This window comes from Pseudomonas sp. GW456-L13, from assembly GCF_017350115.1.
GTDB lineage: Bacteria > Pseudomonadota > Gammaproteobacteria > Pseudomonadales > Pseudomonadaceae > Aquipseudomonas > Aquipseudomonas jessenii.
This window is the reverse complement of sequence record NZ_JACNAS010000002.1, coordinates 1,578,527-1,691,897: the sequence shown is the minus strand read 5'-3', so window position 1 is coordinate 1,691,897 and position 113,371 is coordinate 1,578,527. Positions and strand designations below refer to the sequence as shown.

The following is a 113,371-nucleotide window of genomic DNA, read 5'->3' as shown; positions in this document are numbered from 1 at the left end:
GGGGCTGAAGAAGCAACAGGCAGCCCAGTGCAAGGGTGCGGCCGGTGCGGTTCATGGGAATCGACTTACCTCTGAAGGGCGCGCGGACCCATCGAGGGATCCAATAAGCGCGCATTATGAAATAAGCAGGGCCAACCTTACAAAGTCTTTACTCGTTTTTCTGCTGCACGGGAAATTTATCGCCCACTTTGCGGGGGATTATTAGCAGATGAGTAGGAAAAATCGTGGGAGCGTAGGCGAAAGCTGACGCTGGCAAGGGCCAGCGTCAGCATTTGAACGTTACTTCAAGGCCGCGAAGGCGCGCTCGGCGGCGTCCAGGGTCAGCTTCAGTTCAGCTTCGCCGTGGGCGATCGAAGTGAAACCGGCTTCGAATGCGCTCGGTGCCAGATACACGCCACCTTCGAGCATCAGGTGGAAGAAGCGGCCGAACAGGGCTGCGTCGCTGGCCATGACGTCATCGAAGGTGACGATGTTGTCGGCACCGCTGAAGTACAGGCCGAACATGCCGCCGGCCTGGGTGGTCACGAACGGAATGCCGGCCGCATCGGCGCGCTGTTGCAGGCCGTCGAGCAGGCGAGTGGTGTAGTCGGTCAGCTCGGCGTGGAAGCCCGGGCGGCTGATCAGACGCAGGGTGGTCAGGCCGGCGGCCATCGCCAGCGGGTTACCGGACAGCGTACCGGCCTGGTACACCGGGCCCAGCGGGGCGATGCGCTGCATGATTTCGCGCTTGCCGCCGAAGCAGCCAACCGGCATGCCGCCACCGATGATCTTGCCGAAGGTGGTCAGGTCCGGCGTCACGCCGTAGTACGCCTGGGCACCGCCGAGGGCGACACGGAAACCGGTCATCACTTCGTCGAAAATCAGCACCACGCCGTGCTTGTCGCACAGGGTCCGCAGGCCTTCGAGGAAACCCGGTGCCGGCGGCACGCAGTTCATGTTGCCGGCCACTGGCTCGACGATGATGCAGGCCACGTCCTGGCCGACTTCGGCGAGCATGGTTTCTACCGCGTCGATGTCGTTGAACGGCAGGGTCAGGGTGTGTTTGGCGAATGCCGCCGGTACACCGGCCGAGCTCGGTACGCCTTGGGTCAGTGCACCGGAACCGGCCTTGACCAGCAGGCTGTCGGAGTGGCCGTGGTAGCAGCCTTCGAACTTGATGATGCTGTCGCGGCCGGTGAAGCCACGGGCCAGGCGAATGGCGCTCATGGTCGCTTCGGTGCCGGAGCTGACCATGCGCACCATTTCCATCGACGGCACGAGGGAGCAGACCAGGTCGGCCATCTGCGTTTCCATCTCGGTCGGGGCGCCGTAGGACAGGCCGTGCTCAAGCTGTTTGCGCACGGCGTCCAGTACGTCCGGGTGGCTGTGGCCGAGAATCATCGGACCCCAGGAACCGACGTAATCCACATAACGCTTGTCGTCTTCGTCGGTGACGTAGGCGCCTTCGGCGTGCTTGAAGAACAGTGGCGTGCCGCCGACGCTCTTGAACGCGCGAACCGGCGAGTTCACGCCACCGGGAATGTGTTTCTGGGCATTGGCAAACAGCGTTTCGGAACGAGACATGATCGGGCTCTCAGACTTTTAGTAATTCATTGAATGCGCGGGCGCGGCGGGTTACTTCAGCCGTGCTTTCGGCGCCAAACAGGCCATGCACCACGGCCAGCAGGTCGACACCATGGGCCACCAGCGGCGCGGCGTTTTCCAGGGTGATGCCGCCGATCGCGCAGATCGGCAGGTGCAGTTTGCTGCGTGCCTGGTCGAGCAGGTCGAGACTGCAGGTCGGGGCGCCGGGTTTGGTGTTGGAGTTGAAGAAGCGGCCGAACGCGACGTAGCTGGCGCCTTCTTTGACGGCCTGTTCGGCGAGGTCGAGTTGCGCATGGCAGGTCGAACCGATGATTGCATCGCGACCCAGCAGGGCGCGGGTCGGAGACAATGGACCATCAGTTTGACCCAAGTGCACGCCGACATTCAGGCGTGCGGCCAACTCAGCGTCATCATTGATGATCAACCGGGTGTTGTAGCGTTCGCATAAATCACGCAAGGCTTCGGCTTCGCGCAGACGACGGGCTTCGTCACTGCTCTTGTCGCGGTATTGCAGCAAGGTGACGCCGCCTTCCAGCGCCGCCTCCACGTACTTGAGCAGCTTACCGTCCAGCAAATGGCTGTCGGTAATGGCGTACAGGCCACGTAGTTTCATCGGACAAGCCTCACCGCATTACAAATAGAAGTTACGAGCAGAAATCCAGTGGCAAGCGGCGCGGCACGAACTGGCCTTTGCCTAGTTGCTCGGCATCACGCAGGGTGCGCCATGTGTAGTTAAGCGCGGTCTGCACGGCACTGGCGAGGTTTTCGCCCTGGGCCAGACGACCGGCCAGCGCACTGGCCAGGGTGCAACCGGAACCGTGATAACTGCCCGGCAAACGCTGGCAGGTAAAGGTTTCGCGCAGACCGTCGCGGCTGTACAGGCGATTGTGGATTTCGGTTTCGTCGCCATGGCCGCCGGTGATCAGCAGGTGTTTGACGAACGGCAGGAGTTTTTCTGCGCACTCGTCCGCGGTGCCTTCGGGCAGTTCGGCGAGGATGCGGGCTTCGGGAAGGTTGGGGGTCGCAATGATCGAAAGGGGCAGCAAGCGTTCGCGCATGGCGTAGCCGACCTCGTCCTTGCCCAGGCGTCCGCCGCCGCCAGCGCGCAGCACCGGGTCGCAGACCACCGGCAAGTGCGGGTGCGCCGAAAGCAGTTCGACCACGGTGTCGACCATTTCCAGGGAACCGAGCATGCCCAGTTTGACGGCGGCGACTTCGGAGTCGTTGAGCACGGCATTGGCCTGGGCCAGTACCCACTCACGGTCCAGGACGCGGAAGTCAGTGACATTGACGGTGTCTTGCACGGTCAGGGCGGTGACGGCCGGAGCCGCATGGCAACCCTGTGCGAGCAGGGCTTCGATATCTGCCTGCAAGCCGGCGCCACCACTTGGGTCGTGGCCGGAGAGACAGAGGACAACGGGGCGAGAGCTGTAGATATTCATGGTGCGCGAGCTTACCACCAAACCTGTTTTTCGGGTGTTGTGGCAGTGTGTTTGGTCGATACATTGTGGCGAGGGGGCTTGCCCCCGTTGGGCAGCGAAGCGGCCCCAGTGACCCGTCAGGTTCATCGAGTCGGCTGGTTTTACGACTGCTTCGCAGCCGAACGGGGGCAAGCCCCCTCGCCACAGTGATATTCCTGTCATTGATAATCGTTCGTTGGTGTTGCTGGAACGCCCGTTCTAGAGCCTTTGTAGGAAAAATTTCTGTGGTTCTCATTGGCCATCAACGGCTATGCTAGAGTGGATCCAAACCAATAACAGGTGATACCGGTTTTACGTCTGCTCAAAAGGAATGGGGGGCTTCCTGACAGAACCGGACAGGCCACGCTGGGGCTTCAATGCGCTATTTGCTGATGTTGCTGTTGTGTTTGCCCCTCCTGGCAAACGCCGTCGAGTTCGATGAGTTCACTCAAAGCCTCCCCTTGGGCCGAACCCTGCAGGTCTATGAGGACGCAGGTGGTCAGGCGACCATCGCGGATATCCGTGCGCAAGCGGCGGCCGGCAACTTCAAACCGCACCACAAAGATACGCTTAACGCCGGGTACTCGCGTTCGGTGTTCTGGCTGAAAATCGACCTGCATTACCGTCCAGCCAATCCGGCGGCGCAAAGGACCTGGCTGCTGGAACTGGCCTATCCGCCCCTCGATCATCTCGATCTCTATTTGCCCGATGCGGCCGGCAACTATCAGTTGGTCAGGCAGACCGGCGATGCCTTGCCCTTCGCCAGCCGCGAGATTCGTCAGAACAACTATCTGTTCGACCTGACGTTCAAGCCGGACCAGGCCGAAACCGTATTCATGCGCTTGCAAAGCGAAGGCTCGATCCAGGCGCCGGTAACCTTGTGGTCGAGCACCGCCTACCTCGAAGAGCAGCCCGTGCGCCTCTACGTACTGGGGCTGATCTACGGCGTACTGCTGGGGATGCTGGTCTACAACCTGTTCATCTACCTCAGCGTGCGCGACACCAGTTACCTCTACTACATCTTTTATATCGCCTCGTTCGGCTTGTATCAGCTGTCGGTAAACGGTGCGGCCGTGCAGTATTTCTGGCCGGACAATCCGTGGTGGGCTAACGCTGCGACGCCGTTTTTCATCGGCTGTGCGGGGCTGTTCGGCAGTCAGTTCGCCCGCAGTTTCCTGCAGATGGCTACCCACAGTCGCTGGCTTGACCGCTTGTTGCTGGCGCTGGTTGCCTTCAGTGCGCTGGTGATCGGCCTGTCATTGATGACCAGCTATGCCCTGGCCTTGCGCCTGGCCACGGCCCTGGCGCTGACATTCACCGTGGTGATTTTTGCCGCCGGGATCTTTGCCTGGCTGCGGGGCCTGCGGGTGGCGCGGTATTTCATCATTGCCTGGTCGGCGTTTTTACTCGGTGGCATCGTCAATACGCTGATGGTGCTTGGATACCTGCCGAACGTGTTCCTGACCATGTATTCCAGTCAGATCGGCTCGGCCATCGAAGTGGCGTTGCTGTCCCTGGCGCTGGCCGACCGCATCAACGCGATGCGCGAGCAGCAGGCTCAAACCCTGTTCGACGCCAGCCAGAAGCTTGAAGTCCTCAACCAGCAACTGGCTCACAGTAACAAGCTCAAGGACGAGTTCCTTGCCACCCTGACCCACGAGTTGCGCACGCCCATGAATGGTGTGATCGGTTCACTGGAGCTGATGCAGACGGTCGAGATGGACCCGGAACTCGAGTACTACCAGCAGACGGCTTCGGGGTCGGCGCGGGACATGATGCGCATGGTCAACGGCATCCTCACCCTCACCGAATTGCAGGCCGGCAAACTCAAGGCCTCGGCCGACACCTTCAGCTTGCGTGGCGTGGTCGAGGCACTGCGCACGCAGTTCGAGGGCAACGCATCGAGCAAGTCGCTGGACTTCAAGGTCGATGTCGCACCAGGTGTGCCGGATCGCTTGCTCGGCGACAACGTCAAGATCGCGCAGTGCCTGGAATGCCTGCTGGATAACGCCATCAAGTTCACAAAGGTCGGCGGTCTGGCGCTGCGGGTGACCGGCAGGACCATCGAGCCCGACCGGCTGGCGTTGACCTTTGCGGTGATCGACACGGGCATTGGTTTCACCGATCTAGGGGAGGCCACGATGTATCAACGGTTCTTCCAGCTCGATGGCTCGATGACCCGTGAATACGGTGGCCTGGGGGTTGGCCTGGCGATTTGCCGACAGTTGGTCGAATTGCTCGGTGGGCGACTGACTCATCGCTCCGAGCCAGGGCGCGGCAGCCGGTTTCAGCTGGATGTGGAAGTCGGGTTGCCGGCGGCCGAACGTCCGGTGACGCCGTTGATGACCCGGGATTTTCCGCGCCTGCGCTTGCCCCAGGATTGTGCCGTGCTGTTGGTGGATGACAACGGCATCAGCCAGTTGGTGATGCGTGGCATGTTGCTCAAGCTGGGCTTTCGCGTACGTACGGCCAACAGCGTCGATGTCGCGCTCGATCTGTTGCAGCGCGAAATGTTTGACGCGGTGCTGGTCGATTGTCAGTTGCCGCTGCCGGACGGTGAGTCGGTGTGCTGCCGGATCCGCGCGTTACCCGGTTATGCCGAGCTGCCGTTGTTCATGATCGCCCTGAGCGGTGACCGAGAACGCTGCCCGACCGGCGCAGTGATTGATCACTTGAACAAACCGGTGAAATTCGAAGACTTGCAGGCCGCGCTCTACCGCCGTGTGCTTTGCCCGCAACAGGGCGAAAGCGCCGACAGTTAGGCGTATATGACACTTTGTTCGGCCGAGGGGCGGTGCTTAACTGAAGTCCCTTGGCCGACCAAAGGAGCCCTGTCATGAACCTGCATCAGTTCGCCGAAACCCACGAAGTCACCAACCAGCCACCGTCACTGGACGGCGCCAACCTGTACCGCATCGACTTGCCGTTGCAGGAATGGTCGCGGCGCTTCGGGGCCGGTTGGGCCGAATCGCGGATCGACGCCTATGGCGCGCTGGCCGGTGGCCCGTTGATGGAAGCCGGGTTCCTGGCCAATCAGAACAAGCCGGTGTTCAACAGCCATGACCGGTTTGGTCATCGCATTGATCTGGTGGAGTTTCATCCGGCCTATCATCAATTAATGCGCACGGCGGTCGAACACGGCCTGACCTCGCTGCCCTGGGCGCACCCGCAGGACGGCGCCCATGTCGCCCGCGCGTCCATGACCTATTTGCACAGCCAGGCCGAGGCCGGCAGTGGATGTCCGCTGACCATGACCTTCGCCAGCGTTCCGGCCATGCGCCTGCAACCGGATCTGGCGCAAAAGTGGCTGCCGAAAATCCTCGCCACCGAATACGACCCGCGCAATGTCGGCATGGTCCACAAGGCCGGAGTCACCATCGGCATGGCCATGACCGAGAAGCAGGGCGGTACCGACGTGCGGGCCAATACCACCAAGGCCTATCCGGTCGGCGCCAGCGGTCCGGGCCAGGCCTATGAACTTGTGGGGCACAAGTGGTTTTGCTCGGCGCCGATGTGCGACGCCTTCCTGACACTGGCGCAGACCGACAAGGGCCTGACCTGTTTCCTGTTGCCGCGCCATCGTCCGGACGACACGCGCAATCAGTTCTATATCCAGCGCCTGAAGAACAAGCTCGGCAACTGCTCCAACGCTTCCAGCGAAGTGGAGTTCCGTGGAGCATTGGCGTGGATGGTCGGTGAAGAGGGCCGTGGCGTTCCGACAATCATCGAAATGGTCGCCATGACCCGCTTCGATTGCATGGTCGGTTCCAGTTCGCTGATGCGTCAGGCGCTGACCCAGGCCAGCCATCACTGCGCTCACCGATCGGTTGGCGGCAAACTGCTCAGCGAACAGCCGTTGATGCAGAACGTGCTGGCGGATCTGGCGCTGGAAAGCGAAGCGGCCCTGGCGTTGAGCCTGCGCATGGGCCGGGCGCTGGATCATCTGGATGATTCGCAGGAAGCCAAATTCGCCCGCCTGGTGACGGCGGTGGGCAAGTACTGGATCTGCAAACGGGCGCCGGCGATGATCAACGAAGCGGCCGAATGCATGGGCGGCGCGGGTTATGTCGAAGACAGCATCCTGCCGCGGCTTTACCGCGAGGCGCCGGTGAATTCGACCTGGGAAGGCTCCGGCAACGTGCAGTGCCTCGACGTGCTGCGTGCCCTGTCGAAAGAACCAGGCGTGCTCGATGCGCTGTTCAGCGAGTTGGGCGATGGCCATGGCGACAAGCGCCTGGCGGCGCACATCAGCCAGTTGCAGGCGGCCTTCAAGGACACCAGCGACATCCAGTACCGCGCCCGGCAACTGACTGAAGACATTGCTCTGGGGCTGCAGGCGAAGCTGTTGCTGGAAGCCGGGAATGCGGTGGTCAGTGATGCCTTCATCGCCAGTCGCCTGAATGGCGGCGGCCGAGTGTATGGCGCGTTACCACGAGGCCTGGACGTGGAAGCGATTGTCGCCCGTTCGACTCCTCAAGGCTTCTGATCAGCGCCGTAAACTCCTGTGGGAGCGAGCTTGCTCGCGATGACGGATCAACATTCAACAGTGATGTTGACTGATGCGCCGCTATCGCGAGCAAGCTCGCTCCCACAGTTGTTCTCTGTACTCAGTCAATGCCACTGTTCCCGTGAAGCGACGATGCAGGCAAGATGAAGGTCTGCAAGTCAGAACACAGGATGCTGATCGTGACCGAAGCTTTTATTGTCGTTCAAACCGCCGAGCAAGCCGTGGATCGGCTTGCACTCTTGCACAATCGTGCAACCACCGCGTTGAGCCAGGCGCTCAAGCGCTACCTCAAGGATCGCGTCGAGCCCGATGCCGAACAGCGCTCGATGTTCCGCTATCCCGAATTGCGCCTGACCTATCACTGCCAGGGCGAAGTCCCGCAGACCACCCGTGCCTACGCCAAGGTCCAGCTGCCGGGCACCTACAGCGTCACCGTCACCCATCCCTCGGCTTTCCGTAAATACCTGCTGGAACAGCTCGTTCCGCTGATGCACGACTTCACCGTGACCGTGGAAGTCGGAGTCAGCCAGCAGAACATCCCGTATCCGTATGTGGTCGAGCAGGGCGATGAGCTGGCGGGCTCCGGCGTCACCGCCGCCGTACTGGCGCGGGTGTTCCCGAGTACCGACCTGTCGGCGGCGACCGACGGCATTGCCGACGGTCTGTACGATTGGGAAAACACCGACCCGCTGCCCCTGGCGCTGTTCGATGCCGCACGGGTGGATTTCTCCCTGCGCCGACTGGTGCATTACACCGGCAGCGACTGGCGGCATGTGCAGCCGTGGATTCTGCTGACCAACTATCACCGCTACGTCGATCAGTTCATCGTCCATGGTCTGGAGCAACTGCGCAACGACCCGCGTTTCGTGCGCATGGTGCTGCCGGGCAACGTGATCATCGAAAAGAGCATGGATCACGGCGAAGCCTCGGCGATTGCCGCCGGGGTGGTCTGGCACCGCTACCAGATGCCGGCGTATCACCTGATCGCCAGCGATGGCCACGGCGTGACCCTGGTCAACATCGGTGTCGGCCCGTCCAACGCCAAGAACATCACCGACCACCTGGCCGTGCTGCGCCCGCACTGCTGGCTGATGATCGGTCACTGCGGCGGCCTGCGTCAGTCGCAGACCATTGGCGACTACGTGCTGGCCCACGCCTACATGCGTCGCGACGGAATTCTCGACCGGGTGGTGCCGCCGAACATTCCGATTCCGGCGTTGGCCGAAGTGCAGCTCGCGCTTCAGCAAGCGGCGGCCAACGTCACCGGCGAGAAGGGCGACGAACTGAAGAAACGCCTGCGTACCGGCACCGTGCTGACCTACGACGACCGTAACTGGGAGCTGCGCTGGGCGCAGGAGCGGCCGCTGATCAACCTGTCCCGCGCCGTGGCGGTGGACATGGAAAGCGGCACCATTGCCGCGCAGGGTTATCGCTTGCGGGTGCCGTACGGCACGTTGCTGTGCGTCTCGGACAAGCCGCTGCACAGCGAAATCAAGTTGCCGGGCTCGGCCAACGCTTTCTATGAGCGCGCGGTCAGCCAGCACCTGAAGATCGGTATCGAGGCGGTGGATCTGTTGCGCACCGAACTCAACTCGCTGCACTCGCGCAAACTGCGCAGCTTCGACGAGCCGCCGTTCCGCTAACGGTTTGTCATGGTCATTTGGCGGTCAGGGCACTAGCATTAGCAGCCCTGACCGTTAGATGTTGTTTTGCCCATGTCGCGTCCATCTCGTCCACCTTCCCGTCGCCCCGGCGCGAAGCCATCCCCATCAGCCCCGCGCCGTGTCGCCAAGGCGCCACCAGCCGAGCCGAAGCTGATCCTGTTCAACAAACCTTTCGATGTGCTGACGCAATTCAGCGACGGCGAAGGGCGCGCGACCCTCAAGGATTACATCGATGTAGCGGGAATCTATCCGGCCGGACGGCTGGACCGCGACAGCGAAGGCTTGTTGCTGCTGACCAACGACGGCCAGCTTCAGGCGCGGATCGCCGATCCGAAACACAAGCTGGCCAAGACCTATTGGGTGCAGGTCGAGGGCGAGCCGAACACCGAACAGTTGCAGCGCTTGCGCGACGGCGTCGAATTGAATGACGGCATGACCTTGCCCGCCGAGGCACGGCAACTGGACGAGCCTGAGCTGTGGCCGCGCAATCCGCCGGTTCGCTTTCGTAAAAGCGTGCCGACCAGCTGGCTTGAGTTGGTGATTCGCGAAGGGCGCAACCGGCAGGTGCGGCGCATGACCGCTGCGGTCGGGTTGCCGACCTTGCGCCTGGTGCGAGTCAGGATCGGCGACTGGACGATCGAAGGGCTCGATCAGGGACAGTGGAAAGAAGTACCGGCGCGCTTATAAAGTGCCGGATTCGATCAGGCCGATCACCACGCTCTTGATGATGAACGCCGCCACGCCCAAGCCCAGCACGAAAAACAGAATGAACGAGCCAAAGCGCCCGGCCTTGGACTTTTTCGCCAGATCCCAGACGATGAAACCCATGAAAATGATCAGGATCGTGACCAGACCGGTCATCATCCATTCTTCGAAAACGGCAGGATCCATCGAACATCTCCAGCACAGGCGAGGCTAAAAGGGCGCGGCGAGTATACGCCGCACTGGCTTCGTGCAGTATTGACCTGCGTCGGTGTGTCGCAGTCATTCGTCGCCTGTGCCGGCCCCATCGCGAGCAAGCTCGCTCCCACAAAGTTTTGTGTTGACCGCAGTGTCGTGATCCATACAAAACCTGTGGGAGCGAGCTTGCTCGCGATGGCGTCCTCAGCTGCGCAGATGAGTCAAAGGCAGTTCGGTGCTGTTCAACACCTGATTCAACACAAAACTCGATCGCACGCTGGTCACGCCTTCAATCCGCGTCAGATGCCCCAGCAGCAGTTTCTGGTAGTGATCCATGTCCGGCACCACGACCTTGAGCTGATAGTCGGCATCCATCCCGGTCACCAGGCTGCATTCGAGCACTTGGGGCAGGGTGCGGATGGCCGCTTCGAAATTCTCGAAACGCTCCGGCGTGTGACGGTCCATGCCGATCAGCACGTAAGCGGTCAGGCTCAGGCCCAGCATCTTGCGGTCGAGCAGGGCGACCTGGCGGGAAATGTAGCCGTCGTCTTCCAGTTGCTTGACCCGCCGCGAGCACGGCGAAGGCGAAAGGCCGATGCGCTCGGCCAGCTCCTGGTTGGAGATGCGTGCGTCGCGCTGCAATTCCGCCAGAATACTCAGGTCGTAACGGTCGAGCTTGCTCATCAATCGGTCCTTTGTCGTAACTATTGCGGAGGATTATGTATCTAGGGTTAAAAATTGCGCAAGTGATGTTTAATTCAGCAATCTTCGCAATCCTCTGCCGGCGCTCCCGGCCTATTCTTATCACCAGAATCACTGCTCGGACAAACAGTCCAGTGCGGCTCGCCGAATCAGGCCCGCCGCGGTCGCCACCCCCACCGGGGATGTGCCGGCCCCCGAGCTACACACTGTCCAGAAGACGGCGTGAGGTGAGCCGACGCCACAAGTGTCGAGCCAGGACGAAGTTCTCTAAGGGGAGGCCGACGGGTCTCCCCTTTTTCTTGCGTGGAATTTGACCCGCTGGCCTCAATAAATAAGTTGTGTGACAGATAACCTGTCACAGAACCGGCCAGCGCTTTCCCAGTCTTAAGTACAGGCCCTTACCCGCAATGAGGTAAAGCATGAAATCGCGCATCTGGCGTTTGGCCGGTGTTGGTTTGTTGTGTGTCAGTGTCTCGGTGCAAACGATGGCCGATGAGCCGCAAAACCGTGGCCATGATGGCGGGCAACGCGGCCAGGGTGGGCATCAGGGCGATAACCAGGGCCGTGGTGGCGGTGACCAGCCGCATCCGCAAAACGGCCAGCAGCAGAATCAGCCCCGGGCGCAGAACAAGGACAACCGCCAGAAAGAGCACGGCGGCCAGAATCAACGTCAGGACAATGACCAGAGGCAGAGCCGTCCAGCGCCGGATTTCAACAACCAGGTGCGCTCGCCGCCGCCACCGCCGCAGATGCCGGCCACTGACATGCCAATCCAGCCCCGGCCCGACACCGTGCGCCAGACCCAGGAGCCGCAGCGCGGTTACTACAAGGACCAGCCACGTCGCAACGATGACAAACAGCGCTGGAGTGGTTACACAGTCGCACCGTCCTATGACAATCACGGGCAGGGGCGCCCGAGTGGACGCGGCAACGGCTGGGGGCCTGGCCCCAGGTATCGTCCCGGTCAAGTGATCGACCGCTTTCCCGAGCGCGACTACCGCGTGCCTTACCGTGGCATGGATTACTTCTATTCCGGTGGCTACTGGTATCGCCCGCTGGGCCCGCGTTACGTGGTGGTGCAGCCACCGCGCGGGATTCGTGTCAGGTACCTGCCCGATTACGCCGAGCAGGTATGGATCGGCGGGGCGCTGCTGTTCCTGGCGGCCGGTTCCTATTATGCCTATCAGCAAAGCACTCAGGACTACGTCGTGGTCGAACCGCCGGTTGGCCAGCCGCAACCACCCGCTGGCAACAGCGGTTATGACGTGGAGGCGTATCCAGCCAACGGGCAGTCGCCGGAGCAGGTCAGTCGGGACGGTTACGAGTGTTATCAATACGCGGTGCAGCAGAGTGGTTTCGATCCACGAACCGCCACCTACCAGCCAGACCCGTCGGTGGTGCAAGCCTACCGACAGGCCCAGGGTAACTGCCTGAGCAGTCGCGGTTATCAGGTGACTTACTGATCCCGCGCGGCTTTCACCACTTCCTGCGGGTCGGCGTGCACCAGCACTTCGGCCCGCGGGTAGGCGGTGTGAATGGCGGCGGCAGCCTGATCGCTGATGCCATGGGCAACGGATAGCGTCAGCTCCCCCGGCAGCTCCAGATGCAACTGCACAAACCACTGGTTGCCGGAGATCCGCGTGCGCAGGTCATGGGCACCCAATACGCCGGGGACGCTGCACGCCAATTCCAGCATGTGCTGGCTGACCTCCGGCGGCAGTTCTTCATCCATCAACACCGCGAAGCTCTCCCGGGCGATCTGCACCGCGCTCCACAGAATGTAGACGGCGATTCCCAGGCCGAACCAGGGGTCGACCTGATGCAGTCCAAACCCGGCCAACACCAGCGCGATCAGAATGCTGCCGTTGAGCAGCATGTCCGAGCGGTAGTGCAGGGAGTCGGCGCGCACCGCGTTGGAGCCGGTGGCCTTGACCACCCGATGTTGAAACATCAACAAAGCCAGGGTCAGCACGAGGGAAAACACAATCACGCCGATACTGATCCACGGTGCGCCCACGGGCTCGGGATGCTTCAACCGATCGTAGGCCTGCAACGCGATCAGTACCGCACTGCCGCCGATGAACAATGCCTGGGCCATGCCCGCCAATGACTCGGCCTTGCCGTGCCCGTAGCGATGATCATTGTCGGCGGGGCGCAGGGCGTAATGCACCGCCAGCAGGTTGAGCAATGACGTGACGCCGTCGAGTGTCGAGTCGGTGAGCCCGGCGAGCATGCTCACCGAGCCGCTCAACCACCAGGCAATGGCTTTGGCGACGATCAGGATGCATGCCACCGCCACCGAGGCACGGGTCGCCAGCCGCAGCAGGCGGGCGTGTTCGGAGCTGGAGGTCATAGGGGCCATCGTTCCTTGAAGAGTCCTTTCGTGCGTAGGGACTACGCGGCGGGTTGCAGGCCGAACATCGCCAGTTGCTGGGCGTTGCCTTTGCTCTGGATCAGGCGTGGATCGTCCAGCGGGAAGCTGCGACCCAGTTCGCTTTCCAGAATAGTCTGCAACTTGCGGTTATCGACTTTGCCGTCGGCGCCGATGGCTTCCTTGAGTTTTTCCGGTGCAACTTGTGCGGTCTCTCCCGGCGCGTAGTAAATCGCGCCGGTGGCGAAGTCCACGGCAAACGCAATCAGGCCGGGAATGATGTAGAACAGCAGGCCCACGGCGTCGAGCGCGGCGATGGCCGGGTCGATCTTGCCTTCGATCTGGCCACGGCGATCCGGGTAGAAGATCGAACCGCAGGCGGTCACTTGAGTCAGCAAGGTTGCGACCAGAACACCGCCAATCAGGCGAAAGGGAGCACGCATATGAAATCTCCTGGGTAATCTCGAAACGAAACGTCGTCGGTATGAATTAAGACCCTGACGAACGCCTTGCAGTTCGCCGTTATACTCGCCGCTCTGTTTGGGAGCCAGCATGATTTCTTTGCCGATCGATGAAGTTTTACCCGCCCTGCGTGAAGCCCTCGCTACACGCCACGAAGCCGTGCTCGAAGCGCCGCCCGGCGCCGGTAAAACCACCCGCGTGCCTTTGGCCTTGCTAAACGAACCGTGGCTGGCCGGCCAGACCATCCTGATGCTCGAACCCCGCCGGTTGGCCGCGCGCGCAGCGGCTGAACGGCTGGCCAGTGAGCTGGGGGAGAAGGTCGGCGAAACCGTGGGTTATCGCATTCGGCTCGACAGCAAGGTCGGTCCCAACACCCGAATTGAAGTGGTCACCGAAGGTATCCTCACCCGGCGTTTGCAGGACGACCCGGCGCTTGAGGGCGTGGGCCTGCTGATCTTCGACGAATTTCACGAACGCAGCCTCGACGCGGATCTGGCTCTGGCCCTGAGCCTCAATGGCCGGGAACTGTTCCGTGACGATCAGCCGCTGAAAATCCTCTTGATGTCCGCCACGCTCGAAGGCGAACGCTTGGCCGGGTTGCTCGACGACGCACCGATCCTGCGCAGCGAAGGGCGCATGTTCCCGGTGGCGATGCGCTGGGGCCGACCGTTCCAGTCCGGTGAATTCATCGAGCCGCGCTTGGTACAAACCATTCTTGAAGCCTTGAACGACGAAACCGGCAGTGTGTTGGTGTTCCTGCCGGGGCAGGCGGAAATCCGGCGCGTGCATCAGCAACTGGCCGATGCCTTGGGCGAAAACACTCAGGTTCTACTGTGCCCATTGCACGGTGAACTGGACCTCGCCGCGCAACGGGCAGCCATCGATCCGGCACCGGCGGGCAAGCGCAAAGTGGTGCTGGCCACCAACATCGCCGAAACCAGCCTGACCATCAATGGCGTGCGCGTGGTGATCGATGCGGGGCTGGCTAGGGTGCCGCGTTTCGACCCCGGCAGCGGCATGACCCGTCTCGACACCCAGCGCATTTCCAAGGCCAGCGCCACCCAGCGCGCGGGCCGGGCCGGGCGCCTGGAGCCGGGCGTGTGTTATCGCTTGTGGTCCCAGGATCAGCACGAGCAACTGGCGGCCTATGGCAGTGCGGAAATTCTTTCGGCGGACCTCGCCGGGCTGGCCTTGCAACTGGGACGTTGGGGCGTAAAACCCGAACAGTTGGTGTGGCTCGACGTGCCGCCTGCCGCCGCCTATGCACAGGCTCAAGATTTGCTGGAACGCCTCGGAGCGTTGGATGGCGAAACGCTGACTCGTCACGGTCAGGCCATGGCCGAACTGCCGGCGCATCCGCGCATTGCGCATTTGCTGTTGCGCGGCCAGGCGCTGGGTCTGGCGGACATGGCCTGCGACGTCGCGGCACTGCTCGGCGAGCGCGATATCTTGCGCGGCGCCGGGGCGGACTTGCACAGCCGACTGGTATTGCTGTCTGGCGAAGAACGCGCCGCACGGGGTGCCCAGGGTGGGGTGCAGCGCGCACGGCAACTGGCGCGGCAGTATCGTGGTTACCTACGGGGCAAAGCAGCGGAGCCGGTCAGCGATCCAGATCACCCGCGCTGGCTCGGCGCATTGCTGGCGCTGGCCTATCCCGACCGGGTCGCTCAGCAACGGCGCGCCGGTGGTGCGGAGTATCGCTTGGCCAACGGACGTGCCGCACTGTTCGCCGAGGCCGATAGCCTGATGAAGCAGCCGTGGCTGGTGATCGCCGATCTGGGCAGTCGCCAGGGCCAGCGTGAGGAGCGGATTTATCTGGCGACGGACTTCGATCCGGCACTCTTCGATTCAGTGCTGGCCGAGCAGGTTCGCTGCGTCGATCAACTGGATTGGGATGAACGTGAAGGCGTACTGCGGGCCGAGCGTCAGCGCAAGGTTGGTGAGCTGATCCTCAGTCGTGAACCGCTGACCGGTCTCGATGAAACCGCCCGCAGCCAGGCGCTGGTCAACCTGGTGCGGCGCAAAGGCCTGGAGCTGTTGCCGTGGACCCCGGAGTTGCGTCAGTGGCAGGCGCGGGTCGCCTTGTTGCGGCAACTGGACTTGGCCAGCAAGGGCGAAAGCGAATGGCCGGATGTCAGCGACGCAGCGTTGCTCAAAAGTCTTGAACACTGGTTGATGCCGTATCTGGGCAAAGTCTCGCGACTCAGCCACTTCGCCAACCTGGATCTGTCGAGCATCGTCCACAACCTGCTGCCGTGGCCGCTGCCACAACGCTTGGACGAGCTGGCGCCCCATCATTTGAGCGTGCCGTCAGGCTCGTCGATTCGTCTGGACTACAGCGAACAGCCGCCGATTCTCGCGGTGCGCTTGCAGGAACTGTTCGGACTGGCCGAGACCCCGCGCATTGCCGGGGGGCGGCAGGTGGTCAAACTGCATCTGTTGTCCCCGGCGCGGCGGCCGGTGCAGGTGACTCAGGACCTGGCCAACTTCTGGCGCAGCACCTACGCCGAAGTGAAGAAGGATTTGAAGGGGCGTTATCCGAAGCATTATTGGCCGGATGATCCGCTGGTGGCCGAAGCAACTGCGCGGATCAAACCCCGTAAATAACGGTTAACACAGGACTCACAGAAATTACTGCGATCTTTCGGATTTGGCGGTGAGCTGTTCGCGGCAATAGTCCGCAAACAACTGTGCCGGCTTGGTCAGTTGCCCACGCTTGAGCCACGCCGCCACCAGTCCCGAACCGGTGACGTCTTCGGCAATGTCCACGCACACCACTTTCTGCCCGTCGTAGGTGCACTCCGAATGCGGTTTGGTCACCAGGATCGAGAACCCGAACCCTTGGCCAACCATGCCCCGCACCATCTCGATCGAAGGCGAGCTGAAGGCGATGCGTGGCGTCAGGCCCAGCTCATCGAACAGGCTGACGAAGTAGGTCCGACTCGGCTGCACGTCCAGAAGAATCATTGGCTCCAGGCACAGGTCCCGCAGCGACACCTGTGCCTGCTGGGCAAAACGGTGATCGGCTGGCAGCAGCGCGTAAGGTCGTTGCGCCGGCATCAGCGGTTCGGTCTCGATGGTGCCGTCCAGATCGTGCTCGTAAAGGATCGCCAGGTCGAAAGCGCCGGAGGTCAGGCCCTGCACCAGCTCTTGTTGCTCGCCGTCGCGGATGCGGATTTCCACCCCCGGGTACAACGCCGAAAATCCGGCGATCAATTGCGGCAGGTACAGCGGCGCGACGGTTTCGAAGCAGCCGATATCGATCTGCCCGGAGACCACATCGTTGTCGGCCAGGGCGTTCTGTTCGAACTCCTTGGCCATGCGCAGCAGTTCCTGGGCCTTGCGGTAGAAGCGTGCACCACTGGGGGTCAATGACACGCCCTGTGCATGGTGACGAATCAGCAGCTGCACGCCGAAGCTGTCTTCCAGCCCTTTGATGGCCGTGGAGATCGAGGGCTGGGCGATGTACAGCTTGCGCGAGGCCTCGGCCACGCTGCCGCACTCGACGGTGGTGATGAAGTATTTCAGTTGACGCAGATTGTAGGCAGCCACAGCGAACCTCGGGGGGAGAACGGATCAGGCATCCTGGCAATTTGCGCGCCACCCCTATCCGCTCGGGTAGCGATTTGTTGTGGTTGAACAATAACCACATGCTGCGCCAGAAGGGAGATCGGCTACGTAGTTTTTTCTTGGCCTGCGAACACATTTTTACTGGTTTTCCACCGCTTGGGCCTGAGCGACTATCCAATACACAAGAATGTCCTCTGGAGCATCTGAACGTGTTCGAGCTTGAGTATTGGCAACGCAAGGCCGCTTCCCTGCGGTTTCCCGACCAGGCCGTGATCGACGGCCAGCGCCGCCCGGCGCAGTCGGGGCAGACTTTCGCCGCGATCAACCCCGCCACCAGCCAATGCCTGGCCAACGTTGCCGCCTGCGGCGAAGAAGACGTGAACGCGGCGGTACACAATGCGCGGCAGGTTTTCGAGGCAGGCACCTGGGCTGCGCGCTCACCGACCGAACGCAAGCAAGTGCTGTTGCGCCTGGCCGATTTGATCCTCGAAAACCGTGAAGAACTGGCGCTGCTCGACTCGCTGAACATGGGCAAGCCCGTCGCGGATGCCTACAACATCGACGTGCCGGGTGCCGCGGGAGTGTTCCGCTGGTACGCCGAAAGCCTCGACAAACTCTACGATCAGGTCGCGCCGAGTGCGCAGAACGTGCTGGCAACCATTACTCGCGAAGCCCTGGGCGTGGTGGCTGCGGTGGTGCCGTGGAATTTCCCTCTGGACATGGCGGCGTGGAAACTCGCCCCGGCCCTGGCCGCCGGTAACTCGGTGATCCTCAAGCCTGCCGAACAGTCGCCGTTTTCCGCCCTGCGCCTGGCTGAGCTGGCGCTGGAAGCCGGTGTGCCTGCGGGTGTGCTGAACGTGCTGCCGGGGCTCGGCGAGCAGACCGGCAAGGCCCTCGGCCTGCACCCGGACGTCGATTGCCTGGTGTTCACCGGCTCCACCGAAGTCGGCAAATATTTCATGCAGTACTCGGCACAATCGAACCTCAAGCAGGTGTGGCTGGAGTGCGGAGGCAAGAGCGCCAACCTGGTGTTTGCCGATTGTCAGGATCTGGACCTGGCGGCCGAGAAAGCCGCGTTCGGTATCTTCTTCAATCAGGGCGAAGTCTGCTCGGCCAATTCGCGGTTGCTGGTGCAGCGCTCGATCCATGACGAGTTTGTCGAACGCCTCAAAGCCCAGGCCGAACGCTGGTTGCCGGGCGATCCGCTGGACCCGTCGAGCGCCGCCGGGGCCATCGTCGACAGCCGTCAGACCGCGCGCATCATGAAGTTCATCCAGCAAGCCGAACAGCAAGGCGCGACCAGGATCTGTGGCGGTCGGCAGTCGATCATCAACGGCTCGGACAACTTCATCCAGCCGACGATTTTCACCGGCGTGACGCCGGACATGCCGCTGTTTCGCGATGAAGTGTTCGGCCCGGTTCTGGCCGTCACGGCGTTCGACGACGAGGCCCACGCCTTGCAATTGGCCAACGACAGCGTCTACGGTCTGGCGGCTTCGCTGTGGACCGACGACCTCAACCGCGCCCACCGTGTGGCGCGACAATTGCGGGCCGGTACGGTGTCGGTCAACAGCGTCGATGCGCTGGACGTGACCGTGCCTTTTGGCGGTGGCAAGCAGTCGGGTTTCGGCCGCGACCTGTCCCTGCATTCATTCGATAAATACACCCAGTTGAAGACCACCTGGTTTCAATTGCGCTGATAACAAAACGGAGAACTGGCGATGACCACACCACGTGATACCCGCGACTACCAGGCCGCCGACGCTGCGCACCACATCCATGCGTTCGTCGATCAGAAAGCCCTCAATGACGAGGGGCCACGGGTGATGGTCCGTGGCGAGCGCCTGCACCTGTGGGACAACGATGGCCGGCGTTACCTCGACGGCATGTCCGGGTTGTGGTGCACCAACCTCGGTTACGGGCGCAAGGACCTGGCCGCCGCGGCAAGCCGGCAGCTGGAACAGTTGCCGTACTACAACATGTTTTTCCACACCACCCACCCGCAGGTGATCGAGCTGTCCGAGCTGCTGTTCAGCCTGCTGCCGGCTCACTACAGCCACGCGATCTACACCAACTCAGGCTCTGAAGCCAACGAGGTGTTGATCCGCACGGTGCGTCGTTACTGGCAGGTGCTCGGCAAGCCCGAGAAGAAAATCATGATCGGTCGCTGGAACGGTTACCACGGTTCGACCCTGGCCGCGACGGCGCTGGGCGGCATGAAGTTCATGCACGAAATGGGCGGCATGATTCCGGACATCGAGCATATCGACGAGCCGTACTTCTTCGCCCACGAAGGCAACCTGACTCCGGCCGAATTCGGTCTGCGCGCGGCGCAGCAACTGGAAGCGAAGATCCTCGAACTGGGTGCTGACAAGGTCGCGGGCTTTATCGCCGAACCGTTCCAGGGCGCCGGCGGCATGATCTTCCCGCCGGAAAGCTACTGGCCGGAAATCCAGCGCATCTGCCGCAAGTACGATGTGCTGCTGTGCGCCGATGAAGTGATCGGCGGCTTCGGTCGCACCGGCGAATGGTTCGCCCACGAGTACTTCGGGTTCGAGCCGGACACCCTGTCCATCGCCAAGGGCCTGACCTCGGGCTACATCCCCATGGGCGGCTTGATCCTGTCGAAGAAAATGGCCTCGGTGCTGGTGGAGCAGGGCGGTGTGTTTGCCCACGGCCTGACCTATTCCGGGCACCCGGTGGCGGCGGCTGTGGCGATTGCCAACCTCAAGGCCCTGCGCGATGAAGGCGTGGTGACGCGGGTCAAGGATGACATCGGCCCGTACCTGCAGCAGTGTCTGCGCGAAGTGTTCGGCAAGCACCCGCTGGTGGGTGACATCCAGGGCACCGGCATGGTTGCGGCGCTGCAACTGGCCGAAGACAAAACCAGCCGCAAGCGTTTTGCCAATGAGAACGACATTGCGTGGCGCTGCCGTACGATCGGTTTTGAAGAGGGCGTGATCATTCGCTCGACCTTGGGCCGGATGATCATGGCGCCGGCGTTGATTGCCAGCCGTGAGGAGATTGATGAGCTGATCGCCAAGACCTTGAAAGCAGTGGATCGTACGGCGCAGGAGTACGGCCGGCTCTGACATTTGTAGCGTTCTTGCGGGCCTCTTCGCGGGCAAGCCCGCTCCCACAGGTTATGTGTAATGCCCAAATATTGCGGCTGGCACAAACCCTGTGGGAGCGAGCTTGCTCGCGATAGCTATTGCTCAAACAACACATTTCCCAAGTCTTGCTCTCACCCTGTGCATCCCCGCCCACAGCGCCCTTTCGCGGTGCGCGCTAACGAGTTTTTTCATCGTTCGCATCCACATATTTCCTCATTTTCCTAATCCCGCCCTTGGGCCAACATCGATCTCGCCAGCCCACCGAATGCTGCCCGCCGAAGGGTCCCCGAGAGACCACAGGTTGCAGCCGATTCAGGGCTCGCCGTACTGCCCATGACAAAACTAAATCAACAGCTTTGGGAGTGCTCCATGATCAAGTCCTTGCTTACCCGCGTTGCCCATCCACTGGCGGTCACCGCCATCGCCGCGACGGTCGCCACCAGCGCCCAGGCCGGCACCCTGTCCATCGGTCATACCACCTGGGTCGGCTACGGCACCCTGTACCTGGCCAAGGACCTTGGCTACTTCAAGGAAAACGGTTTGACCGTCGAATTGCCGGTGGTCGAGGAAGCGGCGATGTACATGGCCGCACAAGCTTCCGGCGAGTTGTCCGGCTCGGCGTCGACCATCGACGAGGTGCTCAAGTACCGTCCGCAATTCTGCTTCAAGGCCGTGGCCGCGCTGGACGACAGCCATGGTGGCGACGGCGTGCTGGTGGGCAAGGACGTCAAGAGCCTGCAGGAACTCAAGGGCAAGGCCGTTGCAGTCAACGAAGGTTCGACCTCGCAGTTCTGGCTGTCCTATCTGCTGAAAAAGCACGGCATGAGCATGAGCGACATCACCGTGCAGAACATGACGGCCGACGACGCCGCCACCGCGTTCATCGCCGGTCGCGTACCGGCCGCCGTGACTTGGGAGCCGCACCTGTCGATGGTTCGCGACAAGAAGCAGGGCAAGGTGCTGATCGACAGCAGCAGCACACCGGGGGTGATCGTCGATGTGGTCGCACTGAACTGCAGCGTGATCGAAAAACAGCCGGAAGACGTCAAGGCCCTGGTGGCCGGTTTGTACAAAGCTGTGCAGTACACCAAGGATCATCCACAGGAAGCCTACAAAATCATGGCCAAGGGTGTCGGCGGTTACCTGGCCGATCCGAAGGAAATGGAAGCGGCCGCACAGGGCGTGCGTTTCTACGATCAGGCCATGAGCGAAAAACTGCTGGGTTCGCCGGGTAAACCGGGTGACAGCGCACCGCTGATCAAGCTGGCCAACGAGACCGCCAGCGAGCTGCAAGGCAAGCCCTACAACGTCAGCAATGACGACCTGATCGACAACCGCTTCGTCACCCCGCTCTAGGAGGCTGCATGTTCAAGCGCAATTCATGGCTGAGCCGCTGCATCACGCCCAAGACCGGATTGCCGGTCTCGGTGATCTGGAGCGCGAGCGGCCTGGCCTGGGTGCTGTTGGTCGGCCTGTGGGCCGGGTTGTCCTACGGCGGCGTGGTGCCGGGCATGTTCCTGCCGACGCCGGGCGCGGTGGTCGAGGCCGCCGTGCGGTTAGGCCGCGACGGCACCCTTGGCCAACATGTGTGGGCCAGTGTCGAAGTGGTGATGGTCGGTTTCATCGTGTCGTCCCTGGTGGCGGTGCCCCTGGGCTTGTTGATGGGCAGCTTTCGCATCGTCCAGGCCTTCCTTGAGCCGCTGGTGAATTTCATTCGCTACCTGCCGGTGACCTCGTTCGTGCCGCTGTTCATCCTGTGGATCGGCATCGGTCTGGAGCAGCGGGTGTCGGTGATCATTTTCGGCGTCTTCTTCCAGCAACTGGTGATGATCGCGGACGTGTCCAAAGGCATCTCCAAGGACCTGATCAACGCCTCCTACACCCTTGGCTCGAACCGTCGTGACGCGGTGCTGCATGTGATTGCCCCGGCGTCCTTGCCGGGCGTGCTCGACACCCTGCGGGTGACCATGGGCTGGGCCTGGACTTACCTGGTGGTGGCTGAACTGGTGGCCGCATCCAGTGGCCTGGGTTACCTGAGCCTCAAGGCCATGCGTGGCTTCCAGGTGGATGTGATTTTCCTCGCCATCGCGATCATCGGCCTGCTGGGCCTGGTCACCGATCAACTGTTCCGTTTCCTTCGTCTGAGGATCACCGCATGGGCTCAGTAACCGCCGCCACTCATCGTTTTGTTGCCCCCCAGGCCGCCCCGGTGAACGCGCCACGGCTGAAGGTGGACAAGGTCAGCCTGAGTTACAAGAAACCCGATGGCGGAACCTTTACCGCGTTACAGGGGGTGTCGTTCGAAGTGCCGGACCAGCAATTCGCTGTGCTGGTTGGGCCTTCGGGCTGCGGCAAGTCGAGCCTGCTGTATCTCACCGCCGGCCTGGCCGAACCGACCTCGGGTGAGATTTACGTCGGCGGTCAGCAGGTCGAAGGCCCCGGCGCGGACCGCGGCATGGTGTTCCAGAGCTACACGCTGTTCCCGTGGCTGACGGTGCGGCAGAACGTCGAGTTCGGCCTCAAGCGGCGTGGCATGCCGGCGGCGCAACGCAAGGACATCGTCGACTACTACGTCAATGAAGTGGGCCTGAGCGGCTTTGCCGACAACTACGCCAAGCAGTTGTCCGGCGGGATGATGCAACGTGTCGCCATTGCCCGCGCACTGGCCAATGACCCGCAGATCCTGCTGATGGACGAACCCTTCGGCGCTCTCGACAGCCAGACGCGCCTGCAAATGCAGCAGTTGTTGCTGCGGGTGTGGGGCAACAGCAAGAAGACTGTGTTGTTCGTGACCCACGACATCGACGAGGCGATTCTGCTGGGCGACCGGGTGTATGTGATGGGGGCCAGGCCGGGGCGGATCAAGCAGATTCTGGATGTGCCGATCGAGCGTCCACGCAACCTGGACATGGCCATGGAGCGCTCGTTCATCGAGATGAAGCGCGAGATCTTCGGGCTGCTGCATGATGATCTGGAAGAGGTGCATTAAACCCGATTCCAGCCCGTGCACCATCCCTGTGGGAGCGAGCTTGCTCGCGATTGCGATTTGTCATTCAGCATTGATGTCGACTGACACGACGCCATCGCGAGCAAGCTCGCTCCCACAGGTTTTGTGTTTGGCTGGAGTGAGGTGTCAGGGCACAGCTGGCAACAGAAACCGCGCAATCACCGGCAGGTGATCGGAGATGCGCAATGTATCGTCCTGCCGCACCATCGCCTCCACCCGTTTGATCCGCGGACTGTAGAACAGGTAGTCGACGGTCCGGTCCGGGCCGTTCAGTCCGGGGTCGTTCGGGTAGTGGGTCAGCCAGCGCTCGCGGTCGATACCACTGGCTTCGTTGTTGGTCGGGATCATCGGGTACTTGTCCCACAGCAGGTGTAACAGGCTGTCGGCGGAGTAGGGCGCGCGTTGTGCATCGGGCAGGCGCTGATACTGGCCCAGCGGCAGCAGGTTGAAATCCCCACCGATCAACCACGGCGTGCCACGGCTTTCGAGTTTATCGAGGGCCCTGGCCACGGCGTTCACCTGGTTTTGCAAGGTGTTGTCGGCTCGATTGGCGCGCTCCAGATGGGTATTGAGCACCGCTATTTGCCCGCCATCACTCAATGGCAGGTAGCTCACCAGCAAGGCGTCTCTGGGTTTGAATTGGCGGCTGACCGGATTGCCCGAGGCGACTGGCAGTTGCAGCCGTTCGGCATGTTCGATCCGGTAACGGCTCAGGGTTGCCAGTTGCCGGCCGACACTGCCGAAGATGTGCGGATTCGGCACGAAGTCGGCCTTCCAGTCGAACGCGCTGGTGCCACACGGATACAAGTCTGCGAGCCGCTCTTGCAGCAGCTTGAACTGGTGCTGGTAATCGCTGGCCTTGGCGCCGTCGTCCAGTTCCTGCAGCAGCACGATGTCCGGTTGTTCGTCACGAATCACCCGCGCCACTTCGTCAAGGCTGAAAGCCATGTCTTCCGCTGTGGGACGTTCGTCGGTGCCCGCGGCCAGGTCATTCCAGAATACGTAGCGCTTGCCGGCCAGGTACTGGACGTTCCAGGTCATCACCTTCAACGCCTGCCCGGGGACCAGGGAGGGGGCCTGGGCACTGCAACTGACGGGCAACACTTCTTTGGCATCGGGGCGCCAGGTCAGGCTGTAGATCATCGCGGCGATCAGGCCGATCACGATCAGCAGGCCCGGCAGGATGTAGCGCAGTAGACGGGTCATGGCTCGGCTTATTAGCGTTACAGGATTGTTCCCGAGCATACCCGAGAGCGAAGGTCGCGCCCAAGGTCAGAGCGAGTTGTCATTTCTTTCAGGCAACGGGTTGATCAGCATGAACAGTCGGAACAGCACCACGCTGGTAAACAGCTGCAGGAAACTGTGGGCGCTGTCGATCAGCATGGATACCACCGGGTTCTGAGGTTCGGGGTACGCTGCCAGCGTCACGCCTTTGAGCAGCCACAACGGCCCCATCACACACAGAATGCACAGCAGGATGCGCAAGAAATGCCCTTGGGTCATGCGCAGGCTTTCCTTCATGGCCGCCAGTGGCGCCAGGCCGCGCAACACCAGCAGGTATTCGCCAAACGCCAGGGTCACCATCAGGTAGATACCCGGCAGGAAGTACAGCGACAGGCCCAGCAGAATCAGCACGGTATTGAGCGCGGTCAGCAGGGCGAAGCGTGGCCACAGGCTCGCCGCCATCGCCAGCAGGTCGCGGTTGCGCGGCGACTCGCCGCGGCTGCGGGCGTCGAGAAACAGGATCAGCGCAGCGGTGTACAGCGGGTACACCAGCAAGCCGACTATCACGCTGATGCCGGGGAAACTGTCCGGCTCGGTGGAGTGGTCGACCACTTGTTGCAGTAGCGCCTCAAGCATCACCAGCGGCAGGCACAGCTGCACGATCTGGCCCAGATTGCGCTTGAAGAAATACAGCGAGTCACGCAGGACATCTAACGGATTCATCAGTGGGTATCGCAGGTTGGAAGCAGTGGCTCACTTTAACCGATCAAGCGCTCGTAGACGCAAACGTAAACGTTCGGTAAATGTCATTGAAACATCTTGTTTCAGCCTCCATTAAGGTCGGGCACCTTATCCTCATTGGATAAAGGCAACGATTTTCCCGGCAATCTACGAGGTCGCCATGAACAGCGAAGAACAAACCCTGATCGATGGACTGTTTTCCCGGCTGCAACAGGCCGAAACGGACTCAGCCCCGCGCGACGCCCAGGCCGAGGCGCGGATCAAGGAACACCTGACGCGCCAGCCCGCAGCAGGTTATTTCATGACCCAGGCGATTCTGGTGCAAGAGGCGGCGATCAAGAGCCTCGATGAACAGAACAGGCAACTGACCCAGCAAGTCCAGCAGTTGCAGGCCGAACTGCAACAGGCCAAGGCCCAGGCGACCCCGGCTCCAGCGCCGAGCAGCGGTGGCTTTTTGTCGAGCATCTTTGGCGGCAACTCTCGTGAGCCACAGCCTGCACCCACCCAGAGCTCACCACCCTCGAGCGGTGGCTGGCGCGAGCCGGGACGCTCGTCGTTCGGTTCGCAACCGCCACAGCAGAACTTCGGCGCGCCGCCGCAAAACTTTCCCCAGCAGGGCTATGCACCCCAGCAACAGGCTCCGGCAGCGGCCGGCAGCAGTTTCCTCGGTGGTGCGCTGAAAACCGCCGCAGGCGTGGCGGGTGGCGTGATGCTGGCACAAGGCATCAGCAGCCTGTTCCATCACAATCAGCAACCGGAAGTCGTCGAAGTCATCAAGGAAGAGCCTGCCCAGGTCAACGATCAGGGCAACAATGGCTGGGGCGATGACCAGCGCATGGCCGGTAACGACTCCTACAGCAACGATCAGGGCGGGTTCAGCGACGCTGACTACAGCGATGACTCGTTATTCGGCGGCGACGACGATTCCTTCGTCTGATACGCCATTCGTCCGGAGCGCAGCCGCGCTCCGGACCGATTATTCGCGGAACAATCCTCAGGGCTGGCATACTGGGCGCCTTTTCGGGCCTGGTGCCTGATTCAGCCCTGAGGAAAGCCGGTGAAAAAAATCGCAGTGTTCGCCGATGTCCAGAACCTCTACTACACCGTGCGTCAGGCTTATGGTTGCCACTTCAACTACGCCGCACTGTGGGCTGACATCAGCAAGCAGGGCGAGATCGTCGAAGCCTACGCCTATGCCATCGACCGTGGTGACAGCAAGCAGCAGCAGTTCCAGCAGATCCTGCGCAACCTCGGTTTCACCGTGAAGCTCAAACCCTATATCCAGCGCAGCGATGGCTCAGCCAAGGGCGATTGGGACGTGGGCATCACCCTCGACATCATGGATGCCGCCGATCATGTCGATGAAATCGTCCTGGCCTCCGGCGACGGTGATTTCGACATGCTGCTCGAACGCATTATCAGCAAACACGGCGTACAAGCAGTGGCCTACGGCGTACCGGGCCTGACCGCCAACTCGCTGATACGCGCCGCCAGCCGCTACGTGCCGATCGAAGGCGCGTTGCTGCTCAAGAATTGATTTTTACGGAGTTGAACCAGGTTTGGAACGCATCGCAGTCATCGACTTTGAAACCACCGGGATCTCACCGAGCAGCAGTTGCCGGGCCACGGAAATCGCCGTGGTGATCCTTGAACAGGGGCGCATCGTCGAGCGTTACCAAAGCCTGATGAACGCCGGCGTGCGCGTCCCGGCCTTCATCGAGCAACTCACCGGTATCAGCAACGCCATGCTGCGCACCGCGCCGTCGGCGGAGCAGGTGATGAACGAAGTGAATGAATTCGTCGGCTGCACGCCGTTGCTCGCGCACAACGCCGCGTTCGACCAGAAGTTCTGGGACTTCGAACTGGGGCGAATCAAACGCACCCGCTTGCAGAACTTTGCCTGCTCGCTGCTGCTGGCTCGCCGCCTGATGCCCACCGCGCCGAACCACAAACTCGGCACCCTCACCACGTTCGCCAACCTGCCCCACACCGGCAAGGCCCACCGGGCCATGGCCGACGCCGAGATGGCGGCCAACCTGACCACACATCTGACCGAAGAGCTGCGGCAGAAGCACGGCTTGCGCGAGCTGTCCCATGACTTGCTGTGCAAATTGCAGAAAGTGCCGGCGGCGAAAGTGGGCGAACACCTCAAGCGTTATCGCTGATCCCGAAAACACCGCAAATCCCCTGTAGGAGCGAGCCTGCTCGCGATGAACCCGAGAACAACACGGGGTGTCAGGTTTCCCGCGTTATCATTGGCGACCATCGCGAGCAAGCTCGCTCCCACAGGGACATCATTGCCTCAGGATTTGCCATTCCCTTCAATGTGCCCCAGCGGCACCCGCTTCTCTATCGCGCTCGACAACACAATCGACGTCTTGCTGAACCCGAACGTGGCGATCCGGTTGATCAGCTCTTCCAGCTCCGGCATCGAGCCCACCGCCGCTTGCATGATCACGCAGGGATCGCCGGTCACCCGATGGCATTCGGTCAATTGCGGGATTTTGATCAGGTCGTCGTAGGCTTTCTGGTTGCCGTGCTGGTTCAGGCGCAGTTCGATCACGCACTGGATGGGCAAGCCGAGCTTGGCCATGTCGACCTTCGCCTGATAGCCGGTGATCACGCCGCTGGCTTCAAGCTTGGCCACGCGCTCGGCCACCGCCGGGGCGGACAGGTTGACCTTGCGCGCCAGGTCCGCGTAGGACGCGCGACCGTTTTCCAGCAGGGCGCTGAGCAGCATGCGGTCGTACTTATCCATCGGGGTGACTCCTGAAAATAGCCGACTTTCGAAAACACGGTTTATAGCGCTGAACTCCGTGTTTTGAAAAGTGTACCGGCGCTTTAAACAGGTTTTGTAACTTATTTTCCGGCTCCAGCCTTTCTAGAATAGCCGTTCACTTGTACTTGCCTGTGAGCTGCCTCCATGTCCGGCCTTCGTCGCTTTCCTTTACCCTTGATCGCTGCCTTCTTCGCCTTGTATGTGATTTGGGGCTCGACCTACCTGGTGATCCGCATCGGCGTGGAGTACTGGCCGCCGTTGTTGCTCGCCGGTATCCGTTTCGTCATTGCCGGGACTTTGATGTACGCCTTTCTGCGCTGGCGCGGGGCGCCGGCGCCGACCTGGGCACAGTGGAAGGCTGCCGGGATCATTGGCGTATTGCTGCTGGCGTGCGGTAACGGAGCGGTCAGCGTGGCCGAACACACCGGCGTGGCTTCTGGAGTGGCCGCTTTGGCGGTGGCAACGGTGCCGCTGTTTACCTTGCTCTGTGGCTATTTCTGGGGCGCGCGTAATACCCGTCTCGAATGGGCTGGCGTTGCGCTCGGAATGATCGGCATCGTCATGCTCAACCTCGGCTCCAACCTGCAATCGAGCCCGTTGGGTGCAGCCCTGCTGATTTTTGCGGCGGCCACCTGGGCCTTCGGCTCGGTGTGGAGCAAGCATTTACCGTTGCCTCAAGGGGCGATGGCCAGTGCCGTGGAAATGCTGGTGGGTGGCGTGGTGTTGCTGATCGGCAGTGCGGTCAGCGGTGAGCATCTGGACAAGGTTCCGCCGATTGAAGGCTGGGCTGCGCTGGCGTACCTGACTGTGTTCGGTTCGATCATCGCCTTCAACGCCTACATGTACCTGTTGAAGCACGTGCGTCCGGCCGCTGCCACCAGTTATGCCTACGTCAACCCGGCGGTGGCGGTGTTGCTGGGGATCGTGTTTGTCGGTGAGACCATTGGAGTCGAGGAAGCACTGGCCATGCTGGTGATTATCAGTGCCGTGGTGCTGATTGGCTTGCCGCAGTGGCGTCGTAAGCCGCAGCAGCCGGTGGAGAAGGTCGTGCCGACGGTAGTGCCGACAGAATCCCGCGTGAATTAGGGTAAACTGCGCGCCATTGCACTCTTGTTTCGCACAACCGCGCTGAATTTTCCTACGGTACTCCCATGACTTTCGCCACCCTTGGCCTGATCGAACCCTTGCTGCGCTCCCTCGAGACGCTCGGCTACCAGACTCCGACGCCGGTTCAGGCGCAAGCCATTCCGGCGGTGCTGGCCGGTCGCGACCTGATGGCCGCCGCCCAGACCGGCACCGGCAAGACCGCCGGTTTCGCCCTGCCGCTGTTGCAACTGCTGGCCATGGAAGGGCCGAAAGTCACCGCCAACTCGGTCCGCGCGCTGATCCTGGTACCGACCCGCGAGCTGGCCGAGCAGGTTCACGAAGCCGTGCGCCAGTACGCCGAAAACCTGCCGCTGCGTACTTACGCGGTGTACGGCGGCGTCAGCATCAACCCGCAAATGATGAAGCTGCGCAGCGGTGTCGATCTGTTGGTGGCGACCCCGGGCCGCTTGCTCGACCTGTTCCGCCAGAACGCGCTGAAGTTCAACCAGTTGCAAACCCTGGTGCTGGACGAAGCCGACCGCATGCTCGACCTGGGCTTTTCCGAGGAACTGGCGAACATTTACCGCGCGCTGCCTTCGAAACGTCAGACGTTGCTGTTCTCCGCGACCTTCTCCGATGACATCCGCCTGCTGGCCGGGCAGATGCTCAACGATCCGCTGACTATCGAAGTCAGCCCGCGCAACGTTGCTGCCAATACGGTCAAGCAATGGATCGTGACGGTGGACAAGAAGCGCAAGCCGGAACTGTTCGTGCACCTGATGCGCAAGGGCAAGTGGAAGCAGGTGCTGGTGTTCGCCAAGACCCGCAACGGCGTGGACGCGCTGGTGGAGAAACTTCAGGGCCTGGGCATCAACGCCGACGGCATCCACGGCGACAAACCCCAGGCGACCCGCCAGCGTGCGCTCGACCGCTTCAAGGCGAGTGAAGTGCAGATCCTGGTCGCTACCGACGTGGCAGCCCGTGGCCTGGACATCGAAGACCTGCCGTTGGTGGTCAACTTCGACTTGCCGATCGTCGCTGAGGATTACATCCACCGCATCGGTCGTACCGGTCGCGCGGGTTCGACCGGCGAGGCGATTTCCCTGGTCTGCGCCGATGAAGTGAATCTGCTGTCGGCCATCGAGATGCTGACCCGCCAGACTTTGAAGCGGCAGAACGAGCCGGACTTCGAACCCGAGCACCGCGTGCCGGACACCGATGCCAGTGGCCAGGTCGTCAAAAAGCCGAAAAAACCGAAGAAGCCCAAGGCTTCCGGTGGTGGCGGTGGTAAACGCAATCTGGGTCGGTGGGTTGATAGCGGTGAGGTTGCGCCGGCGGAGCCTTCGATCAAGCCTGTGCGCAAGGTGCCGGTGTTCAATACCGGGCCGCGCAAGCGTAAGCCTTGATTAACTTCGGCGTCTGTTAAGCCGCCATCGCGAGCAAGCTCGCTCCCACAGGGGATTTGTGATCGACACAATTCCAATGTGGGAGCGAGCTTGCTCGCGATGGGCGCGCTGCGGTCTTCAATCTTTGCGCTGTAACCACTCCACCATCCCCAACCCCGCCGCTCGCCCACTGGCGAAACACGCGGTCAGCAGATAGCCGCCGGTCGGCGCCTCCCAATCGAGCATTTCTCCCGCGCAAAACACGCCAGGCAGTTGCTTGAGCATCAAACGCTCATCCATCGCCTCAAACACCACCCCCCCTGCACTGCTGATCGCCTCGTCCAGTGGACGGGTTTTCACCAGTGTCAGTGGCAAAGCCTTGATCGCGTTGGCCAGCAAGGCCATGTCGGCAAAGCAGTCGGCGCTGGTCAGTTCACGCAATAGCGCCGCTTTGACCCCATCGATGCCCAACTGACTGTGCAGGTGCTTGGCCATGGAGCGCGATCCCCGGGGTTTGCTCAACGCCGCTGCAACTTTATCCACAGGCCGGCCCGGCAACAGGTCCAGATGAATGGTTGCCGAGCCGTGCTGATTGATCGCTTCGCGGATCGGTGCCGACAGGGCGTAGATCAGACTGCCCTCGATCCCGGTGGCGGTAATCACACATTCGCCGAGTCGCGGCACGTCATCGTTAAGGCCGATGGCGATGTTTTTCAGCGGCGCGCCGGCGAATTTGCTGACCATCAATTCGCTCCAGGCCTGCACCTCGAAGCCGCAATTACTGGGTTGCAACGGCGCCAGTCCTACACCGCGTTGCTCCAGTGGCAGCATCCACGCGCCGTCCGAACCCAGGCGCGACCAACTGCCGCCACCGAGGGCGAGCAGGGTGGCATCGGCTTGCACGGTTGTTTCGCCTTCCGGGCTGTCGATACGCAATCCGCCACGCTCGTCCCAGCCGAGCCAGCGGTGGCGGGTGTGGATAACTACGCCACTGTCGCGCAGGCGTTTGAGCCAGGCGCGCAGCAGCGGCGCGGCCTTCATGTCGGTGGGGAATACCCGGCCGGAACTGCCGACGAAGGTCTCGATGCCCAGTTCATGAATCCACTGACACAACGCTTCGGCGCCGAAGCCGCGCAGCAGCGGGGCGATCTGCGGGGCGCGTTCGGCATAGCGTGAGAGAAATGCCGGGTAGGCTTCGGAGTGCGTGATGTTCATGCCGCCGACGCCGGCCAGGAGGAATTTTCGCCCCACTGAAGGCATACCGTCGTACAGGTCGACCTTGATCCCGGCCTGGCTCAACACTTCGGCCGCCATCAGACCGGCGGGGCCGCCGCCGATGATGGCGACGCGGGAAGGGGAGGAGGTCGAAGATCGGGTCATGGAGTGCGCTGCGGTTTTGGCGAATGAAGCCGGGCATTCTACCAGCCCAGACCTCTGTAGGAGCGAGCCTGCTCGCGATGGTCTTGAACGATTACGCGGGAAACCGGATGCCCGGCGGCGACGTTGCGTTTTTCGCTAGCAGGCTCGCTCCTACAGGGATCTTTGGTGAATTCGAGGGTTGGTTAAAAAACAACCACCGCTCTGTAGCCCAAGCCCCGCATGGCCTGTAGTCCCTTTCACTCAGGTTATCCACAGGCAGCTCCACAGGCATTGTGGGTAAAGCATCCACAGCTCAGTGACAACCTGATGACTGCCAGACGCGTTGCGCGCTGTGATGGAGGATGCCGTGACGGCGGGCCAGGGCCTGGCGGTCCTTGCTGTAGCCGCCGCCGATTACCCCGACCACCGGAATGTCACGGCCCAGGCAATGGCGCATCACGCTTTCATCGCGGGCGGCGACGCCTTCGTCTGTCAGCTTCAGATAACCCAGGGCGTCGTCCTTATGCACATCGACCCCGGCGTCATACAGCACCAGATCCGGCTGGTAGAGCGGCAGCAGGTAGTTGAGTGCATCGTCCACCACCTTCAGGTAGTCGGCATCGCCCATGCCTTTGGGCAGTGGAATGTCCCAATCACTTTCGGCCTTGCGTGCGGGAAAGTTCTTCTCGCAGTGCAGGGAAACGGTCACCGCTTCCGGGGTGTTATGAAGTATTCGTGCAGTCCCGTCGCCCTGATGCACGTCGCAATCGAAGATCAGCACGCGGTTCACCCGACCACTTTCCAGCAGGTAATGGCTGATCACCGCCAGGTCATTGAAGATGCAGAACCCGGCCGGGTAATCGTAGTGCGCATGGTGGGTGCCGCCCGCGAGGTGGCAGGCCAGACCATGCTCCAGCGCCTGCTCGGCCGCCAGCAACGAACCGCCCACCGCCCGCACCGTGCGTCGGGCCAGGGCTTCGGTCCAGGGCAGGCCGAGGCGGCGCTGGTCTTCGCGGGATAATTCGCCACTCATGTAGCGCTCGATATACGAAGGGTCATGGGCGAGGGCGAGAATCTCTGCGGGACACAGGTCCGGGCGCAGCAGATCGGCGTCGCGGGTCAGGCCGCTGGCCACCAGGTGATCGCGCAACAGGCGGAACTTGTCCATGGGGAAGCGGTGATCCGCCGGAAACTCTGGACTGTAGTCTTCGTGATAAATCAGCGGCAGTGGCATGGTCATTTCATGTAGGAATGAGAGACGGATCCTACCAGCGTTGTAGACTGGCGACATTGAAATGGAGGGGCGGGGCACGATGGAGCCAATACTGGAACTTGAAAGCGCTCGGCTGCTGTTGCGCCAGTGGCGCGATGAAGATTTACCTGACTTTGCGGCGATGTGTGCCGATCCGCAGGTGATGCGCTATTTCCCGGCAGCCTTGAGTCGGCTGGAGAGCGCCTCATTGATCGGGCGAATCCGTGGTCATTTCGCCGAGCATGGTTTCGGCCTATGGGCTCTGGAACGCAAGGACACCGGCCAATTCATCGGTTTTACCGGGCTCGGTGTGGTCGGTTTCGACGCGCCTTTCACCCCGGCCACGGAAATCGGCTGGCGCCTGGCCCGCGAGCACTGGGGGTTGGGTTACGCCAGTGAAGCGGCGTGGACCGCTCTGCGCTGCGGGTTTGACCGCTTGCCGCTGAGCGAAGTCGTGTCCTTTACCGCTGACAGTAATCTGCCGTCGCAGAAAGTCATGCAGGCGATTGGCATGCATCACGATCCGGCCGATGACTTCGATCATCCCAAGCTCTCCGTCGATCATCCCCTGCATCACCACGTGTTGTACCGCATCAGCCGTGAACAATGGCTGCAAACCTTGCATGGATAACCTGACACGGACGTTTACAATGGACCACATGTTGGCCCGGGCCAGAAACTGAATCGACCGCCGCAGCCAAGACTGCGCGGTATTGCGTTGTGTGAGGAGAGTCTGAATGAGCCAAGTGTTGGAAGATCTGGTCGACCTGCTGACGCTGGAGCCGATCGAAGAAAACCTGTTCCGTGGCCGTAGTCAGGACCTGGGTTTTCGTCAGCTGTTCGGTGGTCAGGTGCTCGGTCAGTCGCTGTCGGCGGCCAGTCAGACGGTTGAAGAGGCGCGCCATGTGCATTCGATGCACGGCTATTTCCTGCGCCCGGGCGATGCCGGGTTGCCGGTGGTATATCAGGTTGACCGGGTGCGTGACGGTGGCAGCTTCAGCACGCGTCGGGTGACGGCGATCCAGAAGGGCCACCCGATATTCACGTGCAGTGCGTCGTTCCAGTACGACGAAGAAGGCTTTCAGCACCAGACCGAAATGCCGCAAGTGGTCGGTCCGGAAAACCTGCCATCGGAACTGGAGATCACCCAGCAGCGCGCGCACCTGATCCCCGAGAAAATGCGCGAAAAACTGCTGTGCCCGAAGCCGATCGAATTTCGCCCGGTGACCGAGAAAGATCCCTACAACCCGCTGCCCTGCGATCCGGTCAAGTACGTCTGGTTCCGCGCCGACGGGGCGTTGGCCGATTCGCCGGCGCTGCATAAATATCTGCTGGCCTATGCATCGGACTTCGGTCTGCTGGTTACCTCGATGCAGCCCCACGGCAAGTCGGTGTGGCACAAGGATATGCAGGTCGCCAGCCTCGATCACGCGCTGTGGTTCCACCAGGATCTGCGTGCCGATGACTGGTTGCTCTATGCGATGGACAGTCCGTGGGCCGGCAATTCCCGTGGCTTCTCCCGTGGCAGCGTATTCAACCGCGCCGGGCAACTGGTGGCCTCGGTCACCCAGGAAGGCTTGATCCGTCACCGCAAGGATTGGGCGTGAGCCTGGCCGACGTGCGTCACTGGGTGTTCGACATGGACGGCACCCTGACGGTAGCCGTGCACGACTTCGCGGCGATTCGCGTGGCGTTGGCGATTCCTGCCGAACACGACATCCTGACCCACCTCGCCGCACTGCCGGCCGATGAAGCCGCAGCCAAACATGCGTGGCTGCTGGAGCACGAGCGGGACTTGGCCCTTGGTTCGCAACCGGCGCCGGGCGCGGTGGAACTGGTGCGCGAACTGGCCGGGCGTGGTTATCGCCTGGGCATTCTCACGCGCAACGCCCGGGAGCTGGCGCATGTCACGCTGGAGGCCATTGGCCTGGCCGACTGCTTTGCGCTGGAGGATGTGTTGGGCCGCGATGATGCTCCGCCCAAGCCGCATCCGGGCGGGTTGCTGAAACTGGCCGAAGCATGGAAGGTGCCGGCGAGCGAGATGGTGATGGTCGGTGATTACCGCTTCGATCTCGATTGTGGGCGGGCGGCGGGAGCACGGACTGTGTTGGTGAATCTGCCGGATAATCCATGGCCGGAATTGACCGATTGGCATGCGGCGGATTGTGTCGAGTTGCGGCAGATGCTTTCAGCCTGATCAGGTGGTTGCCTGGTAAATCGCCATCGCGAGCAGGCTCGCTCCCACAATGATTCCCTGGTGTTCACAAATCATGTGTTCACATTGATTCCAATGTGGGAGCGAGCCTGCTCGCGATGGCGTCAGATGCGGCACTGCAAAACTTACTGACTGAACAACGCCCTTTGTCCCTCTGGCGAGGTAAACATCCCATCCCCGTTATGCCCGACCCCGGGCACTTCGATCAGTTGCTGGTTCAACCCCTTGGGTGCCAGCCGCTTCAGGTAGTCAAAGTAAAAACGCCCGCGGGCCAATCGAGACGGCCCTTGCGCCCTGGCCTCACAGCTTTTATCCAGCGCCGGATGATTCGAGTCGGTGTCCTGCTGCCCCAGCAGATAAACGACTTCACGCTTGAGGTAACTTTCCTGCAACTGTGCTGCGGTTTGTCCTTCGGCGTAAGCAGGTAAATCCGCCAGCCCGTACTTCCAGCGATGGAAATTCGGGCAACCGGCGTGGCTGAATGCCACGGGCCTGCGTTCATCGAAATAAGCGTAGGAGGACGGATTGGCGATCACGTAGCGCACCTGCACGCCGGCTGCATCGAGGTCGGATTGCGCGTGACCGAGCAACGCATAGCGCTGAACCACCTGCGCGCCGCCGGAGTGCCCGGCGATGACGATTTGCTTCACATCCGGAAACTGCTGACGGTCACCCAAGCGGGCGATGATTTCGTCGAGCGCCGCGTAGGAACTCAGCCGAAAGGGTGCCGTGGATTCGCCGCCAGCCATCCATTCATTGCCTTGCCAGCGCAAAACGGTGTCGGCCACCGGATGGACCGCAACGTCGGTTTCATTGAGGAATTGCGGGGCGATCACCAGGGTCGTTGCGCTTTGCCCCGCCAGTTCGGCCGCGTGCTCACCACTCTGCAGATAGGTTTGCGCATTGCGCAAGCGACCGTGGAGGATGATCAGCACCCGTTCGATTTTTGCCGGGGCGGGGCTGATGCCCACCGCGATTTCACCTGACTTCAACAGCAGGCGCCCTGAGCTGAGTTCCTTGACCCCATGCTCGGCGGCCTGGGACGTTGCGCAAGTAAACAGAACAACCAACAACCACTTCTTCATTTACAGATTTTTCGCCGCAAAGGTATCGCACTGGCCAACCTGGCCTTGGGCGAAACCGGTTTTGAACCAGCGCACCCGTTGCGCCGACGTACCATGGGTGAAGGAGTCCGGGACTACACGGCCCTGACCCTGTTGCTGCAAACGATCGTCGCCGATGGCGTTCGCGGCGTTCAGTGCTTCTTCGATGTCGCCCGGTTCCAGCCAGTTCAGGCGCTTCTGCGCATTGTTGGCCCAGACGCCGGCCAGGCAATCGGCCTGAAGTTCCTGGCGAACCAGCAAACCACCGTCGCCTTCCATCTGCCGGCCTTGTTGGCGCGCTGCCTGAATTTTCGTGGACACCCCAAGCAGGGTCTGCACGTGGTGTCCGACTTCGTGAGCGATCACGTAGGCCTGGGCGAAGTCGCCCGCGGCGGAAAAGCGTTGGGACATCTCCTGGAAGAATGCCATGTCCAGGTAGACCTTCTGGTCGCCCGGGCAATAGAAGGGGCCGGTCGCCGAGGTGGCCAGACCGCAGGCCGAATTCACGCGGTTGCTGAACAACACCAGGGTCGGGTCCTTATATTGGCGGCCGGCCTGCTGGAATATCGCGCCCCAGGTGTCTTCGGTATCGCCGAGGATCGAGCGCACGAATTCCGCGCTCTCATCATTGGCCGGAGGTGCCTGGCGACTCTGGTTGGTGGCGGGCGCCGATTGCTGCTCCATTTGCCCGGTCAGTTGTCCGAGGATCTGCAGCGGATCCTGGCCGGTGATCCAGCCGATGCCGACAATCAGGAGGATCGCCGTCAGGCTCAAACCCTTGCCACCGCCAAAACGCATGCCGCCGCCACCACCGCCGACATCATCGCCACGGGCGTCGACCACGTTGTCGCTGCGTCGGCCTTTTTTCCATAGCATGTGGGAATCCTCTTCTGTTCCGGGTAAAGCTCCGTGCGATGAGTGTTGCTGCCAAGTGGGAGCGGCGCCAGTCCGATCGTCCGTCTTTTTTTCGCGCACAGGTTGATTCCCGGCCACCCGTGAAGGGTTGCCGAAAAGGTCTCAGGCTTGTATTGAACACGGATAACCCATCGAATTCCCTCGGGCGATGGGTTTTTATCGTGAGAGCGATCGCCGGTCCTGCGGATTATTCGTCGAATGCATCCCACACCGGCGCAAAGTCAGGGCTGACCTGGCGCTCGCGTTTGGACAGGCTGGCGATCAAGGCACGGTCTTCATCATCCAGTCGCACATCCAGCGCCGCGAGATTGGCCAGTTGATTGGGCTCGCTGCTGGCCTTGGGGATCGCGGCCACGTTGGGTTGATCGAGCAGCCATTTGAGCGCGACCTGCGTCGGCAGTACGCCGTGTTTCGCGGCGATCCGCCGGATGGCCGGAATGTCGGATACCTTGTTGCGTGCCAGTGGCGTGTAGGCTGTCAGCGCAAGATCCTGTTGACGGGCGTAGTCGAGCAGGGCGTTTTGTCCGAGCAGCACGTGGTACTCGACCTGGATCGCCGACAGCGGCGCCCCCAGTTCTTCGACGACTTTGCGTAGCAGGTGCAGTGGAAAATTCGCCACGCCAATGTTGCGCGCCAGGCCTTGCTCCCTGAACGACACCAGGGTTTCTATGGTGCGCGGCAAATCCCAATCGGTGGTTGGCCAATGGAGCATGAACAGGTCGACGTATTCGCTGCGCAGGGCTTTGAGGCTACGGTCCATGGAGTGACGCATGGCGTCGGGTTGCAGTTGGTCCCACCAGACTTTGGTCGTGACGTGGATCTGCTCGCGGGGTGTCGGACTGTTCGCCAGCGCCTGACCGACCGCGTCTTCGTTGTTGTAGGCCGCTGCCGTGTCGATGTGCCGGTAACCCAGGGCCAGAGCCTGCTCCACTGCTCGGGTGCATTCCTCGCCGAGCATTGGCCAGGTGCCGAGGCCGAGTTTCGGCATGTTCAAACCCTGAGCGTTAATGATGTGCTGCATGGTCGATCTCCTTTTCATAAGCAGTGACGCCTGCGATATGGCGCGCGGCGATGTAGCCGAAGGTCAGCGCCGGGCCGAGATTGATGCCGCCAGCGGGGTAGTGACCGCCCATGATGCTGGCCATGTCGCCGCCCGCCGCGTACAGCCCGGCGATGGGTTGCGCCGCGCCATCCAGGACTTGGGCATGATGGTTGACCTTGAGCCCGGCGAAGGTACCGAAGCAGCCCGGCTGGACTTTCACGGCATAGAAGGGGCCTTGTTCGATCGGTGCGACGCATGGGTTGGGCTGTTGCAGTGCGTCACCCTGCTTGCGGTTGTAGGGTGTGGAACCACGGCCGAATTGCGGGTCCTCGCCGTTGCGCGCGTGGCGGTTGTAGTCCGACACGGTGGTGCGCAAGCCAACCGGGTCGATGCCGCAGGCTGCAGCCAATTCCTCAAGGGTGTTGCCGGTTTTCAGATAGCCGCTGCGGATGAAGGATGACAGCGGCACCGGAAATGGCCGAGAGATGCCCAGGCCATATCGACGCTGAAAACCATGGGTGCAGATCAACCACGACGCCACTTCCTCACCCGGCGGGGCGGCGGCGACCATGGCCGTGACGTAGTCGTAGTAGCCGTTGGCTTCATTGACGAAGCGCTGGCCGTTGCTCAGCACTCCGATGATGCCCGGCTTGCCGCGCTCGATGATGTGCGGGAAGTGTCCCGTGCTGCCGTCGCTGTGCGGCACCTGCGAAACCGGTGCCCAGGCGACGGCGGACGCCATGTCGGTATTCACCCGGGCACCGGCACTTTCGCCCAGGCGCAGGCCATCGCCGCAAACGCCGAGGGGCGGCAAGGCCAGATGCTCATGCCCGGTCGGTGTGCGGGGGAACAGGGCCTTGCGGCGGTCGATGTCATTGGCGAAACCACCCGCGGCGAGCACCACGGCCTTGCGTGCATGGATGCGCACCGAGCCTTTGGCGGTGTTGACCACCGCGCCTCGTACCTGGTCATTCTCGCGCAGCAATCGACTCACGGGCGCTGATTCCCAGAGCAACACACCGAGGTCATCGGCGGATTTCGCCAGGCGCGCCACCAAGGCCACGCCGTTGACCAGTTGCATCGCCCGGCCATGTACGACGAGATCGAACAGGTGACGACTGAAACGCCGCGTAACGTGCCAGGCCGCCGACAGTGAACGGGTCAGGTTGAGGAATGCCGTGAGGTCCGCCCCCGCCATGATCGGCATGCCCATGAACGATGTTTCCCGCATGGTTTTGCGCAGACGCTTGAGCAGTGTGCCGACTTTTCGTGCGTCGTACGGGGCGGCGATCACCGAGCGTCCACCGGTGCCGGCCCCCGGCGTGTCGCCATGAATGTCGGCAATGGCGTTGCCGTCGGCGAATTGCAGCGAGGTGTACTGCTCGAAGAACGACACCATCCGCGGGCCGGCTTCCAGGAAAGCGTCGATCATTGCCGGATCAAAGCGCTCGCCCAGTTCGTGTTTCAGGTAAGTGCGCGGCAGTTCAACGTCTTCGACGATGCCTGCGCGCCGGGCCAGCGGGTTGCATGGCACCCAGGCCCAGCCACCGGACCAGGCCGTGGCACCGCCGAACACCGGGTCCTTTTCTACCACTATGACTTTCAGTCCATGCCACGCGGCGGTCACGGCCGCCGACAGTCCCGCCGCACCGGAACCAACGATCAGCACATCGCAGTCGATGTCGGGAAGAAAGTGCGCTTGGGCAGGCATTGTTTGAACTCCGGCGTTTTATTGTTTTGGAATCTGGTTCCAGAAAATATAAGAATCAGATGAGACCGAACAAGTCTTGAGGGTGTAAAACGGGCGGTTATCGAACGTTCAGTTCCAGATTTCGCATTCGTTCAGATGTCTTCTAGAATCGAGCAAATTTTGCGTGGAAGCGACCATGGCCGGCAGTCAGATCGAACGTGTTTTCAGTGTGCTCGAAAGCCTCACCAGCGATCCCCGTGGCCTGCCGATGCAGACCCTGGCAGAGCAACTGGATATCCCCAAGAGCGCGACCCATCGCCTGCTGGCCGAGCTGATCCGCCTCGGTTACGTGCGCCAGAATCCGGATAATCTGCGTTATCACCTCTCGACCAAACTGGTGGCGATGGGCTTCCGTTACCTGTCGAGCAGCGGTGCCGACATCGTGCAGCCAGTGCTTGACCGCTTGGCGCAGGAAACCGGCGAACTGGTGCGTCTCGGGGTGATCGACGGTGAGCGTCAGATCTGGATCGCCAAGTCCCAGGGCGCGCGCTCCGGTCTGCGTTACGACCCGGACATGGGCCGCGATGCGCCGTTGTTTTACACAGCCTCTGGGCATGCGTGGCTGGCCTGCATGAGCGATGCCGAAGCCTTGTCGCTGGTGGAGCGGCAGGGCGCAAAAGTGCCGGAACATGTGGGGCCGAACGCTCCGCGCTCGAACATCGAATTGCTCGAACGCCTGCGTCTGGCACGGGACCAGGGCTACGCCTGGGTCGAGGAGAGCTCGGCGGTCGGCACTTCGGCGATTGCGGCAGTGGTGCGCCATCCCGCCGATGGGCGGGTGATCGGCGTGCTCAGCGTCGCCGGGCCGAGTGCACGGATGCCGGGGGCGCGGCTGCATGAGCTGGCGCCGTTGTTGCTGGCGTACACCGAGGAGTTGAGTGCAGCGAGCCTGGCGTCGGAGTTGTTCAACTAAGGCCTGTGCAAATCGACTGCATTCGCGAGCAAGCCCGCTCCCACATTTTGAACAGTGTCCAGCTTGAGAAGCTGTGCGCTGTTCGAACACTTTCAGGATAGGTCTGTGTAAGAATCTGGAACCAGGTTCTAAATTATTGGAGTTCATCGCTCCAATAAAACTCACAAGAGGACCGTATCTTGAATTCGCCACTTCGCATCGCCCTGATCGGTGCTGGCAACATGGGCCAGCAGCACTACCAGCATCTGCAATCCTTGACTGAAGCGACGTTGTGCGCCGTGGCCGATCCGGGACCGCAGGCGGCCAGTCTTGCGGCGCAATGGGGCGTAGCCTGTTTCGCCGATCATCGTCAGATGCTGGAGCAGGCGAAACCGGACGCCGTGATAGTTGCCAACCCGAACACGCTGCACGTCAGCACGGCCCTCGATTGCCTCGCGGCAGGCGTGCCGGTATTGCTGGAAAAACCGGTGGGCGTGCACCTGGATGAAGCCAGGGAGCTGGTGACTGCCTCGAAGGCGAGTGGCGTTCCGGTACTGGTCGGACATCATCGTCGCCACAATCCGCTGATCGTCCGCGCCCACGAGCTTGTCCACAGCGGCGCATTGGGTCGGTTGACCACGGTTACGGCGCTCTGGCAGTTGCGCAAGCCCGACAGCTATTTTGAAACACCCTGGCGTCGCGAGGCCGGCGCGGGGATGCTGTTGACCAACCTGATCCACGACCTCGATCTGCTGCGGCATTTGTGCGGTGAAGTGCGCCAGGTTCAGGCCATCACCAGCAACGCCATTCGCGGGTTTGCCAACGAAGATTGCGCGGCGGTACTGCTGCAATTCGACAACGGTGCACTGGGCAGCCTGACCGGCTCCGATGCGGTGGCTGCGCCCTGGAGCTGGGAGCTGGATTCGGGGGAGAACCCGGTGTATCCGCGTCATCCTGATCAACCGTGCTACTTGCTGGCCGGGACAGGTGGGGCGCTGAGCATTCCGCAGCTTAAACGCTGGCACTACAACGATGTCGATGGCGGCTGGCATCAACCGTTGCTGGCAACCCAGGAAAACTTCAGTGCCGATGAAGCCCTGCGTCTGCAGTTGCAGCACTTCGTGCGAGTTGCGCGCCGGGAGGTCGAGCCGCTGGTGAGTGCCGCCGATGCCGCGCGTACGTTGGCGCTGATCGAAGCCATCCGCGAAGCCGCCGAAACCGGGCGTGCCTGCGCGCCATCCTTGATCGAGGGGTGAGCATGAGCGAGCGTATCTTCTCCCTGGCCAGCCTGACCGTGCTGGAGTTATCACCGCCCGATATGGTCGAGGTCGCCGCGCGGGCCGGTTACAGCCATGTCGGCTTGCGTCTGGTACCGGCAACCCCGGAAGAGCACCATTTTGCCTTGGTGGCCGACCACGAACTGCGGCGCCAGACCCTGGCGCGTCTGCGCGATACCGGTATTCGGGTGCTGGACGTCGAAATTCTGCGTCTCAAGCCGGAGACCGTTGTTACCGACTTCGAGAAAATCCTGGCGGTGGGTGCCCAATTGGGTGCCAGTGAATTGCTGGTGGCCGGCAACGACCCTGATGAACAACGGCTGACGGAACATTTTGCCGAACTCTGTGATCTGGCGGCACTCTATGGGCTGCACCCGCATCTGGAGTTCATGCCCTGGACCGATGCGCGCAATCTTCAACAAGCCGCGCGAATCGTGGAAAACGCCGGGCGTGAAAACGGTGGCGTACTGGTGGACGCCTTTCACTTCGACCGCTCTGGATCGCTGTTGGAAGAACTGGTCAAAGTTGCCCCCTCACGGTTACGGTATGCACAGTTGTGTGACGTCGCAGGACCACGGCCGGCGGATATGGCGGAGATCTTGCGTCAGGCGCGTAACGAGCGGCGTTTCCCCGGCGATGGCGATTGTGACCTGCAGGGGTTGTTGGGGATTTTGCCGGCTGACATTCCATTGAGCCTGGAGATTCCCACCGTGCAGTTGCTGGAGCAGGGCGTGAGTGGGTTGGAGCGGGCACAGATGGCGCTGGATAAAACCCGGGAATTGTTTGCGCGGCTGTAATCGGTGCTGCGCACCTTTCACTGGTAGGAGCGAGCTTGCTCGCGATGGTCGTCAACGATAATGAAGGCTGCCTGGAAAAACATGGCGCCCTCAGGTTCATCACGAGCAAGCTCGCTCCTACAAAATAAGGATGTAATAAAGGAAACCCAATGACCGTCAGCACTCCGCTTTCCGGCGTCAATCAGCCCTTCAAAGGGATCCTGCTGATCATTGTCGCAACCTTCCTGTTTTCCACCCACGACGCCTTTTCCAAATACCTCTCCGGTTTCTATCCCATTGTCATGGTGGTCTGGGCGCGCTACGTGGTTCACACCTTGTTGATGGCCGGGATTTTCCTGCCGCAGTCCGGGTTGCGGGTGCTGCGTACCAAACGGCCATTGCTGCAGGTGATCCGGGCGCTGTGCCTGCTGGGCACCAGTCTGTTTTTCACCACGGGACTGATGTACATCCCGCTGGCCGAGGCCACGTCGGTCAACTTCCTCGCTCCGGTACTGGTCACCGCGCTGTCGGTACCGCTGCTTGGCGAACGTGTGACCCGGGGGCAATGGCTGGCAGTGATTTTCGGTTTTAGCGGAGTGCTGATCATCGTTCACCCCGGGGGCGATCTGTTTACCCCGGCGGTGTTGCTGCCGTTCTGCTCGGCGCTGTTTTTCTGCTTCTACCAACTGCTGACCCGCAAGCTCAGCGAGATCGACAGCCCGACCACCAGCAACTTCTTCGCAGGCTTGTGCAACACGCTGGTGATGAGTGCGCTGGTGCCGTTCTTCTGGCAGACGCCGAACCTGGTGCATGGCGCGATGATGCTGGCGCTGGGGGCCTGCGGGATGACGGCTCACCTGTTCCTGACCCAGGCTTTCCGCCTCGCGGCACCGGCACTGCTGGCACCGTTCAGCTATTGCCAGATCATCTTCGCCGGCCTGCTGGGCTGGCTGCTGTTTTCCCATACGCCGACACTGACCACCGTGCTCGGCATTGCCGTGATCTGCTGCAGCGGGTTGGCGGCGGCGTGGCAGCAAAGCCGCAAGTAGAAAGTTCCCGGAAACCAACTGTAGGAGCGAGCCTGCTCGCGATGACGGTGGGTCAGTCAGCATAGATGTCACTGACCCATCGCATCGCGAGCAGGGCTCGCTCCTACAGGGGGGATTGCGCTGAACGTTATTCGGTGACGGTCGGAATCTTGCGCGGTGCCATGAAGTACATCCAGATCAGCGCAATGAAGTACATCGCCGGAATCATGGTGAACAGCACGGTGTAGTTGTTGTTGGTGATGGTCAGGATGTGGCCGACCAGTTGGGTCATGAACATCCCGCCAATCGCCGCACACATGCCGCCGAAGCCGAACACCGTACTCATCATGTGCTTGGGCGTGTAGTCCATCACCAGGCTCCAGATGTTCGCGGTCCAGGCCTGGTGCGCGCCGATGGCCAGGGAGATGGCGGCCACCGCGACCCACAGGTTGCTGGAACCGGCCGCCATGATCACACCGATGATGCAACAGGCGAACAGGAACATGGACATCAGTCGCGCCTTGATCGGGTTGACGCCGCGACCGATCAGGAACGAGGAGAGGATGCCGCCGCCAACGCTACCGAAGTCGGCAGTGAGGTAGATGATGATCAGCGGGATACCCATCTGGGTGACGTTGATGCCCAGGTTGTATTGCTGGTTGAGGAACGGCGGCAGCCAGTACAGGTAGAACCAGAACACCGGTGCGGTGATCGAGTAGGCGAGGGCGAAGGCCCAGGTGCCGCGCATGCGCAGGATTTTCGAGAACGGCACGCGGGTTTGTTCCGGCTCGACTTCTTTCTGGATGTAGTCCAGCTCCGACTGTTTCACGCTTGGGTGGTCTTCCGGGTTGAAGTACTTCAAACCCCAGAACAACAGCCAGATCCCGCCCAGTGATGCCATGCACAGGAACGCGGCCTGCCAACCCCAGACGTGCAGGATCAGTGGCAGCAGCATCGGCGTGAACATCGCGCCGACGTTGGTCCCGGCATTGAAAATACCGGTGGCTACCGCACGTTCACCGGCCGGGAACCACAGGCGCGTGGTTTTCACGCAGGCCGGGTAGTTGGCCGCTTCGGTCAGGCCGAGGATGAATCGGCAGACCATGAAGCCGACCGCCGAAGTGGCCAGGCCGTGGGCACCGGTCGCCAGGCTCCAGAGCAGCACGGCGCAGAAGAACACGCGCTTGACGCCGACCCGGTCGATCAAACGGCCTTGCAGCACGAAACCGATGGCGTAACCGACCTGGAACCAGAAGTTGATGTTGGCGTAGTCCATCGCCGTCCAGCTCATTTCCTTGGCCAGGATAGGCTGCATCACGCCCAGGGCGGCGCGGTCGATGTAGTTCAGGGTGGTGGCGAAAAACACCAGTGCCAGCATGCCCCAACGGGTTTTGCCGACTGCCATGGCGCCGCGGATTTTGTCGCCGATGCCACCTGTGGCGGTGCTCATGGCAGGTGCCATGCGAGAACTTTGAGAAGGAATCATGTGTGCCATCCGTTCAATGACTGACAAGCGGGGCTCGTCGTGACTTCAAGGGCGCGTGATCAATCGGTCTGTCGCGGCGTGCGCGAAAGGGCTGATCGGCTGTGTTCGTCGGCTGACGGGTTATTCAGCGAGCGGCACGGTTGTGCCGGCGGAGCGCGGGGTTCGGATGGACGCCAGGCAAGGCGTAATGACGGTAGAGCGAGTGAGCAAGGCGTTGAATGAGCGCATGAGCGTATACCCGTTTTTTGAAATTTTTATGTGGTGTTCTGGGTCTTGTTGACCGGGGCCGACGATTTCAAGACCGGACCCAATGTGGTGTTGATGTTGCGCAGTGAACAAAAAATCGTCAATTCGCTATCGGCCATTGTGTTCGATAATCGCACGCAAAACTAACTGGGTAGTACACTTTAAATTGCTCAATGCATCGACCAGCTCAATAATCCGTTCACTCTTTTAAAAGCGGCGCAAATTCCCTGTAGCCGAAGCCTCCACCGGGAGCCGAAACATGCAGCGTTCCATTGCCACCGTATCCTTGAGCGGTACCCTGCCGGAAAAACTCGAAGCCATTGCCGCCGCCGGGTTCGACGGCGTCGAGATTTTCGAGAACGACCTTCTCTACTACGACGGTAGTCCACGGGAAATTAAACAGATGTGCGCCGATCTCGGGATCGCCATCACCCTGTTTCAACCGTTCCGCGATTTCGAAGGCTGCCGCCGCGATCGCCTGTCGCGCAACCTGGAGCGCGCCGAGCGTAAATTCGACCTGATGCAGGAGTTGGGCACTGACCTGGTGCTGGTGTGCAGCAATGCCTCGGCCGAGTCCATCGGTGATGAACAGGTTCTGGTCGACGACTTGCGACTGCTGGCCGAGCACGCCGGGGCACGTGGCCTGCGCATCGGCTACGAAGCACTGGCCTGGGGCCGGCATGTGAACACCTGGCAACAGGTGTGGAACATCGTGCGTCAGGCCGATCACCCAAGCCTCGGCGTGTTGCTGGACAGCTTTCACACCCTGTCGCTCAAGGGCGATCCAAGTGCTATCGCCGAGATTCCCGGCGACAAGATTTTCTTCGTGCAAATGGCTGACGCGCCGATCCTGGCCATGGACGTGCTGGAGTGGAGCCGGCATTTTCGCTGCTTCCCGGGCCAGGGTGAATTCGACTTGCCGGGCTTCCTCGCGCCAATCATCAAGAGTGGCTATACCGGGCCTCTGTCGCTGGAAATCTTCAACGATGGCTTCCGCGCCGCGCCGCCACGAGCCAATGCCGCCGACGGCTTGCGTTCGTTGCTGTATCTGGAAGAGAAAACCCGCGAGCGTCTGGCCCAGGAAGCCAAGCCTGCGACCAACTCTGAGATTCTGTTCGAAACGCCCAAGGCCAGTGAGTACAACGGCATCGAGTTTCTCGAGTTCGCCGTGGACGAAAGCCTCGGCGCCAAGCTCTCGCATTGGCTTGAGCGACTGGGTTTCGTCAAGGCCGGGCAGCATCGTTCCAAGAGCGTCAGCCTGATGCGCCAGGGCGATATCAATTTGATCCTCAACTCTGAACCTTACTCCTTCGGCCACAGCTTTTTCGAAGCCCACGGCCCTTCGTTGTGCGCTACCGCCGTGCGAGTCAAGGACAGCGCCAGTGCGCTGGCACGAGCCGTGGCTTACAAGGGTCAACCCTATCGCGGGCTGGTGGGCCCCAATGAACTGGAACTGGCGGCGGTGCGTGCGCCGGATGGCAGCCTGATTTATCTGGTGGACCAGGATGCCGACGTCTACGGTACCGACTTCAATCTGCTGGCGGATGCACCGGTCAGCGGTGGCCTCAAGCGCATCGACCACATGGCCATGGCGCTGCCGGCCGACAGCCTCGACAGCTGGGTGCTGTTCTATAAGAGCCTGCTGGATTTCGAGGCAGACGATGAAGTCGTGCTGCCGGATCCTTATGGTCTGGTGAAGAGCCGTGCCTTGCGTAGCCGGGACAGTTCGATCCGCCTGCCACTGAACATTTCAGAGAACCGCAACACCGCGATCTCACACGCGCTGTCGAGTTATCGCGGCTCCGGCGTGCACCACATCGCGTTTGATTGTGATGACATCTTTGCCCAGGTCAGCCGTGCAAAAGAGGCGGGCGTGCCGCTGTTGGATATTCCGCTCAACTACTACGATGACCTGGCGGCGCGGTTCGATTTCGACGACGAGTTCCTCAGTGAGCTGGCCTACTACAATGTGTTGTACGACCGTGACGCCCAGGGCGGTGAACTGTTTCATGTGTACACCGAGCCGTTCGAGGGGCGGTTCTTCTTCGAGATCATCCAGCGTAAAAACGGTTATGCCGGCTACGGCGCGGCCAACGTCGCGGTGCGCCTGGCGGCCATGGCCAAATCCCGTAGTGGCGCATTGCGCCAGGCGAAGTTGTAGGTAATTCGTAAACGCGGGATTAAACGTGGGCCGCGCGGCTTCCTTCACTGTGCCGCGCAGCCCATAATCGCCAGCCTGTGCAGTGATGGCCGTGAGCCCGCAATGACAATGACTTCAGAACTCCCCGCAGCCTCCGTAGAACCTGGTGCCGAGCCGCGCAAGAGTCGCAAGAACAACCCGGAAAAGACCCGCGAAAACATCCTGCAGGAGGCGATTGTCGAATTCGTCCAGCAGGGGCTTTCCGGTGCCCGCGTCGATGCCATCGCCGAGCGTATCCACACCTCCAAGCGCATGATCTATTACTACTTCGGCAGTAAGGAACAGCTCTACGTCGAGGTGCTGGAGAAACTCTACGGCGATATCCGCAACACCGAAAATCGCCTGCACCTGGCAGAGCTGGCGCCGGTCGAAGCCATTCGGCGGCTGGTGGAGTTCACCTTCGATCACCATGATCGCAACGTCGATTTCGTGCGCATCGTCAGTATCGAGAACATTCACAACGCCGAGTACGTGAAGCGCTCCGATGCGATCAAGGCGATGAACAACACTATCCTCGATTCACTGGGCGAGATTCTGCGTCGCGGCGCCGAGCAGGGGCTGTTCCGTACCGGGCTTGATCCGCTGGACGTGCATTTGCTGATCAGTTCGTTCTGCTTCTATCGCGTCTCGAACCGCCACACCTTTGGTGAGATTTTTCAGATCGACCTGCCGGACGAACGTATCAAGCAGCGTCATCGGGAGATGATTTGCGAGTCGGTTCTGCGGTACCTGCAAGCCTGAGGCGAGGTGAGGGGGTTGCCCCCTCACTTCACTCATTCAGTCATTCATGCTCTGGAAATGCTCAAGCATCCGCTGGGCATCCGGGACTACGCCGCTGAACAACTCGAATGCTTTGACCGCCTGAAACACCGCCATGTTGCCGCCGTCCAGCGTCCGGCAACCGAGGGCGCGGGCATTGCGCAGCAGTTCGGTTTCCAGTGGGAAGTAAACGATCTCCGCCACCCACAATTCGGCCCGCAGCAGCTCCACTGGCACCGGCATGCCCGGCAGTTTTTTCATGCCCATCGGCGTGGTGTTCACCAGGCCGTCAGCCTGTGCCATGGCATCGGGCAGGTCATACCCGGCCACCGCCCGACTGACGCCGAAATGCTGATTGAGGTTGTCAGCCAGATCCTGGGCGCGGCGGATGTCCACGTCAAAAATGCTCAGCTGTTGTACGCCTTCGCTCAACAACGCGTGGGCCACCGCCGCACCTGCGCCACCAGCGCCCATCTGTACGACACGTTCAACGGCAACGCCTTTCAAACCTCGGCGAAACCCCTCGGCAAAGCCCAGGCAATCGGTGTTGTGGCCGATGCGTTTGCCATCCTTGAGCACCACCGTGTTGACCGCACCGATACCGCGGGCCTCCGGCGAGAGTTCGTCGAGCAGCGGGATGATCGCCTGCTTGCATGGAAAGGTTATGTTCAGCCCGGTGTAGTTCATGCGCTCGGCAGCCATCAACAGGTCGGGCAGGGCGTTGCTGTCGAGCTTCAACTGATCAAGATCAATCAGGCGATACAGGTAGCGCAACCCCTGGGCATCGCCTTCATGCTCGTGCATGGCCGGTGTGCGGGACGCCTGGATGCCGGCGCCAATCAGCCCGGCCAGTATCACGTGGTTCTGAGTCACGGCGATCACCCCTTCAAACGATGACTGAAGTGTTCCAGCGCCAGGCGATAGCCATGACTGCCAAAACCGGCCATCACCGCCGTTGCAATGGCGGATACGAACGAATGGTGGCGGAAGGGCTCGCGGGCGTGCACGTTGGACAGGTGGACTTCGATCACCGGCAGTTCGCTGGCGACCAGGGCGTCGCGGATGGCGACCGAGGTGTGGGTCCACGCGGCAGGATTGATGACGATCCCGGCGCAGCGACCGCGGGCGGCGTGAATCCAGTCGAGCAATTCGCCTTCATGGTTGGTCTGGCGAAACTCCACCGCCAGGCCGAACTCTTCGGCGGCGCGTGCGCACAGGGTCGAAATGTCTGCCAGGGTTTCGTGGCCGTAAGTCGCCGGTTCACGGGTGCCGAGCAGGTTCAGGTTCGGGCCGTTGAGCACCAGAACGATAGGGGGCATCGGAATCTCTCCACTTGTTATTTTTGGAATCGGCCGAGGGCTTCAGCCTGTGGAGATAAATTGTACTAACTAGTTAATTTGGTCAATTGAAGTGAAGGTATGCCGGCTGTTTGTGGGCGGTGATCGGACACTTTCGCAGGTCAGCGCGGCAAATGCTCCACCAGAAAATCAATGAACGCCCTCAAGCGCAGCGGTACATGGCGACTTTGCGGATACAGCAAGGTAAACGGCCGCGATCGCCCGCCATAGGGCTTGAGCACTTCCACCAGCGAGCCGTCGGCCAGTTCCTTTTCAACGATAAACCGGTAGGTCTGAAACAACCCCGCCCCGTGTTTGGCCAGGGTCACACCGCCCAGCACATCGTCGGAGCAACTGAGGTTGCCCTCGGCCAGAATCTCCCGGGGCACGCCTTCATCGTTGAACAGCCAGGCAATGCGTCGGCCGCTGCTGGGCAATTCGTACTGGATGCATTCGTGGTTTTCGAGGTCGTCGAGGGTTTGCGGAGTGCCGGCCCGTTTCAGGTAATCAGGGCTGGCGATCATCACCAGGGCGGCATCTTCCAACGGTCGGGCGATCAGGCCGGAATCCGGGATGGCTCGCACGCGAATCGTCATGTCGTAGCCTTCGCCGACGAAGTCGATGTTGCGATTACTGATGTGCGACTCGACCTTCACCGCCGGATAGCGCGCCCGAAATTCGGGCAACAGCGGCAGAATTCGATGATGCGCGTAGGTGGTCGGAATACTGATGCGCAACGTACCGGACGGCACTTGCTGCTGGCCCATCACCTCGCGCTGGGCCTCGACCAGTTGCGCAAGGGCCTGGCGACATTCTTCGTAATAACGGCGACCACTGTCGGTCAGCTTCACACTACGCGTGGTGCGCGCGAACAGGCGCACACCAAGGCGTTCTTCCATGCGCGACACCGAACGGCTCACGGCAGCGGGGGTGACACCCGCCACCAGCGCCGCGGCAGTAAAACTGCCGGCCTCGGCGGCCAGGCAAAACAGCTCGATGCTGCCCAACTGAAGATCGTCGAATTGTCGCTGCATGATTGATTACACCGGGGATCAGATGAAGAAGCTGGACCAGTATTTATCAGTCTTGCGCGCACGAATACAAAAAAACCGTCACGAGGACGGCTTATTTGTGGGTGCGCTTGCCATCAACGCCGGGTCAACATCACCCCGGATTCCATGTGATGGGTCCACGGGAACTGGTCGAACATCGCGCATTGGCTGATGCGGTGGGTGTCGTGCAGTTGGGCGATGTTGGCTGCCAGGGTCTCCGGGTTGCAGGAGATGTACAGGATGTTGTCGAAGCGCCGGGTCAGCTCGCAGGTGTCCGGGTCCATGCCGGCGCGGGGCGGGTCGACGAAGACGCTACCGAACTCGTAGCTCTTGAGGTCGATACCGTGCAGGCGGCGGAACGGACGCACTTCGTTCAGGGCTTCGGTCAGCTCTTCGGCGGACAAACGCACCAGGGTGACGTTATCTACCGCGTTTTCGCTGAGATTGCTCAAGGCCGCGTTGACCGAGGTCTTGCTGATTTCGGTGGCCAGCACCTTGCGCACGCGGGTGGCGAGGGGCAGGGTGAAGTTGCCGTTGCCGCAGTACAGCTCCAGCAAATCATCGGAGCGATCGCCGAGCGCATCGTATGCCCAGTTGAGCATCTTCTGGTTCACCGTGCCGTTGGGCTGGGTGAACGCGCCTTCAGGCTGGCGATAGCTGAAGGTGCGGCCGCCGACTTCCAGCTTCTCGACCACGTAATCGTGACCGATGACTTCGCGCTTGCCCTTGGAGCGACCGATGATGCTGACGTTCAGGTCCGTCGCCAGTTTCGACGCCGCTGCATGCCAGTGCTCGTCCAGCGGGCGGTGATAGCACAGGGTGATCATCGCGTCGCCGGCCAGAGTGGTCAGGAACTCCACCTGGAACAGCTTGTGGCTCAGGGGCGCGCTGGCTTGCCACGCTGCCTTTAGCTGCGGCATCAACTGGTTGATGCGCAGGCTGGCAATCGGGAACTCTTCGATCAGGATTGGCGTGCGTTTGTCTTCCTGGGAAAACATCGCGTAGTGACGCTCGCCGGCCTCGCGCCACAGGCGGAACTCGGCGCGCAGGCGGAAGTTTTTCAGCGGCGAATCGAAAACGGCTGGCTCCGGTGCATCGAACGGGGCCAGCAGGTCACGCAGACGCGTGACCTTTTCTTCGAGCTGAACGGCGTAGGCCTGGGAATCAAAAGTCATGCGTTGAACCAACCCAGCTTGATCACGAACAGAATCGACAGGATCACCAGCGCCGGGTTCAGCTCACGGCCACGACCGGACATCAGCTTGATGGCGGTCCAGGAAATGAAACCGAAGGCGATGCCATTGGCGATGGAGTAAGTGAATGGCATTGCCAGCGCAGTGATCACCACCGGCGCGGCGACAGTAATGTCGTCCCAGTCTATTTCGGCCAGGCCGGATGTCATCAGCACGGCGACGAACAGCAGTGCCGGCGCGGTGGCGAAGGCCGGAACGCTGGCGGCCAGTGGCGAGAAGAACAGCGCCAGCAGGAACAGTATCGCCACCACGATGGCGGTCAAGCCGGTGCGGCCGCCGGCACTCACGCCAGCTGCGGATTCGATGTAACTGGTGGTGGTCGAGGTGCCCAGCAGGGAACCGGCCATGGCGGCGGTGCTGTCGGCGATCAGGGCACGGCCCATTTTCGGCATGTGACCGTCCTTGCGCATCAGACCGGCGCGCTTGGCCACACCGATCAGGGTGCCGGAGTTGTCGAACAGATCGACGAACAGGAAGGCGAAGATCACGCTGACCAGACCGATGTCCAGTGCACCCTTGATGTCCAGTTGCAGGAAGGTCGGGGCCAGGGACGGCGGCATCGACATCACGCCGCCGAACGGGGTGAAGCCCATCACGATGGAAATGATGGTCACCACCAGAATGCCGATCAGCACTGCGCCGCGCACGGCAAGGGCTTCGAGGGCGACGATCAGGGCAAAACCGAGGGTGGCGAGGATCGGGGCCGGTTGTTTCAGGTCACCGAGGCCGACCATGGTCGCCGGGTTGCTGACCACAATGCCGGCGTTGTGCAGGGCGATCAGTGCCAGGAACAGGCCGATACCGGCAGCAATCGCTGAGCGTAGCGGCAGCGGGATGCTGTTGATGATCCATTCACGGATGCGGAAGATCGACAGCAGGAAGAAGCACACCGCCGAGATGAACACCGCACCCAGCGCCACTTGCCAGGTATGGCCCATGTGCAGGACCACGGTGTAGGTAAAGAAGGCGTTCAGGCCCATGCCCGGTGCGAGGGCGATCGGGTAGTTGGCGATCAGGCCCATGGTCGTCGAGCCGATGGCAGCTGCCAGACAGGTGGCGACAAACACTGCGCCCTTGTCCATGCCGGTCTCGCCGAGGATGCTCGGGTTGACGAACAGAATGTAGGCCATGGCCAAAAAGGTCGTGACGCCCGCCAGAATCTCGGTCCGCACGTTGGTGTTGTGTGCCTTGAGTTGAAACAGCCTTTCCAGCATGTCTGCTCCCCGTGGCGCGCCGGGCGCCGTGAATGTATCGACCTCAACAGCAAAGCACAGGCAGCAGAACGCGCCTGGAAATTACTGTGGGCCGGAAAAAGCCGCGCATCATACCAGTAGCTTGGGAATATGGCTGCTTTGGCGGTGATCGTCGTCGATGTTTTGCGACAAAGCCAAGTGCGCCATACTGCGCGCTGGTTTTTTGGGGTGGATGGGTCCTGCATGAAAAAGCGTCTGGTTGCCGCCCTCGGAATAGGGGGGGCGTTGTTTCTCGGGGCGCAAACGGCCGTGGCGGCCTCGGCTCCACCTCTGACGCAATTGAAAGTGCTCAAGGTCGCGTCGCCGTCCTGTGGTGTCGAGAGCATCGACGAAGGGCAAACCCGAACTCGCTGCGATCACATTGGCCCGAACATCATGGTCTACTTGCTGGAAGTGGGTTATGGGCGTGAGGCCCATGTCGCCCTGGACGGTTTCGAGGTGAATGGCACCCGCACACCAGTTTGTGCGTTCAAGAACGGCAACCTGACCAGCTGCACTCCCGGGGAAAAAACCGTCGGCTATTTGTATGCCCTCGATCTGGCGGGCAAGCAGGAAGGCACGCTGACCTTCAGCAATACCTCGATCAACGCGCCCGGCAATACGATGTCGACGCAGCTTTATATCCAGTAACCGCACGTATCGAACAAGGGTCAGAAAGCTGACTACGCTTAAAAGATCATTCCGTGGACAGTACCCGATGACCTTTAGAGCCTTGATTGCCCTTGCCGAGGGTACCGACGACCTGCAAACCGTGACCCTGATCGACGTACTGCGCCGCGCCAAAATAGAAGTGGTGGTGGCCAGTATCGAAGGACGGCGCATGCTCACCTGCGCCCGCGGCACTCGCCTGACGTCCGATGCGATGCTGGTGGACTTGCTGGCGCAACCCTTCGACCTGATTGCCTTGCCCGGTGGGGCGGTGGGTTCGCAGCACCTGGCTGCCCACCAACCCCTGCAACAATTGGTCAAGGATCAGGCGGCGGCCGGTCGCCTGTTCGCCGGCATCGCCGAAGCGCCCGCCGTGGCACTGCAGGCCTTTGGCGTATTGCGTCAGCGGCGCATGACCTGCCTGCCCTCGGCCAGCCATCAACTGCTGGGCTGTACCTTCGTCGATCAACCGGTGGTGGTCGACGGCAATTGCATCACCGCCCAAGGCTCGGCCGGCGCATTGGCATTTTCCCTGGCGCTGGTGGAGCAACTCTGCGGTAAAGCCACTCGTATGGCCGTGGCGGGGGAGTTGCTCGTTTAGAGAGTGTCAGACCTTCGCCTCTTCCTTCTCTTCATCTTTAGCCATGTGCATGCGATCGCGGCTGGCCAGTGTCGGGAACAGTTTGACCCACACCCCGGTCACCACCAGCGTGCCGATTCCGCCCATGACCACCGCTGGCACGGTGCCGAACCAGTGGGCAGTCAGTCCCGATTCGAATTCGCCCAACTGGTTCGAGGCACCGATGAACAGTCCATTGACGGCGCTGACCCGACCGCGCATTTCGTCCGGTGTTTCCAGTTGAACGAACGAGGCGCGGATCACCATGCTGATCATGTCTGCCGCGCCCAACACCACCAACACCACCAGGGAAAACCAGAACGAGGTCGACAGGCCGAAGGCGATGGTTGCCACGCCGAAGATGCCCACGGCCGTGAACATCACCCGTCCGACGTTGCGTTCCACGGCAAACCGCGCCAGGAACAGCGACATCAGCAGCGCGCCTACCGCCGGCGCCGAGCGCAGCAGGCCAAGCCCCCACGGGCCGGTCAGCAGAATGTCCTTGGCGAACACCGGCAGCAGCGCTGTGGCGCCACCCAATAGCACCGCAAACAGATCGAGGGAGATCGCCCCGAGAATGTCCGGACGACTGCGGATGAAGCGAATGCCCGCCAGCAGTGAGTCCAGCGTGGCCTTGCCCTTGTTCAGCGGGGTTTGTCGGGCCGGCAGGTTGAGCATCAGCGAACAGGCGATGACATACAAAAGCACCGTCGGGCCATACACCCAGACGCTGCCGAAGGCGTAGAGCAAGCCGCCGAGGGCTGGAGCGACGATGGTTGCCGATTGCTGGGCCGATTGTGCGGCGGCCACTGCACGGGGAAACAACGCGCTGGGCACGATGCTGGGCAACAGGGCCTGGGTGGTCGGCATTTCAAAGGAGCGAGCGGCACCGAGCAGGAAGGCCAGGATAAAGATCATTTCCCGGGTGACATGGTCGGTGGCGCTGCCAATGGCCAGCGACAGGGCGATTAATGCCTGGAGGGACTGGCAGATCGCCGCGACCTTGCGCCGGTCATAACGGTCGGCGACGTGCCCTGTGTGCAGCATGAACAGTACGCGCGGGGCGAACTCGACCAGGCCGACCAGACCCAGGTCGAGCACATTGCCGGTCAGTTGGTACAGGTTCCAGCCGATGGCCACGGTGAGCATCTGGAAGCCGCTGGCGGTAAATACCCGGGCCAGCCAGAACGCGAGAAAAGGGCGATGGTGACGTAACAGCAAGGGCTCTTGGCTGGGCATCTTCGCGAAGATCTGGGGAGAGGGGAGTGGCGAGATTATCACCAGCCTGTAACAAAAAGTTGCTGTGACAAAAGATTTAGTTAGCCAGACATCGATTTTCATGTGGGAGCGGGCTTGCTCGCGAAGGCTGAGTGTCAGTCGACATTGATGTTGAAGCTGATGCCCCCTTCGCGAGCAAGCTCGCTCCCACAAGGAGATATGTTTCTGCCTGTTACCCCGGCCGTGAGGCAACTTGTCACGCGGCAAAAGACCACGCGGTTCATCCCCGAAATTGGGACTACTCTTTCAACGTTGATTGATCCAGATCAAAACCCACAAAAGGAATTGATCCGGCGGCCGCAAGGCCAGACTCCCTGCGTTGTGATGCGTGCAAAAAAAAGAACAAACAGAGATTCGCCACACTCCATATCCGTGGGGGCCGTGGGTGCAGGCTTCCAGCCGGCAGCCGTACTACCTGACAGAGGAAGACTTATGTTCGGTTTAGAGGCACTTGATCTCGCCCGAATTCAGTTCGCGTTCACCATCTCGTTCCACATCCTGTTTCCGGCCATCACCATCGGCCTGGCGAGTTACCTGGCGGTACTCGAAGGCCTGTGGCTGAAAACCCATAACGACACCTACCGCGACCTCTACCATTTCTGGTCGAAGATCTTTGCCGTCAACTTCGGCATGGGGGTGGTTTCCGGGCTGGTAATGGCCTATCAGTTCGGCACCAACTGGAGCCGCTTCTCGGACTTCGCCGGTTCCGTGACCGGGCCGTTGCTGACCTATGAAGTGCTCACTGCATTCTTCCTCGAGGCCGGGTTCCTCGGTGTCATGCTGTTTGGCTGGAACAAGGTCGGGCGTGGCCTGCACTTCTTCGCCACCGTGATGGTGGCCATCGGTACGTTGATCTCCACGTTCTGGATTCTCGCATCCAACAGCTGGATGCAGACCCCGCAGGGCTTTGAGATCGTCAACGGTCAGGTCATACCCACCGACTGGCTGGCGATTATCTTCAACCCGTCGTTCCCGTATCGCCTGATGCACATGGCCACGGCAGCCTTCGTCGCCACGGCCTTCTTCGTCGGTTCCTCCGCGGCCTGGCATTTGCTGCGCGGCAAGGACAACCCGGCGATCCGCAAAATGCTCTCGATGGCCATGTGGATGGCATTGATCGTCGCGCCGATACAGGCGGTCATCGGCGACTTCCACGGTCTAAATACGCTCAAGCATCAGCCGGCGAAAATCGCCGCCATCGAAGGCCACTGGGAAAACAAGGGCGACGAGGCGACGCCGCTGATCCTGTTCGGCTGGCCGGACATGAAGGAGGAGAAGACCAAATTCGCTGTCGAAATCCCGTACCTGGGCAGCCTGATTCTCACGCACTCCCTGGATAAACAGGTGCCGGCGCTCAAGGAGTTCCCGCCTGAAGACCGGCCGAATTCGACCATCGTGTTCTGGTCGTTCCGGATCATGGTGGGGCTGGGCTTGCTGATGATCTTCACCGGATTGTGGAGCCTGTGGCTGCGCAAGCGCGACACCCTCTACACCTCGCGGCCGTTCCTGTACCTGGCGCTGTGGATGGGGCCGTCCGGCCTGATCGCGATTCTCGCCGGCTGGTTCACCACGGAAATCGGCCGTCAGCCTTGGGTGGTCTATGGTCTGATGCGTACGGCGGATGCGTCGTCCAACCATAGCTTCATGCAGATGAGCATCACCCTGATCCTGTTTGTCGTGGTTTATTTCGCGCTGTTTGGCGCCGGTCTTGGCTACATGATGCGCCTGGTGCGCAAGGGGCCGAAGATCGACGAAGGCAAGGAAACCAACGACGGTGGCCCCGGCCAGAAGCGCACACCGGCCCGGCCGCTGTCCGCCGCCGACGACGATCACGCCGATGCCGGCCACAGCCTGACCAAGGAGATTTGAATCATGGGTATTGATCTTCCGCTGATCTGGGCCGTGATCATCATCTTCGGCATCATGATGTACGTGGTCATGGACGGTTTCGACCTGGGTATCGGGATTCTCTTCCCGTTCATTCCGGGCAAGACCGATCGCGATGTGATGATGAACACCGTCGCCCCGGTCTGGGACGGCAACGAGACCTGGCTGGTGTTGGGTGGCGCGGCGTTGTTCGGCGCGTTTCCGCTGGCCTATTCGGTGGTGCTCTCGGCGTTGTACCTGCCGCTGATCCTGATGTTGATCGGGTTGATCTTCCGCGGCGTGGCCTTCGAGTTCCGCTTCAAGGCCAGGGACGACAAGCGCCATCTGTGGGACAAGGCGTTCATCGGTGGCTCGGTCACTGCGACGTTCTTCCAGGGCGTTGCGCTTGGCGCGTTCATCGACGGGCTGCCTGTGGTCAACCGGCAGTTCGCCGGTGGTTCACTGGACTGGCTGACACCGTTCACGATGTTCTGTGGTGCGGCGCTGGTCGTGGCCTATGCATTGCTCGGTTGCACCTGGCTGATCATGAAGACCGAAGGCAAGTTGCAGGAGCAGATGCATGACCTGGCACGGCCATTGGCCTTCGTGCTGCTGGCGGTGATCGGTATTGTCAGCATCTGGACCCCGTTGGCCCACACGGATATCGCCGCACGCTGGTTCACCATGCCAAATCTGTTCTGGTTCATGCCGGTGCCGATCCTGGTGCTGGTGACGATGTACGGACTGATCCGCGCCGTGGCCCGCAACGCGCATTACACGCCGTTCCTGCTGACTCTGGTGTTGATCTTCCTCGGTTACAGCGGGTTGGGCATCAGTCTGTGGCCGAACATCATCCCGCCGTCGATCTCGATCTGGGACGCCGCCGCGCCGCCGCAAAGCCAGGGCTTCATGCTGGTGGGCACGCTGTTCATCATCCCGTTCATCCTGGGCTACACCTTCTGGAGCTACTACGTGTTCCGCGGCAAGGTCACCCATGAGGATGGTTACCACTAGTCTGCTGCACAACGAATCTGTGGGAGCGAGCTTGCTCGCGATGGCGTCCTGACAGACGCCATCGATCTACATCGGAGGATTTATCAATGAACGGCAAACATTCCCTGCACGACATTGAAGAAGCCGAAAAAAAGCCGCTGTGGCAGCGGCTCGGCTGGTTGGCCCTGATCTGGGTCGGCAGCGTGGGCGCCTTGTTCATCGTCGCCAGCCTGATGCGTCTGTTCATGAACGCGGCCGGCCTGACCACGCACTGAATATCTCTCCCGTGGCCTCGAGGCGCGGATTTACGACCCTCCTACCGGAGGGTTTTTTTTGCCTGTTACTTGCGCGCCTTGAGGATCACGAATTTCGGATTGGCCGCCACTTGCTCCACACCCCGAAACAATCGCGCCAGCTTGCTGTGGTAACCCAGGTGACGATTGCCGACGATGTACAGCGCGCCGCCCACCACCAGCGCTTCGCGCGCCTGCTGGAACATCCGCCAGGCCAGGAAGTCGCCCACCACCTGTTGCTGGTGAAACGGTGGATTGCACAGCACGACGTCAAGCGATTGCGGTTCCTGGCCGGCCAGGCCATCACCGGCGCGCACGATCACTTCCCGTTCACCCAGCGCTGCGCGCCAGTTTTCGGAGGCCGATTGCACGGCCATGTACGACTCGTCCACCAGTGTGTAGTGGGCCTCGGGGTTTTGCAGGGCACTGGCGATGGCCAGGACGCCGTTGCCGCAACCGAGATCGGCGACCCGCGCCGAACCGAGGTTTTTCGGCAGGTGTGGCAAAAACGCCCGGGTACCGATGTCCAGGCCTTCGCGGCAAAACACATTGGCGTGGTTGAGCAGTTCGATGGCCGGTTCGTCGAGTCTGTATCGCGTTGGGTAGGGCGACACCGCCGGGGTTTTGTCTTCAGCGGTGGCAATCAATAGCCGCGCCTTCTTCACCGCCAACGAGGCTTGCACGGGGCCGATGTAACGCTCCAGCAAGTCGCCCGCCGCCCGGGGCAGATGCTTGATCATGGCTGCGGCAACCACTTGGGCGCCAGGTGCCAGTTGACCTTGCAGGCGGATCAGTTGTTCTTCCAGCAGGGCCAGGGTTTTCGGTACACGGATCAGCACGCAGTCGAACGGCCCGGCAGGGGTTTCGCTGGCGGGTACGCTCGGCACGGCATCAAAGGCCAGGCCGTTGCGCACCAGGTTCTTTTCCAGACCCTGGAAAGCCAGGAACGAATCACCGCTGCTGACCACCCGCACCTTGCCCACCAGGCTGGCCGCCAACGCGCCGAAACTGTCATTGAGCACCAATACCCGGGTGTCCGAAGCCGGCTGCTGTTCGGCCAGATGATTGAGCAGGTATTCATCGGCCGCATCGAAAGCTTGCAGCGGTTCATTCTGCTGTTCGGGCTGGCGGATCAGGTCGAGGCTGGCGAAGGGTGTTTCGAGCAAAGGCATGGGGCGGGGCTCTGGGTAATCAACGGATGTCCCGCTGCCCGAAGGCGGTGGAGCGGGCGGAGCCGTCCGAGTGTAATACGTCGTGAAGGTTTACACGCCATCACTCAGGAGGGACCGCAAATGGTACGTTTTTTTTGCCTGGATTACTCGCAGGTTTTCCCGCAGCCGGGCGCTTTCAGATGGCTCCGGACCGGGCCGCGGCAATGACGGCCGCCATCTTGTTGTTGACGCCGAGCTTCTCGATAGCCCTGTGCACATGAAAGTTGATTGTGCGCTCACTCAAACTGAGGATCCTGGCAATTTCATAGGCCGTCTTGCCATCGGCCGACAGTTTCAATACTTCGAGTTCCCGCCGTGACAAGGGGGGAGCCTGGGGGCGAGCCGGTTTTCTCGGTTGCCTTGCGATCGCCAGCGCGTGCAAATGGCGAGTGATGAACACCGAGAATCCAAGATGCTCGTACAGCTCATAGGCTGAAATCGGGCAGTGGCTTCTGGCCAGGCTGAGAATACTGCGCTGACCGGTTTCCTCATCAAAGATCGCCTGGGACCAGCCATGCTGCAAACCTTGTTGCTGCAGCAAGTGCCATAGCCATGGCGTCTTGGAAAAAAGCTCTTCGCTCCAGAGAACAGGCAGCGTTGAACGATTGCAATGCGCCACTATCGGATCTATTTGCGTGGCGTTGTTTTTTTCATATTGAGTGTTCCACTCATGGGGGAAATTATTCAGGTTCACCGCACTGCTATCGACTCCGACTGAGTTCGAAGTAATTGAAAAGCCACAAAATTTATATCCAAGGTTTCTAGCGAAGTTGAGCGCGATTCGATAGGCGGTTTTGATCTCTTGCGTGTGTGACAATTGCTTGAGCTGTGACTCCTTCCAGATTTCCATACAAGGGTCTCTCCATCACCGTTTCTTCTGGGCGCGATCTTGGATCCAAGATTCGGCACGTCACGAAGTGTAGGATAATTCCTACGGTGATGCTGCGACAATTTTGCTCTTTTGACTGTTGGAAAAGTGTATTTCAGGTTCTTAGGCAATCGATGGGATATAAAATGCCATATGTCATTTTATAATGATGGGTGTGCGCCACATTTGGTAAACAGTCACTAGTGCAGATTAATGTCACTACAAACTGTCGGTGGTTACGCTGCTTTCTTTGCGGGACACTGGGGTGTCTTTCGATTGGAGCCTTCCATGTCCGTCAGTGAAGAAAAACTTACCCGTCAGACCTTGCTTGAGGTTCATCCGCTGACCCAGAGCCTGTTTACCTTGCGTGCCACCCGGGATGCAGGGTTTCGTTTTCGGGCGGGGCAGTTTGCCCGGTTGGGCGTCACCAAGGCTGACGGCAGCACGGTATGGCGCGCCTATTCCATGGTGTCCTCGCCTTTTGACGAGTTCCTCGAGTACTTTTCCATTGTCGTACCGGGCGGTGAGTTCACCAGCGAGCTGAGCCGACTGGGTGTTGGCGATGCATTGTTGGTCGACCGCCAGGCCTTCGGTTATCTGACGCTGGACCGGTTTGTCGATGGGCGTGATCTGTGGTTGTTATCCACAGGCACGGGCATCGCGCCGTTCCTGTCGATACTCCAGGATTTCGAAGTCTGGGAGCGATTCGAGCGGATCATTCTGGTCTACAGCGTTCGCGAAGCGCGGGAACTGGCGTATCAGGAGCTGATCGCAGGGCTGGCGAAGCGTGATTATCTGGCGGAGTACGCCCATAAACTGCAATTGATCACCACGGTCACTCGTGAACAGCATCCCGGCTCATTGAACGGGCGGATCACCGTGCTGATTGAAAACGGCGAACTGGAGCGGGTCGCGGGTGTTGCGCTGACGCCTGAGCATTCACGGGTCATGCTGTGCGGCAATCCGCAGATGATCGATGATACGCGCAAGCTGCTTAAACAGCGGGACATGCACTTGAGCCTCAGCCGGCGACCTGGTCAGGTGGCGGTGGAAAATTTCTGGTAAAAAAAAGGCGCCTCGAAGGCGCCGTTTTTTTGCTAATGCCGTCAAGGCCGGTTGTTCTGGGCCTTGAGCAAGTCGCGGATCTCGCCCAGCAACTCTTCTTCCTTGCTTGGAACCGGCGGCAGGCTAGGGGCCACGGCCTCTTCGCGCTTCAGGCGGTTGATGACCTTGACGCCCATGAAGATCGCGAGAGCGACGATGACGAAGTCGATGATGGTCTGGATGAATTTGCCATAGGCGAGCACCACCGCCGGAATCTCGCCCTCCGCTGCCTTGAGCGTTATGACCAGATCACTGAAGTCCACGCCACCGATCAGCATCCCGATTGGCGGCATGACCAGGTCACCGACAAACGAGGTAACGATCTTGCCGAAGGCCGCACCGATGATGATGCCGACGGCCATGTCGACCACGTTGCCTTTGACCGCGAAGGCCTTGAACTCATTTAGCACGCCCATAGGTTATTTCCTTGTTACAGATGAGGTTGATGAACGCAGTGTAAATCAGCAAATCGCATTCTGCTTGAATCAACTGCCTGCCGTGCTCGCCAGCAACTGACACCGGGTGGTGTTGAAAAATTCACCGATTGATCTCGTCTGTGGAGCGGCCAGGCCTTGCGCGGTGTTTTGCATGCGATGTTTTTTCAGCGATATGGCTTCGTTCGTTTGAGCAAACCAAGGTTGAGGGAGGCCACCCCTGAAACGGGACGTTAAAGTTAATCGGGTAGTTAGTGGTCAGGGGCGGTATTGAAATTGATTGCAGTTGTAGCGACATTAACTGTTTCGTTAGTTAACAAGTAGCGTGCTTCCCTGAATTAATCACTGTGCTCTGTGTGAGTGTTTCAGAGTTGTACATTAAGTGTGTAAGTGAATAAGGTTTGTATAAGTTTTCAGGTTGTTCAGACAGGCATGCCCTTAGAGTTTGTTGAGTATATTGAACGAAAAACTTATACAAGGTTTTGTTTGGCGGGTGTTTATCAATATACCTGATTTTTTATGGGGGTATTTGTAATCATCAAAAGGGTTGCGAAGTATCCGGCCGCACTCGCGCGCTTCAGCTGAGCTATCATCGCGTTTTTTTCCGGGAGTTCCGATGGCCAAGGCCAAGCGCATGTACGGCTGCACCGAGTGCGGCTCAACCTTCCCCAAATGGGCCGGCCAGTGCGGTGAGTGCGGAGCCTGGAACACGCTCACCGAAACCATGGTGGAAAGCGGCGGGGCAGCCGCCCCCAGCGGTCGTACCGGCTGGGCCGGCCAGCAGGCGCAAATCAAGACCCTGGCCGAAGTCAGTGTCGAAGAAATTCCGCGCTTCTCCACCGCTTCCAGCGAGCTCGACCGGGTTCTGGGTGGTGGTCTGGTGGATGGCTCGGTGGTGCTGATCGGTGGCGACCCCGGCATCGGCAAGTCGACCATTCTGTTGCAAACCTTGTGCAACCTCGCCAAGAGTATGCCGGCGCTGTACGTCACCGGTGAGGAATCCCAGCAGCAAGTGGCCATGCGTGCGCGGCGCCTGGGGTTGCCTCAGGATCAACTGCGGGTCATGACCGAAACCTGCATCGAAGCCATCATTGCCACGGCCCGTCAGGAAAAGCCCAAGGTGATGGTGATCGACTCGATCCAGACGATCTTTACCGAGCAACTGCAATCGGCACCGGGCGGTGTGTCCCAGGTGCGTGAAAGTGCAGCGTTGCTGGTGCGTTATGCCAAACAGAGCGGTACGGCGATTTTCCTGGTGGGCCACGTCACCAAGGAAGGCGCGCTGGCTGGCCCTCGGGTGCTGGAACACATGGTCGACACCGTGCTGTATTTCGAAGGCGAGTCCGACGGGCGCCTGCGTCTGCTTCGGGCGGTGAAGAACCGTTTCGGTGCAGTCAATGAGCTGGGTGTCTTCGGCATGACCGACAAGGGCCTGAAGGAAGTCTCCAACCCCTCGGCGATTTTTCTGACCCGTGCCCAGGAGGAAGTTCCGGGTAGCGTGGTGATGGCAACCTGGGAAGGCACGCGGCCGATGCTGGTGGAGGTACAGGCGCTGGTGGACGACAGTCACCTGGCCAATCCGCGTCGGGTCACGCTGGGGCTGGATCAGAACCGGCTGGCGATGTTGCTGGCGGTGCTGCACCGTCACGGTGGCATTCCGACCCACGATCAGGACGTGTTTCTCAACGTGGTCGGCGGGGTCAAGGTGCTGGAAACGGCGTCCGACCTGGCGTTGATGGCGGCGGTGATGTCCAGTTTGCGTAACCGACCGTTGCCCCACGATCTGCTGGTGTTCGGTGAGGTCGGGCTTTCCGGTGAGGTGCGTCCGGTGCCGAGCGGTCAGGAGCGATTGAAGGAAGCCGCCAAGCACGGGTTCAAGCGGGCCATCGTGCCCAAGGGCAATGCGCCGAAAGAGGCGCCGGCCGGGTTGCAGATCATTGCCGTCACTCGGCTGGAGCAAGCGTTGGACGCGTTGTTCGAGTAACTCACAGAGGAAACTCAAAACCTGTAGGAGCGAGCCTGCTCGCGATAGCGGTGTGTCAGCCAGCAGCAATGTCGGCTGTCAGATCGTAATCGCGAGCAAGGGCATCCGGTGGCGGCTAGATCTCGATCAGCGCACCCAATTCGCGCTCCAGTTCCTGCGGATCAGCGAGGTTGAGCTCGATCAATCGCCGCAGGCGCTCGATGGACTCCAGACTGATGTGCAGGCAGACAAAGCCGAGCTGACCATGGTCGTCGTGGGCCAGTTGCACATCCATGGTGATGTCGGCTTCTTCGCTCAGATGAATGTCGACCAGAAAATCCTGCTGCGGATTGCCCTGCCAGTGTTCGGGTCGTTCAATCAGCAAGCCCTTGAGCGACAGGTCAATCAACTTCACCGGCCAAGTGGACTCCCCCTGACTCAGCTCGGTTCGGGCATCGAACGCAATACGTTTGAAGCGGCGACGTTCGGCAGGGTACTCGCTCATGGCGCGATCCTCGGAAATGTACGCTGACTATAGACCCGCATGATCAAAGGCTGCCAGCGCGTGCAGGTGTCCAGACCAATGTCGGGCTATGGCCATTGCCGTCAGGAGAGCTAAACTCGGGATTGCTGTCTTTCTTGTCCACTCTGGCTGGAATAATAAAATGAAAAATAATAATAGCCCGCTACGCCATTTGCCTTGGCTGGTGCTGGCAATCGTAGGTGCGTGTGCGCTGGGTGTCGTGGCATTACGCCGAGGCGAGGCAATCAACGCCTTGTGGATTGTGGTCGCTGCCGTGGCCATCTATCTGGTCGCCTACCGCTACTACAGTCTGTTCATCGCTAACAATGTCATGCAACTCGATGCGCGACGGGCCACTCCCGCTGTGCTCAACAATGACGGCCTGGACTACGTGCCGACCAACAAGCACATTCTTTTTGGTCACCACTTCGCGGCCATTGCCGGCGCGGGGCCTTTGGTCGGCCCGGTGTTGGCGGCGCAGATGGGCTACCTGCCCGGCACGCTGTGGCTGATCGCCGGCGTGGTGCTGGCCGGTGCGGTGCAGGACTTCATGGTCCTGTTTATGTCCACCCGCCGCAACGGTCGTTCCCTGGGCGACATGGTCCGCGAAGAAATGGGCCGCATCCCCGGCACCATCGCGCTGTTCGGCTGCTTCCTGATCATGATCATCATCCTCGCGGTGCTGGCGCTGATCGTGGTGAAGGCCTTGGCCGAAAGCCCTTGGGGCATTTTCACGGTGATGGCGACCATCCCGATCGCGATGTTCATGGGCATCTACATGCGCTACATCCGCCCGGGTCGCATTGGTGAAATCTCGGTGATCGGCGTATTGCTGCTGCTGGGCTCGATCTGGCTCGGGGGGCAGATCGCCGCGGATCCGGTGTGGGCCAAGGCATTCAGCTTTACCGGTATCCAGATCACCTGGATGCTGATCGGTTACGGTTTTGTGGCGGCGGTATTGCCGGTGTGGCTGATCCTGGCGCCCCGTGATTATCTGTCCACCTTCCTGAAAATCGGCACCATCGTTGCCCTGGCCATCGGCATCCTGGTGACCATGCCCGAGCTGAAAATGCCGGCCCTGACCCAGTTCGTCGACGGCACCGGCCCGGTATGGAAGGGCGGTCTGTTCCCGTTCCTGTTCATCACTATCGCCTGTGGCGCGGTGTCGGGTTTCCACGCGCTGATTTCCTCCGGCACCACGCCGAAGCTGCTGGATAACGAAACCAACGCTCGCTACATCGGTTACGGCGGCATGCTGATGGAATCGTTCGTGGCGATCATGGCCATGGTTGCCGCTTCCGTGATCGAGCCTGGCGTGTACTTCGCCATGAACAGCCCGGCGGCCGTAGTCGGCGGTGATGTGGTGGCCGTTGCGACAGCCGTCAGCAACTGGGGCTTTGCGATTACCCCGGAAGCCCTGCAAGCGGTGGCCCACGACATTGGTGAAACCACCATCCTGGCCCGTGCCGGTGGTGCGCCGACCCTGGCGGTCGGTATCGCGCAGATCCTGCACAGTGTTCTGCCGGGCGAGAACACCATGGCGTTCTGGTACCACTTCGCGATCCTGTTCGAAGCGCTGTTCATCCTCACCGCAGTCGACGCTGGCACCCGTGCCGGGCGCTTCATGCTCCAGGACTTGCTCGGCTCCTTCGTCCCGGCGCTCAAACGCACCGAATCCTGGACCGCCAACCTGATCGCCACCGCAGGCTGCGTGGCGATGTGGGGCTGGTTGCTGTACCAGGGGGTGATCGATCCGTTGGGTGGCATCAACACCCTGTGGCCACTGTTCGGTATCTCCAACCAGATGCTGGCCGGTATCGCGCTGATGCTCGGCACCGTGGTACTGATCAAGATGAAACGCCAGCGTTATGTCTGGGTCACCATGTTGCCGGCGGTATGGCTGTTGATCTGCACCACGACAGCGGGCTTCATCAAGCTGTTCGACGCCAACCCGGCGATCGGCTTTCTGTCGCTGGCCAAGAAATACAGCGATGCCTTGGCCAACGGCCAGATCCTCGCCCCGGCCAAGGACATCACCCAGATGCAGCACGTGATCTTCAACGCCTACACCAACGCAACGCTGACTGCGCTGTTCCTGTTCGTGGTATTCAGCATCCTGTTCTATGCACTCAAGGTCGGCATTGCCGCCTGGGGTAAAAAGGAACGTACGGACAAAGAATCGCCATTCCAGGCGCTGCCGGATGCGTAACCAGAGGATTGCAGCATGTTCAATGACTTGAGTCGCCTCGGTAAATACCTCGGTCAGGCCGCGCGCCTGATGGTCGGCATGCCCGACTACGACAACTACGTCGAGCATATGCAGACCAAGCACCCGGACAAACCGGTGATGAGCTATGAGATGTTCTTTCGGGAGCGTCAGGAAGCCCGTTACGGTGGCAAGGGTGGGCCGAAATGCTGTTGATCCGGTTGTCGGATTAACAGCCATACCTGTGGGAGCGAGCTTGCTCGCGATGGCGGACTGTCAATCAACAGTGATGTTGAATGTTAAGCCTCTATCGCGAGTAAGCTCGCTCCCACATTTGTTTTGTGTTGTTTTTTCACTGTGTGAAAAAGGAGATCCAGTTTGTCCTCTCCCATCCCGGTCACGATCCTCAGCGGCTTCCTCGGCGCCGGCAAGACCACTTTGTTGCGTCACCTGCTCAAGGCCGAGCACGGCCTGAAAATCGCCGTGATCGAGAATGAATTCAGCGATGCCGGTATCGATACCCAGTTGTTGGGCGATGAGCCGGTACAAGTGATGACACTGTCCAACGGCTGCGTTTGCTGCACCATCCACACGGACCTGACCAAAGCGCTTTATCTGTTGCTCGAACGTCTGGACCAGGGCGACATCGCCTTCGACCGCCTGGTGATCGAATGCACCGGCCTGGCCGACCCGGCGCCCGTGGCACAAACCTTTTTCATCGACGAAGAGTTGCGCGAGCGCTATATCCTCGACGGCATCATCACGCTGGTCGACGCGGCACATGCCGACTTGCACCTGACCCAGACCATCGCCCAGGCGCAGATCGGTTTCGCCGACCGCTTGCTGGTGAGCAAGCGTGACCTGGTGGACGAAGCAAAATTCACCGCGTTGAGCGAGCGCCTGACCCGTATCAACCGACGCGCCCCGATCCGGGTGGTTGACCACGGAAAGATCGACCTGGCCGAATTGCTCGACGTGCGCGGCTTCAACCTCAATGCCGACCTCGGTGGCGGCGTGAGTTTGCGCCCGGTCAGCCAGGCCCCGTCCATCGACCGCATTTCCAGCCTGGTGCTGCGCACTGAAAAAGCGCTGGATATCGACAAGCTCAGCGAGTTCATGAACGAGTTGCTGGAGGAGCATGGCAAGCAGTTGCTGCGCTACAAAGGCGTGTTGAACATCCTCGGCGAATCGCGTCGCATGGTGTTTCAGGGGGTGCTGAAACTTTATGGTTTCGACTGGGATACCGAGTGGGCTGAAGACGAAGTGCGCGAGAGCGTGATCGTGTTCATTGCCGATGACTTGCCGGAGGAAAAGATTCGCGAGGGATTTGCGCGGGTGGCGGCGGTCTGAAGTTTTATGGCGTCTGTGAGGACGCCATCGCGGGCAAGCCCGGCTCCCACAGGTTTCTGGTTGAACACAAAGTCTGTGCTTGGCCTCGAACACTGTGGGAGCGGGCTTGCCCGCGATGCGATCTAGCCGGCAACACAATGTTCACGGGGTGTATTGAGCAGTGTCTGCTCCAGATGATCCAGATGCCGGTTTATCAGCATGGCCGCTGTCGCAGCATTTCCACGCTCAACAGCATCGACAATCGCCAAATGCTCCTGCCACGCGCAAAAACTGTGCGTCTGCTCCTCACACTGCGCAATCGCCAATAACGTCAGCGGCACCAGACTGCCAAGAAAATGCGCCAGCGGTGCATTTCCAGCCATTTCGGCCAACTGCAGATGAAACTCTCCCGACAAACGAATTGCCCGGCCACGCTCAGCGCATTCACGCTCGCTATCGACTAGCGTCCGCAGTTGCTTCAGGTTTTGCACGCCGGGTCGCTGACATGCCAGCCGCACCAGCATGATCTCGGCCAGCCGCCGGGCATGCAGGGTCTGCCGGGTCTGCTCAGCATCAAGTTCGGCGACGCGGGGGCGATGGTTGACTCGAAGGATGATGATTTGCTGGTGGGACAGTCGCGTCAGCACATCACGCATGTCGCTGCGCCTTGCACCGAACATCTGCGCCAGGCTTTCTTCGGTAAAGCGACTGGCTGAATGGATGCGCTGCTCGAAAATGGCATCGAGGACCCGCGAATACAGATCATCCACCGAAGGGCGGACGGGCAGGGTAGCGAGCGTTTGTGGCGAAGCGAAGCTGTTCATGGCCAATCTCCAGTTCGAAGAGGTTTCAACTGCCGAGGTTGTCTTCCGGGATGTTCAGTTCGATGCCCATGCGCTGGCCTTCGCGCAAAATGTGCCGACGCATCTCGGCGCTGGCCTGGGCGCTGTTCTTGCTGCGGATCGCCCGCACCACGGCTTCGTTTTCTTCAAGGCGTTCAGCCAGATGCTCCGGCGAGTTGCGCAACACTTCGGCGCTTTGCTTGAGGGCATTGCTGGTTTGCTGGACCACGCTCTGGAAGATCGGGTTTGACGTCAGCGTGAACAGCTCTTCGTGGAACGCGATGTAGGCGCTTACGCCGGCTTCACTGTCATTGGCCTCCAGGGCTTCACGCATGTCCATCAGGGTCAGGCGCAGTTGCCCGACTTCCTTGCTGCTGATCGACTGCGCCACGAGGCCGACGATGAATGGCTCCAGGGTGTAGCGCAGTTGCAGCACGTCTTCCAGGCTCGCGGCGGCCACCGCGCTGTCGTAGGGCTGGTCATCGCTGAGACTGGCCTCGAGTACGACGACGCCTTTGCCCGGCATCGAACGAACCAGGCCAAGGGTTTCCAGGACGATGACCGCTTCACGCAGGCTTGGGCGACTGATACCCAGTTGTTCGGCCAGCTCGCGTTGCCCCGGCAGCATTTCGCCGGAGCGCCACTGACCACGGGCCAGTGCGGCCCGAAGTTTTTCTACGACTGAATTGACGACCGTTGAGGTGGTAATCACTGTGTGCTCCATGGATAAAGGCAGGGGAACCCGCCATCTGGCGGGCTCCCACATGATTCAAAACTCCTGCTGATGCGCCGGCGCGACCGGTTTTTTCGGCTGGAAGGTATAACCCATCTGGCCGGAAAGCACCTTGTTCGCACGCTGGATATCGATGTCCTTCTCCCAGCGGGCGATGGCCACGGTGGCGACACAATTGCCGATCAGGTTGGTCAGCGCGCGGCCGATGCCCATGAACCAGTCCACCGCGAGCACCAACACCAGGCCGACCACCGGAATCGCCGGGATCGCCGTCAAGGTTGCCGCCAGAATCACCAGTGCCGAGCCGGGAATCCCGTGGGCACCTTTGGAGGTGATCAGCGACACCAGCAAAATGGTCAGCAGGTCAGTCATGGCCAACGGCGTGCCGGTGGCGTTGGCGATGAACACGATAGCCAGGGTCAGGTAGATCGAGAAACCGTCGAGGTTGAACGAGTAACCCGTTGGAATCACCAGCCCCACCGTCGAACTGCCGATGCCCAGATGTTCGAGCTTGCGCATGATTTGTGGCAGCACGGCGTCGGACGAAGCGGTGCCCATGACGATCAGCAACTCTTCGCGCAGGTACTTGAGCAATGGCCACATCTTCAAGCCGGAGAGGCGCATCACCAGGCCGAGAATCAGGGCCACAAAGGCCACACAGGTCAGGTAGAAGAGGCCGACCAGGCTGCCCAGGTGTTGCAGCGAGTCCAGGCCATATTTACTGGTGGTGAAGGCGATCGCACCGAATACACCGATCGGTGCCAGTCGCACGATCATGCCCATGATGCGGAAAATCACGTGGCTGAGTTCATTGATCAGCCGCGAAATACCCGATGCCGCCTCGCCCACCAGATTCAGTGCACTGCCGAACAGCACGGAGAACAGCAGGACCTGCAGGATGTTGTTATCGGCAAAGGCACCGATCACCGACGTCGGAATCAGGTCCATCAGGAACTGTGTGGTGGTGTGCATGTGCTGGCCGCGCTGGGCAATGTCGCCCATGTCGGCTGCGGAAAGCTGCTCCAGGTGAATGTTCGCGCCGCTGCCGATGCCGGTGCTGAAGGCGAACACCAGACCGATCACCAGGGCGATGGTGGTCAGCACTTCAAAGTAGATCACCGATTTGAGGCCGATACGGCCGACCTTCTTCAGGTCGCCGGCACCGCTGATGCCGCTGACCACTACGCAAAACACAATCAAGCCAATGAGCATTTTGATCAGCTTGATAAAACCGTCACCGAGCGGTTTGAGCTGAGCGGAGTATTCGGGAAGGGTCAGCCCACAGACGATGCCGAGCACCAGTCCGAGAACCACTTGGAGGAAGATTGAACGCGAGCACCATCTGAGCATGGGAGGAATCCTGGTCGGCGTCCTGGCTGCCGTGTGCGGAGCACATCAGATTCAGGACTTAATTATTGTGGTCTTACCGGTATGTCCAGTGCAGGCTCAGTCTAGGCGCTATTTTTAGGTGTTCGCAAGTAAAAATTAGAAAATTGGCATGACCGGTCTTACCAGTTGTTCGCCATGCCCCGATCTTGAGCGGTTTTGCGAACAAAAAAATCGGCAATGGATGCCGATTTTTTTGTTGTCCGGGGTGCTCCACCTGATGTCAGCCTCATGGGTTTACTTTCAAGGTGTTTTTCAGGACTTTGTATGAGGTACTTTTCTTTCAAGAATGCTCAGAATGAAAGTTATTTTTGAGCGTTCCTCCGTGCGGGCAAGGTAAACATAAGGCGAGCCTCTATAAGTTTGGCCGCCCACATATTTATTGTCTTCAGTTACAAGCGAAACAGGTATGTGAGTGGGAGTGATATTACTCAGGGTTATCGGTCTGTTTTGGTGGTCAATGAGGGTGAAAGTTGTCGGATCGTCATCGTCTGAATCTATCGCGCCCAAAACATTAAGCCAACTTTCGCTTATAAGCTTGTTGTACTACTCTCCCGAGTTTTTTATGGGCAGTACATAGCCATTGGCCGTGTACCGAAAATGCAGCTTCAGTGGGTGGACCGAACCGCCTTGCTCGTTGGGGCGGATGCCGAGCAGACGAGAGTGATCAAGGGTTTGCGGTTTGCCGGTAAAGAATCCTCCGCTGAACATGTGTACAGTGGCCAGCGCCGGTTTTTCATGAAGCAGTTCAAGAAAGTTAAGTTTGTGATCGAACATTCTAAGAGTGGCGGTAAAGGACTTTTCAATAGAGTTGCTCATTATGAAGCCTGCTATTTGAGTGTGATTGGTTTTGCTTTTAAGCAGGGTTCAGATTAAGCATTTTTGATAGTGTTTTGGTGTTGTGTGTGTTGCAGGAAGTTGGAGGGTGAGTGTCTGGTTATGAACTTTTATCGCTGGCAACAACGGTTGTCGATTTGTTGGTTCGCACTATTTGTGAATGTCGCAAGCAAAAAAAACCGGCCATCTCTGGCCGGTTTCTTATGACTGCGGTTTAGCGGGGCTGATTAAGCGCCGTATACCGGCAGCTTCTTGCAGATAGCCTTGACCTTCTCACGAACCGCATCGATCACCGCTTCGTTGTTCAGGTCAGCCAGGATGTCGCAGATCCAGCCAGCCAGTTCCTTGCACTCTGCTTCCTTGAAGCCACGAGTGGTCACAGCCGGGGTGCCGAAGCGCAGGCCGGAGGTGACGAACGGGGAGCGTGGGTCGTTTGGTACGGAGTTCTTGTTCACGGTGATGAACGCTTTGCCCAGAGCGGCATCGGCGTCTTTACCGGAGATTTCCTGCTTGATCAGCGACAGCAGGAACAGGTGGTTCTGAGTACCGCCCGACACTACGTCGAAGCCGCGCTCGATGAACACGCCGGCCATGGCCTGGGCGTTCTTCACCACTTGTTGCTGGTAAGCCTTGAACTCAGGCTGCAGCGCTTCCTTGAAGCAGATCGCCTTGGCTGCGATCACGTGCTCCAGCGGGCCGCCCTGGGCGCCCGGGAATACCGCGGAGTTCAGCTTCTTCTCGATGTCGGCGTTGGCGCGAGCCAGGATCAGGCCGCCACGTGGACCACGCAGGGTCTTGTGGGTGGTGGTGGTCACCACGTCAGCGAATGGAACCGGGTTCGGGTAGACACCAGCGGCAACCAGGCCGGCCACGTGGGCCATGTCGACGAACAGGTAGGCACCTACCTTGTCGGCGATTGCACGGAAGCGCGGGAAGTCGAGGATCTGCGAGTAGGCAGAGAAACCGGCCACGATCATTTTCGGCTTGTGCTCAACGGCCAGGCGTTCGACTTCGTCGTAGTCGATCAGACCGTTGGCGTCGATGCCGTACTGGATGGCGTTGTACAGCTTGCCGGAGGACGAAACGCTGGCACCGTGAGTCAGGTGACCACCGTGGGCCAGGCTCATGCCCAGGATGGTGTCGCCGGCCGACAGCAGGGCCAGGTAAACGGCGCTGTTGGCTTGCGAGCCTGCGTGCGGCTGAACGTTGGCGTAGTCGGCGCCGAACAGCTCTTTGGCGCGGTCGATAGCCAGCTGCTCGACGATGTCTACGTACTCGCAACCACCGTAGTAGCGCTTGCCCGGGTAACCTTCGGCGTACTTGTTGGTCAGTACCGAGCCTTGAGCTTCCATCACCGCAGGGCTGGTGTAGTTTTCCGAAGCGATCAGCTCAATGTGCTCTTCCTGGCGCTGAGCTTCTTGCTCCATGGCGGCAAAGAGATCGGCGTCGTACTTGGCAATAGTCAAATCACGGCTGAACATGGCGGTCCTCAAGGATCGGGGGCGGAAAAGGGGGGCATTCTAACCTAATGGGTTTTAGATGGCATATGAAACGGCATCATGTCGCAGACAAGCGGGCTTCATGACGGGGTCAGCGGTGATCGTGCCGGTCTCATCGCGAGCAAGCTCGCTCCCACAGGGCTCTCGGGTGTACACAAAGTGTGCGAACACTGTAGATCCACTGTGGGAGCGAGCTTGCTCGCGATGAGGCCAATTGCCGCGCCGCAAATCTCAATCGAGCATGAACAGGGCATCATTGCTGAACTGCCCTTCGAACCGCCCCGCCGGCATCGGCCGACCGAACAGATAACCCTGTACCTCGTCGCAACCGTGCTCCCTCAGGAAATCCAGCTGCTCATGGGTTTCCACGCCTTCGGCGATCACCGCCAGGTTGAGGCTGTGGGCCATGGCAATGATTGCCCGGGCGATTTGTGCATCCTGCTCGCCGCTGGGCAGGCCATCGACAAAGGTGCGGTCGATTTTCAGAACGTCGATCGGGAACTGCTTGAGGTAGTTGAGCGATGAGTAACCGGTACCGAAATCGTCGACCGCAATGCTCAGGCCGAGGTTTTTCAGGCCGTCGAGGATCTGCATCGCCTCGCTGACTTCGCGCATCAGGATACTCTCGGTCAGTTCCAGTTCCAGGCACGCCGGCGGAAGGCCGGTTTCCTTGAGGATGGTGGCGATACGCGTACCGAGCTGGCCGTCGGAGAACTGTCGCGCCGAGATGTTCACCGACACCTTCGGCACCCGTACCCTGGCCTGATGCCAGGCCTTGAGTTGACGGCAGGCTTCGCTGATCACCCAGTCGCCGACATCCACCACCAGCCCGAGCTCCTCGAGCACCGGAATGAAATCCCCCGGCGGCACCAGCCCACGGCGTGGATGGCGCCAGCGCAACAGTGCCTCGGCACCGGTCAGGCGCTTGCCGTCACCGCTGAACTGCGGCTGGTAATACAGCACGAATTCGTTCTGTTCCAGGGCATGGCGCAAGTCGCTTTCCAGCTCCAGACGTTCCAGCGCACTGGCGTTCATGTCCGCCTGATAGAACTGGAAGTTGTTCTTGCCACGCTCCTTGGCGTGGTACATCGCAGTGTCGGCATTCTTCATCAACTGGCTGAGTTCGTTGCCGTCCTGCGGACTCAGGGCGATGCCGATACTGGCGGTGACGAAGAACTCGCGGCCTTCGAGCACGAATGGTTTCACCAGGCTGGCGAGAATCTGTTCGGCCACATGGATCGCCCGGTTCAGGGCGATTTCACGGTTGGCTCGCGGTTGCAGGAGCAAGGTGAATTCGTCACCGCCCATGCGCGCCACGGTGTCGTCTTCGTCGACGCAACCGAGCAGGCGCGTGGCCATTTCCTTGAGCATGCGGTCGCCGGCGGCGTGGCCCAGGGAGTCGTTGATCGGCTTGAAACGGTCGAGGTCGAGGAACATCAGCACCACCCACGACTTCTGCCGTTCGGCCGATTGCAGTGCCGTGTGCAGGCGATCCTGGAACAGTGAACGGTTGGGCAGGTGGGTCAGGGCGTCGTAGTAGGCGAGGCGGTGAATCCGTTGCTCGCTGGCCTTGCGCTCGCTGATGTCGCTGAAGAAACACACATAACTGGCCAGGTCGCCTTCGTCGTCGAGTACGGCGGTGATCCCGACCCAGGCCGGGTAGTGCTCGCCGTTGCGACGCTTGAGCCAGACTTCGCCTTCCCAGGTGCTGTGCTGGCCCAATTGCTTGAGCACATAACGCAGATGGGCTTCTTGCTGGTCGTCGACGGTCAGCATGTTCGGCAGTTGGTCGAGGACCTGCTCTACGGCGTAACCGCTGACACGACTGAAGGCTTCGTTGGCCTGGACGATGTAGCCGGCCGGGTCGGTGATCAGGATCGCCGAGGTCGAGTGTTCGAATACCGTGGCGGCCATGCGCAGGTCTTTTTCGGCCCGGCGTTGCTGGCTGATGTCGCGGCCGACGCCGAGCACGCCTTCGAACGTACCGTATTCGTCCCAGACCAATACCAGGCGCAGTTCGATCGGGATCTTGCGCCCGTCGGCCCGCAGGCAATCGAACAGGAACAGTTGGGTTTGCACCTGGCTGCGCAACAGCGCCAGTTGGTCCGGTTGATCCAGCGCTTTGCTGACCCGGTCCATCAGGTGGTAGATGCCGGTCAGTTGTTGCGGGTTGGCAATGGTCGATTGCCAGCCGTTCTGGAAAATCCACTCGGCGTCGTAGCCCAGCACTGCTAGTACCGAAGGGCTGACGTAATTGAGGTTAAGGCGGCTGTCGGTGGAGAAGATCACGTCGCTGATGCTTTCGGCAAGCATGCGGTAGCGCTGCTCGCTGTCGCGCAGCGATTCGCTGGCTTCGATCTGGTCGGTGATGTCCTTGGCCACGCCGATGATCCGCGTGACCTGGTCGTCCTTGTCCCGCGCCAGTGCCTGCTCGCGAATCTCGAAGCGTCGCCACTGGCCGTCCCGATGGCGGAAACGCAACTGGCACTGCATCAACTGGCGATAACCGGCCTGGCGCTGGATCTGGCGAGAGCGGTGGTAATAGTCGGCGTCTTCGGGATGCAGGAGGATTTCCCAGAAGTATTCGCCCATCTGGTGCAGTTCGTTGCGGTTGTAACCCAGGGTCTGGCCCAGATGGTGGTTGCTGTAGATCATGCGCTGGCTGATCACATCCTGCACATACAGATGATCCGGCACGGTGCGCACCACGTCCGACCAGAACCCTTCGCGCTCCTGCAGCGACAGCTCGATGAGCTTGCGACTGGTGATGTCAGTGATGCTCAGGATCACCGCATTGTAGTCGTCCGGGGTTTGCGGCAGACACAGCACCAGCCACAGGTGCTGGATGCGGCCGCTGGCGTCCTGCAGCTTGATTTCCAGCTCAAGCTGTTGCTGCTGGTTGAGCATCGCGTCGAGCACCTGGTTGCCGATGGCGGTGCCGTCCTGCGGATTACCGTCGATCAGCAATTTCCAGGCTTGGTCGGCGCTATCGACATTAAGCAGTTGCAACGCCACCTGGTTGACCTCGGTGATCCGCAGTTCCTTGAGCAATGGCCGGCGTTGCTCCGGGATCGCCAGCCACGCTTGCAGTTGCTCACTGCCCTGCAGTTGTGCCTTGTCGAAAAAGACCTTGAGCCCGGACATATCGAGGACGCACAAGGCCACGCCGGTGCCTTCGAAAATGTCCTGGTAACGCCGGCGGCCTTCATTCAACTGGCGCTGACGCCGGCGCGTGTTCAGCAAGGCGAGGAACGGCAGCATGGAAAACGCCAGGCCCAGCAGACATTTGCCGATGAACGCCGGCAGCAGCTCTTCCAGCACGCGCTGACGGTCGAACAGGCCGCGCAATTGCCAATCGCTGCTGCTCAGCGGAACCGTCAGCACGCTGTTGGCGACATCGTCCTCGGTCAGCGTGCCCGGATTGACCGAGGGCAGCGCTTCGTCGCGGCTGATGATCTGATGACTGATGCGGTTCTCCACCAGCCACAACGGGCGGCCACCGGCCTCGCGTTGCTTGGTCAGGGACGAAAAGAAGGTGGGCGTCAGGCGCAGGACCCAATAGCCTCGGGAACTGCCGCTGGCCTGATGCAACAATAAATGCACCACGGAACCGTCGGTGGCGTTGCTGAAGTAGTGCGCCTGGGCGTGGCTGCGGCGTACCAGTTCACCCAGGTAGTTGTTGTCATCGCTGTCGGGAGCGCTGTCACTGATGACTCTTCCCGAGGGACTGAGCAACGCCAGGCTGCGCAGATCAGGCAGCGACTGTTGCAGCTTGCGCAACAAGGCCTGCAGTTCATCGGCGCCCTGCGGTTGCTCGACGATCGGCAACAGGTTGAGGGCGATCTGCGCGTTGAGCGCCATGTTCAGGCTGACCTGCGCGGCCAGATCGGCGGTGTAGTCGATGGTGTACTGACGCTGGTTCTTCTGGGTTTCGCGCAACTGGTCGAGCAACTGCCAGAACAGCAGGGCCAGCAGCAATAATACGAGTGTCGCCAAGGTGCCCTTCAAAGTTCCGCGCAGGGGGGAGCCGAGCACTGTGGCCGGCGCACTGGAAGTCGGAGGCGGAGGGACAATGGACAAGCTGTAATCCTGCGGTTTGGCTGGACTGGCGCGACATGCACTATAAGCCGGACGCCCGAAGGGCGGCTAGCATGCCTTGAGTTGTGGCGAAGTGCCAGCCCCTGTCCGTCGGCTGGACTGCCACCGGTCATTAAGGTAGCTTTGCGGGTTACGCGGGAGCGTTCCAGCTCCTAGACTCAGACTTTTTTCAGCGCGCACGTCTTGATCTCCTCAAGCGGGCGACGCGCACAGTCTGGCCGGGCATTGCCTGCGCTCCAATCATTCATCAGTCACTGACCCTAGGTTCTCCATGGCTCAATACGTATTCACCATGCATCGGCTGGGCAAAGTTGTTCCGCCGAAGCGGGAAATCCTGAAAAACATTTCTCTGTCGTTCTTCCCCGGCGCCAAGATCGGCGTGCTCGGCCTCAACGGTTCGGGTAAATCCACGCTGCTGAAAATCATGGCTGGCGTCGACACCGAGTTCGAGGGCGAAGCCCGTCCGATGCCGGAGCTGAACATCGGCTACCTGCCCCAGGAACCACAACTGGATCCGACCAAGACCGTGCGTGAAGTGGTCGAGGAAGCGGTCAGCGTGATCAAGGACGCCCAGGCACGCCTGGACGAGGTCTACGCCGCCTACGCCGATCCGGATGCCGACTTCGACAAGCTGGCCGCCGAACAGGCCAAGCTCGAAGCGATCCTGCAGGCCAGCGACGGCCATAACCTGGAGCGTCAGCTGGAAGTCGCCGCCGATGCACTGCGTCTGCCGGCGTGGGATGCCAAGGTTGAAGTCCTCTCCGGTGGTGAAAAACGCCGTGTGGCCCTGTGCCGTCTGCTGCTGTCGGCACCGGACATGCTGCTGCTCGACGAACCGACCAACCACCTGGACGCCGATTCCGTCGCCTGGCTGGAGCACTTCCTGCACGACTTCCCGGGCACCGTGGTCGCGATCACGCACGACCGTTACTTCCTGGACAACGTTGCAGGCTGGATCCTGGAACTCGACCGCGGCGCGGGCATTCCTTACGAGGGTAACTATTCGGGTTGGCTGGAAGCCAAGTCCGATCGTCTGGCTGCCGAATCCAAGCAGCAGTCGGCTCACGAAAAAGCCATGAAGGAAGAACTGGAGTGGGTGCGCAAAGGCGCCAAGGCCCGCCAGTCGAAATCCAAGGCTCGTCTGCAACGCTTCGAAGAAATGCAGTCGCAGGAATTCCAGAAGCGCAGCGAAACCAACGAGATCTACATCCCGGCCGGTCCACGCCTGGGCGACAAGGTCATCGAATTCAAGAACGTCACCAAGGGCTATGGCGACCGCGTATTGATCGACAACCTGTCGTTCGCCATGCCTAAAGGCGCCATCGTCGGCGTGATCGGCGGTAACGGTGCGGGTAAATCGACCCTGTTCCGCATGTTGATGGGCAAGGAAACACCGGATTCGGGCAGCATCGAAGTCGGCGAAACCGTGCAGCTGGCTTGTGTGGACCAGAGCCGCGAAGACCTGGATGGCAGCAAGACCGTGTTCCAGCAGATCTCCGACGGTTCCGACCAGATCCGCATCGGCAACTACGAGATCCCGTCGCGTACCTATGTCGGTCGCTTCAACTTCAAGGGCGGCGATCAGCAGAAGTTCGTCAAGGATCTGTCCGGTGGTGAGCGCGGTCGCTTGCACCTGGCCCTGACCCTGAAAGAGGGCGGCAACGTCCTGCTGCTCGACGAACCGTCCAACGACCTCGACGTCGAAACCCTGCGCTCCCTGGAAGAGGCCTTGCTGGACTTCCCGGGCGCCGCCATTGTGATCTCTCACGATCGGTGGTTCCTTGACCGCGTCGCGACGCACATCCTGGCGTACGAAGACGACTCGCAAGCGGTGTTCTTCGAAGGTAACTACAGCGAATACGAAGCTGATCGCAAAAAGCGTCTCGGCGAAGCAGCTGCCCAGCCGCATCGTGTACGTCACAAGAAACTGGCCTGATTTCGGGTTGGTTGCATAAAGAGCGGAGCCTTCGGGCTCCGTTTTTTTTTGCGCGTTTTTTCAGTGATACCGCGGCGCATTCATCGCGAGCAAGCTCGCTCCCACAGGGGAATGCATTTCAAACTGTGGGAGCGAGCTTGCTCGCGATAGCGATCTCCCTTGTGGTGCAAAAGCCAGATCTTGAATCCCTGTTCGGGTGCAAAAAAGGCCAGAAAGCCGGAATAATTTATATCCTGTGCACCATTTAATTTCATGAATGCGACATTCTGCTCTGTTCCTGTGCGTGAATCGTTTGTTACAGTCCGGCTCAATCTCCTCCAACGACAATAAATTTGCCGAGACTTTTCCATGATCGAATCCGTCGAATCCTTCCTTGCACGCCTGAAAAAACGCGACCCGGACCAACCCGAATTTCACCAGGCTGTCGAAGAAGTCCTGCGTACCCTGTGGCCGTTTCTTGAAGCCAATCCGCATTACCTGACCTCCGGCATCCTGGAGCGCATCTGCGAGCCGGAGCGGGCGGTGGTGTTTCGCGTGTCGTGGGTCGACGATCAGGGCAAGGTCCAGGTCAATCGTGGTTTCCGCATCCAGATGAACAGCGCGATCGGCCCGTACAAGGGTGGCCTGCGTTTCCACCCGTCGGTGAACATGGGCGTCCTGAAATTCCTCGCGTTCGAGCAAACCTTCAAAAACTCCCTGACCTCGTTGCCCATGGGCGGCGGCAAGGGCGGGTCGGACTTTGATCCGAAAGGTAAAAGTGATGCGGAAGTCATGCGCTTCTGCCAGGCCTTCATGAGCGAGCTGTACCGCCACATCGGCGCCGACGTTGACGTACCGGCCGGTGATATCGGTGTCGGCGCGCGGGAAATCGGTTTCCTGTTCGGCCAGTACAAGCGCCTGAGCAACCAGTTCACCAGCGTGCTGACCGGCAAAGGCCCAAGTTACGGCGGCAGCCTGATTCGCCCGGAAGCCACCGGTTTCGGTTGCGTGTACTTCGCCGAAGAAATGCTCAAGCGTCGCGGGCTGGCCGTGGAAGGTAAGCGCGTAGCGATCTCCGGTTCCGGCAACGTCGCGCAATACGCGGCGCGCAAGGTCATGGACCTGGGCGGCAAAGTGATTTCGCTGTCCGACTCCGAAGGCACGCTGTATTGCGAAAGCGGTTTGACCGAGGAGCAATGGCTGGCGGTGCTGGAGCTGAAGAACGTACAGCGCGGGCGTATCCGTGAACTGGCCGACCGTTTTGGCCTGGAGTTCCGCGCAGGTGAGCTTCCGTGGAGCCTGAGTTGCGACATCGCGCTGCCGTGCGCGACGCAAAACGAACTGGATGCCGAAGCCGCTCGCACCTTGCTGCGCAACGGCTGCATCTGCGTGGCCGAAGGCGCGAACATGCCGACCACCCTTGAGGCGGTGGACCTGTTCATCGAGGCGAACATTCTGTTTGCGCCGGGCAAGGCATCCAACGCCGGCGGCGTGGCGGTGAGCGGGCTGGAAATGTCGCAGAACGCCATGCGCCTGGCGTGGACCGGTGGCGAAGTGGACAGCAAACTGCACGCGATCATGCAGTCGATTCACCACGCTTGCGTGCATTACGGCGAAGAGAATGGCCGGGTCAACTACGTCAAGGGCGCGAACATCGCCGGCTTCGTCAAAGTCGCCGATGCCATGCTGGCCCAAGGCGTCGTCTAAGTCGGTTCGATACGGATCACCTCTATCAGTTGATCCCCGGCGGGGCGCTGCCACAGCACTTCGTCGTTGAGTCGTGCGCCGAGCAGCGCCCGACCCAGCGGTGAACTCCAATTGATCAGGCCGTGGGCGGCATCGGCCTGATCTTCGCCCACCAATTGTACCCGGCGTTCGGTGGCGTGTTCATCGGCGTAGGTCACCCAACTGCCGATCTGCACTTTCTCGGTCGAAGTCGCGGCGGGAACCACTTGAGCGCTGCCCAGGCGCTGCTTGAAGTAACGCAAATCACGTTCGAGATCCGCCAGGCGCTGCTTGTCGGCCTGTTCGCCTTTTGCCGATTGTTCGGCGTGCAGGGATTGCAGTTCGGCGACTTTTCCCTGCAACAGGTTCAGGCCTTGCGGCGTGACGTAATTGGTCTGCGCGCTGACCTGCCGTTCGACTGGCTGATCGGCTTGCGCGGCGGCACTATCTTCATTGACGAAGGCACGGCTCATGGAATTCTCCCGGTATAGGATTTGGGCCATGGTCGCAGGCATTTGGTTTCACTGGATGTCTGAAAGCGACTTACGGCGAGTGATAGCCTGTCTGCAACCGACGATTCTCAGTGGGAGCGAGCTTGCTCGCGATGAGGGACTGACATTCAACAAGTGTGCTGGCTGAAACGCCGCCATCGCGAGCAAGCTCGCTCCCACAGGGTGGAAGGTGTGTCAGGTCAGTAGTGATACCACTTCAGCTCAAGCATCACTTCGTTCTCGGCCGTCGCCAAATGGCTGAATTCGCGCCGGGCGCTCAAGCGCAGTCCGAGATTTCGGGATATTTCCCATTGCTGATTCAGGCTCAGGCTACGGCGCACTTCACCATTGGTGAAAAAGTCGCCCTTGGCTTCCAGGCTCAAATTGCCCAGCGGGTTTTTCCACAGCACACCACTGTTGAACCCGGCGGCCGGGGCAATGAAAGCGGCGAAATCGTTGTTGTGCTCGATGCGCACAGTGCCCAGGGCAAATCCGAGCAGGTCATCGCCCAGTTGCCAGGTGCCACCGCCACCGCCGTTGACGTGGCTGACCAGGGTTTGGTCATCGTGCTTACCCGGCACTCGCTCCAGACCACCGGTGACTTGCCATGACAGCGGTTGCAGCAACTCGTTACGCGGGGTCAGGGAGCGAATCGTTGCCAGGTCCAGTTGTTGCACTTGCCATTCATTGCTTTCGTACTGGCGCAGTTTCAATTGCAGGATTTCGATCTGCGCGCCAAGGGGAAAGCTTTCGTTGTTGTCGTTGAGGTCGTGATAAGCCATGCGCAAGCCGTACTCGCCAAAGGCTTTATCTCCACGGCTGCCGAGGCCGAGCTGCCAGGTGCGGGACTCGTGACCGTCTTCAGGCAGGCCCGGTTGCGGGATATCCAGCTCCGGCGCCGGGTTCTGGTTGATGGCCCGCAGCAGTTCGAAGCTGCGCTGGGCGCGTGCCGGGTCGCGTTCCTGGCCATTGGCGCGGTAACGCTCCAGACGATAGGCCGCATCGATGATCAGCGCCTGACGGTCGTGGGCTTGCGCCTTGAACGCCGGGTCCTGCAATTGTTTCTGATCGGCGCTGACTTTCAGCACCCACTGTTGCTCTTCAGGGTCCAACGGCTCGGCGCGGCTGAGCAACTCGCGCTCCCGGGACGGACGATACTGGATCGATTCCACCAATCCGGCATCTTTCACGGCTTTGACGGTGTCGGTCGGGATGGCGGTGAGTGGGAATTGCTCGGTCAGGCGCAGGCCCGGTCGGGCCACTTGCAGCAGTTCCAGCAAGCGGTATGAGCAGTTTTCGTCGAAGAAGAAATAGTCGAACTTGATCTGCTTCAGCTCCCAGACGTGCTCGACCATGCGCGCGGTTTCCTGTTGGGTCAGGTTCAGGCGGTACTCCCACAGGTCGCGGTTTTCCAGGCTGCGGTATTCCGAGAGCTTTTCCTGATAGGGCACCATCGCGAACAGGCCGGGATAGCCGCCCATCAGGCCTTTCCAGGCATAGATGATGCTGTTGTCCGAGCCCTCGATGTAGGCGCCGAAGTTGATCGCATAACTGAGCAGCGAAGTCTTGTCGCTCTTCACCTCGGCCTGGTCGATGCGCAACAGGGTATGGCCGAACATCGAGGACGGGCTGTTCAGGTAAGCCGCCGGGAAGATCATCACCGCGCTGTCGGGCGAGACGTCCTTGAACCATTGCTTGAACCCGGCGCAGTCCGGCGTCGGCAGTCCGGCCAGACCGAGTTGGTCTTTCAGCCAGCGGGTGCGGGCAGGGTAGACGCATTGAGCGTGTGTTTCACCGGCACTGGCCGGGGCGTACAAGGCTTGAACAGTCGCCGCCAGTTCATGGTCCGGATGCTCATTGCCGTCAGCGGCGAGGAAGAACTTGCGGTCACTGACATAGCTGCGCCAGCCGCCGAGCTTGGCGGTTTCGTAATGGCCCAGGGATATCCAGAAAGGGTCGTTGGCCAGTTGCTGCAAACGTTGTGGTTCGATGTGAGGCGCGGCGGATAGCGGGGCGCAGACACACAGCGCCAGCCAGGCAAGGCGTTTGAGCATAGAAGGCAACTTAAACAGGAAAAAATAAAGACCCAACGAGGTGGATGCCGTTTGCCTGTAGGAGCTGGCTTGCCAGCGATGGTTTCAAAGGCGCTGTGTTTATCCAGTAAACACGCGTGATCGTTAACGACCATCGCTGGCAAGCCAGCTCCTACAGTCAGCGACATTACCCAAAGAGGGGCAGGTCCAAAAAACAAAACCCGCTTCCCGAAAGAAGCGGGGCGGGTCGAGCTTAAGCCTGAGTCGCGTACTTGGCCAGACGAGGGTCGGCTTTGAGCACGGCCAGGGTATTGGTATGCACGTCTTCTGCGGTCACGTCAGCCTTGCTGAAGATCTGCTGGAAGTGCTCGTGAGTGACGGCGGCGAAGTGCGCACGGTCTTCCGGCGCCACGCCCAGTACCACGGCATAGGTGGTCAGCGCTTCGCCCTGACCCTTGGCCATGTCTTCGGACAGCTCGTTCATCATGCCATTCATGGCAAACCAGGATTTGCCGCCATAGGTCAGCGACGCATTGGTTGCGCAACCGTTGGTGCCGGAGGTCATGCCGAAGGTTGCGTTGCCGGAGGTGCCGTTGGTGGTGGATGCCAGGAAGTGAGCTGGAGTACCACGCTGGCCTTCGAACAGCATGTTGCCCCAACCGCAATCCGGACCGCCAGGCGCTTGCGCCATGGCATTGATGGATACAGCGGTGAAGAGAGTACCAAGAAGAATCCGTTTCATAGCTTTGTTCTCTTTGTGTGCGTACCAATAGACAAGGGAGTCTGGCCCCGGCTCTGCATGCAAACTGCCTGCGCGACGATCATGCTGCGTTGAAAGCAGGCTCGGAATGCTCATGTAGGCCCCTACACTCCGCTTCCTCGCCTGCTTTCGCCTTGCCTGATCGCCGCTCGGCGAGTTTTCCTGCAGACCCTTCCGGTGCCAGTGGGCCGGTCATTAGTCCAGCCGCGCAGTTTGGAGTTTAGGCACGATCACAGGGTTCCGTGATTTTTTGCAAAACATTCATGGAAAACGGCCGCGCAAGCCCGGCCCGCCTGGGGTTGGCCGGTTGACGGTGATCAGGCCTGCGGCGCTCCTTGCCAGTCGGGCATGGGCGGCGCCAGAATGCTGCCATCTGCCCCGCCTGATTGTTAAGGAAGCCCGATGCCTGATCCTGTTGCTGCCAGCTTGCGTCTAGCGCCCGAAGCGCTGACCCGTCCGTTTTCCGCTGAACAGTTCAGCTTCTCTACCACCAATGATCTGGAGCCCTTTCGCGGTGTGCTTGGCCAGGAACGTGCGGTCGAAGCCTTGCAGTTCGGTGTGGCCATGCCACGCCCCGGTTACAACGTATTCGTCATGGGCGAACCCGGTACTGGCCGGTTCTCGTTCGTCAAACGCTACCTCAAGGCCGAAGGCAAGCGCCTGCAGACCCCGGCGGACTGGGTCTACGTCAACAACTTCGATGAACCGCGCGAACCACGTGCCCTGGAGTTGCCGTCGGGCACTGCCGGTAACTTCATTGGTGATATCAATGGTTTGATCGACAACCTGCTGGCGACATTTCCGGCAGTATTCGAGCATCCGTCCTACCAGCAAAAGAAAAGCAGTATCGACCGCGCCTTCAACCAGCGCTACGACAAGGCCCTGGACGTCATCGAGCGTCTGGCGCTGGAAAAGGAAGTTGCGCTGTACCGCGACGCCAGCAACATCGCCTTCACCCCGATGAGCGACGGCAAGGCGTTGGACGAAGCTGAGTTCGCCCAGTTGCCGGAAGCCGAGCGCGAGCGCTTTCACGAGGATATTTCGGCACTGGAGGAGCGCCTGAACGAAGAGCTCGCCAGCCTGCCGCAATGGAAACGCGAGTCGAGCAACCAGCTGCGTCATCTGAACGAAGAAACCATTACCCTGGCCTTGCAGCCATTGTTGTCGCCATTGTCGGAGAAGTACGCCGAGAACGCGGCGGTATGCGGTTATCTGCAGGCGATGCAGGTGTACTTGCTCAAGTCCGTGGTCGAGCAGCTGGTAGACGATAGCAAGACCGACGCTGTCGCCCGCAAGTTGCTGGAAGAACAATACGCGCCGAGCCTGGTGGTCGGTCACTCGGCCAGCGGCGGTGCGCCGGTGGTGTTCGAGCCGCACCCGACCTACGAAAACCTTTTTGGCCGGATCGAATACAGCACCGATCAGGGTGCGCTTTACACCACCTACCGCCAACTGCGGCCGGGTGCCTTGCACCGGGCCAATGGCGGTTTCCTGATCCTTGAAGCGGACAAAATGCTCAGCGAGCCGTTCGTGTGGGATGCACTGAAACGCGCCCTGCAATCACGCAAACTGAAAATGGAATCACCGCTGGGTGAACTGGGCCGCCTGGCCACCGTGACCCTGACTCCGCAACACATTCCGTTGCAGGTCAAAGTCGTCATCATCGGTGCCCGTCAGCTGTATTACACGCTGCAAGACCTCGATCCGGACTTCCAGGAGATGTTCCGCGTCCTGGTGGATTTCGACGAAGACATCCCGATGGTCGACGAGAGCCTGGAGCAGTTCGCCCAGTTGCTCAAGACCCGTACTTCCGAAGAAGGCATGGCACCGCTGACCGCTGATGCGGTGGCACGCCTGGCGACCTACAGTGCACGTCTGGCCGAGCACCAGGGGCGCTTGTCGGCGCGTATCGGTGACTTGTTCCAGCTGGTCAGCGAGGCGGACTTCATCCGCCATCTGGCCGGCGATGAAAGGACCGACTCCGGGCACATCGAACGCGCGCTCAAGGCCAAGGCTACCCGCACCGGTCGTGTGTCGGCGCGGATTCTCGATGACATGCTGGCCGGGATCATCCTGATCGACACCGCGGGCGCGGCGGTCGGCAAGTGCAATGGCTTGACGGTGCTGGAAGTCGGCGACTCGGCCTTTGGTATACCGGCGCGGATTTCCGCCACGGTGTACCCGGGCGGCAGCGGTATCGTCGACATCGAGCGCGAGGTCAACCTCGGGCAGCCGATCCACTCCAAAGGCGTGATGATCCTTACCGGCTATCTGGGCAGCCGTTACGCCCAGGAGTTTCCGCTGGCGATTTCCGCGAGCATCGCCCTGGAGCAATCCTACGGTTATGTCGATGGCGACAGCGCTTCTTTGGGTGAGGCTTGCACCCTGATCTCGGCCTTGTCGAAAACCCCGCTCAAGCAGTGCTTTGCCATCACCGGTTCGATCAACCAGTTCGGCGAAGTGCAGGCGGTCGGCGGAGTCAACGAGAAGATCGAGGGCTTCTTCCGTTTGTGCGAAGCCCGCGGGTTGACCGGCGAGCAGGGGGCAATCATTCCTCACGCCAACGTCGCCACCCTGATGCTCGATGAGAAGGTGCTGGCGGCGGTGCGTGCGGGTCAGTTCCATGTCTACGCGGTCCGTCAGGCCGACGAAGCCTTGAGTCTGCTGGTCGGCGAGCCGGCCGGCGAACCGGACGAGAATGGCGAGTTCCCTGAAGGCAGCGTGAACGCGCGGGTCGTGGAGCGCCTGCGGGTTATCGCGGAAATGATCAGCGAAGATGATCTCAAGGAAGCCGAGAAGGAGTTGGCGCAAGAGGCTTTGGCGGAAACCAAGCCGGCCTGATGCAGTAATCCATGTGGGAGCGAGCAAGCCCGCTCCCACATTTGTTTGTGTGAACCCTGGAAAAGCGTCGTCGAACTGACGTCAATATTCACACTATGACCATTCGGCGCCTTTCGGTCTTGCCTCGGCCTGCAAGGCAGACTTTTCTTCTATTCTCTGCTCAAGGATATCGACGTAATCACAGGATCGAAACAGCCTTCCCATGGGGGCTGAACACCGGATCTACCGAGGGTCGCCGCCATGTCGCGCAACCTCTGCCTCACCCGTCAATGCCTGGGCCTTGTGACCCGTATCGAATGTGCCATCCGTCCATTGGCGGGAGATACGGGCATGTGGACTCTGCTGTTCGCCGCCGGAATGGCCGGTGAACAACCTTCGGCCATCAAGGCCCAGGGCCCGTTTCACGGTCCGTTCGTCGCTGAATCAATCCTCGATACCATCGTTGAAAGCCTGACCCTGCACGGCTACGAGTTGGCCGACGATCCGCAAATCTGGTGCCTGCACCTGCAAGCCCAACTGCGGGAAATCAACGGTGGTCGCTGCCGGAACATGGGCGGCTTCGAGTTTCACCCCGAGCACTGAGTGGCACTATTGATCAAGGCGCGTCATGTCGGCCTTGTCGAGTTTGACTTCGAAACCATATTGCACGGTGGTGAGATCAGTGCGCTGATAGGTTTCCAGGCGCGTAGGCTGCCCGTAGAAGTAATGCACGGCAAACTGTGCCGGCCCCTGTGCGCTCGCACCATGACTGACCGATAGAATCTCCTTCAAGTAACTACCGCTGTCGTCCTTGGCGAAAAAGCGCCAGTCCTGGGCGGGAAATACCTTCAGGTCCACCACCAGTGCATTGTCTTTGAGCGCGAGGCCCTTGGGCAGTTGACGGGCTTCGACGGTTTGCTTGTCGACCGTGGCCAGGAACATCGGCATCGAGCCCACCGCATAGGCCGGGGTTTGTGGAAACAGATTCAGATCGTAAGTGATGGTGCCGCGCAGGGGATCGATCTGGTACGCCTCTGACGGCAGTTCGATCGGCTCGTCGCGATTGCCACGAGTGTCTTCGGTAAAGAAGCTCACCGGACTTTCACCGGGGTTGAACGATGTACCGAGCAGCTCATCGTTGAAGGTACGCAGGTGAGTGAATTCGATTCGCGCAGCGCTGGGGTCGTCGACCGACTGACTGATGCTGACGTTCTTTTTCAGTTGTTCCTCACTCAGCGTTGCCCCTTTCAGCCAGCCCGCCGCCTGGTCGTCATAGACCACCACGGACAGGTTCAAGGGCTGGATGGACTTGTTCGTGGTATAGGCATCGAAGCGCCGGATCGGCAGGTTGAGGTCCTTTCGGGTGACCGTGACGGCGGAAAAATCCAGCATGCTGACTTCGAGAGTTTCGATCGTCCCGTTGAAGTACACCTTCGAATAATGTCGAGCCTGCTGTTTCTCAAAGTTGCGTTGTTCTTCATCGAGCTGTTTTTCCAGGGACTCGCTCCAGCTCTTTTGCTGCTGCATCTTGGCCAGTTGCTGCTGATAGAAGGCAATTTGTACCGAGGTTTCGTTGATTGAACCGGCGCGCGCGATGAATTGCCCGGTGCTGTCCCTGGCCTGGACGATCAGCGGGTTGAGCGGTGCTTCACTGACTTCGGGGGCCAGCGGCGTGCTGTTGTTGTATTCGATTTCCGCGTAGTTGTTCGTCAATGTGAGGAGGGTGACGCTCAGGTTGTCATTGGTGCGGGTCTGGCCTACGTCCTTTTTCGTCAGGTCGAAGCTGTAGAGGCGCCGTGGCGCGATGACTTCGACTTTGCCTTGCAGGCTCACCGGTTGCGGTTGCTGCTTTCTGTCAATGTCGAGGCCTTCGATGAAGGGGTAGGCCACGGTCAGGTCATCGGGGTTGGTCAGGTTGGAGCTCGATGGGCTGAGCTGAATGCCGGGGTCGGTTTCCGACCATTCCGGCTGGAATGGAATCACCCGTTTGTTGCTTAGCGTGACCGACTGCCATTCCAGGCCATGGGGAAACAAAAACGCGGCAGGAACGCTGAACGTGAAGGGGAACACTGGCTGCAGATCGATCAGATAGTCGGAACTGGAGTCCTTTTGCAGCACGAACAACCCGTTGATGTAGGTGTCGACCAGGGCCTGCGGGCTCGGGTAGTGCTTGAGCATGGCGAGGGCGTCTTCGCCGTATTCGGTTTCCACCGGCTTGCTGTCGAGCTTGAGTTGCGCGCGTTCGAGCAGCAGCAGTGAGCCACCCAGCTCCGACACAGCATCCTTGAGCTTTGGATCCTGAATGGCGTCCAGCGACTTTTCGAACTGCGCGGTTTTTTCTTCGAGGCTGACCTGGCGTTTTTCTTCGCTGGGTGAGCAGCCGCTCAGCAGCAGCGCCAGGCAAATTCCGGCACTCGTCAAAGGCAATTGCACATCCATTTCCAGTCTTCCTGTCCGACATCACTGAGCAGTCAATGATTTGGACACTAGCAGAAAAACTTTGATACACAGGCGCAGGTGGCGGATTTCTCGACGGTTTCTGGCTGCTTCTGGGTATGGACGGGGGGCTGGTATACTCGCCGCCATTTCCAGTCCAACGTGTGAGATTCAATGGAACGCTTTATCGAAAATACAATGTACGCCTCGCGCTGGCTGCTGGCGCCGATCTATTTCGGCCTGTCCCTCGGGCTGCTGGCGCTGGCACTGAAATTCTTCCAGGAAGTCTTCCACGTCATCCCGAACGTGTTTTCGATGGCCGAATCGGACTTGATCCTGGTGCTGCTGTCGCTGATCGACATGGCCCTGGTGGGCGGTTTGCTGGTGATGGTGATGATCTCCGGCTACGAGAACTTCGTCTCGCAACTGGACATCGACGACAGCAAGGAAAAGCTCAACTGGCTGGGCACCATGGACTCTTCGTCGCTGAAGATGAAGGTGGCCGCATCGATCGTGGCGATCTCGTCCATTCACCTGCTGCGCATCTTCATGGACGCCAAGAACGTCGATCCCGAGCATTTGCAGTGGTATGTGATCATCCACATGACCTTCGTGGTCTCCGCATTTGCCATGGGTTACCTGGATAAAGTCACCAAGCACTGATTTCAACTTCCATTGTGGGAGCGTGGCTTGCCCGCGATGGCATCACTGCGGTTCATCGTTAGACCGAGGTGATGCCATCGCGGGCAAGCCACGCTCCCACAGGGTTGCAAAACAGACGGGCGGCGTCGTTTGTGGCTTGTGCTTTGATGCGCCGAGGCCTATCCCTGTAAGTATGTTGGTTCGCCACTGCGTGAGGTGCGTTCATGACCCTGCATGAGTTGAATGCGTATGCCGTCGCCGGGAAGGTCGATGAGCTGAACCTGATCTCGATGGAGGGGGGCATCTACCTGTTGGAGGCGCGGATGCATGGCGCGGCGTATCCATTGAGCGATACCCACGGACACATGATGAGCCTGCGTTCGGTGGAGCATGCCCGTGATGTGCTGCGCTCCTTTCCCAAGTTGCACTTCAACCTTGTGCACACGGTCGTGCACGACGAAATGTGCGGTCTGGTTGCCGATGTTGAGGAAAACCTGAAGGTGCCGATCGCCTGAGGTCCCTCATCAATGGCATGACATCTGTGCTAGTCTGCTGACCCTTTTGGTTCCGGGCGCTCCGGGACGCGCTGTGCACGCATGGCAAGTTCCCGAGCCGTCCGCACAGCGGAGCAGTGTCATGTCCGAAGTAAATCTGTCCACCGACGAAACCCGCGTCAGCTACGGTATTGGCCGTCAGCTGGGCGACCAACTGCGCGACAACCCGCCACCGGGCGTAAGCCTGGACGCGATCCTGGCGGGTCTGACCGACGCATTCGCCGGCAAGCCAAGCCGTGTGGGTCAGGAAGAAATGTCCGCCAGCTTCAAAGTCATCCGCGAAATCATGCAGGCCGAAGCTGCAGCCAAGGCTGAAGCGGCTGCTGGCGAAGGCCTGGCCTTCCTGGCTGAAAACGCCAAGCGTGAAGGCATCACCACTCTGGCTTCCGGCCTGCAGTTCGAAGTCCTGACCGCTGGCGAAGGCGCCAAGCCATCCCGTGAAGACTCCGTGCGTACTCATTACCATGGCACCCTGATCGACGGCACAGTATTCGACAGCTCCTACGAGCGCGGCCAGCCTGCGGAATTCCCGGTTGGCGGCGTGATCGCTGGCTGGACCGAAGCCCTGCAACTGATGAACGCCGGTAGCAAATGGCGCCTGTACGTGCCGAGCGAGCTGGCATACGGCGCTCAAGGCGTTGGCAGCATTCCGCCGCACAGCGTACTGGTATTCGACGTCGAACTGCTCGACGTTCTGTAAGACCCGCTGATTACCTGTAGGAGCGAGCCTGCTCGCGATGGGCGTCAACGATTACGCGGCCATACTGAATGAACGCGGTGTCTTTGAGTTTTTCGCGAGCAATCTCGCTCCTACAGAGTCTTGCGGTGATTTTCATATTTCGATCTTGTGGTGCAGTTCACTGTGCGGGCGCAACGCCCGGGCATAGCAGAACAGAAACAGATTACGCACCAGTTCCTTGAGCACCACCGGCTCGCTGGAACTCAGGCCATTGAGGTCAAGATCACCTTGGTCCTGCAGTTCGCTCAAGGCTTCTTCTTCAAGCACTGCACAGACTTCCCCGGTTTCCCGATGCAGGATCCTGAGGTAAGGGTGTGGGCGGTCCAGCCAGGCATCGATCAGATAAGTCATGGTTCTCATCTCCATTGAAGGTTTGATGAGAATAATTCTTATTCATCAAATAGCAAGGGCCTATTGGCGGTTTGCGCTTTTTTCCGGGTAAAGATTGCGTCAGGTCAAAAGGACTGGCGTTTGGCTATTGCGAGGAATTACTGGGCGAAGCAGGGGAGGGGGAGGCGCCATCCCGCGCCAGGCGCGGGATGGATAACAGCAGGCTCAGACTTTTCTGACGAACTCGGACTTGAGTTTCATCGGGCCGATGCCGTCGATCTTGCAGTCGATGTCGTGATCGCCATCGCACAGGCGGATGTTCTTGACCTTGGTGCCGACCTTGACCACCAAAGACGTACCCTTGACCTTGAGGTCCTTGATCACGGTGATGGTGTCGCCGTCTTGCAGGACGTTGCCGACCGAATCCTTTTTCACTGTGTCATCGGACACCGCTTCGGCTTCACCGCTGGCGGACCATTCGTGGGCGCACTCGGGGCAGATCAGCTGGGCGCCGTCTTCATAGGTGTATTCGGAATTGCATTTTGGGCAGGGTGGCAACGTGCTCACTAAGGCTCCTTGGATTCAGGATCGCTAAAAAGCGCACATTATATAGGGTTTTAGCCGGGAGGGGTGCAGCGCAGGAAAACCTGTGGGGAACAAACCTGTGGGAGCGAGCTTGCTCGCGATGGCGTCCTTTCAGTCAACAACAATGTTGAATGTAAGTGCCTAATCGCGAGCAAGCTCGCTCCCACAGGGGGCTTGCAGTGTTGTCAGTGCGTACGCGCGACCGCGAACTCGCTCAGTTCAACCAGTGCATCGCGGTACTCGCTGGCAGGCAGCGCTTCGAGACACTTGATTGCGCGTGCCACATAGTCGCGTGCCAGTTGCGCGGTGTACTCCAGCGAGCCCGAGGCTTCCACGGCTTCGCGGATGCTTTCCAGGTCTTCGATTCCGCCTTTCTGGATCGCCTTGCGCACCAGGGCGGCCTGTTCCGGCGTACCTTCGCGCATGGTGTAGATCAGTGGCAGGGTCGGCTTGCCTTCGGCCAGATCGTCACCGACGTTCTTGCCCAGGGTTTCGGCGTCGCCTTTGTAGTCGAGCAGGTCGTCGACCAGTTGGAAGGCCACGCCCAGATGATCACCGAATGTACGCAGGGCTTCGGCCTGTTCCGGCGTGGCCTGGCACAGGGCGGCGGCGCTGTGGGTCGAGGCTTCGAAAAGCATCGCGGTCTTGCCGCGGATGACTTCCATGTAGGTTTCTTCGGTGGTGCTGGCGTCCCGCACCTTCGACAGCTGCAATACTTCGCCTTCGGCGATGATGCGCGTGGCTTGCGAAAGGATCTTCATCACCGGCATCGAGCCAAGTTCGACCATCATTTCGAATGAGCGCGAATACAGGAAGTCACCGACCAGTACGCTTGGCGCGTTGCCCCACATGGCGTTGGCGGTCGAGCGGCCACGGCGCATGCCGGACATGTCGACCACATCGTCATGCAGCAGGGTGGCGGTGTGCAGGAACTCGATGGTCGCGGCCAGCAGACGCAGGTCATCGCCTTCGCGGCCCAGGGCCTTGCCACACAGCAACACCAGTAAAGGACGCAGGCGTTTGCCGCCGGCCGAGGTAATGTAATCGCCGATTTTCGATACCAGCGGCACTCGGGAAGTCAGCTGCTTCTTGATGATGCCGTCGACGGCGCTAAAATCGTCCGCCACCGCGCGGTAGAAAGCTTGGGGTTGCATCAGCGACAGTCGCTCCAGAAGGGTTGCGCGGCATGCTAGGACCCACGCTTGCAGGTGTCAAGGCGCGATGGACGGCCTCTTGCAAGGCTAGCGTGGCTTGCGTACAATCGCGCACCCTGAACTTCCTGGGCAGCACCTGCCTTACGCAATTGCAAGCGGGCCTCCAGCCCCATGCAGCCATGCCAGCCAATACCTCTTCTTATAAAGAGCTGGGTGAGCAGGATTATCGGAGAAATACCATGTCTTATGCAGTAATCGTTACTGGCGGCAAGCAGTACAAAGTCGCCCCAGGTGAATACCTGAAGATCGAAAAACTGGAAGTCGCTACCGGCGAATCCGTTACCTTTGATCGCGTTCTGTTGGTTGCCAACGGTGACGACGTGAATATCGGCGCTCCAGTTGTTGCTGGCGCTACCGTTGTGGCTGAAGTGATCTCCCAAGGTCGTCACGATAAAGTCCGCATCATCAAGTTCCGTCGCCGTAAGCACCACATGAAGCGTATGGGCCACCGCCAGTGGTACACCGAGATCAAAATCACCGGTATTCAGGCTTAATTACAGCCTAATTCCTCACTAGGAGAATTGAACTCATGGCACACAAAAAAGCTGGTGGTAGTACCCGTAACGGTCGCGACTCAGAAGCCAAACGCCTTGGCGTGAAGATGTATGGCGGCCAGGCTATCAAAGCAGGCAACATCATCGTGCGTCAGCGCGGCACCCAATTCCACGCTGGCTACGGCGTTGGCATGGGTAAAGATCACACCCTCTTCGCTAAAGTCGAAGGCGTGATCAAGTTCGAAGTAAAAGGCGCCTTCGGTCGTCGTTACGTGAGCGTAGTCGCAGCTTAATTGCGCGATCGCTGGAAAAGCCCTGTCTCGCGACGGGGCTTTTTCGTTTGTGGGGTGAGTCTCTTGCAAAGCTGTTTGTATGGGCTGTCGGCGTACGATGTAGGTATCGTGGTTCAGGGTCGCTGCGCTCATTTTTGCAAGAGTCTTATGTCTTGATTGTTTTTCGGCTCGTCCGTATGGCGAGAGGCGTTTGTTATGAAGTTTGTTGATGAAGTATCGATTCGCGTAAAGGCTGGTGACGGCGGCAATGGCGCCATGAGTTTCCGTCGGGAAAAATTTATCGAGAACGGTGGCCCGAACGGCGGTGATGGCGGTGACGGCGGTTCCATCTACATGATGGCCGACGAAAACCTCAACACCCTGGTGGACTACCGTTACACCCGGCACTTCGATGCCGAGCGTGGCTCCAACGGCGGCAGCACCGACTGCACCGGCAAGAAGGGTGAAGACCTGATCCTGCGCGTTCCGGTCGGCACCACGGTGATCGACTCCGCGACTCAGGAAGTCATCGGCGACCTGACCAAGGCCGGTCAGAAGTTGATGGTGGTGCAGGGCGGCTGGCACGGTCTGGGCAACACCCGTTTCAAATCCAGTACCAACCGTGCGCCGCGCCAGACCACTCCGGGCAAGCCGGGCGAGCAGCGCGACCTGAAGCTGGAAATGAAAGTACTGGCTGACGTAGGTCTGCTGGGTTTGCCGAACGCCGGTAAAAGTACCTTTATCCGTTCGGTTTCGGCTGCCAAGCCGAAAGTTGCCGACTACCCGTTCACCACGCTGGTGCCGAACCTGGGTGTGGTCAGCGTCGATCGCTGGAAGAGCTTCGTCATTGCCGATATTCCGGGTTTGATCGAGGGCGCTTCCGAAGGTGCTGGTCTGGGCATTCGCTTCCTCAAGCACTTGGCGCGTACGCGTCTGCTGCTGCACCTCGTGGACATGGCGCCGCTGGATGATGCCAGCGCACCGGATGCCGCTGAAGTGATCGTCAACGAGCTGATCAAGTTCAGCCCGTCCCTGGCGGAGCGTGATCGCTGGTTGGTCCTGAACAAGTGCGACCAGATCCTTGATGAAGAGCATGATGCTCGCGTCAAGGAAATCGTTGATCGCCTGGAATGGACTGGTCCGGTCTACGTTATCTCGGCTATCTCCAAACTCGGTACCGAGCGTCTGTGCCATGACATCATGCGTTACATGGAAGATCGTGCCGATCGCCTGGCCAATGACCCGGCCTACAAGGAAGAGCTGGCTGATCTCGATCAGCGCATCGAAGACGAAGCTCGCGCGCAACTGCAGGCGCTGGATGACAAGCGTGCCCTGCGTCGCAGCGGCGTGAAGTCGGTCCATGACATCGGCGACGATGATTGGGACGAAGAAGATGTGGATGACGAAGACGGTCCGGAAATCATTTACGTGCGTGACTGATTCGTTGCGATAAACTTAAGCGCCGCTCAATCGAGCGGCGTTTTGGTATCTGGAAATCGATTGTTGGTCACGAGTAACCACGAATAACGTCACGGGCAGCGCTGGGTCGCGCTGCCCTCAAGCTAAGGTTGAAGATGATGCGGAGCAAGGTGACAGGTGCGCAGCGTTGGGTCGTGAAGATCGGCAGCGCTTTGCTGACGGCGGACGGCAAAGGCCTGGATCGCGCGGCAATGGGTGTCTGGGTTGAGCAGATGGTGGCCTTGCATGAGGCGGGTGTCGAGCTGGTGCTGGTGTCCTCTGGGGCGGTGGCAGCCGGTATGAGCCGTTTGGGCTGGACCTCGCGACCCAGTGCGATGCATGAACTTCAGGCTGCCGCCGCAATCGGCCAGATGGGGTTGGTGCAGGCCTGGGAGTCGAGCTTCGCCAAGCATGGCCGGCATACCGCGCAGATTCTCCTGACTCACGACGACTTGTCCGACCGCAAGCGCTACCTGAACGCCCGCAGCACCTTGCGTGCGCTGGTCGAACTGAAGGTTATCCCGGTGATCAACGAGAATGACACCGTGGTCACCGACGAAATCCGTTTTGGCGACAACGACACCCTGGCGGCGCTGGTGGCGAACCTGGTCGAGGCGGACTTGCTGGTGATCCTGACGGATCGCGACGGCATGTTCGATGCTGATCCGCGCAACAATCCGGATGCTCAGCTGATTTACGAGGCGCGTGCCGATGATCCGGCGCTCGACGCGGTGGCGGGTGGCACCGGTGGTGCGCTGGGACGTGGTGGTATGCAGACCAAATTGCGTGCTGCGCGTCTGGCGGCCCGTTCCGGTGCTCACACCATCATCGTTGGCGGGCGGCTTGAGCGTGTGCTGGATCGCCTCAAGGCGGGCGAGCGCATCGGCACCCTGCTGTCGCCGGAGCGCGGCATGTTGGCGGCGCGCAAGCAGTGGCTGGCCGGTCATCTGCAAACCCGTGGCACTCTGGTGCTGGATGCGGGTGCGGTGACTGCGTTGTCTCAGGGCAACAAGAGCTTGCTGCCGGTTGGGGTCAAATTGGTGCAGGGCAGCTTCCGTCGCGGCGAGATGGTGGTTTGCGTGGCGCCGGACGGTCGCGAGATTGCCCGTGGCCTGGCCAACTACAGTGCGCTGGAGGCGCAAAAAATCATCGGTCAGTCGTCTGAGGCGATTGTCGGTCTGTTGGGTTACATGGCGGAACCGGAGCTGGTTCACCGCGATAACCTGATCCTGGTCTGAAGGAATACCTGAATGCGCGTGGCAAAAGGATTGTTGGGATTGCTGGTGGCGATGCCGCTGCTGGCGTCGGCCGAAGAGATCGGTCAGGTGTCGACGGTGTTCAAGTTCGTCGGGCCGAATGACCGGATCGTGGTCGAGGCCTTTGATGATCCCAAGGTCGACGGCGTGACCTGCTATCTGTCGCGCGCCAAGACCGGCGGGGTGAAGGGTGGTCTTGGTTTGGCCGAGGACCGTGCCGAAGCGTCTATCGCTTGTCGGCAGGTCGGGCCGATCAGCTTCAGGGGTGAGCTCAAGGATGGCGACGAGGTGTTCAAGGAGCGCACGTCCCTGGTGTTCAAGACCATGCAGGTGGTGCGCTTCCTCGACAAAAAGCGCAATACGCTGGTGTACCTGGTGTACAGCGATCGCCTGATCGAGGGTAGTCCGCAGAATGCGGTGACGGCGATTCCGATTTTGCCGTGGGCGCACGCTCAGTAACCTTACGCAAAACGAAATGTGGGAGCGGGCTTGTCTCCGGGCGGCGATCCGACGAATGCGGTGTATCAGATGACATGTGCGTCTACTGACACTCCCTCTTCGTCGGATCGCCGCCCGGAGACAGGCCCGCTCCCACATTTTTTGTGTCGCGTTCATCAAATCGCAGGCAATAAAAAACCGACCCTGAGGTCGGTTTTTTAATGAACGAGTCGCTTAGGCAGCAGCGGCAACGTTCAGGGCCTTCACGTGGCCATTCAGGCGGCTCTTATGACGAGCGGCCTTGTTCTTGTGGATGATGCCTTTATCGGCCATACGGTCGATAACTGGCACAGCCAGAACGTAAGCAGCTTGAGCTTTGGCAGCGTCTTTTGCGTCGATGGCCTTAACTACATTCTTGATGTAGGTACGAACCATGGAACGCAGGCTGGCGTTGTGGCTGCGACGCTTCTCAGCCTGTTTTGCACGTTTTTTGGCGGAAGGTGAGTTGGCCACCGTCGAGCTCCTCGAAAGACTTTTTAGGAAATAGCAAACAAAATAGGCCGCGAATCATGCCGATGAGTTGAGGTCTTGTCAAGGGCGGTTGAGACGTTCCGCTAAGTGGTAGGCGCTACACCTCTGGATATTTCTTTCCAGCGTGCGACCTGTAAACTCGCGAGCTTTGGCTCTGTGCTGTTGCGGCGCGGAGTATCGCATAAGTGGGCGCGTAGTTCGCCTGCTGTTTATCGACAGGCACAAACTCTTTCAATGAATCTGCTCAAATCGTTGGCCGCCGTCAGCTCTATCACGATGCTTTCCCGGGTTTTGGGATTTGTTCGTGACACCCTAATTGCACGTGCATTCGGCGCGGGAATGGCGACCGACGCCTTCTTCATCGCCTTCAAACTGCCCAATCTGTTGCGGCGGATTTTCGCCGAAGGGGCGTTTTCCCAGGCATTCGTACCGATTCTTGCCGAATATAAAAGTCAGAAAGGGGATGAGGCGACGCGAACCTTCATCGCCTATGTTTCCGGCCTGCTGACGCTGGTGCTGGCACTCGTCACGGCATTGGGCATGATTGCCGCCCCGTGGGTCATCTGGGTGACCGCGCCGGGTTTCATCGATACGCCCGAGAAGTTCGAGCTGACCACGAGTCTGTTGCGGGTGACCTTTCCTTACATATTGCTGATTTCCCTGTCGTCGCTGGCGGGTGCGATCCTCAACACCTGGAACCGTTTTTCGGTCCCGGCATTCGTGCCGACGCTGCTCAATGTCAGCATGATTATTTTTGCGTTGTTCCTGACACCGTACTTCGATCCGCCCGTAATGGCGCTAGGTTGGGCGGTACTGGTGGGTGGCCTGGCACAGTTGCTCTATCAGCTGCCGCACCTGAAAAAGATCGGCATGCTGGTGTTGCCGCGCCTGAACCTGCGCGACAGCGGCGTCTGGCGGGTGATGAAGCAGATGTTGCCGGCGATTCTTGGGGTATCGGTGAGCCAGATCTCGCTGATCATCAATACGATTTTCGCTTCGTTCCTAGTCGCAGGTTCCGTGTCCTGGATGTACTACGCCGACCGTTTGATGGAGTTGCCATCCGGCGTGTTGGGCGTGGCGCTGGGGACGATTCTGCTGCCGACTCTGGCCAAGACTTACGCCAGCAAGGATCGCCACGAATACTCGCGCATCCTCGATTGGGGCCTGCGTCTATGCTTCGTGCTGGTATTGCCTTGCGCCTTCGCGCTGGGGATTCTGGCCGAACCGTTGACGGTTTCGCTGTTCCAGTACGGCCAGTTTGATGCCCATGATGCGGCCATGACTCAGCGCGCGTTGATCGCCTATTCCGTCGGTTTGCTCGGAATTATCGTGATCAAAGTGCTCGCGCCGGGCTTTTATGCGCAACAAAACATTCGCACGCCGGTAAAAATCGCAATTTTCACGTTGGTCGTCACTCAGTTGTTCAACCTGTTGCTGATCGGTCCGCTGGCTCACGCGGGCCTGGCGCTCGCCATCAGCGCCGGCGCCTGCCTCAATGCAGGGCTGCTCTTCTATCAGCTGCGTAAACAGCAGATGTACCAGCCGCAACCGGGCTGGGCAAAGTTCGGCTTCAAGCTGGTGGTTGCGGTAGCGGTGATGTCTGGCGTGTTGCTGGCAGGGATGCATTTCATGCCGGCGTGGGGCGAGGGGCAGATGCTTGAGCGTTTCCTGCGTCTGGGTGCCTTGGTCGTTGCCGGTGTGGTGGCTTATTTCGGCATGTTAGTGTTGATGGGCTTCCGTTTGCGCGACTTCAATCGCAAGGCGCTGGGCTGAGGTTCTGGCCTTGATAAACACGGGCGAGCCGGCGGTTTTGTCGGCTCGATCACTTTGGGTTACGGTGTTGCCTGTCGTCGGCCGCCGGGTGTGGTTATAATCGACCACTTTATGAGCAAGAAGCGCGTTATGCAGCTGGTTCGAGGCCTCCACAATCTGCGCCCCCGGCATCGGGGCTGTGTCGCCACTATTGGCAACTTTGACGGTGTACACCGCGGCCACCAGGCTATCCTGGCGCGACTGCGTGAGCGTGCGCTCGAGTTGGGCGTGCCCAGCTGCGTGGTGATTTTCGAGCCGCAACCGCGAGAGTTCTTCGCTCCGGACACCGCGCCGGCCCGTCTGGCCCGCCTGCGGGACAAGCTGCAATTGCTGGCTGCCGAAGGCGTCGACCGTGTTCTGTGCCTGGCTTTCAACCAGCGCCTGAGCAAGCTCAGTGCCAGTGAGTTCGTCGATACCATTCTGGTCGACGGTCTTGGCGTCCAGCACCTGGAGGTCGGGGATGACTTCCGTTTCGGCTGTGACCGCGCGGGAGATTTCGATTTCCTGCAACAGGCCGGCATCGTTCAGGGTTTTACCGTCGAGGCGGCGCAAACCGTTGAGCTGGATGGTCTTCGCGTCAGCAGCACTCAGGTCCGCAATGCCCTGGCCGCAGCTGATTTTGCCTTGGCCGAGCGACTGCTGGGTCGCCCGTTCCAGATTACCGGGCGGGTACTCCACGGCCAGAAGCTGGCTCGCCAGTTGGGTACGCCCACGGCCAACATACAACTCAAGCGCCGTCGCGTTCCGCTTTCCGGGGTTTACCTGGTCAACGTCGACATCGACGGCAAGACCTGGCCAGGCGTCGCCAATATCGGCGTGCGGCCAACGGTACAAGGTGATGGCAAGGCCCACCTCGAAATACATCTTTTAGATTTTGCCGGCGATCTGTATGACCGGCGTTTAACGGTGGTTTTCCACCACAAGCTGCGTGAAGAGCAGCGTTTCGCCTCTCTGGAGGCGTTGAAAACGGCGATCAACGCGGATGTCGCCGCCGCCCGTGCACTAGCCGCACCTAGCGCCCATCGCTAATGAAGAGCCTTAAATGACCGACTATAAAGCCACGCTAAACCTTCCGGACACCGCCTTCCCAATGAAGGCCGGCCTGCCACAGCGCGAACCGCAGATCCTGCAGCGCTGGGACAGTATTGGCCTGTACGGAAAGTTGCGCGAGATTGGCAAGGATCGTCCGAAGTTCGTATTGCACGACGGCCCTCCGTACGCCAACGGCTCGATTCACATCGGTCATGCGCTGAACAAGATTCTCAAGGACATGATCATCCGCTCGAAGACCCTGTCGGGCTTCGACGCGCCTTATGTTCCGGGCTGGGACTGCCACGGCCTGCCGATCGAGCACAAGGTCGAAGTGACCCACGGCAAGAACCTGGGCGCGGACAAGACCCGCGAACTGTGCCGGGCCTACGCCACCGAGCAGATCGAAGGGCAGAAGTCCGAGTTCATCCGCCTGGGTGTGCTGGGTGACTTCGCCAACCCGTACAAGACCATGGACTTCAAGAACGAGGCCGGTGAAATCCGTGCCTTGGCCGAAATCGTCAAGGGCGGTTTCGTGTTCAAGGGCTTGAAGCCTGTGAACTGGTGCTTCGACTGTGGTTCGGCCCTGGCCGAAGCGGAAGTCGAGTACGAAAACAAGAAGTCCTCGACCATCGACGTGGCCTTCCCGATTGCCGATGAAGCCAAACTGGCTGCCGCTTTCGGTCTGCCGTCGCTGGCCAAGCCTGCCTCGATCGTGATCTGGACCACCACCCCGTGGACCATCCCGGCCAACCAGGCGCTGAACGTTCACCCGGAATTCAACTACGCCCTGGTCGACGTCGGCGACAAACTGCTGGTGCTGGCTGAAGAGCTGGTCGAGTCGTGCCTGGCGCGCTACTCGCTGGAAGGCTCGGTCGTTGCGACCACCACCGGTAAAGCGCTGGAACTGATCAACTTCCGTCACCCGTTCTACGACCGTCTGTCGCCGGTTTACCTGGCCGACTACGTTGAACTGGGCGCCGGCACCGGTGTGGTTCACTCATCTCCGGCCTACGGCGTGGACGACTTCGTGACCTGCAAGAAGTACGGCATGGTCAACGATGACATCCTCAATCCGGTCCAAAGCAACGGCGTTTACGTACCGTCGCTGGAGTTCTTCGGCGGCCAGTTCATCTGGAAGGCCAACCCGGCCATCGTCGACAAGCTGACCGAAGTCGGTGCGCTGCTGCACACCACCGTCATCGAACACAGCTACATGCACTGCTGGCGCCACAAGACCCCGCTGATCTACCGCGCCACCGCGCAGTGGTTCATCGGCATGGACAAGCAGCCGACCACCGGCGACACCCTGCGCCAGCGTTCGCTCAAGGCCATCGAAGACACCAAGTTCGTCCCGGCCTGGGGCCAGGCGCGCCTGCACTCGATGATCGCCAACCGTCCGGACTGGTGCATTTCCCGTCAGCGCAACTGGGGCGTGCCGATCCCGTTCTTCCTGAACAAGGAAAGCGGCGAGCTGCACCCACGAACCGTCGAGCTGATGGAAGAAGTTGCCAAGCGTGTTGAAGTCGAAGGCATCGAGGCCTGGTTCAAGCTGGACGCAGCCGAACTGCTGGGCGATGAAGCGCCGCAGTACGACAAGATCAGCGACACCCTGGACGTCTGGTTCGACTCGGGTACTACGCACTGGCACGTTCTGCGCGGTTCGCACCCGATGGGTCACGAAACCGGCCCGCGCGCCGACCTGTACCTGGAAGGTTCGGACCAACACCGTGGCTGGTTCCACTCGTCGCTGCTGACCGGTTGCGCCATCGACAACCACGCACCGTATCGCGAACTGCTGACTCACGGCTTCACGGTTGACGAGTCCGGCCGCAAGATGTCCAAGTCCCTGGGCAACGTGATCGCGCCACAGAAAGTCAACGACACCCTGGGCGCCGACATCATGCGTCTGTGGGTCGCTTCGACCGACTATTCGGGTGAAATGGCGGTTTCCGAGCAGATCCTGCAACGCAGTGCGGACGCCTACCGGCGTATCCGTAACACCGCGCGTTTCCTGCTTTCGAACCTGACCGGCTTCAACCCGGCCACCGACCTGCTGCCGGCCGAAGAAATGCTGGCTCTGGACCGTTGGGCCGTGGACCGTACCCTGCTGTTGCAACGCGAACTGCAAGAGCACTACGGCGAATACCGCTTCTGGAACGTGTACTCGAAGATCCACAACTTCTGCGTGCAGGAACTGGGCGGCTTCTACCTCGATATCATCAAGGATCGTCAGTACACCACTGGAGCCGACAGCAAGGCCCGTCGTTCGTGCCAGACTGCGCTTTTCCACATCTCCGAGGCGCTGGTGCGCTGGATCGCGCCGATCCTGGCGTTCACCGCCGACGAACTGTGGCAGTACCTGCCGGGCGAGCGTAACGAGTCTGTCATGCTCAACACCTGGTACGAAGGCCTGAGCGAACTGCCGGAAGGCATCGAGCTGGATCGCGCTTACTGGGACCGGATCATGGCGGTCAAGGTCGCGGTCAACAAGGAAATGGAAATCCAGCGTGCAGCCAAGGCTGTCGGTGGCAACCTGCAGGCCGAGGTGACGCTGTTCGCCGAAGACGCGCTCACCGCCGACCTGGCCAAGTTGAGCAACGAACTGCGCTTTGTACTGATCACTTCGACCGCCAGTGTTGCGCCATTGGTGCAAGCACCGGCCGATGCCGTGGTCACTGAAGTCAGCGGCCTGAAGCTGAAAATCGTCAAGTCGGGCCACGCCAAGTGCGCTCGTTGCTGGCACTGCCGTGAAGACGTCGGTGTGAACCCGGAGCATCCGGAAATCTGCGGCCGTTGCGTCGACAACATCAGCGGCGCTGGCGAGGTCCGTCACTATGCCTAATGCCGTAGGCCGTTTCGGACGGCTGAGCTGGCTCTGGTTGAGTTTGCTGGTCCTGGTCATCGACCAGGCCAGCAAGTTCTACTTCGAAGGCAAGCTCCAGATGTACCAGCAGATCGTAATTATCCCCGATTACTTCAGCTGGACCCTGGCCTACAACACTGGCGCGGCGTTCAGCTTCCTGGCTGACAGCTCCGGCTGGCAGCGCTGGCTGTTCGCGTTGATCGCTGTCGTGGTCAGTGCGGTGCTGGTGGTGTGGCTCAAGCGTCTGGGGCGCAACGAGACCTGGCTGGCGGTTGCGCTGGCACTGGTGCTCGGCGGCGCGCTGGGCAATCTGTATGACCGCGTTGCCCTGGGCCATGTGATCGATTTCATTCTGGTGCATTGGCAGAATCGCTGGTATTTCCCGGCGTTCAACTTTGCCGACAGCGCAATCACGGTTGGTGCTGTCATGCTGGCACTGGATATGTTCAAAAGTAAAAAGACCGGAGAAACCGTTCATGACTGAACAGGTATTGGCTGAGCAACGCATCGGCCAGAACACGGAAGTCACCTTGCATTTCGCATTGCGCCTGGAGAACGGCGACACGGTGGACAGCACCTTCGATAAAGCCCCGGCGACCTTCAAGGTCGGTGACGGCAACCTGTTGCCAGGTTTCGAAGCGGCGCTGTTTGGTTTCAAGGCCGGTGACAAGCGCACGCTGAGCATCGAGCCGGAAAACGCTTTCGGCCAGCCCAACCCGCAAAACGTGCAGATCATCCCGCGTTCACAGTTCCAGGACATGGAGCTGTCGCCAGGTTTGCTGGTGATCTTCAACGATGCGGCCAATACTGAACTGCCGGGCGTGGTCAAAGAGTTCGATGACGCGCAAGTGACCATCGACTTCAACCACCCGCTGGCGGGCAAGACGTTGACCTTTGACGTAGAGATCATCTCCGTCAAAGCGCTGTAAGGCATTACGGGGCAGCTTCTGTTGCCACCGGACCCTGTGGGAGCGAGCTTGCTCGCGATGAGTACCTGACATTCAATATTGATATTGACTGACACTCCGCCATCGCGAGCAAGCTCGCTCCCACAGTTTGTTTTTCATTGTTTTCGCGCGCAAGACACGAGGCACAGCATGCAAATCAAACTCGCCAACCCCCGTGGCTTCTGCGCCGGTGTGGACCGGGCGATCGAAATCGTCAACCGCGCCCTGGAAGTCTTCGGGCCGCCGATCTATGTGCGCCACGAAGTGGTCCACAACAAATTTGTCGTCGAGGACCTGCGCTCCCGTGGTGCGATCTTCGTCGAAGAGCTGGATCAGGTGCCGGACGACGTCATCGTGATCTTCAGTGCCCACGGTGTTTCCCAGGCGGTGCGCAGCGAAGCGGCTGGCCGTGGGTTGAAAGTGTTCGACGCCACGTGCCCGCTGGTGACCAAAGTCCACATCGAAGTGGCGCGCTACAGCCGTGACGGCCGAGAGTGCATTCTCATCGGCCACGCCGGTCACCCGGAAGTCGAAGGCACCATGGGCCAGTACGATGCTGGCAATGGCGGCGCGATCTACCTGGTCGAAGACGAGAAGGATGTCGCGGCGTTGCAGGTGAACAACCCTGAAAAGCTCGCCTTCGTGACCCAGACTACATTGTCGATGGACGATACCAGTCGCGTTATCGACGCTCTGCGTGCGCGCTTCCCGGCTATCGGTGGTCCGCGCAAGGACGACATTTGCTACGCCACGCAAAACCGTCAGGACGCGGTCAAGCAACTGGCCGACGAGTGTGATGTGGTGCTGGTGGTTGGCAGTCCGAACAGCTCGAACTCCAATCGCTTGCGCGAATTGGCAGAGCGCATGTCCACTCCGGCCTACCTGATCGACGGTGCCGAAGACCTGCAAAAGAGCTGGTTCGACGGCGTCGAGCGTATCGGCATCACCGCTGGCGCATCCGCCCCGGAAGTCCTGGTGCGCGGCGTGATCCAGCAGTTGCAGGCCTGGGGTGCCACCGGTGCCGATGAATTGGCAGGTCGCGAGGAGAACATCACGTTCTCTATGCCTAAAGAACTGCGCGTTCGTTCGTTGCTCTGAATTGATTCCTTTTTTCGCATAACGGCTGCCCAACCTTGTCGTTGCGCAGGCTGACGCGACCGGTCCGTGCCAACACCACTTGATGTTGGCTTACCGGTTCGCGAACGGTGCAAATGTATAACGTCCCTCCAATCAGTGACTCGCCCTGACCTCTGAATCGTATGGAACTTTCGACCGGACCGTTCCCCACAATCGACACGCGTGCGCCGCTCTGGCGTTCGGCCAGCAGTGGATTGTCGCTGTCCATCTCCCCCTTGCCGCTGATATCCAGAATCATCCGCCAGCCTTGGCTCCAGTCGCCATTGATGCCGTGAATCACCACGGCCTGGTTGCGGACGATGGCTTCGCTCCGGGCGGTGCGAATACTGCTGAAAAGGGCCTGCGCCGCTTGCTGTCTCTGGTTCGACTCGATCAGCGTTGCGAACGCCGGGCTGACCAAATGCAGAACAATTCCTGTAATTGCCAGTCCCATGAGCAGTTCGATCAGGCTGAAGCCTAGTTGCCGCATGACATCTCCCTCCGTGGTGTGCTGTGGCCCGCGCAATCCCTGCACGAGAAATGGCAACGCAAACGCACCGCATCGCTCGAATGTTGTGCTGCGCAAGAGCAGGTATAGCCGAAGGAAGCAGAAGGCCCCGATGGATCATCCTACAAAAGGTTTCACGCTGATCGAGTTGCTGGTCGCGATCGCGATCCTTCTGATTCTGCTGACTCTGGCTGTCCCGGCGTTTACCCGCTCGATGCAAACAACGAGGGCGGATACTGAAATCGCTGACCTGCGACGAGCCCTGAATTTTGCCCGGCTCGAAGCCATCGAGCGGGGCAATGCCACACGGGTGCGACCGACGGCCGGTGGGGTTGCCTGGAGTGGGGAACTGACGGTTTACGACGGTACTGGCGCTTTGGCCAATGTATTGCGGGTTGTTCCGGCGATGAGCGGCGGTGCAACTCTGGCACTAACCTCTGACGTCACTGCCATCGATTTCAACAGCATGGGCGGATTGTCATCACCGTCCTCAGAGGTGGTGATCAGCTATGGGCGGGGAGCACAAAGCAGGACGCTGACGGTGTGTTTGAACGGACGAATTCTATTGGGTGGGAGTTGCGGATGAGGGCAGGGAGGCAAGGCGCGCAGGAGGGCATGACGCTGGTCGAAGTCCTGGTGGCGTTAGTCATTCTGGGAGTGGGCCTGCTGGGGGCGGCGGCGGTTCAGCTCAATGCGCTGAAGTACACGGACAGTGCGCGTATGACCAGTCAGGCCAGTTTTATCGCCTACGACCTGATGGACCGCATTCGCGCCAACGCCGCAGCGGATTACACCATTGCGCCGCCGGCCTCGGGCAATCCGGACGTTACCCGGGATCAGGACCTGTTTGATTTCAACGCCAACATCGTCAGTTCACTCGGAGCCTCCGCGACGGGCAGTGTGACCGTCAACCGGCAGGTGTACACCATCACTATTACCTGGGACGACTCACGGGCCGCGAATACTGCCGATTCGCGACGCAGCTTCATCCTGAGCAGCCGCGCGGCCATTGATCCGATGGTGATCCCGTGAGACGCCGCAGCAAGGGTTTTAGCCTGGTCGAGTTGCTGATCGCCATGGCGTTGAGCCTGATCGTGGTGCTGGGCGTGGTGCAGGTTTTCATCGCGGCCAAGAACACCTATCTCAGCCAGAATGCGGCCGCGAACATGCAGGAGGACGCACGTTTCGTTTTGAGCAAAATGATTCAGGAGATTCGCATGGTCGGCATGTTCGGTTGCCTGGAAAGGATCACTGATTCCAGCAAGAAAGGTGATTTCCATGCCAATCGTGTAACGCCGATCCGTTGGGACAATGGCAGTCGCAGTTTGACGCTGGTTACGGCGGATGTCGGCAGCAATGGCGACAAGCCGGACTGGACCGTGCTTTCCGATTGTAGAACCAATTCGACGGCCTACAGTGAAGGTCGGACACCAGTGGCAGGACAACTGGCATTTCCGATCCGGCGGCTGATTTACAGCTTCAACAACAACCAACTGCTCATGAAGGGCGGGGATGCAGCAGGCCAGGTATTGGTGGATAACGTCGGCGCTTTCGACGTGAGCTTCGGCCTGGCCAGCACGGCCACTGATCTGGCTGCTTCGCGCTACAGCAGCAACCCGCCGAACCCCGCGCTGATTCGTAGCGTTCGCCTGAGCCTGACCCTCACCGATCCGAACCACCGCGTGAGCGATCAAACCTTCAACGTGGTTGCCGCTCTGCGCAACCGCTTGCCATGAGAGGGTGCCAATGAATCGGTCTCCCATGACGTGTTACACCCAGCGCGGCATGGCCCTATTGGTCAGCCTGGTGTTCTTGCTCTTGCTGACGTTGATTGGCCTTTCATCGATGCAAAGCGCCACCCTGCAGGAAAAAATGGCCGGTAGTGTCGCCTTGCGCAACCAGTCGTTTCAGCGTGCCGAAGCCGCATTGCGGGTGGGCGAGAGTACAGTGCAACGGGACAGTTATGCGCTACCTGTTTGTAGCGGCACCGTTCAATGTGCGCCACCGTCCGAGTCTTCGACTATTACCGCTGCCGGTTTCAACGCTTCTTCCGGAGTGACCTGGATTGCATCGGGCAACGGCTTTTATGGCGTGCAAAACATCGGTGTCAGCCGAGATGCGGTGAATGTGCCAATCAAGACCCCGGCGACGTTGTATCGGGTAACGGCAGTAGGCATCGCGGGTCATTCGCGCAGTGTGGTGGAGAGCATCTATGCGAAGTACTGAGCGATGTATCCGGCGGAGGTCACAACTGTTCGGTGTGGTAGTCGCGCTGAACCTGTCGGTGGCGGCGCACGCTGCCACGCCACCGGATTCGCCGGCACTGAATCGGCCAGCCTGTCTGTCGAATGGCAACTGGTACGGGTTCTACCACAGCAATCAGGGATTGAAAGCCGTCTGCCTGAGGCTGCCCGATGCGATCAGCGTTAAGATGCTCGACGGCAACGCCGATGGCGTGGTCGACAGCATCGACACGCTGTCCGATGGCGTAATCTTTGTTGGAGAGCATTCGACCCAGGACGTCAGCGACAATGGCGGGGCCGTGAACGATTCCACTGGCGACGATACTCCGGGGATGGAAAAATCCGGCGGTAGCCGTCGCATCATGTGGCGACAAATACAGTAAGTGAGAGTTGAGGCATGCGTAGTACCAACCGCGGTTTTACCCTGATCGAAATCATGATCGTGATTGCGATCATCGGGATTGTCATGACCATTGCTGCCCCGAGTTTCACCGAATACCTGAACAAGGGTCGTCGCGCAGAAGTGGCGGGTCTGCTCTCGGAGCAGGCGCAGATCCTGGAGCGCTTCTACTCGCAGAAAAATGTCTACACCGATGCGACGGGCCTCAGTGCCGGCAATGATTACTACAGCATCACACCGACCCTGGCCGACCAGGCCTTTCTGCTGACGGCGGTGCGTAAAGCTGACTCGAGCATGGCCACTGACAAGTGCGGTGATCTGACCATCACCAACACCGGTGTACTTGGCATGGTCAACGCAAAATCCGGCCTGACCAGCAAAGACTGCTGGGGGCGCTGAGTTTCTATTTCGGGTGCCTTTTGTACCCTCTGTCTATTTAACGATTGGATCAGAACATGACCAGGCAACAGCAAGTGGTGATTGTCGGCGGTGGGGTGATTGGTTTGCTGACGGCCTTCAATCTCGCCTCCGAAGTGCAAAGCGTTGTGCTGCTGGATCGCTCGAGCGTCGGCCAGGAATCGTCCTGGGCCGGCGGCGGCATCGTTTCGCCGCTTTACCCGTGGCGATACAGCCCGGCGGTCACCGCGTTGGCTCACTGGTCCCAGGACTTTTATCCACAGCTGGGCGAGCGCTTGTTTGCCGCCACTGGCGTTGATCCTGAAGTGCACACCACCGGTCTGTACTGGCTGGATCTGGATGACGAGGCTGAAGCGCTGGCTTGGGCTGTCCGGGAAAATCGCCCGCTTAGCGCGGTGGATATTTCGGCAGCACACGACGCCGTGCCGGTGCTGGGCAGCGGTTTTTCCCGGGCGATCTACATGGCCGACGTCGCCAACGTGCGTAATCCGCGTCTGGTGAAGTCACTCAAGGCTGCGTTGCTGGCGCTGCCGAACGTGACGATCCATGAGCAGTGCGAAGTCAGCGGGTTTGTTCGTGAGGGCAACAAAGTGGTCGGCGTGCAGACCTCCACAGGTGCTGTCCCGGGCGATCAAATCGTCCTGACGGCGGGGGCCTGGAGCGGTGATTTGCTCAAGTTTCTTGATCTGACGCTGCCGGTCGAACCGGTGAAAGGGCAGATGATTCTCTACAAGTGTGCGGCGGACTTCCTGCCGAGCATGGTCCTGGCCAAGGGCCGTTATGCGATTCCCCGGCGCGACGGGCACATATTGATCGGCAGTACGCTGGAGCATGAAGGCTTTGACAAGACGCCGACCGGGTCGGCACTGGAAAGCCTGAAGGCGTCCGCGGTGGAATTGATCCCGGCGCTGGCCGATGCCGAAGTGGTGGGGCATTGGGCCGGATTGCGCCCGGGATCACCCGAGGGCATTCCCTACATCGGCCCGGTGCCGGGTTTTGATGGGCTCTGGCTCAACTGTGGGCATTACCGAAACGGGCTGGTGCTGGCGCCAGCGTCATGCCAGTTGTTTGCCGATGTAATGCTGGGCCGTGCGCCGATTATCGATCCGGCGCCTTATGCGCCTGCCGGGCGGCTCTGACTGCTGGATCGCTGTCGTTTACCCGGTCGCTATCGCGAGCAAGCTCGCTCCTGCAATGGTTCTGAGGTGTTCGCAGTTGTTGTGTTCACCAATGACCCTGTGGGAGCGGCTTGCTCGCGATAAGGGCCTCAATCCAATCCAAACTTCTTGAGCCTATAGCGCATCGACCTGAATGACAGGTTCAACCGCTGAGCCGCCGCCGTGCGGTTCCAGCGGGTTTCCTCCAGGGCCTGGAGCAGTAGTTGGCGTTCGATGTTTTCCAGGTAGGCTTCCAGATTGTCGATCCGGGTGAGGTCCGGCACGCCACCCTCAGCCCCATAGTTGCCTTCAGCCAGGCGCAGGTCGCCGGCTTCGATCTGTTTGTTCTCACATAAGGTGTGCGCCCGTTCGAGCATGTTTTCCAGTTCCCGCACATTGCCCGGGAAGCGATAGCTCTTCAGCGCATCGAGGGCTAGGGGGTGGAGTCTCGCCGCAGGTTGACCGGTATCGGCGGCCAGGCGCTTGAGAATGTGGCTGGCTAGCATTTCGATGTCATCACGGCGCTCGCGCAAGGGCGGCACCCGGAGTTCGATCACGTTCAAACGGTAGTAAAGATCATGACGAAATCGTCCGGCGGCGACTTCGGTACCAAGGTCCTTGTGCGTGGCGCAGAGAATGCGCACATCCACCGCCACTTCCTGCTGCCCGCCAACGCAGCGTACGGATTTCTCCTGAATCGCACGCAGCAATTTGACTTGCATGGACAGCGGCAGGTCGGCGACTTCATCTAGGAGCAGGGTGCCGCCGTGGGCTGTCTGGAACAGGCCGGGCTTGTCTTCGATGGCGCCGCTGAAACTGCCTTTGCGATGGCCGAAAAACTCGCTCTCCAACAGTTCCGAGGGAATCGCCGCGCAGTTGATCGCAATGAACGGCTGATTGGCGCGAGGGCTTTGATCGTGGATCAGGCGCGCGACCAACTCCTTGCCGCTGCCGGACTCGCCGCTGATGTATACCGTCGCATGGCTGCCGGCCAGTTTGGTGATGTGTTTGCGCAGGTTGCGCATGGGCAATGAGTCGCCCAGCAAGCGACGATCGATGCCGACCCCGCGGGCAGGAACCAGCAGGGCGTTGGTGACCAGCTCACGCAGACGCGTAAGGTCCACCGGTTTGGTCAGGAAGTCGAATGCCCCGGCCTTGAGCGCATTGATCGCGTTTTCGAGACTGTCATAGGCGGTGATCATCGCCACCTGGACCCGGGGGTGGCGTTGCTGGATGTGCTGCACCAGCTCCAGGCCGGTACCGTCCGGCAACTGCATGTCGGTCAGGCATAGATCGAAGGTTTCGCGTTTCAGCAAGGACTGCGCTTCGCCGACGTTGCGGGCGTTGAACGTCTCCAGCTTCATCCTTCCCAGGGTGATTTCCAGGAGTTCGCGAATGTCCGGTTCGTCATCGACAATCAAGACTTTTTGTCGTGGTCTGGTGTTCAACGTGGGTTCCGTCCGAGAGCAAAGGTCATGCAAAAGCAGCCGCTTTCCTGGCGTGCCTTGAAGTCTAGGCGGGACAGAATGCTTTCGCCCGGCTGGCCGGACAGATAAAGCCCCAGGCCCTTGATATGGCGGGCTGGGGCTTCATTTTCGAGTATTTCCAGTGATTTCAGCTCGAGCCGTAGCGGCGACATTTGCTCGCGGCGCTGCAGGTGCAGGACGTTTTCGATTACCCGGTTCATTCGCAGAGAGAGGTCT

105 protein-coding genes and 1 pseudogene (2 of these 106 cut by a window edge) are annotated in these 113,371 nt (G+C 60.2%); 60 read left to right on the top strand and 46 right to left on the bottom strand.

The window, feature by feature from the left end:
- The 4 genes from J4D25_RS21800 to J4D25_RS21785 all read right to left on the bottom strand — a co-directional run.
- Window positions 1-55, bottom strand: the 5' end (the start) of a protein-coding gene (locus J4D25_RS21800) for a tetratricopeptide repeat protein (RefSeq protein WP_057713169.1). 500 nt of this gene lie to the left of the window's left edge; the window shows 55 of its 555 coding nt (coding positions 1-55); it begins with the start codon at window positions 53-55; the stop codon falls past the left edge of the window.
- 224 nt (window positions 56-279) lie between these two features.
- On the bottom strand, window positions 280-1,563 hold the full coding sequence (gene hemL, locus J4D25_RS21795) for a glutamate-1-semialdehyde 2,1-aminomutase (protein WP_046041700.1): 1,284 nt from the start codon (window positions 1,561-1,563) through the stop codon (window positions 280-282).
- Window positions 1,564-1,573: 10 nt separating this feature from the next.
- Window positions 1,574-2,197, bottom strand: coding sequence for a thiamine phosphate synthase (thiE, locus tag J4D25_RS21790; protein ID WP_057713170.1), 624 nt, complete (start codon window positions 2,195-2,197; stop codon window positions 1,574-1,576).
- A 31-nt stretch (window positions 2,198-2,228) separates the two neighbouring features.
- Window positions 2,229-3,026, bottom strand: coding sequence for a hydroxymethylpyrimidine/phosphomethylpyrimidine kinase (locus J4D25_RS21785; RefSeq protein ID WP_057713171.1), 798 nt, complete (start codon window positions 3,024-3,026; stop codon window positions 2,229-2,231).
- A gap of 395 nt (window positions 3,027-3,421) precedes the next feature.
- Here J4D25_RS21785 and J4D25_RS21780 point away from each other — a divergent pair, with 395 nt between their 5' ends.
- The 4 genes from J4D25_RS21780 to J4D25_RS21765 all read left to right on the top strand — a co-directional run bounded on the left by J4D25_RS21780 (window position 3,422) and on the right by J4D25_RS21765 (window position 9,902).
- Window positions 3,422-5,806, top strand: a complete 2,385-nt coding sequence (locus J4D25_RS21780; RefSeq protein ID WP_057713172.1) for a hybrid sensor histidine kinase/response regulator — start codon at window positions 3,422-3,424, stop codon at window positions 5,804-5,806.
- A 74-nt stretch (window positions 5,807-5,880) separates the two neighbouring features.
- Window positions 5,881-7,530: an acyl-CoA dehydrogenase family protein gene (locus J4D25_RS21775; protein WP_057713173.1), complete on the top strand. Its 1,650-nt coding sequence runs from the start codon at window positions 5,881-5,883 to the stop codon at window positions 7,528-7,530.
- A 164-nt stretch (window positions 7,531-7,694) separates the two neighbouring features.
- Complete coding sequence (amn, locus tag J4D25_RS21770) at window positions 7,695-9,194, top strand: AMP nucleosidase (RefSeq protein ID WP_173677927.1); 1,500 nt, start codon at window positions 7,695-7,697, stop codon at window positions 9,192-9,194.
- 72 nt (window positions 9,195-9,266) lie between these two features.
- Window positions 9,267-9,902: a pseudouridine synthase gene (locus J4D25_RS21765; protein WP_057713174.1), complete on the top strand. Its 636-nt coding sequence runs from the start codon at window positions 9,267-9,269 to the stop codon at window positions 9,900-9,902.
- Here the strand turns inward: J4D25_RS21765 and J4D25_RS21760 are convergent.
- Together J4D25_RS21760 and J4D25_RS21755 are read right to left on the bottom strand one after the other, a co-directional pair.
- On the bottom strand, window positions 9,897-10,106 hold the full coding sequence (locus tag J4D25_RS21760) for a DUF2788 domain-containing protein (protein ID WP_015096955.1): 210 nt from the start codon (window positions 10,104-10,106) through the stop codon (window positions 9,897-9,899). The genes J4D25_RS21765 and J4D25_RS21760 overlap by 6 nt on opposite strands.
- Window positions 10,107-10,319: 213 nt before the next feature.
- Entirely contained in the window at window positions 10,320-10,799 is a 480-nt protein-coding gene (locus J4D25_RS21755) for an Lrp/AsnC family transcriptional regulator (RefSeq protein ID WP_007937367.1), read from the bottom strand.
- 437 nt (window positions 10,800-11,236) lie between these two features.
- Between J4D25_RS21755 and J4D25_RS21750 the strand changes: the two genes are divergently transcribed.
- Complete coding sequence (locus J4D25_RS21750) at window positions 11,237-12,280, top strand: DUF6515 family protein (RefSeq protein ID WP_057713175.1); 1,044 nt, start codon at window positions 11,237-11,239, stop codon at window positions 12,278-12,280.
- On the opposite strand, the gene J4D25_RS21745 is transcribed toward J4D25_RS21750, so the two are convergent.
- Window positions 12,274-13,170, bottom strand: coding sequence for a cation diffusion facilitator family transporter (locus J4D25_RS21745; protein WP_057713176.1), 897 nt, complete (start codon window positions 13,168-13,170; stop codon window positions 12,274-12,276). The two genes, J4D25_RS21750 and J4D25_RS21745, sit on opposite strands and share 7 nt — an antisense overlap.
- Window positions 13,171-13,211: 41 nt before the next feature.
- A complete protein-coding gene (locus tag J4D25_RS21740; protein WP_057713177.1) occupies window positions 13,212-13,631 on the bottom strand; it encodes a hypothetical protein in 420 nt (139 codons plus the stop codon).
- A gap of 109 nt (window positions 13,632-13,740) precedes the next feature.
- On the opposite strand from J4D25_RS21740, the gene hrpB reads away from it, so the two are divergent.
- Window positions 13,741-16,257 (top strand): ATP-dependent helicase HrpB, encoded by a 2,517-nt coding sequence (gene hrpB, locus J4D25_RS21735; protein ID WP_057713178.1) that lies wholly within the window; start codon window positions 13,741-13,743, stop codon window positions 16,255-16,257.
- Between the two features lie 24 nt (window positions 16,258-16,281).
- Here hrpB and J4D25_RS21730 read toward each other — a convergent pair whose 3' ends face one another.
- Window positions 16,282-17,202, bottom strand: a complete 921-nt coding sequence (locus tag J4D25_RS21730) for a LysR family transcriptional regulator (RefSeq protein WP_057713179.1) — start codon at window positions 17,200-17,202, stop codon at window positions 16,282-16,284.
- Window positions 17,203-17,429: 227 nt separating this feature from the next.
- On the opposite strand from J4D25_RS21730, the gene J4D25_RS21725 reads away from it, so the two are divergent.
- From J4D25_RS21725 to J4D25_RS21705, 5 genes are all read left to right on the top strand, one after another.
- A complete protein-coding gene (locus J4D25_RS21725) occupies window positions 17,430-18,920 on the top strand; it encodes an aldehyde dehydrogenase (RefSeq protein WP_057713180.1) in 1,491 nt (496 codons plus the stop codon).
- 21 nt (window positions 18,921-18,941) lie between these two features.
- Window positions 18,942-20,312, top strand: a complete 1,371-nt coding sequence (locus J4D25_RS21720; protein WP_057713181.1) for an aspartate aminotransferase family protein — start codon at window positions 18,942-18,944, stop codon at window positions 20,310-20,312.
- A gap of 390 nt (window positions 20,313-20,702) precedes the next feature.
- On the top strand, window positions 20,703-21,689 hold the full coding sequence (locus J4D25_RS21715; protein ID WP_057713182.1) for an ABC transporter substrate-binding protein: 987 nt from the start codon (window positions 20,703-20,705) through the stop codon (window positions 21,687-21,689).
- 8 nt (window positions 21,690-21,697) lie between these two features.
- Window positions 21,698-22,501 carry an ABC transporter permease gene (locus J4D25_RS21710; RefSeq protein WP_007990681.1) on the top strand — a complete coding sequence of 268 codons (804 nt, stop codon included), beginning with the start codon at window positions 21,698-21,700 and terminating at the stop codon, window positions 22,499-22,501.
- The gene (locus J4D25_RS21705; RefSeq protein ID WP_057713183.1) at window positions 22,489-23,322 is read left to right on the top strand and encodes an ABC transporter ATP-binding protein; all 834 of its coding nucleotides are present in this window, start codon (window positions 22,489-22,491) and stop codon (window positions 23,320-23,322) included. The genes J4D25_RS21710 and J4D25_RS21705 overlap by 13 nt, the downstream gene beginning before the upstream one ends.
- A gap of 144 nt (window positions 23,323-23,466) precedes the next feature.
- Here J4D25_RS21705 and J4D25_RS21700 read toward each other — a convergent pair whose 3' ends face one another.
- Together J4D25_RS21700 and J4D25_RS21695 are read right to left on the bottom strand one after the other, a co-directional pair.
- Complete coding sequence (locus J4D25_RS21700) at window positions 23,467-24,546, bottom strand: endonuclease/exonuclease/phosphatase family protein (protein ID WP_057713184.1); 1,080 nt, start codon at window positions 24,544-24,546, stop codon at window positions 23,467-23,469.
- Window positions 24,547-24,612: 66 nt separating this feature from the next.
- A complete protein-coding gene (locus tag J4D25_RS21695) occupies window positions 24,613-25,287 on the bottom strand; it encodes a YciC family protein (protein WP_057713185.1) in 675 nt (224 codons plus the stop codon).
- Window positions 25,288-25,465: 178 nt separating this feature from the next.
- Between J4D25_RS21695 and J4D25_RS21690 the strand changes: the two genes are divergently transcribed.
- From J4D25_RS21690 to J4D25_RS21680, 3 genes are all read left to right on the top strand, one after another.
- On the top strand, window positions 25,466-26,242 hold the full coding sequence (locus tag J4D25_RS21690) for a DUF2076 domain-containing protein (protein WP_057713186.1): 777 nt from the start codon (window positions 25,466-25,468) through the stop codon (window positions 26,240-26,242).
- 120 nt (window positions 26,243-26,362) lie between these two features.
- Entirely contained in the window at window positions 26,363-26,842 is a 480-nt protein-coding gene (locus J4D25_RS21685; protein WP_007990686.1) for an NYN domain-containing protein, read from the top strand.
- A gap of 22 nt (window positions 26,843-26,864) precedes the next feature.
- Entirely contained in the window at window positions 26,865-27,470 is a 606-nt protein-coding gene (locus J4D25_RS21680; RefSeq protein ID WP_057713187.1) for a PolC-type DNA polymerase III, read from the top strand.
- A gap of 137 nt (window positions 27,471-27,607) precedes the next feature.
- On the opposite strand, the gene J4D25_RS21675 is transcribed toward J4D25_RS21680, so the two are convergent.
- Window positions 27,608-28,063: an Lrp/AsnC family transcriptional regulator gene (locus tag J4D25_RS21675; protein WP_057713188.1), complete on the bottom strand. Its 456-nt coding sequence runs from the start codon at window positions 28,061-28,063 to the stop codon at window positions 27,608-27,610.
- A 165-nt stretch (window positions 28,064-28,228) separates the two neighbouring features.
- Here J4D25_RS21675 and yedA point away from each other — a divergent pair, with 165 nt between their 5' ends.
- Together yedA and J4D25_RS21665 are read left to right on the top strand one after the other, a co-directional pair.
- On the top strand, window positions 28,229-29,170 hold the full coding sequence (gene yedA / locus J4D25_RS21670) for a drug/metabolite exporter YedA (RefSeq protein ID WP_057713189.1): 942 nt from the start codon (window positions 28,229-28,231) through the stop codon (window positions 29,168-29,170).
- 65 nt (window positions 29,171-29,235) lie between these two features.
- A complete protein-coding gene (locus J4D25_RS21665; RefSeq protein WP_057713190.1) occupies window positions 29,236-30,576 on the top strand; it encodes a DEAD/DEAH box helicase in 1,341 nt (446 codons plus the stop codon).
- 117 nt (window positions 30,577-30,693) lie between these two features.
- Here the strand turns inward: J4D25_RS21665 and J4D25_RS21660 are convergent, their stop codons facing one another.
- Both J4D25_RS21660 and J4D25_RS21655 read right to left on the bottom strand, forming a co-directional pair.
- Complete coding sequence (locus J4D25_RS21660) at window positions 30,694-31,935, bottom strand: TIGR03862 family flavoprotein (RefSeq protein ID WP_057713191.1); 1,242 nt, start codon at window positions 31,933-31,935, stop codon at window positions 30,694-30,696.
- A gap of 292 nt (window positions 31,936-32,227) precedes the next feature.
- Window positions 32,228-33,148 (bottom strand): histone deacetylase, encoded by a 921-nt coding sequence (locus J4D25_RS21655; protein WP_057713193.1) that lies wholly within the window; start codon window positions 33,146-33,148, stop codon window positions 32,228-32,230.
- Window positions 33,149-33,227: 79 nt separating this feature from the next.
- Between J4D25_RS21655 and J4D25_RS21650 the strand changes: the two genes are divergently transcribed.
- The 3 genes from J4D25_RS21650 to J4D25_RS21640 all read left to right on the top strand — a co-directional run bounded on the left by J4D25_RS21650 (window position 33,228) and on the right by J4D25_RS21640 (window position 35,363).
- The gene (locus J4D25_RS21650; RefSeq protein WP_057713194.1) at window positions 33,228-33,797 is read left to right on the top strand and encodes a GNAT family N-acetyltransferase; all 570 of its coding nucleotides are present in this window, start codon (window positions 33,228-33,230) and stop codon (window positions 33,795-33,797) included.
- Between the two features lie 106 nt (window positions 33,798-33,903).
- The gene (gene tesB / locus J4D25_RS21645; protein ID WP_057713195.1) at window positions 33,904-34,773 is read left to right on the top strand and encodes an acyl-CoA thioesterase II; all 870 of its coding nucleotides are present in this window, start codon (window positions 33,904-33,906) and stop codon (window positions 34,771-34,773) included.
- Window positions 34,770-35,363: an HAD family hydrolase gene (locus J4D25_RS21640; protein WP_008052432.1), complete on the top strand. Its 594-nt coding sequence runs from the start codon at window positions 34,770-34,772 to the stop codon at window positions 35,361-35,363. The genes tesB and J4D25_RS21640 overlap by 4 nt, the downstream gene beginning before the upstream one ends.
- Window positions 35,364-35,506: 143 nt before the next feature.
- Here J4D25_RS21640 and J4D25_RS21635 read toward each other — a convergent pair whose 3' ends face one another.
- From J4D25_RS21635 to J4D25_RS21620, 4 genes are all read right to left on the bottom strand, one after another.
- Window positions 35,507-36,466 (bottom strand): alpha/beta hydrolase, encoded by a 960-nt coding sequence (locus J4D25_RS21635; RefSeq protein WP_057713196.1) that lies wholly within the window; start codon window positions 36,464-36,466, stop codon window positions 35,507-35,509.
- Window positions 36,467-37,360 (bottom strand): neutral zinc metallopeptidase, encoded by an 894-nt coding sequence (locus tag J4D25_RS21630; protein WP_057713197.1) that lies wholly within the window; start codon window positions 37,358-37,360, stop codon window positions 36,467-36,469.
- Between the two features lie 226 nt (window positions 37,361-37,586).
- Entirely contained in the window at window positions 37,587-38,420 is an 834-nt protein-coding gene (locus J4D25_RS21625) for an aldo/keto reductase (protein WP_057713198.1), read from the bottom strand.
- Window positions 38,404-40,152, bottom strand: a complete 1,749-nt coding sequence (locus J4D25_RS21620; RefSeq protein WP_057713199.1) for an FAD-dependent oxidoreductase — start codon at window positions 40,150-40,152, stop codon at window positions 38,404-38,406. The genes J4D25_RS21625 and J4D25_RS21620 overlap by 17 nt, the downstream gene beginning before the upstream one ends.
- A gap of 175 nt (window positions 40,153-40,327) precedes the next feature.
- Between J4D25_RS21620 and J4D25_RS21615 the strand changes: the two genes are divergently transcribed.
- The 4 genes from J4D25_RS21615 (at window position 40,328) to J4D25_RS21600 (ending at window position 44,185) form a co-directional block, all read left to right on the top strand.
- Complete coding sequence (locus J4D25_RS21615) at window positions 40,328-41,104, top strand: IclR family transcriptional regulator (protein WP_057713200.1); 777 nt, start codon at window positions 40,328-40,330, stop codon at window positions 41,102-41,104.
- A gap of 179 nt (window positions 41,105-41,283) precedes the next feature.
- Window positions 41,284-42,339, top strand: coding sequence for a Gfo/Idh/MocA family protein (locus J4D25_RS21610; RefSeq protein WP_057713201.1), 1,056 nt, complete (start codon window positions 41,284-41,286; stop codon window positions 42,337-42,339).
- Between the two features lie 2 nt (window positions 42,340-42,341).
- A complete protein-coding gene (locus J4D25_RS21605; RefSeq protein ID WP_057713202.1) occupies window positions 42,342-43,157 on the top strand; it encodes a sugar phosphate isomerase/epimerase in 816 nt (271 codons plus the stop codon).
- Window positions 43,158-43,306: 149 nt separating this feature from the next.
- On the top strand, window positions 43,307-44,185 hold the full coding sequence (locus J4D25_RS21600; RefSeq protein WP_057713203.1) for a DMT family transporter: 879 nt from the start codon (window positions 43,307-43,309) through the stop codon (window positions 44,183-44,185).
- A gap of 127 nt (window positions 44,186-44,312) precedes the next feature.
- On the opposite strand, the gene J4D25_RS21595 is transcribed toward J4D25_RS21600, so the two are convergent.
- The gene (locus tag J4D25_RS21595; RefSeq protein ID WP_057713204.1) at window positions 44,313-45,650 is read right to left on the bottom strand and encodes an MFS transporter; all 1,338 of its coding nucleotides are present in this window, start codon (window positions 45,648-45,650) and stop codon (window positions 44,313-44,315) included.
- Window positions 45,651-46,155: 505 nt separating this feature from the next.
- Here J4D25_RS21595 and quiC point away from each other — a divergent pair.
- Both quiC and J4D25_RS21585 read left to right on the top strand, forming a co-directional pair.
- Window positions 46,156-48,057, top strand: coding sequence for a 3-dehydroshikimate dehydratase QuiC (gene quiC / locus J4D25_RS21590; RefSeq protein ID WP_057713205.1), 1,902 nt, complete (start codon window positions 46,156-46,158; stop codon window positions 48,055-48,057).
- A gap of 102 nt (window positions 48,058-48,159) precedes the next feature.
- Window positions 48,160-48,837, top strand: a complete 678-nt coding sequence (locus J4D25_RS21585) for a TetR family transcriptional regulator (RefSeq protein ID WP_057713206.1) — start codon at window positions 48,160-48,162, stop codon at window positions 48,835-48,837.
- 36 nt (window positions 48,838-48,873) lie between these two features.
- Here the strand turns inward: J4D25_RS21585 and J4D25_RS21580 are convergent, their stop codons facing one another.
- The 5 genes from J4D25_RS21580 to J4D25_RS21560 form a co-directional block, all read right to left on the bottom strand.
- A complete protein-coding gene (locus J4D25_RS21580) occupies window positions 48,874-49,728 on the bottom strand; it encodes a shikimate dehydrogenase (protein ID WP_057716559.1) in 855 nt (284 codons plus the stop codon).
- A 5-nt stretch (window positions 49,729-49,733) separates the two neighbouring features.
- The gene (gene aroQ / locus J4D25_RS21575; RefSeq protein ID WP_057713207.1) at window positions 49,734-50,174 is read right to left on the bottom strand and encodes a type II 3-dehydroquinate dehydratase; all 441 of its coding nucleotides are present in this window, start codon (window positions 50,172-50,174) and stop codon (window positions 49,734-49,736) included.
- Window positions 50,175-50,314: 140 nt separating this feature from the next.
- On the bottom strand, window positions 50,315-51,226 hold the full coding sequence (locus J4D25_RS21570) for a LysR family transcriptional regulator (RefSeq protein ID WP_057713208.1): 912 nt from the start codon (window positions 51,224-51,226) through the stop codon (window positions 50,315-50,317).
- Window positions 51,227-51,339: 113 nt separating this feature from the next.
- Window positions 51,340-52,419 (bottom strand): tRNA (uridine(54)-C5)-methyltransferase TrmA, encoded by a 1,080-nt coding sequence (trmA, locus tag J4D25_RS21565; protein ID WP_057713209.1) that lies wholly within the window; start codon window positions 52,417-52,419, stop codon window positions 51,340-51,342.
- On the bottom strand, window positions 52,416-53,711 hold the full coding sequence (locus tag J4D25_RS21560) for an NCS2 family permease (protein ID WP_057713210.1): 1,296 nt from the start codon (window positions 53,709-53,711) through the stop codon (window positions 52,416-52,418). Before J4D25_RS21560 ends, trmA begins: the two co-directional genes overlap by 4 nt.
- A gap of 222 nt (window positions 53,712-53,933) precedes the next feature.
- Between J4D25_RS21560 and J4D25_RS21555 the strand changes: the two genes are divergently transcribed.
- Both J4D25_RS21555 and J4D25_RS21550 read left to right on the top strand, forming a co-directional pair.
- Complete coding sequence (locus J4D25_RS21555) at window positions 53,934-54,380, top strand: DUF4879 domain-containing protein (RefSeq protein ID WP_057716560.1); 447 nt, start codon at window positions 53,934-53,936, stop codon at window positions 54,378-54,380.
- 67 nt (window positions 54,381-54,447) lie between these two features.
- Complete coding sequence (locus tag J4D25_RS21550; RefSeq protein ID WP_057713211.1) at window positions 54,448-54,999, top strand: DJ-1 family glyoxalase III; 552 nt, start codon at window positions 54,448-54,450, stop codon at window positions 54,997-54,999.
- 6 nt (window positions 55,000-55,005) lie between these two features.
- Here J4D25_RS21550 and J4D25_RS21545 read toward each other — a convergent pair whose 3' ends face one another.
- Window positions 55,006-56,256 (bottom strand): MFS transporter, encoded by a 1,251-nt coding sequence (locus tag J4D25_RS21545; protein WP_057713212.1) that lies wholly within the window; start codon window positions 56,254-56,256, stop codon window positions 55,006-55,008.
- Window positions 56,257-56,727: 471 nt separating this feature from the next.
- On the opposite strand from J4D25_RS21545, the gene J4D25_RS21540 reads away from it, so the two are divergent.
- The 3 genes from J4D25_RS21540 (at window position 56,728) to J4D25_RS21530 (ending at window position 59,429) form a co-directional block, all read left to right on the top strand.
- The gene (locus tag J4D25_RS21540) at window positions 56,728-58,164 is read left to right on the top strand and encodes a cytochrome ubiquinol oxidase subunit I (protein ID WP_057713213.1); all 1,437 of its coding nucleotides are present in this window, start codon (window positions 56,728-56,730) and stop codon (window positions 58,162-58,164) included.
- Window positions 58,165-58,167: 3 nt separating this feature from the next.
- Complete coding sequence (gene cydB / locus J4D25_RS21535; RefSeq protein WP_056728750.1) at window positions 58,168-59,175, top strand: cytochrome d ubiquinol oxidase subunit II; 1,008 nt, start codon at window positions 58,168-58,170, stop codon at window positions 59,173-59,175.
- An 86-nt stretch (window positions 59,176-59,261) separates the two neighbouring features.
- Window positions 59,262-59,429 carry a DUF2474 domain-containing protein gene (locus J4D25_RS21530; protein ID WP_015096916.1) on the top strand — a complete coding sequence of 56 codons (168 nt, stop codon included), beginning with the start codon at window positions 59,262-59,264 and terminating at the stop codon, window positions 59,427-59,429.
- A gap of 65 nt (window positions 59,430-59,494) precedes the next feature.
- On the opposite strand, the gene J4D25_RS21525 is transcribed toward J4D25_RS21530, so the two are convergent.
- Both J4D25_RS21525 and J4D25_RS21520 read right to left on the bottom strand, forming a co-directional pair.
- Complete coding sequence (locus J4D25_RS21525) at window positions 59,495-60,619, bottom strand: class I SAM-dependent methyltransferase (protein WP_057713214.1); 1,125 nt, start codon at window positions 60,617-60,619, stop codon at window positions 59,495-59,497.
- A gap of 175 nt (window positions 60,620-60,794) precedes the next feature.
- On the bottom strand, window positions 60,795-61,508 hold the full coding sequence (locus J4D25_RS21520; protein ID WP_057713215.1) for an autoinducer binding domain-containing protein: 714 nt from the start codon (window positions 61,506-61,508) through the stop codon (window positions 60,795-60,797).
- 306 nt (window positions 61,509-61,814) lie between these two features.
- Here J4D25_RS21520 and J4D25_RS21515 point away from each other — a divergent pair, with 306 nt between their 5' ends.
- A complete protein-coding gene (locus tag J4D25_RS21515) occupies window positions 61,815-62,591 on the top strand; it encodes a ferredoxin--NADP reductase (RefSeq protein WP_057713216.1) in 777 nt (258 codons plus the stop codon).
- Between the two features lie 41 nt (window positions 62,592-62,632).
- Here the strand turns inward: J4D25_RS21515 and mscL are convergent, their stop codons facing one another.
- A complete protein-coding gene (mscL, locus tag J4D25_RS21510) occupies window positions 62,633-63,046 on the bottom strand; it encodes a large-conductance mechanosensitive channel protein MscL (protein ID WP_057713217.1) in 414 nt (137 codons plus the stop codon).
- Window positions 63,047-63,680: 634 nt separating this feature from the next.
- Between mscL and radA the strand changes: the two genes are divergently transcribed.
- Window positions 63,681-65,048 carry a DNA repair protein RadA gene (gene radA, locus J4D25_RS21505; RefSeq protein WP_008004292.1) on the top strand — a complete coding sequence of 456 codons (1,368 nt, stop codon included), beginning with the start codon at window positions 63,681-63,683 and terminating at the stop codon, window positions 65,046-65,048.
- 115 nt (window positions 65,049-65,163) lie between these two features.
- On the opposite strand, the gene J4D25_RS21500 is transcribed toward radA, so the two are convergent.
- Window positions 65,164-65,532 carry a PilZ domain-containing protein gene (locus J4D25_RS21500; protein WP_057713218.1) on the bottom strand — a complete coding sequence of 123 codons (369 nt, stop codon included), beginning with the start codon at window positions 65,530-65,532 and terminating at the stop codon, window positions 65,164-65,166.
- A gap of 160 nt (window positions 65,533-65,692) precedes the next feature.
- Between J4D25_RS21500 and J4D25_RS21495 the strand changes: the two genes are divergently transcribed.
- From J4D25_RS21495 to yjiA, 3 genes are all read left to right on the top strand, one after another.
- Window positions 65,693-67,759, top strand: coding sequence for a carbon starvation CstA family protein (locus tag J4D25_RS21495; protein WP_057713219.1), 2,067 nt, complete (start codon window positions 65,693-65,695; stop codon window positions 67,757-67,759).
- 15 nt (window positions 67,760-67,774) lie between these two features.
- Window positions 67,775-67,972 (top strand): YbdD/YjiX family protein, encoded by a 198-nt coding sequence (locus J4D25_RS21490; RefSeq protein ID WP_007895266.1) that lies wholly within the window; start codon window positions 67,775-67,777, stop codon window positions 67,970-67,972.
- A gap of 162 nt (window positions 67,973-68,134) precedes the next feature.
- On the top strand, window positions 68,135-69,106 hold the full coding sequence (gene yjiA / locus J4D25_RS21485; RefSeq protein WP_057713220.1) for a GTPase: 972 nt from the start codon (window positions 68,135-68,137) through the stop codon (window positions 69,104-69,106).
- A 122-nt stretch (window positions 69,107-69,228) separates the two neighbouring features.
- Here yjiA and J4D25_RS21480 read toward each other — a convergent pair whose 3' ends face one another.
- The 6 genes from J4D25_RS21480 to J4D25_RS21455 all read right to left on the bottom strand — a co-directional run bounded on the left by J4D25_RS21480 (window position 69,229) and on the right by J4D25_RS21455 (window position 78,462).
- Window positions 69,229-69,909, bottom strand: coding sequence for a GntR family transcriptional regulator (locus J4D25_RS21480; RefSeq protein ID WP_057713221.1), 681 nt, complete (start codon window positions 69,907-69,909; stop codon window positions 69,229-69,231).
- A gap of 25 nt (window positions 69,910-69,934) precedes the next feature.
- Window positions 69,935-70,639, bottom strand: coding sequence for a FadR/GntR family transcriptional regulator (locus J4D25_RS21475; RefSeq protein ID WP_057713222.1), 705 nt, complete (start codon window positions 70,637-70,639; stop codon window positions 69,935-69,937).
- A gap of 57 nt (window positions 70,640-70,696) precedes the next feature.
- Window positions 70,697-72,010 (bottom strand): C4-dicarboxylate transporter DctA, encoded by a 1,314-nt coding sequence (locus J4D25_RS21470; protein ID WP_057713223.1) that lies wholly within the window; start codon window positions 72,008-72,010, stop codon window positions 70,697-70,699.
- Between the two features lie 582 nt (window positions 72,011-72,592).
- Window positions 72,593-72,865 carry a hypothetical protein gene (locus J4D25_RS27095; protein WP_241781125.1) on the bottom strand — a complete coding sequence of 91 codons (273 nt, stop codon included), beginning with the start codon at window positions 72,863-72,865 and terminating at the stop codon, window positions 72,593-72,595.
- Between the two features lie 245 nt (window positions 72,866-73,110).
- Window positions 73,111-74,364, bottom strand: a complete 1,254-nt coding sequence (glyA, locus tag J4D25_RS21460) for a serine hydroxymethyltransferase (protein WP_057713225.1) — start codon at window positions 74,362-74,364, stop codon at window positions 73,111-73,113.
- A gap of 249 nt (window positions 74,365-74,613) precedes the next feature.
- Complete coding sequence (locus tag J4D25_RS21455; RefSeq protein ID WP_057713226.1) at window positions 74,614-78,462, bottom strand: EAL domain-containing protein; 3,849 nt, start codon at window positions 78,460-78,462, stop codon at window positions 74,614-74,616.
- A 289-nt stretch (window positions 78,463-78,751) separates the two neighbouring features.
- Here J4D25_RS21455 and ettA point away from each other — a divergent pair, with 289 nt between their 5' ends.
- Window positions 78,752-80,416: an energy-dependent translational throttle protein EttA gene (gene ettA, locus J4D25_RS21450; protein ID WP_057713227.1), complete on the top strand. Its 1,665-nt coding sequence runs from the start codon at window positions 78,752-78,754 to the stop codon at window positions 80,414-80,416.
- 348 nt (window positions 80,417-80,764) lie between these two features.
- Window positions 80,765-82,102 (top strand): NADP-specific glutamate dehydrogenase, encoded by a 1,338-nt coding sequence (gdhA, locus tag J4D25_RS21445; protein WP_057713228.1) that lies wholly within the window; start codon window positions 80,765-80,767, stop codon window positions 82,100-82,102.
- On the opposite strand, the gene J4D25_RS21440 is transcribed toward gdhA, so the two are convergent.
- From J4D25_RS21440 to J4D25_RS21430, 3 genes are all read right to left on the bottom strand, one after another.
- On the bottom strand, window positions 82,099-82,593 hold the full coding sequence (locus J4D25_RS21440; RefSeq protein ID WP_057713229.1) for a GreA/GreB family elongation factor: 495 nt from the start codon (window positions 82,591-82,593) through the stop codon (window positions 82,099-82,101). The genes gdhA and J4D25_RS21440 overlap by 4 nt on opposite strands.
- Before the next feature lie 218 nt (window positions 82,594-82,811).
- Window positions 82,812-84,665, bottom strand: a complete 1,854-nt coding sequence (locus tag J4D25_RS21435) for a DUF4105 domain-containing protein (protein WP_057713230.1) — start codon at window positions 84,663-84,665, stop codon at window positions 82,812-82,814.
- 232 nt (window positions 84,666-84,897) lie between these two features.
- Complete coding sequence (locus J4D25_RS21430) at window positions 84,898-85,386, bottom strand: DUF3015 domain-containing protein (RefSeq protein ID WP_007970900.1); 489 nt, start codon at window positions 85,384-85,386, stop codon at window positions 84,898-84,900.
- 420 nt (window positions 85,387-85,806) lie between these two features.
- Between J4D25_RS21430 and J4D25_RS21425 the strand changes: the two genes are divergently transcribed.
- Window positions 85,807-88,245: a Lon protease family protein gene (locus J4D25_RS21425; RefSeq protein WP_057713231.1), complete on the top strand. Its 2,439-nt coding sequence runs from the start codon at window positions 85,807-85,809 to the stop codon at window positions 88,243-88,245.
- 240 nt (window positions 88,246-88,485) lie between these two features.
- On the top strand, window positions 88,486-88,827 hold the full coding sequence (locus J4D25_RS21420) for a hypothetical protein (RefSeq protein WP_008052055.1): 342 nt from the start codon (window positions 88,486-88,488) through the stop codon (window positions 88,825-88,827).
- Window positions 88,828-88,833: 6 nt separating this feature from the next.
- Here the strand turns inward: J4D25_RS21420 and J4D25_RS21415 are convergent, their stop codons facing one another.
- Entirely contained in the window at window positions 88,834-90,663 is a 1,830-nt protein-coding gene (locus tag J4D25_RS21415; RefSeq protein ID WP_057713232.1) for a hypothetical protein, read from the bottom strand.
- A gap of 171 nt (window positions 90,664-90,834) precedes the next feature.
- On the opposite strand from J4D25_RS21415, the gene J4D25_RS21410 reads away from it, so the two are divergent.
- The 3 genes from J4D25_RS21410 to J4D25_RS21400 all read left to right on the top strand — a co-directional run bounded on the left by J4D25_RS21410 (window position 90,835) and on the right by J4D25_RS21400 (window position 92,556).
- On the top strand, window positions 90,835-91,323 hold the full coding sequence (locus J4D25_RS21410; RefSeq protein WP_007990463.1) for a TIGR00645 family protein: 489 nt from the start codon (window positions 90,835-90,837) through the stop codon (window positions 91,321-91,323).
- 203 nt (window positions 91,324-91,526) lie between these two features.
- Window positions 91,527-91,817: a DUF6482 family protein gene (locus tag J4D25_RS21405; RefSeq protein WP_008022513.1), complete on the top strand. Its 291-nt coding sequence runs from the start codon at window positions 91,527-91,529 to the stop codon at window positions 91,815-91,817.
- Window positions 91,818-91,938: 121 nt separating this feature from the next.
- Window positions 91,939-92,556, top strand: a complete 618-nt coding sequence (locus J4D25_RS21400; RefSeq protein WP_008022510.1) for an FKBP-type peptidyl-prolyl cis-trans isomerase — start codon at window positions 91,939-91,941, stop codon at window positions 92,554-92,556.
- Between the two features lie 132 nt (window positions 92,557-92,688).
- Here the strand turns inward: J4D25_RS21400 and J4D25_RS21395 are convergent, their stop codons facing one another.
- From J4D25_RS21395 to J4D25_RS21385, 3 genes are all read right to left on the bottom strand, one after another.
- Window positions 92,689-92,946, bottom strand: coding sequence for a hypothetical protein (locus tag J4D25_RS21395; RefSeq protein ID WP_008052059.1), 258 nt, complete (start codon window positions 92,944-92,946; stop codon window positions 92,689-92,691).
- 204 nt (window positions 92,947-93,150) lie between these two features.
- On the bottom strand, window positions 93,151-93,492 hold the full coding sequence (locus J4D25_RS21390; RefSeq protein WP_008154270.1) for a zinc ribbon domain-containing protein YjdM: 342 nt from the start codon (window positions 93,490-93,492) through the stop codon (window positions 93,151-93,153).
- 203 nt (window positions 93,493-93,695) lie between these two features.
- Complete coding sequence (locus J4D25_RS21385) at window positions 93,696-94,664, bottom strand: polyprenyl synthetase family protein (protein WP_057713233.1); 969 nt, start codon at window positions 94,662-94,664, stop codon at window positions 93,696-93,698.
- 239 nt (window positions 94,665-94,903) lie between these two features.
- Between J4D25_RS21385 and rplU the strand changes: the two genes are divergently transcribed.
- From rplU to J4D25_RS21360, 5 genes are all read left to right on the top strand, one after another.
- Complete coding sequence (gene rplU, locus J4D25_RS21380) at window positions 94,904-95,218, top strand: 50S ribosomal protein L21 (protein WP_007950961.1); 315 nt, start codon at window positions 94,904-94,906, stop codon at window positions 95,216-95,218.
- A gap of 35 nt (window positions 95,219-95,253) precedes the next feature.
- Window positions 95,254-95,511 carry a 50S ribosomal protein L27 gene (gene rpmA, locus J4D25_RS21375; protein ID WP_003281574.1) on the top strand — a complete coding sequence of 86 codons (258 nt, stop codon included), beginning with the start codon at window positions 95,254-95,256 and terminating at the stop codon, window positions 95,509-95,511.
- Between the two features lie 195 nt (window positions 95,512-95,706).
- On the top strand, window positions 95,707-96,930 hold the full coding sequence (cgtA, locus tag J4D25_RS21370) for an Obg family GTPase CgtA (protein WP_008052064.1): 1,224 nt from the start codon (window positions 95,707-95,709) through the stop codon (window positions 96,928-96,930).
- A gap of 137 nt (window positions 96,931-97,067) precedes the next feature.
- Entirely contained in the window at window positions 97,068-98,186 is a 1,119-nt protein-coding gene (gene proB, locus J4D25_RS21365) for a glutamate 5-kinase (RefSeq protein ID WP_057713234.1), read from the top strand.
- A 12-nt stretch (window positions 98,187-98,198) separates the two neighbouring features.
- Window positions 98,199-98,663 (top strand): CreA family protein, encoded by a 465-nt coding sequence (locus J4D25_RS21360; RefSeq protein ID WP_057713235.1) that lies wholly within the window; start codon window positions 98,199-98,201, stop codon window positions 98,661-98,663.
- A 213-nt stretch (window positions 98,664-98,876) separates the two neighbouring features.
- Here J4D25_RS21360 and rpsT read toward each other — a convergent pair whose 3' ends face one another.
- A complete protein-coding gene (gene rpsT / locus J4D25_RS21355; RefSeq protein WP_007970922.1) occupies window positions 98,877-99,155 on the bottom strand; it encodes a 30S ribosomal protein S20 in 279 nt (92 codons plus the stop codon).
- 252 nt (window positions 99,156-99,407) lie between these two features.
- Between rpsT and murJ the strand changes: the two genes are divergently transcribed.
- The 6 genes from murJ to ispH all read left to right on the top strand — a co-directional run bounded on the left by murJ (window position 99,408) and on the right by ispH (window position 106,925).
- Window positions 99,408-100,946, top strand: coding sequence for a murein biosynthesis integral membrane protein MurJ (gene murJ, locus J4D25_RS21350; RefSeq protein WP_057713236.1), 1,539 nt, complete (start codon window positions 99,408-99,410; stop codon window positions 100,944-100,946).
- A gap of 129 nt (window positions 100,947-101,075) precedes the next feature.
- Window positions 101,076-102,014 carry a bifunctional riboflavin kinase/FAD synthetase gene (gene ribF / locus J4D25_RS21345; protein ID WP_057713237.1) on the top strand — a complete coding sequence of 313 codons (939 nt, stop codon included), beginning with the start codon at window positions 101,076-101,078 and terminating at the stop codon, window positions 102,012-102,014.
- Between the two features lie 13 nt (window positions 102,015-102,027).
- Window positions 102,028-104,859: an isoleucine--tRNA ligase gene (gene ileS / locus J4D25_RS21340; RefSeq protein WP_057713238.1), complete on the top strand. Its 2,832-nt coding sequence runs from the start codon at window positions 102,028-102,030 to the stop codon at window positions 104,857-104,859.
- Window positions 104,852-105,364 (top strand): signal peptidase II, encoded by a 513-nt coding sequence (lspA, locus tag J4D25_RS21335; RefSeq protein WP_015096890.1) that lies wholly within the window; start codon window positions 104,852-104,854, stop codon window positions 105,362-105,364. The genes ileS and lspA overlap by 8 nt, the downstream gene beginning before the upstream one ends.
- Window positions 105,365-105,371: 7 nt before the next feature.
- On the top strand, window positions 105,372-105,809 hold the full coding sequence (gene fkpB, locus J4D25_RS21330; RefSeq protein WP_172435403.1) for an FKBP-type peptidyl-prolyl cis-trans isomerase: 438 nt from the start codon (window positions 105,372-105,374) through the stop codon (window positions 105,807-105,809).
- Window positions 105,810-105,977: 168 nt separating this feature from the next.
- Window positions 105,978-106,925 carry a 4-hydroxy-3-methylbut-2-enyl diphosphate reductase gene (gene ispH / locus J4D25_RS21325; protein ID WP_057713239.1) on the top strand — a complete coding sequence of 316 codons (948 nt, stop codon included), beginning with the start codon at window positions 105,978-105,980 and terminating at the stop codon, window positions 106,923-106,925.
- Here the strand turns inward: ispH and J4D25_RS21320 are convergent.
- Entirely contained in the window at window positions 106,894-107,433 is a 540-nt protein-coding gene (locus J4D25_RS21320) for a GspH/FimT family pseudopilin (RefSeq protein ID WP_057713240.1), read from the bottom strand. The genes ispH and J4D25_RS21320 overlap by 32 nt on opposite strands.
- 130 nt (window positions 107,434-107,563) lie before the next feature.
- On the opposite strand from J4D25_RS21320, the gene J4D25_RS21315 reads away from it, so the two are divergent.
- From J4D25_RS21315 to thiO, 7 genes are read left to right on the top strand one after another with little or no spacing between them, the layout of a single operon-like run.
- Window positions 107,564-108,037: a GspH/FimT family protein gene (locus tag J4D25_RS21315; protein WP_057713241.1), complete on the top strand. Its 474-nt coding sequence runs from the start codon at window positions 107,564-107,566 to the stop codon at window positions 108,035-108,037.
- On the top strand, window positions 108,034-108,483 hold the full coding sequence (gene pilV / locus J4D25_RS21310; RefSeq protein WP_057713242.1) for a type IV pilus modification protein PilV: 450 nt from the start codon (window positions 108,034-108,036) through the stop codon (window positions 108,481-108,483). Before J4D25_RS21315 ends, pilV begins: the two co-directional genes overlap by 4 nt.
- Window positions 108,480-109,187 (top strand): PilW family protein, encoded by a 708-nt coding sequence (locus J4D25_RS21305; protein WP_057713243.1) that lies wholly within the window; start codon window positions 108,480-108,482, stop codon window positions 109,185-109,187. The genes pilV and J4D25_RS21305 overlap by 4 nt, the downstream gene beginning before the upstream one ends.
- Before the next feature lie 10 nt (window positions 109,188-109,197).
- A complete protein-coding gene (locus tag J4D25_RS21300) occupies window positions 109,198-109,677 on the top strand; it encodes a PilX N-terminal domain-containing pilus assembly protein (RefSeq protein WP_057713244.1) in 480 nt (159 codons plus the stop codon).
- Entirely contained in the window at window positions 109,664-110,077 is a 414-nt protein-coding gene (locus J4D25_RS21295) for a hypothetical protein (protein WP_057713245.1), read from the top strand. The genes J4D25_RS21300 and J4D25_RS21295 overlap by 14 nt, the downstream gene beginning before the upstream one ends.
- A 14-nt stretch (window positions 110,078-110,091) precedes the next feature.
- On the top strand, window positions 110,092-110,493 hold the full coding sequence (locus tag J4D25_RS21290; RefSeq protein WP_057713246.1) for a type IV pilin protein: 402 nt from the start codon (window positions 110,092-110,094) through the stop codon (window positions 110,491-110,493).
- Window positions 110,494-110,549: 56 nt separating this feature from the next.
- Entirely contained in the window at window positions 110,550-111,650 is a 1,101-nt protein-coding gene (gene thiO, locus J4D25_RS21285) for a glycine oxidase ThiO (protein ID WP_057713247.1), read from the top strand.
- A 128-nt stretch (window positions 111,651-111,778) separates the two neighbouring features.
- On the opposite strand, the gene J4D25_RS21280 is transcribed toward thiO, so the two are convergent.
- A complete protein-coding gene (locus J4D25_RS21280; RefSeq protein ID WP_057713248.1) occupies window positions 111,779-113,116 on the bottom strand; it encodes a sigma-54 dependent transcriptional regulator in 1,338 nt (445 codons plus the stop codon).
- Window positions 113,113-113,371, bottom strand: a pseudogene (locus tag J4D25_RS21275) (hypothetical protein); its annotated part runs 62 nt beyond the window's last position; the annotation flags it as partial. The pseudogene J4D25_RS21275 and the gene J4D25_RS21280, both read right to left, overlap by 4 nt.

Coding starts and splice junctions, on each gene's coding strand:
- hemL (WP_046041700.1), bottom strand. CDS start 1,563: ATGTCTCGTTCCGAAACGCTGTTTGCCAATGCCCAGAAACACATTCCC.
- thiE (WP_057713170.1), bottom strand. CDS start 2,197: ATGAAACTACGTGGCCTGTACGCCATTACCGACAGCCATTTGCTGGAC.
- J4D25_RS21785 (WP_057713171.1), bottom strand. CDS start 3,026: ATGAATATCTACAGCTCTCGCCCCGTTGTCCTCTGTCTCTCCGGCCAC.
- J4D25_RS21780 (WP_057713172.1), top strand. CDS start 3,422: ATGCGCTATTTGCTGATGTTGCTGTTGTGTTTGCCCCTCCTGGCAAAC.
- J4D25_RS21775 (WP_057713173.1), top strand. CDS start 5,881: ATGAACCTGCATCAGTTCGCCGAAACCCACGAAGTCACCAACCAGCCA.
- amn (WP_173677927.1), top strand. CDS start 7,695: ATGAAGGTCTGCAAGTCAGAACACAGGATGCTGATCGTGACCGAAGCT.
- J4D25_RS21765 (WP_057713174.1), top strand. CDS start 9,267: ATGTCGCGTCCATCTCGTCCACCTTCCCGTCGCCCCGGCGCGAAGCCA.
- J4D25_RS21760 (WP_015096955.1), bottom strand. CDS start 10,106: ATGGATCCTGCCGTTTTCGAAGAATGGATGATGACCGGTCTGGTCACG.
- J4D25_RS21755 (WP_007937367.1), bottom strand. CDS start 10,799: ATGAGCAAGCTCGACCGTTACGACCTGAGTATTCTGGCGGAATTGCAG.
- J4D25_RS21750 (WP_057713175.1), top strand. CDS start 11,237: ATGAAATCGCGCATCTGGCGTTTGGCCGGTGTTGGTTTGTTGTGTGTC.
- J4D25_RS21745 (WP_057713176.1), bottom strand. CDS start 13,170: ATGACCTCCAGCTCCGAACACGCCCGCCTGCTGCGGCTGGCGACCCGT.
- J4D25_RS21740 (WP_057713177.1), bottom strand. CDS start 13,631: ATGCGTGCTCCCTTTCGCCTGATTGGCGGTGTTCTGGTCGCAACCTTG.
- hrpB (WP_057713178.1), top strand. CDS start 13,741: ATGATTTCTTTGCCGATCGATGAAGTTTTACCCGCCCTGCGTGAAGCC.
- J4D25_RS21720 (WP_057713181.1), top strand. CDS start 18,942: ATGACCACACCACGTGATACCCGCGACTACCAGGCCGCCGACGCTGCG.
- J4D25_RS21715 (WP_057713182.1), top strand. CDS start 20,703: ATGATCAAGTCCTTGCTTACCCGCGTTGCCCATCCACTGGCGGTCACC.
- J4D25_RS21710 (WP_007990681.1), top strand. CDS start 21,698: ATGTTCAAGCGCAATTCATGGCTGAGCCGCTGCATCACGCCCAAGACC.
- J4D25_RS21705 (WP_057713183.1), top strand. CDS start 22,489: ATGGGCTCAGTAACCGCCGCCACTCATCGTTTTGTTGCCCCCCAGGCC.
- J4D25_RS21700 (WP_057713184.1), bottom strand. CDS start 24,546: ATGACCCGTCTACTGCGCTACATCCTGCCGGGCCTGCTGATCGTGATC.
- J4D25_RS21695 (WP_057713185.1), bottom strand. CDS start 25,287: ATGAATCCGTTAGATGTCCTGCGTGACTCGCTGTATTTCTTCAAGCGC.
- J4D25_RS21690 (WP_057713186.1), top strand. CDS start 25,466: ATGAACAGCGAAGAACAAACCCTGATCGATGGACTGTTTTCCCGGCTG.
- J4D25_RS21675 (WP_057713188.1), bottom strand. CDS start 28,063: ATGGATAAGTACGACCGCATGCTGCTCAGCGCCCTGCTGGAAAACGGT.
- yedA (WP_057713189.1), top strand. CDS start 28,229: ATGTCCGGCCTTCGTCGCTTTCCTTTACCCTTGATCGCTGCCTTCTTC.
- J4D25_RS21665 (WP_057713190.1), top strand. CDS start 29,236: ATGACTTTCGCCACCCTTGGCCTGATCGAACCCTTGCTGCGCTCCCTC.
- J4D25_RS21660 (WP_057713191.1), bottom strand. CDS start 31,935: ATGACCCGATCTTCGACCTCCTCCCCTTCCCGCGTCGCCATCATCGGC.
- J4D25_RS21655 (WP_057713193.1), bottom strand. CDS start 33,148: ATGCCACTGCCGCTGATTTATCACGAAGACTACAGTCCAGAGTTTCCG.
- J4D25_RS21650 (WP_057713194.1), top strand. CDS start 33,228: ATGGAGCCAATACTGGAACTTGAAAGCGCTCGGCTGCTGTTGCGCCAG.
- tesB (WP_057713195.1), top strand. CDS start 33,904: ATGAGCCAAGTGTTGGAAGATCTGGTCGACCTGCTGACGCTGGAGCCG.
- J4D25_RS21635 (WP_057713196.1), bottom strand. CDS start 36,466: ATGAAGAAGTGGTTGTTGGTTGTTCTGTTTACTTGCGCAACGTCCCAG.
- J4D25_RS21630 (WP_057713197.1), bottom strand. CDS start 37,360: ATGCTATGGAAAAAAGGCCGACGCAGCGACAACGTGGTCGACGCCCGT.
- J4D25_RS21625 (WP_057713198.1), bottom strand. CDS start 38,420: ATGCAGCACATCATTAACGCTCAGGGTTTGAACATGCCGAAACTCGGC.
- J4D25_RS21620 (WP_057713199.1), bottom strand. CDS start 40,152: ATGCCTGCCCAAGCGCACTTTCTTCCCGACATCGACTGCGATGTGCTG.
- J4D25_RS21615 (WP_057713200.1), top strand. CDS start 40,328: ATGGCCGGCAGTCAGATCGAACGTGTTTTCAGTGTGCTCGAAAGCCTC.
- J4D25_RS21605 (WP_057713202.1), top strand. CDS start 42,342: ATGAGCGAGCGTATCTTCTCCCTGGCCAGCCTGACCGTGCTGGAGTTA.
- J4D25_RS21600 (WP_057713203.1), top strand. CDS start 43,307: ATGACCGTCAGCACTCCGCTTTCCGGCGTCAATCAGCCCTTCAAAGGG.
- J4D25_RS21595 (WP_057713204.1), bottom strand. CDS start 45,650: ATGATTCCTTCTCAAAGTTCTCGCATGGCACCTGCCATGAGCACCGCC.
- quiC (WP_057713205.1), top strand. CDS start 46,156: ATGCAGCGTTCCATTGCCACCGTATCCTTGAGCGGTACCCTGCCGGAA.
- J4D25_RS21585 (WP_057713206.1), top strand. CDS start 48,160: ATGACAATGACTTCAGAACTCCCCGCAGCCTCCGTAGAACCTGGTGCC.
- aroQ (WP_057713207.1), bottom strand. CDS start 50,174: ATGCCCCCTATCGTTCTGGTGCTCAACGGCCCGAACCTGAACCTGCTC.
- J4D25_RS21570 (WP_057713208.1), bottom strand. CDS start 51,226: ATGCAGCGACAATTCGACGATCTTCAGTTGGGCAGCATCGAGCTGTTT.
- trmA (WP_057713209.1), bottom strand. CDS start 52,419: ATGACTTTTGATTCCCAGGCCTACGCCGTTCAGCTCGAAGAAAAGGTC.
- J4D25_RS21560 (WP_057713210.1), bottom strand. CDS start 53,711: ATGCTGGAAAGGCTGTTTCAACTCAAGGCACACAACACCAACGTGCGG.
- J4D25_RS21555 (WP_057716560.1), top strand. CDS start 53,934: ATGAAAAAGCGTCTGGTTGCCGCCCTCGGAATAGGGGGGGCGTTGTTT.
- J4D25_RS21550 (WP_057713211.1), top strand. CDS start 54,448: ATGACCTTTAGAGCCTTGATTGCCCTTGCCGAGGGTACCGACGACCTG.
- J4D25_RS21545 (WP_057713212.1), bottom strand. CDS start 56,256: ATGCCCAGCCAAGAGCCCTTGCTGTTACGTCACCATCGCCCTTTTCTC.
- J4D25_RS21540 (WP_057713213.1), top strand. CDS start 56,728: ATGTTCGGTTTAGAGGCACTTGATCTCGCCCGAATTCAGTTCGCGTTC.
- cydB (WP_056728750.1), top strand. CDS start 58,168: ATGGGTATTGATCTTCCGCTGATCTGGGCCGTGATCATCATCTTCGGC.
- J4D25_RS21530 (WP_015096916.1), top strand. CDS start 59,262: ATGAACGGCAAACATTCCCTGCACGACATTGAAGAAGCCGAAAAAAAG.
- J4D25_RS21525 (WP_057713214.1), bottom strand. CDS start 60,619: ATGCCTTTGCTCGAAACACCCTTCGCCAGCCTCGACCTGATCCGCCAG.
- J4D25_RS21520 (WP_057713215.1), bottom strand. CDS start 61,508: ATGGAAATCTGGAAGGAGTCACAGCTCAAGCAATTGTCACACACGCAA.
- J4D25_RS21515 (WP_057713216.1), top strand. CDS start 61,815: ATGTCCGTCAGTGAAGAAAAACTTACCCGTCAGACCTTGCTTGAGGTT.
- mscL (WP_057713217.1), bottom strand. CDS start 63,046: ATGGGCGTGCTAAATGAGTTCAAGGCCTTCGCGGTCAAAGGCAACGTG.
- radA (WP_008004292.1), top strand. CDS start 63,681: ATGGCCAAGGCCAAGCGCATGTACGGCTGCACCGAGTGCGGCTCAACC.
- J4D25_RS21500 (WP_057713218.1), bottom strand. CDS start 65,532: ATGAGCGAGTACCCTGCCGAACGTCGCCGCTTCAAACGTATTGCGTTC.
- J4D25_RS21495 (WP_057713219.1), top strand. CDS start 65,693: ATGAAAAATAATAATAGCCCGCTACGCCATTTGCCTTGGCTGGTGCTG.
- J4D25_RS21490 (WP_007895266.1), top strand. CDS start 67,775: ATGTTCAATGACTTGAGTCGCCTCGGTAAATACCTCGGTCAGGCCGCG.
- J4D25_RS21480 (WP_057713221.1), bottom strand. CDS start 69,909: ATGAACAGCTTCGCTTCGCCACAAACGCTCGCTACCCTGCCCGTCCGC.
- J4D25_RS21470 (WP_057713223.1), bottom strand. CDS start 72,010: ATGCTCAGATGGTGCTCGCGTTCAATCTTCCTCCAAGTGGTTCTCGGA.
- J4D25_RS27095 (WP_241781125.1), bottom strand. CDS start 72,865: ATGAGCAACTCTATTGAAAAGTCCTTTACCGCCACTCTTAGAATGTTC.
- glyA (WP_057713225.1), bottom strand. CDS start 74,364: ATGTTCAGCCGTGATTTGACTATTGCCAAGTACGACGCCGATCTCTTT.
- ettA (WP_057713227.1), top strand. CDS start 78,752: ATGGCTCAATACGTATTCACCATGCATCGGCTGGGCAAAGTTGTTCCG.
- gdhA (WP_057713228.1), top strand. CDS start 80,765: ATGATCGAATCCGTCGAATCCTTCCTTGCACGCCTGAAAAAACGCGAC.
- J4D25_RS21440 (WP_057713229.1), bottom strand. CDS start 82,593: ATGAGCCGTGCCTTCGTCAATGAAGATAGTGCCGCCGCGCAAGCCGAT.
- J4D25_RS21435 (WP_057713230.1), bottom strand. CDS start 84,665: ATGCTCAAACGCCTTGCCTGGCTGGCGCTGTGTGTCTGCGCCCCGCTA.
- J4D25_RS21430 (WP_007970900.1), bottom strand. CDS start 85,386: ATGAAACGGATTCTTCTTGGTACTCTCTTCACCGCTGTATCCATCAAT.
- J4D25_RS21425 (WP_057713231.1), top strand. CDS start 85,807: ATGCCTGATCCTGTTGCTGCCAGCTTGCGTCTAGCGCCCGAAGCGCTG.
- J4D25_RS21420 (WP_008052055.1), top strand. CDS start 88,486: ATGTCGCGCAACCTCTGCCTCACCCGTCAATGCCTGGGCCTTGTGACC.
- J4D25_RS21415 (WP_057713232.1), bottom strand. CDS start 90,663: ATGGATGTGCAATTGCCTTTGACGAGTGCCGGAATTTGCCTGGCGCTG.
- J4D25_RS21410 (WP_007990463.1), top strand. CDS start 90,835: ATGGAACGCTTTATCGAAAATACAATGTACGCCTCGCGCTGGCTGCTG.
- J4D25_RS21405 (WP_008022513.1), top strand. CDS start 91,527: ATGACCCTGCATGAGTTGAATGCGTATGCCGTCGCCGGGAAGGTCGAT.
- J4D25_RS21400 (WP_008022510.1), top strand. CDS start 91,939: ATGTCCGAAGTAAATCTGTCCACCGACGAAACCCGCGTCAGCTACGGT.
- J4D25_RS21395 (WP_008052059.1), bottom strand. CDS start 92,946: ATGACTTATCTGATCGATGCCTGGCTGGACCGCCCACACCCTTACCTC.
- J4D25_RS21385 (WP_057713233.1), bottom strand. CDS start 94,664: ATGCAACCCCAAGCTTTCTACCGCGCGGTGGCGGACGATTTTAGCGCC.
- rplU (WP_007950961.1), top strand. CDS start 94,904: ATGTCTTATGCAGTAATCGTTACTGGCGGCAAGCAGTACAAAGTCGCC.
- rpmA (WP_003281574.1), top strand. CDS start 95,254: ATGGCACACAAAAAAGCTGGTGGTAGTACCCGTAACGGTCGCGACTCA.
- cgtA (WP_008052064.1), top strand. CDS start 95,707: ATGAAGTTTGTTGATGAAGTATCGATTCGCGTAAAGGCTGGTGACGGC.
- proB (WP_057713234.1), top strand. CDS start 97,068: ATGCGGAGCAAGGTGACAGGTGCGCAGCGTTGGGTCGTGAAGATCGGC.
- J4D25_RS21360 (WP_057713235.1), top strand. CDS start 98,199: ATGCGCGTGGCAAAAGGATTGTTGGGATTGCTGGTGGCGATGCCGCTG.
- murJ (WP_057713236.1), top strand. CDS start 99,408: ATGAATCTGCTCAAATCGTTGGCCGCCGTCAGCTCTATCACGATGCTT.
- ribF (WP_057713237.1), top strand. CDS start 101,076: ATGCAGCTGGTTCGAGGCCTCCACAATCTGCGCCCCCGGCATCGGGGC.
- ileS (WP_057713238.1), top strand. CDS start 102,028: ATGACCGACTATAAAGCCACGCTAAACCTTCCGGACACCGCCTTCCCA.
- lspA (WP_015096890.1), top strand. CDS start 104,852: ATGCCTAATGCCGTAGGCCGTTTCGGACGGCTGAGCTGGCTCTGGTTG.
- ispH (WP_057713239.1), top strand. CDS start 105,978: ATGCAAATCAAACTCGCCAACCCCCGTGGCTTCTGCGCCGGTGTGGAC.
- J4D25_RS21320 (WP_057713240.1), bottom strand. CDS start 107,433: ATGCGGCAACTAGGCTTCAGCCTGATCGAACTGCTCATGGGACTGGCA.
- J4D25_RS21315 (WP_057713241.1), top strand. CDS start 107,564: ATGGATCATCCTACAAAAGGTTTCACGCTGATCGAGTTGCTGGTCGCG.
- pilV (WP_057713242.1), top strand. CDS start 108,034: ATGAGGGCAGGGAGGCAAGGCGCGCAGGAGGGCATGACGCTGGTCGAA.
- J4D25_RS21300 (WP_057713244.1), top strand. CDS start 109,198: ATGAATCGGTCTCCCATGACGTGTTACACCCAGCGCGGCATGGCCCTA.
- J4D25_RS21295 (WP_057713245.1), top strand. CDS start 109,664: ATGCGAAGTACTGAGCGATGTATCCGGCGGAGGTCACAACTGTTCGGT.
- J4D25_RS21290 (WP_057713246.1), top strand. CDS start 110,092: ATGCGTAGTACCAACCGCGGTTTTACCCTGATCGAAATCATGATCGTG.
- thiO (WP_057713247.1), top strand. CDS start 110,550: ATGACCAGGCAACAGCAAGTGGTGATTGTCGGCGGTGGGGTGATTGGT.